The 113,206-nt window shown below is 63.7% G+C and carries 101 protein-coding genes, 2 pseudogenes and 1 riboswitch (1 of these 104 running past the window's edge); of the genes and pseudogenes, 47 read left to right on the forward strand and 56 right to left on the reverse strand.

Annotated elements, in window-relative coordinates; genetic code table 11:
- Positions 1–193 precede the first annotated feature (193 nt).
- Positions 194–1,639, reverse strand: a complete 1,446-nt coding sequence (locus AC0L28_RS16245) for an ABC transporter substrate-binding protein (protein WP_128167495.1) — start codon at positions 1,637–1,639, stop codon at positions 194–196.
- Positions 1,640–1,683: 44 nt separating this feature from the next.
- A complete protein-coding gene (locus AC0L28_RS16250) occupies positions 1,684–2,658 on the reverse strand; it encodes a sugar-binding transcriptional regulator (RefSeq protein WP_027152561.1) in 975 nt (324 codons plus the stop codon).
- A gap of 454 nt (positions 2,659–3,112) precedes the next feature.
- Between AC0L28_RS16250 and AC0L28_RS16255 the strand changes: the two genes are divergently transcribed.
- From AC0L28_RS16255 to AC0L28_RS16275, 5 genes are read left to right on the forward strand one after another with little or no spacing between them, the layout of a single operon-like run.
- Complete coding sequence (locus AC0L28_RS16255; protein WP_128171921.1) at positions 3,113–4,513, forward strand: SWIM zinc finger family protein; 1,401 nt, start codon at positions 3,113–3,115, stop codon at positions 4,511–4,513.
- Positions 4,510–5,955: a DUF5691 domain-containing protein gene (locus tag AC0L28_RS16260; RefSeq protein ID WP_473478692.1), complete on the forward strand. Its 1,446-nt coding sequence runs from the start codon at positions 4,510–4,512 to the stop codon at positions 5,953–5,955. The genes AC0L28_RS16255 and AC0L28_RS16260 overlap by 4 nt, the downstream gene beginning before the upstream one ends.
- Positions 5,956–5,973: 18 nt before the next feature.
- Positions 5,974–7,053, forward strand: coding sequence for an ATP-binding protein (locus tag AC0L28_RS16265; RefSeq protein WP_077381511.1), 1,080 nt, complete (start codon positions 5,974–5,976; stop codon positions 7,051–7,053).
- Between the two features lie 6 nt (positions 7,054–7,059).
- Positions 7,060–9,318, forward strand: a complete 2,259-nt coding sequence (locus AC0L28_RS16270; protein ID WP_473478695.1) for a DUF5682 family protein — start codon at positions 7,060–7,062, stop codon at positions 9,316–9,318.
- Positions 9,311–10,645: a VWA domain-containing protein gene (locus AC0L28_RS16275; RefSeq protein ID WP_473478697.1), complete on the forward strand. Its 1,335-nt coding sequence runs from the start codon at positions 9,311–9,313 to the stop codon at positions 10,643–10,645. Before AC0L28_RS16270 ends, AC0L28_RS16275 begins: the two co-directional genes overlap by 8 nt.
- Here the strand turns inward: AC0L28_RS16275 and AC0L28_RS16280 are convergent.
- Together AC0L28_RS16280 and AC0L28_RS16285 are read right to left on the reverse strand one after the other, a co-directional pair.
- Complete coding sequence (locus tag AC0L28_RS16280) at positions 10,638–11,564, reverse strand: pseudouridine-5'-phosphate glycosidase (protein ID WP_287245378.1); 927 nt, start codon at positions 11,562–11,564, stop codon at positions 10,638–10,640. The two genes, AC0L28_RS16275 and AC0L28_RS16280, sit on opposite strands and share 8 nt — an antisense overlap.
- 47 nt (positions 11,565–11,611) lie before the next feature.
- Positions 11,612–12,721, reverse strand: coding sequence for a carbohydrate kinase (locus tag AC0L28_RS16285; protein WP_473478700.1), 1,110 nt, complete (start codon positions 12,719–12,721; stop codon positions 11,612–11,614).
- Positions 12,722–12,891: 170 nt separating this feature from the next.
- On the opposite strand from AC0L28_RS16285, the gene murQ reads away from it, so the two are divergent.
- Together murQ and AC0L28_RS16295 are read left to right on the forward strand one after the other, a co-directional pair.
- Positions 12,892–13,815, forward strand: coding sequence for an N-acetylmuramic acid 6-phosphate etherase (gene murQ, locus AC0L28_RS16290; RefSeq protein WP_473478702.1), 924 nt, complete (start codon positions 12,892–12,894; stop codon positions 13,813–13,815).
- Between the two features lie 167 nt (positions 13,816–13,982).
- Positions 13,983–15,113, forward strand: a complete 1,131-nt coding sequence (locus AC0L28_RS16295) for an anhydro-N-acetylmuramic acid kinase (protein ID WP_473478902.1) — start codon at positions 13,983–13,985, stop codon at positions 15,111–15,113.
- On the opposite strand, the gene AC0L28_RS16300 is transcribed toward AC0L28_RS16295, so the two are convergent.
- A complete protein-coding gene (locus AC0L28_RS16300) occupies positions 15,114–15,539 on the reverse strand; it encodes a GNAT family N-acetyltransferase (protein WP_473478705.1) in 426 nt (141 codons plus the stop codon).
- Positions 15,540–15,664: 125 nt separating this feature from the next.
- Positions 15,665–16,843 carry an MFS transporter gene (locus AC0L28_RS16305; RefSeq protein ID WP_473478708.1) on the reverse strand — a complete coding sequence of 393 codons (1,179 nt, stop codon included), beginning with the start codon at positions 16,841–16,843 and terminating at the stop codon, positions 15,665–15,667.
- A 48-nt stretch (positions 16,844–16,891) separates the two neighbouring features.
- On the opposite strand from AC0L28_RS16305, the gene AC0L28_RS16310 reads away from it, so the two are divergent.
- Positions 16,892–17,431 (forward strand): Lrp/AsnC family transcriptional regulator, encoded by a 540-nt coding sequence (locus AC0L28_RS16310; protein WP_123146884.1) that lies wholly within the window; start codon positions 16,892–16,894, stop codon positions 17,429–17,431.
- A 10-nt stretch (positions 17,432–17,441) separates the two neighbouring features.
- On the opposite strand, the gene AC0L28_RS16315 is transcribed toward AC0L28_RS16310, so the two are convergent.
- The 6 genes from AC0L28_RS16315 to AC0L28_RS16340 all read right to left on the reverse strand — a co-directional run bounded on the left by AC0L28_RS16315 (position 17,442) and on the right by AC0L28_RS16340 (position 23,376).
- On the reverse strand, positions 17,442–18,272 hold the full coding sequence (locus AC0L28_RS16315) for a GNAT family N-acetyltransferase (protein WP_473478711.1): 831 nt from the start codon (positions 18,270–18,272) through the stop codon (positions 17,442–17,444).
- Between the two features lie 4 nt (positions 18,273–18,276).
- Positions 18,277–19,062: an aspartate/glutamate racemase family protein gene (locus AC0L28_RS16320; RefSeq protein WP_473478713.1), complete on the reverse strand. Its 786-nt coding sequence runs from the start codon at positions 19,060–19,062 to the stop codon at positions 18,277–18,279.
- Positions 19,034–19,852 carry an ABC transporter permease gene (locus tag AC0L28_RS16325; protein WP_473478714.1) on the reverse strand — a complete coding sequence of 273 codons (819 nt, stop codon included), beginning with the start codon at positions 19,850–19,852 and terminating at the stop codon, positions 19,034–19,036. Before AC0L28_RS16325 ends, AC0L28_RS16320 begins: the two co-directional genes overlap by 29 nt.
- 4 nt (positions 19,853–19,856) lie before the next feature.
- Positions 19,857–20,741, reverse strand: coding sequence for an ABC transporter permease (locus tag AC0L28_RS16330; protein ID WP_473478904.1), 885 nt, complete (start codon positions 20,739–20,741; stop codon positions 19,857–19,859).
- 223 nt (positions 20,742–20,964) lie between these two features.
- Positions 20,965–22,254: an ABC transporter substrate-binding protein gene (locus tag AC0L28_RS16335; protein ID WP_473478715.1), complete on the reverse strand. Its 1,290-nt coding sequence runs from the start codon at positions 22,252–22,254 to the stop codon at positions 20,965–20,967.
- A 33-nt stretch (positions 22,255–22,287) separates the two neighbouring features.
- On the reverse strand, positions 22,288–23,376 hold the full coding sequence (locus AC0L28_RS16340) for an ABC transporter ATP-binding protein (RefSeq protein WP_236387832.1): 1,089 nt from the start codon (positions 23,374–23,376) through the stop codon (positions 22,288–22,290).
- 260 nt (positions 23,377–23,636) lie between these two features.
- Here AC0L28_RS16340 and AC0L28_RS16345 point away from each other — a divergent pair, with 260 nt between their 5' ends.
- The gene (locus tag AC0L28_RS16345; RefSeq protein ID WP_023800160.1) at positions 23,637–24,350 is read left to right on the forward strand and encodes a GntR family transcriptional regulator; all 714 of its coding nucleotides are present in this window, start codon (positions 23,637–23,639) and stop codon (positions 24,348–24,350) included.
- Positions 24,351–24,505: 155 nt separating this feature from the next.
- Here the strand turns inward: AC0L28_RS16345 and AC0L28_RS16350 are convergent, their stop codons facing one another.
- From AC0L28_RS16350 to AC0L28_RS16390, 9 genes are all read right to left on the reverse strand, one after another.
- Positions 24,506–25,108 carry a HupE/UreJ family protein gene (locus AC0L28_RS16350; RefSeq protein WP_287218055.1) on the reverse strand — a complete coding sequence of 201 codons (603 nt, stop codon included), beginning with the start codon at positions 25,106–25,108 and terminating at the stop codon, positions 24,506–24,508.
- Between the two features lie 36 nt (positions 25,109–25,144).
- Positions 25,145–25,678, reverse strand: coding sequence for a hypothetical protein (locus AC0L28_RS16355; RefSeq protein ID WP_287218057.1), 534 nt, complete (start codon positions 25,676–25,678; stop codon positions 25,145–25,147).
- 2 nt (positions 25,679–25,680) lie between these two features.
- A complete protein-coding gene (locus tag AC0L28_RS16360) occupies positions 25,681–26,889 on the reverse strand; it encodes an agmatinase family protein (protein WP_128171904.1) in 1,209 nt (402 codons plus the stop codon).
- Between the two features lie 12 nt (positions 26,890–26,901).
- Complete coding sequence (locus tag AC0L28_RS16365; RefSeq protein ID WP_287171725.1) at positions 26,902–27,711, reverse strand: ATP-binding cassette domain-containing protein; 810 nt, start codon at positions 27,709–27,711, stop codon at positions 26,902–26,904.
- On the reverse strand, positions 27,708–28,520 hold the full coding sequence (locus tag AC0L28_RS16370; protein WP_128171902.1) for an ABC transporter permease: 813 nt from the start codon (positions 28,518–28,520) through the stop codon (positions 27,708–27,710). Before AC0L28_RS16370 ends, AC0L28_RS16365 begins: the two co-directional genes overlap by 4 nt.
- 105 nt (positions 28,521–28,625) lie before the next feature.
- Positions 28,626–29,690: a putative urea ABC transporter substrate-binding protein gene (locus AC0L28_RS16375; protein ID WP_473478719.1), complete on the reverse strand. Its 1,065-nt coding sequence runs from the start codon at positions 29,688–29,690 to the stop codon at positions 28,626–28,628.
- 99 nt (positions 29,691–29,789) lie between these two features.
- Positions 29,790–29,904, reverse strand: a riboswitch (guanidine-I (ykkC/yxkD leader).
- 326 nt (positions 29,905–30,230) lie between these two features.
- Complete coding sequence (locus tag AC0L28_RS16380; RefSeq protein WP_473478722.1) at positions 30,231–33,398, reverse strand: hypothetical protein; 3,168 nt, start codon at positions 33,396–33,398, stop codon at positions 30,231–30,233.
- A 300-nt stretch (positions 33,399–33,698) separates the two neighbouring features.
- Positions 33,699–35,294: a hypothetical protein gene (locus AC0L28_RS16385; RefSeq protein WP_473478723.1), complete on the reverse strand. Its 1,596-nt coding sequence runs from the start codon at positions 35,292–35,294 to the stop codon at positions 33,699–33,701.
- Between the two features lie 396 nt (positions 35,295–35,690).
- Positions 35,691–36,377 (reverse strand): GntR family transcriptional regulator, encoded by a 687-nt coding sequence (locus AC0L28_RS16390; protein WP_287226229.1) that lies wholly within the window; start codon positions 36,375–36,377, stop codon positions 35,691–35,693.
- 268 nt (positions 36,378–36,645) lie between these two features.
- Here AC0L28_RS16390 and AC0L28_RS16395 point away from each other — a divergent pair, with 268 nt between their 5' ends.
- From AC0L28_RS16395 to AC0L28_RS16435, 9 genes are all read left to right on the forward strand, one after another.
- On the forward strand, positions 36,646–37,773 hold the full coding sequence (locus AC0L28_RS16395) for a BMP family ABC transporter substrate-binding protein (protein ID WP_287226232.1): 1,128 nt from the start codon (positions 36,646–36,648) through the stop codon (positions 37,771–37,773).
- 22 nt (positions 37,774–37,795) lie between these two features.
- Complete coding sequence (locus AC0L28_RS16400) at positions 37,796–38,956, forward strand: ABC transporter permease (RefSeq protein WP_473478727.1); 1,161 nt, start codon at positions 37,796–37,798, stop codon at positions 38,954–38,956.
- Positions 38,956–39,882, forward strand: coding sequence for an ABC transporter permease (locus tag AC0L28_RS16405; RefSeq protein WP_473478729.1), 927 nt, complete (start codon positions 38,956–38,958; stop codon positions 39,880–39,882). The genes AC0L28_RS16400 and AC0L28_RS16405 overlap by 1 nt, the downstream gene beginning before the upstream one ends.
- A 25-nt stretch (positions 39,883–39,907) precedes the next feature.
- Entirely contained in the window at positions 39,908–40,609 is a 702-nt protein-coding gene (gene biuH / locus AC0L28_RS16410) for a biuret amidohydrolase (protein WP_473478732.1), read from the forward strand.
- Between the two features lie 10 nt (positions 40,610–40,619).
- Complete coding sequence (locus AC0L28_RS16415; RefSeq protein ID WP_473478907.1) at positions 40,620–42,149, forward strand: ABC transporter ATP-binding protein; 1,530 nt, start codon at positions 40,620–40,622, stop codon at positions 42,147–42,149.
- On the forward strand, positions 42,149–42,817 hold the full coding sequence (locus tag AC0L28_RS16420; RefSeq protein ID WP_473478734.1) for a cysteine hydrolase family protein: 669 nt from the start codon (positions 42,149–42,151) through the stop codon (positions 42,815–42,817). The genes AC0L28_RS16415 and AC0L28_RS16420 overlap by 1 nt, the downstream gene beginning before the upstream one ends.
- Positions 42,810–43,160: a cupin domain-containing protein gene (locus AC0L28_RS16425; RefSeq protein WP_473478737.1), complete on the forward strand. Its 351-nt coding sequence runs from the start codon at positions 42,810–42,812 to the stop codon at positions 43,158–43,160. Before AC0L28_RS16420 ends, AC0L28_RS16425 begins: the two co-directional genes overlap by 8 nt.
- Complete coding sequence (gene atzF / locus AC0L28_RS16430) at positions 43,157–44,986, forward strand: allophanate hydrolase (RefSeq protein WP_473478740.1); 1,830 nt, start codon at positions 43,157–43,159, stop codon at positions 44,984–44,986. The genes AC0L28_RS16425 and atzF overlap by 4 nt, the downstream gene beginning before the upstream one ends.
- 395 nt (positions 44,987–45,381) lie before the next feature.
- Positions 45,382–48,630, forward strand: coding sequence for a winged helix-turn-helix domain-containing protein (locus AC0L28_RS16435; protein ID WP_473478741.1), 3,249 nt, complete (start codon positions 45,382–45,384; stop codon positions 48,628–48,630).
- 118 nt (positions 48,631–48,748) lie between these two features.
- On the opposite strand, the gene AC0L28_RS16440 is transcribed toward AC0L28_RS16435, so the two are convergent.
- The 4 genes from AC0L28_RS16440 to AC0L28_RS16455 are packed head-to-tail and all read right to left on the reverse strand — an operon-like array spanning position 48,749 to position 52,706.
- Positions 48,749–49,921 carry a hypothetical protein gene (locus tag AC0L28_RS16440; RefSeq protein WP_473478743.1) on the reverse strand — a complete coding sequence of 391 codons (1,173 nt, stop codon included), beginning with the start codon at positions 49,919–49,921 and terminating at the stop codon, positions 48,749–48,751.
- A 55-nt stretch (positions 49,922–49,976) separates the two neighbouring features.
- A complete protein-coding gene (locus AC0L28_RS16445) occupies positions 49,977–50,987 on the reverse strand; it encodes a succinylglutamate desuccinylase/aspartoacylase family protein (protein WP_473478745.1) in 1,011 nt (336 codons plus the stop codon).
- A gap of 10 nt (positions 50,988–50,997) precedes the next feature.
- Complete coding sequence (locus AC0L28_RS16450) at positions 50,998–51,342, reverse strand: RidA family protein (RefSeq protein ID WP_023800134.1); 345 nt, start codon at positions 51,340–51,342, stop codon at positions 50,998–51,000.
- A 44-nt stretch (positions 51,343–51,386) separates the two neighbouring features.
- Positions 51,387–52,706 carry an alanine racemase gene (locus AC0L28_RS16455; RefSeq protein WP_473478747.1) on the reverse strand — a complete coding sequence of 440 codons (1,320 nt, stop codon included), beginning with the start codon at positions 52,704–52,706 and terminating at the stop codon, positions 51,387–51,389.
- 76 nt (positions 52,707–52,782) lie between these two features.
- On the opposite strand from AC0L28_RS16455, the gene AC0L28_RS16460 reads away from it, so the two are divergent.
- Positions 52,783–53,724 carry an amidohydrolase family protein gene (locus AC0L28_RS16460; RefSeq protein ID WP_128179694.1) on the forward strand — a complete coding sequence of 314 codons (942 nt, stop codon included), beginning with the start codon at positions 52,783–52,785 and terminating at the stop codon, positions 53,722–53,724.
- On the opposite strand, the gene AC0L28_RS16465 is transcribed toward AC0L28_RS16460, so the two are convergent.
- The 4 genes from AC0L28_RS16465 to AC0L28_RS16480 are packed head-to-tail and all read right to left on the reverse strand — an operon-like array spanning position 53,698 to position 58,208.
- Positions 53,698–54,669, reverse strand: coding sequence for an ABC transporter permease (locus tag AC0L28_RS16465; RefSeq protein WP_473478749.1), 972 nt, complete (start codon positions 54,667–54,669; stop codon positions 53,698–53,700). The two genes, AC0L28_RS16460 and AC0L28_RS16465, sit on opposite strands and share 27 nt — an antisense overlap.
- Positions 54,666–55,631: an ABC transporter permease gene (locus AC0L28_RS16470; protein WP_473478751.1), complete on the reverse strand. Its 966-nt coding sequence runs from the start codon at positions 55,629–55,631 to the stop codon at positions 54,666–54,668. The genes AC0L28_RS16465 and AC0L28_RS16470 overlap by 4 nt, the downstream gene beginning before the upstream one ends.
- Positions 55,628–57,136 carry a sugar ABC transporter ATP-binding protein gene (locus AC0L28_RS16475; RefSeq protein WP_473478753.1) on the reverse strand — a complete coding sequence of 503 codons (1,509 nt, stop codon included), beginning with the start codon at positions 57,134–57,136 and terminating at the stop codon, positions 55,628–55,630. Before AC0L28_RS16475 ends, AC0L28_RS16470 begins: the two co-directional genes overlap by 4 nt.
- Before the next feature lie 19 nt (positions 57,137–57,155).
- Positions 57,156–58,208, reverse strand: coding sequence for a substrate-binding domain-containing protein (locus tag AC0L28_RS16480; RefSeq protein ID WP_473478755.1), 1,053 nt, complete (start codon positions 58,206–58,208; stop codon positions 57,156–57,158).
- 241 nt (positions 58,209–58,449) lie between these two features.
- Between AC0L28_RS16480 and AC0L28_RS16485 the strand changes: the two genes are divergently transcribed.
- Positions 58,450–59,250, forward strand: coding sequence for an IclR family transcriptional regulator (locus AC0L28_RS16485; RefSeq protein WP_473478756.1), 801 nt, complete (start codon positions 58,450–58,452; stop codon positions 59,248–59,250).
- Between the two features lie 352 nt (positions 59,251–59,602).
- Here AC0L28_RS16485 and AC0L28_RS16490 read toward each other — a convergent pair whose 3' ends face one another.
- Positions 59,603–60,634: an isopenicillin N synthase family dioxygenase gene (locus tag AC0L28_RS16490; RefSeq protein WP_473478757.1), complete on the reverse strand. Its 1,032-nt coding sequence runs from the start codon at positions 60,632–60,634 to the stop codon at positions 59,603–59,605.
- A 353-nt stretch (positions 60,635–60,987) separates the two neighbouring features.
- Between AC0L28_RS16490 and AC0L28_RS16495 the strand changes: the two genes are divergently transcribed.
- Positions 60,988–61,884, forward strand: a complete 897-nt coding sequence (locus AC0L28_RS16495; protein WP_473478759.1) for an SRPBCC family protein — start codon at positions 60,988–60,990, stop codon at positions 61,882–61,884.
- 182 nt (positions 61,885–62,066) lie between these two features.
- Here the strand turns inward: AC0L28_RS16495 and AC0L28_RS16500 are convergent, their stop codons facing one another.
- From AC0L28_RS16500 to AC0L28_RS16510, 3 genes are all read right to left on the reverse strand, one after another.
- The gene (locus AC0L28_RS16500) at positions 62,067–62,648 is read right to left on the reverse strand and encodes a DUF1349 domain-containing protein (protein WP_473478761.1); all 582 of its coding nucleotides are present in this window, start codon (positions 62,646–62,648) and stop codon (positions 62,067–62,069) included.
- Between the two features lie 77 nt (positions 62,649–62,725).
- Complete coding sequence (locus tag AC0L28_RS16505) at positions 62,726–64,243, reverse strand: S10 family peptidase (RefSeq protein ID WP_473478763.1); 1,518 nt, start codon at positions 64,241–64,243, stop codon at positions 62,726–62,728.
- Positions 64,244–64,287: 44 nt separating this feature from the next.
- Positions 64,288–65,442 (reverse strand): lactonase family protein, encoded by a 1,155-nt coding sequence (locus tag AC0L28_RS16510; RefSeq protein ID WP_473478765.1) that lies wholly within the window; start codon positions 65,440–65,442, stop codon positions 64,288–64,290.
- Positions 65,443–65,593: 151 nt separating this feature from the next.
- On the opposite strand from AC0L28_RS16510, the pseudogene AC0L28_RS16515 reads away from it, so the two are divergent.
- The 3 genes and pseudogenes from AC0L28_RS16515 to AC0L28_RS16525 all read left to right on the forward strand — a co-directional run.
- Positions 65,594–65,732 (forward strand): annotated as a pseudogene (locus AC0L28_RS16515) (amine oxidase); the annotation flags it as partial.
- A 3-nt stretch (positions 65,733–65,735) separates the two neighbouring features.
- Positions 65,736–66,896 (forward strand): CaiB/BaiF CoA transferase family protein, encoded by a 1,161-nt coding sequence (locus AC0L28_RS16520; RefSeq protein ID WP_473478767.1) that lies wholly within the window; start codon positions 65,736–65,738, stop codon positions 66,894–66,896.
- Positions 66,897–66,916: 20 nt separating this feature from the next.
- A complete protein-coding gene (locus AC0L28_RS16525) occupies positions 66,917–68,041 on the forward strand; it encodes an extracellular solute-binding protein (RefSeq protein ID WP_287171753.1) in 1,125 nt (374 codons plus the stop codon).
- A gap of 19 nt (positions 68,042–68,060) precedes the next feature.
- On the opposite strand, the gene AC0L28_RS16530 is transcribed toward AC0L28_RS16525, so the two are convergent.
- Both AC0L28_RS16530 and AC0L28_RS16535 read right to left on the reverse strand, forming a co-directional pair.
- Positions 68,061–68,897 carry an amidohydrolase family protein gene (locus tag AC0L28_RS16530; RefSeq protein WP_473478768.1) on the reverse strand — a complete coding sequence of 279 codons (837 nt, stop codon included), beginning with the start codon at positions 68,895–68,897 and terminating at the stop codon, positions 68,061–68,063.
- A 44-nt stretch (positions 68,898–68,941) separates the two neighbouring features.
- On the reverse strand, positions 68,942–69,742 hold the full coding sequence (locus AC0L28_RS16535; RefSeq protein ID WP_473478770.1) for an IclR family transcriptional regulator: 801 nt from the start codon (positions 69,740–69,742) through the stop codon (positions 68,942–68,944).
- Between the two features lie 150 nt (positions 69,743–69,892).
- Here AC0L28_RS16535 and AC0L28_RS16540 point away from each other — a divergent pair, with 150 nt between their 5' ends.
- The 3 genes from AC0L28_RS16540 to AC0L28_RS16550 are packed head-to-tail and all read left to right on the forward strand — an operon-like array spanning position 69,893 to position 71,751.
- Positions 69,893–70,222 (forward strand): L-rhamnose mutarotase, encoded by a 330-nt coding sequence (locus tag AC0L28_RS16540; RefSeq protein ID WP_091597514.1) that lies wholly within the window; start codon positions 69,893–69,895, stop codon positions 70,220–70,222.
- A complete protein-coding gene (locus tag AC0L28_RS16545) occupies positions 70,215–71,291 on the forward strand; it encodes a Gfo/Idh/MocA family protein (protein ID WP_473478772.1) in 1,077 nt (358 codons plus the stop codon). The genes AC0L28_RS16540 and AC0L28_RS16545 overlap by 8 nt, the downstream gene beginning before the upstream one ends.
- A 1-nt stretch (position 71,292) precedes the next feature.
- On the forward strand, positions 71,293–71,751 hold the full coding sequence (locus AC0L28_RS16550) for a MaoC/PaaZ C-terminal domain-containing protein (protein ID WP_023800111.1): 459 nt from the start codon (positions 71,293–71,295) through the stop codon (positions 71,749–71,751).
- A 90-nt stretch (positions 71,752–71,841) separates the two neighbouring features.
- On the opposite strand, the gene AC0L28_RS16555 is transcribed toward AC0L28_RS16550, so the two are convergent.
- Both AC0L28_RS16555 and AC0L28_RS16560 read right to left on the reverse strand, forming a co-directional pair.
- Positions 71,842–72,510 carry a Vgb family protein gene (locus AC0L28_RS16555; protein ID WP_473478775.1) on the reverse strand — a complete coding sequence of 223 codons (669 nt, stop codon included), beginning with the start codon at positions 72,508–72,510 and terminating at the stop codon, positions 71,842–71,844.
- Between the two features lie 41 nt (positions 72,511–72,551).
- A complete protein-coding gene (locus AC0L28_RS16560; RefSeq protein ID WP_287232370.1) occupies positions 72,552–73,772 on the reverse strand; it encodes a helix-turn-helix domain-containing protein in 1,221 nt (406 codons plus the stop codon).
- Between the two features lie 148 nt (positions 73,773–73,920).
- Between AC0L28_RS16560 and AC0L28_RS16565 the strand changes: the two genes are divergently transcribed.
- On the forward strand, positions 73,921–74,172 hold the full coding sequence (locus tag AC0L28_RS16565) for a hypothetical protein (protein WP_084833772.1): 252 nt from the start codon (positions 73,921–73,923) through the stop codon (positions 74,170–74,172).
- A gap of 28 nt (positions 74,173–74,200) precedes the next feature.
- Here the strand turns inward: AC0L28_RS16565 and AC0L28_RS16570 are convergent, their stop codons facing one another.
- The 5 genes from AC0L28_RS16570 to ehuB are packed head-to-tail and all read right to left on the reverse strand — an operon-like array spanning position 74,201 to position 78,015.
- Positions 74,201–74,932: a GntR family transcriptional regulator gene (locus AC0L28_RS16570; RefSeq protein ID WP_023800466.1), complete on the reverse strand. Its 732-nt coding sequence runs from the start codon at positions 74,930–74,932 to the stop codon at positions 74,201–74,203.
- Positions 74,929–75,708, reverse strand: a complete 780-nt coding sequence (ehuA, locus tag AC0L28_RS16575; RefSeq protein ID WP_023800465.1) for an ectoine/hydroxyectoine ABC transporter ATP-binding protein EhuA — start codon at positions 75,706–75,708, stop codon at positions 74,929–74,931. The genes AC0L28_RS16570 and ehuA overlap by 4 nt, the downstream gene beginning before the upstream one ends.
- Positions 75,705–76,364 (reverse strand): ectoine/hydroxyectoine ABC transporter permease subunit EhuD, encoded by a 660-nt coding sequence (gene ehuD, locus AC0L28_RS16580; RefSeq protein ID WP_023800464.1) that lies wholly within the window; start codon positions 76,362–76,364, stop codon positions 75,705–75,707. The genes ehuA and ehuD overlap by 4 nt, the downstream gene beginning before the upstream one ends.
- Positions 76,361–77,089 (reverse strand): ectoine/hydroxyectoine ABC transporter permease subunit EhuC, encoded by a 729-nt coding sequence (ehuC, locus tag AC0L28_RS16585; RefSeq protein ID WP_023800463.1) that lies wholly within the window; start codon positions 77,087–77,089, stop codon positions 76,361–76,363. The genes ehuD and ehuC overlap by 4 nt, the downstream gene beginning before the upstream one ends.
- 56 nt (positions 77,090–77,145) lie before the next feature.
- On the reverse strand, positions 77,146–78,015 hold the full coding sequence (gene ehuB / locus AC0L28_RS16590) for an ectoine/hydroxyectoine ABC transporter substrate-binding protein EhuB (protein ID WP_023800462.1): 870 nt from the start codon (positions 78,013–78,015) through the stop codon (positions 77,146–77,148).
- A gap of 216 nt (positions 78,016–78,231) precedes the next feature.
- On the opposite strand from ehuB, the gene AC0L28_RS16595 reads away from it, so the two are divergent.
- The 6 genes from AC0L28_RS16595 to AC0L28_RS16620 all read left to right on the forward strand — a co-directional run bounded on the left by AC0L28_RS16595 (position 78,232) and on the right by AC0L28_RS16620 (position 85,657).
- Positions 78,232–79,422 (forward strand): M24 family metallopeptidase, encoded by a 1,191-nt coding sequence (locus tag AC0L28_RS16595; RefSeq protein ID WP_473478780.1) that lies wholly within the window; start codon positions 78,232–78,234, stop codon positions 79,420–79,422.
- A 75-nt stretch (positions 79,423–79,497) separates the two neighbouring features.
- Entirely contained in the window at positions 79,498–80,646 is a 1,149-nt protein-coding gene (locus AC0L28_RS16600) for a M24 family metallopeptidase (RefSeq protein WP_023800460.1), read from the forward strand.
- A 9-nt stretch (positions 80,647–80,655) separates the two neighbouring features.
- Positions 80,656–81,912: a sarcosine oxidase subunit beta family protein gene (locus AC0L28_RS16605; protein WP_473478783.1), complete on the forward strand. Its 1,257-nt coding sequence runs from the start codon at positions 80,656–80,658 to the stop codon at positions 81,910–81,912.
- A 13-nt stretch (positions 81,913–81,925) separates the two neighbouring features.
- The gene (locus tag AC0L28_RS16610) at positions 81,926–82,222 is read left to right on the forward strand and encodes a sarcosine oxidase subunit delta (RefSeq protein ID WP_023800457.1); all 297 of its coding nucleotides are present in this window, start codon (positions 81,926–81,928) and stop codon (positions 82,220–82,222) included.
- Complete coding sequence (locus AC0L28_RS16615; RefSeq protein ID WP_473478786.1) at positions 82,219–85,167, forward strand: sarcosine oxidase subunit alpha family protein; 2,949 nt, start codon at positions 82,219–82,221, stop codon at positions 85,165–85,167. The genes AC0L28_RS16610 and AC0L28_RS16615 overlap by 4 nt, the downstream gene beginning before the upstream one ends.
- Entirely contained in the window at positions 85,160–85,657 is a 498-nt protein-coding gene (locus AC0L28_RS16620; RefSeq protein ID WP_128245444.1) for an aminomethyltransferase family protein, read from the forward strand. The genes AC0L28_RS16615 and AC0L28_RS16620 overlap by 8 nt, the downstream gene beginning before the upstream one ends.
- 40 nt (positions 85,658–85,697) lie before the next feature.
- Here the strand turns inward: AC0L28_RS16620 and AC0L28_RS16625 are convergent, their stop codons facing one another.
- A complete protein-coding gene (locus AC0L28_RS16625; RefSeq protein ID WP_473478788.1) occupies positions 85,698–86,729 on the reverse strand; it encodes a phosphotransferase family protein in 1,032 nt (343 codons plus the stop codon).
- A gap of 31 nt (positions 86,730–86,760) precedes the next feature.
- Entirely contained in the window at positions 86,761–87,972 is a 1,212-nt protein-coding gene (locus AC0L28_RS16630; protein WP_473478790.1) for an acyl-CoA dehydrogenase family protein, read from the reverse strand.
- On the opposite strand from AC0L28_RS16630, the gene AC0L28_RS16635 reads away from it, so the two are divergent.
- Positions 87,959–88,204: a hypothetical protein gene (locus AC0L28_RS16635; protein WP_287171690.1), complete on the forward strand. Its 246-nt coding sequence runs from the start codon at positions 87,959–87,961 to the stop codon at positions 88,202–88,204. The genes AC0L28_RS16630 and AC0L28_RS16635 overlap by 14 nt on opposite strands.
- Positions 88,205–88,273: 69 nt before the next feature.
- On the opposite strand, the gene kce is transcribed toward AC0L28_RS16635, so the two are convergent.
- From kce to AC0L28_RS16660, 5 genes are all read right to left on the reverse strand, one after another.
- Positions 88,274–89,236 (reverse strand): 3,5-dioxohexanoate:acetyl-CoA acetone transferase, encoded by a 963-nt coding sequence (gene kce, locus AC0L28_RS16640; RefSeq protein ID WP_128171861.1) that lies wholly within the window; start codon positions 89,234–89,236, stop codon positions 88,274–88,276.
- Positions 89,233–90,180: a 3-hydroxyacyl-CoA dehydrogenase gene (locus AC0L28_RS16645; RefSeq protein ID WP_473478794.1), complete on the reverse strand. Its 948-nt coding sequence runs from the start codon at positions 90,178–90,180 to the stop codon at positions 89,233–89,235. The genes kce and AC0L28_RS16645 overlap by 4 nt, the downstream gene beginning before the upstream one ends.
- A gap of 11 nt (positions 90,181–90,191) precedes the next feature.
- Entirely contained in the window at positions 90,192–91,013 is an 822-nt protein-coding gene (locus tag AC0L28_RS16650) for an SDR family oxidoreductase (RefSeq protein WP_473478796.1), read from the reverse strand.
- An 825-nt stretch (positions 91,014–91,838) separates the two neighbouring features.
- Positions 91,839–92,426 (reverse strand): sulfocyanin-like copper-binding protein, encoded by a 588-nt coding sequence (locus AC0L28_RS16655; RefSeq protein WP_473478799.1) that lies wholly within the window; start codon positions 92,424–92,426, stop codon positions 91,839–91,841.
- 240 nt (positions 92,427–92,666) lie between these two features.
- Entirely contained in the window at positions 92,667–93,338 is a 672-nt protein-coding gene (locus AC0L28_RS16660) for a GntR family transcriptional regulator (RefSeq protein WP_473478802.1), read from the reverse strand.
- A 148-nt stretch (positions 93,339–93,486) separates the two neighbouring features.
- Between AC0L28_RS16660 and AC0L28_RS16665 the strand changes: the two genes are divergently transcribed.
- The 8 genes from AC0L28_RS16665 to AC0L28_RS16700 all read left to right on the forward strand — a co-directional run bounded on the left by AC0L28_RS16665 (position 93,487) and on the right by AC0L28_RS16700 (position 102,261).
- Positions 93,487–94,074, forward strand: a complete 588-nt coding sequence (locus AC0L28_RS16665) for an amino acid synthesis family protein (RefSeq protein ID WP_473478804.1) — start codon at positions 93,487–93,489, stop codon at positions 94,072–94,074.
- A complete protein-coding gene (locus tag AC0L28_RS16670; RefSeq protein ID WP_473478806.1) occupies positions 94,067–95,875 on the forward strand; it encodes an alpha/beta fold hydrolase in 1,809 nt (602 codons plus the stop codon). Before AC0L28_RS16665 ends, AC0L28_RS16670 begins: the two co-directional genes overlap by 8 nt.
- Positions 95,872–96,924 (forward strand): LLM class flavin-dependent oxidoreductase, encoded by a 1,053-nt coding sequence (locus tag AC0L28_RS16675; RefSeq protein ID WP_473478809.1) that lies wholly within the window; start codon positions 95,872–95,874, stop codon positions 96,922–96,924. The genes AC0L28_RS16670 and AC0L28_RS16675 overlap by 4 nt, the downstream gene beginning before the upstream one ends.
- The gene (locus AC0L28_RS16680) at positions 96,921–98,396 is read left to right on the forward strand and encodes an aldehyde dehydrogenase (protein ID WP_473478811.1); all 1,476 of its coding nucleotides are present in this window, start codon (positions 96,921–96,923) and stop codon (positions 98,394–98,396) included. Before AC0L28_RS16675 ends, AC0L28_RS16680 begins: the two co-directional genes overlap by 4 nt.
- A gap of 55 nt (positions 98,397–98,451) precedes the next feature.
- Positions 98,452–99,456, forward strand: coding sequence for an ABC transporter substrate-binding protein (locus tag AC0L28_RS16685; RefSeq protein ID WP_473478814.1), 1,005 nt, complete (start codon positions 98,452–98,454; stop codon positions 99,454–99,456).
- 69 nt (positions 99,457–99,525) lie between these two features.
- On the forward strand, positions 99,526–100,386 hold the full coding sequence (locus AC0L28_RS16690; RefSeq protein ID WP_287309259.1) for an ABC transporter permease: 861 nt from the start codon (positions 99,526–99,528) through the stop codon (positions 100,384–100,386).
- Position 100,387: 1 nt separating this feature from the next.
- Positions 100,388–101,188, forward strand: coding sequence for an ABC transporter permease (locus tag AC0L28_RS16695; protein WP_473478818.1), 801 nt, complete (start codon positions 100,388–100,390; stop codon positions 101,186–101,188).
- Positions 101,185–102,261: an ABC transporter ATP-binding protein gene (locus AC0L28_RS16700; RefSeq protein ID WP_473478821.1), complete on the forward strand. Its 1,077-nt coding sequence runs from the start codon at positions 101,185–101,187 to the stop codon at positions 102,259–102,261. The genes AC0L28_RS16695 and AC0L28_RS16700 overlap by 4 nt, the downstream gene beginning before the upstream one ends.
- Positions 102,262–102,278: 17 nt before the next feature.
- Here the strand turns inward: AC0L28_RS16700 and AC0L28_RS16705 are convergent, their stop codons facing one another.
- Entirely contained in the window at positions 102,279–102,767 is a 489-nt protein-coding gene (locus tag AC0L28_RS16705; RefSeq protein WP_473478824.1) for a cupin domain-containing protein, read from the reverse strand.
- Between the two features lie 235 nt (positions 102,768–103,002).
- Here AC0L28_RS16705 and AC0L28_RS16710 point away from each other — a divergent pair.
- Positions 103,003–103,900: pseudogene (locus tag AC0L28_RS16710) on the forward strand (arginase family protein).
- 87 nt (positions 103,901–103,987) lie between these two features.
- On the opposite strand, the gene AC0L28_RS16715 reads toward AC0L28_RS16710, so the two are convergent.
- The 5 genes from AC0L28_RS16715 to AC0L28_RS16735 all read right to left on the reverse strand — a co-directional run bounded on the left by AC0L28_RS16715 (position 103,988) and on the right by AC0L28_RS16735 (position 109,786).
- Entirely contained in the window at positions 103,988–104,980 is a 993-nt protein-coding gene (locus AC0L28_RS16715; protein WP_473478827.1) for an ABC transporter ATP-binding protein, read from the reverse strand.
- Positions 104,977–105,999, reverse strand: a complete 1,023-nt coding sequence (locus AC0L28_RS16720) for an ABC transporter ATP-binding protein (protein ID WP_473478829.1) — start codon at positions 105,997–105,999, stop codon at positions 104,977–104,979. The genes AC0L28_RS16715 and AC0L28_RS16720 overlap by 4 nt, the downstream gene beginning before the upstream one ends.
- Positions 105,989–106,951, reverse strand: coding sequence for an ABC transporter permease (locus tag AC0L28_RS16725; RefSeq protein WP_236370505.1), 963 nt, complete (start codon positions 106,949–106,951; stop codon positions 105,989–105,991). The genes AC0L28_RS16720 and AC0L28_RS16725 overlap by 11 nt, the downstream gene beginning before the upstream one ends.
- Positions 106,952–106,962: 11 nt before the next feature.
- The gene (locus AC0L28_RS16730; RefSeq protein WP_473478832.1) at positions 106,963–107,991 is read right to left on the reverse strand and encodes an ABC transporter permease; all 1,029 of its coding nucleotides are present in this window, start codon (positions 107,989–107,991) and stop codon (positions 106,963–106,965) included.
- A 121-nt stretch (positions 107,992–108,112) separates the two neighbouring features.
- Complete coding sequence (locus tag AC0L28_RS16735; protein ID WP_128167571.1) at positions 108,113–109,786, reverse strand: ABC transporter substrate-binding protein; 1,674 nt, start codon at positions 109,784–109,786, stop codon at positions 108,113–108,115.
- A 299-nt stretch (positions 109,787–110,085) separates the two neighbouring features.
- Here AC0L28_RS16735 and AC0L28_RS16740 point away from each other — a divergent pair, with 299 nt between their 5' ends.
- The 3 genes from AC0L28_RS16740 to AC0L28_RS16750 all read left to right on the forward strand — a co-directional run bounded on the left by AC0L28_RS16740 (position 110,086) and on the right by AC0L28_RS16750 (position 112,947).
- Positions 110,086–110,811 carry a LuxR family transcriptional regulator gene (locus AC0L28_RS16740; protein WP_287171679.1) on the forward strand — a complete coding sequence of 242 codons (726 nt, stop codon included), beginning with the start codon at positions 110,086–110,088 and terminating at the stop codon, positions 110,809–110,811.
- 154 nt (positions 110,812–110,965) lie between these two features.
- On the forward strand, positions 110,966–111,865 hold the full coding sequence (locus tag AC0L28_RS16745; RefSeq protein ID WP_473478836.1) for a proline iminopeptidase-family hydrolase: 900 nt from the start codon (positions 110,966–110,968) through the stop codon (positions 111,863–111,865).
- A 152-nt stretch (positions 111,866–112,017) separates the two neighbouring features.
- Positions 112,018–112,947, forward strand: coding sequence for a LysR substrate-binding domain-containing protein (locus AC0L28_RS16750; RefSeq protein WP_023800431.1), 930 nt, complete (start codon positions 112,018–112,020; stop codon positions 112,945–112,947).
- Here the strand turns inward: AC0L28_RS16750 and AC0L28_RS16755 are convergent.
- A protein-coding gene (locus tag AC0L28_RS16755; RefSeq protein WP_473478839.1) for an amidase crosses the window boundary here: on the reverse strand, positions 112,934–113,206 show its 3' end. 1,191 nt of this gene lie beyond the right edge of the window; only the last 273 of its 1,464 coding nucleotides appear in the window; its start codon lies beyond the right edge, outside the window; the stop codon is at positions 112,934–112,936. The genes AC0L28_RS16750 and AC0L28_RS16755 overlap by 14 nt on opposite strands.

Consider the following 113,206-nt stretch of genomic DNA (forward strand, 5'->3'; position numbering starts at 1 on the left):
CTCACCCGTCATCTCTGTTGCTTCGCCCTGCCGGCCGCCCAGGGAGCTAGGCGGCCGGTTGGGCGAGTGGCGGCACCGCCGTTGTTTGAACATCGGAATTTCCCAAAACCGATTTGGGTCCGATGCTCCAGGCGCCGATTCGCAGTGGAATGGCCGGCTGGCCCGCAGCAGCGGGCCGGCCGGCCGCCAGGACTCAGCCGAGCCCGGCTTCCTTGAGCTGGCCGTCGACGCTGCTGGCCAGCATGTCGAGGCCTTCGTCGACCGGCACTTCCTTGGCCACCATCTTCTGCAGCGTCGCCGCCCATTCGGTGGTCAGATCGAAGAACAGCGGCTGCGGGGTGAACTTGATGCTGGCGCCGGGCGCCGAAACGTCGAACATCTCGACATAACCCGGATAGCTCTTGTTCAGCTTCTCGCGGAACATCTGGTCGTTCCAGACCGACTGACGCACCGGATTGACGAAGTCCATCTCAGTCGCACCGAACAGTGCATGCTCAGGCCCTGATGCCCATTGCATGAAGTACCAAGTGGCGTCCTTGTCCTTCGAGAAATTGGACATCGACAGCGACCAGATCCAGATGTTGGGCGTCGGAGCCTTGGCGGCGGGATTGGCCTTGAAGGCAGAGAAGGCGAGCTTGCCGGCCATCTTGTTGTCGCCGCCGTTCATGAAGTAGCCGAGGATGTCGGCGTCGAAGATCATCGCCGAGGCGCCGGCGCCAAGGTCGGTGCCGACCTGATACCAGGTGTAGGTCGACCAGTCCTTGGGGCCGCTCTCCTGGATCATCTGGACCCACTGCTTGTGGAAGGCCTTGGATTCGGCGGTGTTCATCGCGGCCGACAATTTGCCGTCAGCCGAGACGTTCAGGTCCTTCTGGTCAAAGTTGGCATAGGCCGACAGGAAGCCGGGATGGATCGTCGCCCAGGAGCGCGAGCCGCGCACGCCGATGCCGTAGACGCCGCCGCCGACATCCTTGGTGAGCTTGGCCGCCGTAGCGACCATCTCGTCCATATTGCCGGGAACGCTGACCCCGACCTTGTCGAACATGCCCTTGTTGTAGGTGATGTTGTTCTGTTCGAAGCCCCACGGAATGCACCACTGCTTGGCGTCGTCGGAACCGAGCACGCCGCCGGGCTGACCGTTCCAGGCACAGGACTTCCTGACACCGGGCAGGAAGTCGTCCCAGGCATAGTTCACGTTGGTCTTGGTCGGATCCTTGATCCACTCGTTAAGGTCGGTGATCCAGCCGGCCGGGCCATAGGTCCAGGTCATGTAGGCGCCGGTCATGAAGGCATCGTATTCAGGCGAGCTGGCCGACAGCGCAGCGGTGACCTTGTCGAAATAGACATCCTCCGGGAAGACGTCGTAGACGACTTCCATGCCGGTCAACTTCTTGAAGTTTTCAAGGTTGGCGATCATCGCATCCGCGTAAGGATGCTTGTTGAGCAAGAGCTTGATGGTCTTGCCCTTGTGCGCCTGCCAGTCGAAATCCGCCGCCAGCGCACGGGTCTGCCCCAGGTTGAGCAGCGTTCCGGCCGTGCCGGCGGCAAGGCCCATCGCGCCAAGGCCCTTGATCAGCCCACGACGATCGACTTGTCCGCGCAGGAACGCGTCGATCAGGTCTTTTTCTTTCTCATGCATTTGTCTTCTCCTCCACAGGGTAGTTTCAATCGAATGGCTGCCGGCTACCCGACCGGCGTCTGCTCCACGAGTTTTCGCGCCGTCCGCTCATCGGTGACCAGGCCCTTGAGATAGCGGCCCTCCAACACCGATTTGATGGCACGAACCTTCACCTTGCCGCCGGCAACGGCGACAATCCTGCGATTGCTGATGTCTTCGCGCGCCAGCGCCAGCGCGCGGTTGGAAAGCGTCGTCTCGACCGCTTTTCCAGCATCGTCGAAGAAATGGCCGAGCAGTTCGCCGACACCGCCGTTGCGTCGGATCTCCTCCATTTCGCCCTTCTCGATCATTCCGGTAGCGACCAGCGACGCCTCGCGCTCGGCAGTGCCGATGCCGGCGATGAGCAGGTCGGCGGCCTTGCCGAGATCAAAAACCTCGCTGATGCCCTTCTGCCCAAGCAGCACGGTTCGATCCTCGACCGTGTTGGCGAACATCGGCACCGGCATCACATAGGCTTCGGCGCCGGTCCGTTCGGCCAGGCGGTGAATGACGTCGTGCGGATTGGCCGAGAACTTGCGCGTCAGGCCGCCGAGCAATGAGACGAATCGGGTCTTTTCGGCCGATATGCGCGGCAGATATTCGACGCAGGCGGCGAGCGTGCGGCCATGGCCGACGCCGATCAGCGTATCCTCGCCGCGTTCGATCTCACGCTTGAGGAACTGCGCGCCGGCGATGCCGAGCGCCTTGAGCGGCAAGTCCTCGCCATCGAAGTCGGGAACGACCTCGCAATAATCGAGGCCGTAGCGGCTGGACAAATCGTCTTCAAGCGCGACGCATTCCGACACTTCGCCGTCGATATAGACTTTGACCAGCCCTTCCTGATTGGCCTTGGTGATAAGGCGATGCGCCTTGAGGCTGGTCAGGCCAAGCCGCTTGGCAACCTCCGACTGGGTCAGCCCGCCAGCATAATGGAGCCAGGCGGCGCGCGTCGCCATACTGGTTTCATCGTCGCGCAGGAGGCCGTTTCCAAAACCAACCATTTCCGCCCTAAGATATTTTTATCAGGTGATGCAAAATTTTTCACAAGGTGTCCCAGGAGTCAAGCGTCGCAGCGTTCAAATCACCTTGAGAGGGCAAAAAAGGCCTACTGAAGCAGCCATCGTGCAGGGCGGTGCCAGTCTGAAATGCCATGCCTGTCGACCTGAAGGGCAAAGGCTGAAAGGCTCGCTCCAAGCGAACCAGTTGCATGGCCGCAAAGGCCTGCTCCCGTTCAATGAGCGCATAACTGGGCTGACCGACGCCAACCGCCGATTTGCTGAAAATGCTCTGCCCGCCGAATGGCGGTGGAGCTCGCTTGCGGATCAGGCGAATTCGGGCAAGGAGGACAGGGGCCGAGAAGTATCGATCTTCACATTGCGAGAGCTACAATAATTCTTCACGAACGGCTATCTATCCTGGCGACAGGTGTTTGGTTCGAGTCACGAGGGGCGCGGCTTGGAATTCGATTTGAAGACCATTGAGGCGCTTGCTCCCGATCAGGCGTCGCTGAGCGCCGCCTCCAAGCTGACCAAACGATCGAACTGGCCGCGGCTCGAAAAGCATGAGCCCCAGGCGCTCATCTGGGGTGAATGCCAGGGCTCCGGCTCCAATCCATATCGGGTGGTGGTCGACACCGGCGATCACGGCTACAAATGCACCTGCCCGTCGCGAAAATTCCCGTGCAAGCACACGCTGGCGCTGATGTGGATTGCCGCCACCGCGCCAGCCAGTTTTGCAGCCGCTGAATCCTCGCCTGAATGGGTGAATGACTGGCTTGGCCGGCGCAGGAAGACGACGCCACCGCCAGCGCAACCGATAGAAGGTGTGGCAGCCAAAAGCATTGATGAGGCTGCACGGACGGACGACAGCGCCGCCGTCGAAGACGGTGCGGCGGTGGAGCGTCGTGAGGCTGCGCAGCGCAAGCGGGCGGAAGACACACGACAAGCAGTGTCGGCGGCGCTCGATGAACTCGATCAATGGATCGCCGACCAGTTGCGGCTTGGTCTTTCCGGGTTTGTCGACGGCAGCAGCGACCGTTGCCGCCGGATTGCCGCGCGGCTGGTCGACATGAAGGCAACCGCGCTTGCCGGTCGCATCGACGAGATCCCTTCGCGGCTGATGGCGCTGCGCAGCGAAGAAAAACCGGATGCGGCGATCCGTGAGCTTGGCAAGCTTGTGCTGCTGGCCAAGGCATGGCGGGCGTCGCCCGACGACCCAGAGCTGAAGCGCCTCGTATCGACCTCTGAAACCCGCGAACAGGTTCTGGCCAATCCGGATGCAAGACAGGTCGAAAGCTTCTGGGAGGTTCTGGGCGAGAAGATCGAGAGCCGCCGTGACGGTCTCGTCAGCCATTCGACCTGGCTGCTCGATCTGAAGTGCGCTACCCCGCAATTTGCCGTGCTGCTCGATTATTTTCCGGCTTCTGCCGGACGCCGGTCCAACGCTTTTGCGCCGGGCGATCGTTTCGATGCCCGGCTGGTCTTCTATCCATCACGCAAGCCGCTGCGCGCATTGGTGGCAGAGCGCATGGGTGAGGTGACGTCCGGCGCGTGGCCTGATTTCAGCTTTGGCGCTGCAAAGGACCCACTCGCCACGCATGCATCCTATCAGGATGCTGCGCCTTGGATTACCGATTGTCCTCTCATACTGCCGCCTGGTGCGATCCTGGTCGATGACCGCGGCACAGGCTGGTGGCAGGCCGCGGATGATCCGCAAGGGATCGCCTTGCCGATCGCAGGCGCTGTCAATCAAACATTGCTCGGCCTCGACCTTGCGGCCACGGCAGCGCTCTGGGATGGCGCCCGGCTTGACCTTCTGGCGGCTCAAAGCGGATTCGGGAGGCTTGACCTGTCGTGAACGAGGGCGAGCAAACAGGCCTGGCGACAATGCGCGATTGCTGGATCACCGGCGGAGCCACCTTCGATCTGGCTCCGACCGCCTGGAAGACGATCGCCGGCGGTGCAAGTCCCGACGAGCAGGAGCGCCGGCTCCTGGCAATCGCAGCACAAGCGCTCGACGTCGCCCTGCGGCCGGCGGCGCCGAAGACGCTCAAGCGCCGGCCGCCGCTGCCCAGGCTTGCGCTCCCGATGCTGCCGGAGCGGTTGCGGCCGCTGTTGAGAGCCGCTCTGAAACATGCCGTCGACGCGCGACGCAAGACGCGCGTGGTGACGCTTGTCGCCAGCCGCGGCTTTGTGCTCCATCCGATGGACTGGATGCCCGTCGCGTCGGATCAGAACAGTCCGGACGTCTACGCCCCCTGGATCGACTGGCAAGCAAGCGTGGACGGGGAGAGACATGCCCCGCAAGAGAAACTGACGGCGGAAAATTGGGATGAGTTCTATCCCGCCGCGCGACGCATCGCGCTGGCAGACATGCGCCGCAGTGAACCGGCTTCGGCTCGACTGCTGATCGAGGCCAAGGCGTCGGGCGAGCCCGCCGAGGTCAGGCTTGCGCTCGTCGAACTCATGCGCTTCGGCCTGAATCCTGAGGACGCGCCGTTCCTTAAAAGCCTCTCCGCCGACAGGTCCGGCAAGGTGCGCGAACTGGCTGGCCGGCTGCTGGCAAGGTTGGGAGAGCACGGCCGTTCAGACGCTGGCGGACCGGGTGATCCCGCAGCTGAACTCGCCGCTTTCATCAGCGAAGGCAAATCCGGCTTCATCCGCCGCCGCAGCATCTACACGCCGGCGAAGTTGAAATCGCCGGCGCAGGAAACGCGTCGCGCCGAATTGTTCGAGACCTGCAATCTCGTCGACCTGGCCGCGCGGTTCAGTGCTACCGAACCTGAGTTCATAGGCGCCTGGCAATTCGGCGCCGACAACAATGCCGACATCCTGATCGCACGAATGGTCGCCGCTTCGGGGAGCGACGCCGCGGTGACGCATATGGCCGACGCACTTGTCGCCGATGGCGGCAAGCCAGCGCTGTTCGTACTGCACCTCACGCCGCGCCTGGACAGTCGCAGAAAACGAGCCCTCGTCCGGCTGATCCTCAAGCAAGCGAATTACCTCAACGCGATCAATCTGGCGGAAGGCATTGATGCTGGCTGGCTGGAATGGGACGATCTTTCGAATGGGTCGGCTGTTGCGGCGCTGCGTTCCGCCGTTGCGGGAACCGACGACGCCATGCGCCGAGGCGCCGACGATATACTGGAAACGATCTGCTTCCTTGCCACGGCGACCACGGCAGCAAAATTGATCGACGAGGTCGTCGCAGCCGGCATGCCGCCCGCAGCCCCATCACTCAGTGTCCTGCGTCTCAACGCGGCGCTGGCCGAACATCAGTCTAGAACCGACACATGATCAATCCGGAGAATTCATATGAACGCTGCCATCCGTCTCCCGGTCGAGCAGGCCTATGCCTCTGAATTGCAGGCGCTGGCGCGCGGTGACGACAGGCAAAAGCCTGCCGGCTGGAGCCTCTCGCCACAAGCTGTGCTGACTTATCTGCTGGGCGGGAAGGCCGGTGACGGCACGCCGGTAACGCCAAAATATGTCGGTCGCCGCCGACTGATGGAGACCGCGGTGGCAACGCTCGCCACCGACCGCGCACTGCTGCTGCTCGGCGTTCCCGGAACGGCCAAGTCCTGGGTGTCGGAACATCTGGCCGCCGCCATCATGGGCGACTCGACGCTGATCGTGCAGTGCACGGCCGGTACCGACGAGAACCAGATCCGCTATGGCTGGAACTATGCGCAACTTCTGGCAAAGGGCCCGAGCCAGGAAGCATTGGTGCCGACGCCGCTGTACCGCGCCATGCAGACCGGCAAGCTCTGCCGGCTCGAGGAACTGACGCGCATGGGCTCGGATGTGCAGGACACGCTGATCACCGTACTTTCCGAAAAGATGATGCCGATCCCGGAATTGAACACATCGATCTATGCCCAGCGCGGCTTCAACATCATTGCCACGGCAAACAATCGGGACAAGGGTGTGAATGAACTCTCCTCGGCACTCAAGCGTCGCTTCAATGTCGTGGTGCTGCCATTGCCGGAAGACATGGCTGAAGAGGTGGCGATCGTCTCCAAGCGGGTCGACGAGATGGCCGGCGGGCTCGACCTGCCGGTGCCGAAAAATGTCGGCGAGGAGATAGCCCGGGTATTGACCATCTTCCGTGAATTGCGGTCCGGTGCGACCGCCGACGGCAAGGTGACGCTGAAGACGCCCTCGGGCTCGCTGTCGACCGCCGAGGCGATCGCGACGATGGTTGGCGGTCTGAGCCAGGCGGCGTGGTTCGACAGCGGCAAGCTCGGCGCCGAAGGTCTCGCCGCCAGCCTTGTCGGGGCGATCGTGAAAGACCCGGTCCAGGACAAGGCAGTGCTGGAAGAATATCTGGAAACAGTGCTCAAGAAGCGGCCTGACTACGCCGGCTACTATGCGGCCTTGAACGCAGCGATCTGACGCGCCATGGGGCACAGCGACGTCGCCTATTTCGGCATACGCCATCACGGGCCGGGTTCCGCCGACAGCCTTGTGCAGGCATTGCAGGATTTGCAGCCGGTCGCCGTGCTGATCGAGGGGCCTATCGATGCCTCCGCGCTGCTGCCGTTGCTGGCCCGCCCGGAGATGCAGCCGCCGGTAGCACTGCTTTGCTATCCGGAGGAGGATCCGGCTTCGACAAGCTTCTGGCCATTCGCCGAGTTCTCGCCGGAATATCAGGCGGTCCTTTGGGCCGTGGACAACAAGGCGGCGTTGCGCTTCATCGACCTGCCGTCGTCGGCGCGCTTCTCGGAAGCGGCGGTCGACGGCGCGGAAAAAGTCGATGCTGACGATGCGAAGGAGTCAAGCAAGCGTGATGATGTGGCTCCGCATCGGCGTGATCCGATAGGCACGCTGGCCCGCGCCGCCGGCTATGAGGATGGCGAAAGCTGGTGGTCGGACATCATCGAGCAGAATCCGGAACCAGGCCCCATATTCGCCGCCATCTCCGACGCGATGATAACGCTGAGGGATGGTGAAGGCTCGATCGCGCAGTTCGAGGCCCAGCGCGAAGCGCATATGCGGCTCGAAATCGCTGCGGCGCGCAAGGAATTCGACGGACCTATCGCCGTCGTCTGCGGGGCGTGGCATGTGCCGGCACTGCAGGCGACACACATGCAGAAAAACGATCAAGCCCTGCTTAAGGGGATTGCAAGGCGCAAGAGCACGATGACATGGGCGCCGTGGACGGGACCGCGTCTGGCGCTGGGCTACGGCTATGGCGCGGGCGTCCTCGCACCCGGCTGGTGCAAGCATCTCTGGCGCACGCGCGGCCGGCGCGATGCAGCAACCTTGTGGCTTGCAATGATTGCAGCGGTGCTGCGGGTGAAGGGTCACCTGGTCTCGACTGCTTCGCTGATCGAAGCGGAGCGGCTCGCCCGCACGCTCGCCGCGATTCGCGAGCGGCCGAAACCCGGGTTTGAGGAATTGCGCGACGCCGCAATTGCGGCTCTGTTCAATGGCGAAACGTTGCTGTGGGCCGTGGTCGAGGCCGAGCTGCTTCTAGGTGCGGACGTCGGCGAAATTCCATCCGACACGCCGTTGGCGCCGTTGATCGAGGATCTGCAGCGCAACCAGAAGGCGGCGCGGCTGAAACCTGAAGCGCTGGAGCGGGAACTATCCGTCGACCTGCGAAGCGACAGCGGGCTGTTTCGTTCGACATTGCTGCATCGGCTGAACGTGCTTGGTGTGCATTGGGGCAGGTTGACGGACGCCGGTCGCAGCCGTGGCACGTTCCGCGAGCGGTGGACCCTGGCCTGGGAGCCGGAATATGCCGTTCGCCTGGTGGAGAACCTGATCTACGGGCCGACCATCGAAAAGGCTGCCAACGGCCGCCTGATACAGATGATCGAAGCCGCAGCAACCCTCGATACGCTTGCGGCACTGGTCCAGGGCGCCATCACGGCAGGCCTGTCGGAAGCATCGACCGCCGGTTTCACGGCCCTGGAGGCGCGCGCGGCGCGCAGCAGCGAATGCCTGGAGATTCTGGCCTCGGTGCCGCCGCTCGCCGACATCATCCGCTACGGCGAGGCGCGCAAAACCGAGACGAACCGGCTTTCCGGCCTCATGGAGCGGCTGATCGTCGAAGGTGCGATCGCGCTTCCCTATGCGGCACGCGACCTGGATGAGCAGGCCGCCGCGACGCTGGCTAGAGCGATGCGCAAGGCCGATGAGGCAATCAGGCTGGTCGAGCCCGGGGAAGACGTGCTGAACGGATGGCGCAACGGGCTGGCTGCCGTTCTCGAGGGGTCGCGGGCGACGGCGCTATTGGCCGGATGCGCCGCGCACCTGCTCTACGAGGCCGGCCGCCTGTCCGCCGAAGCCGCAGCCGAGCTGCTCGGGCGACGCCTGTCGCCGGGCACGCCAGTCGCCGAGGCGGCGAGGTTCTTCGAGGGCTTCTTCAGCACAGCGGGTCAACGGCTGATCTATGACGAAGGTCTCCGCAGCGCGGTCGATTCCTGGCTCAAATCTCTCGACGAAGATGCTTTCATCGCGCACCTGCCGTTGCTGCGCCGCGTCTTTTCCAATCTGGACAGCATGGAGCGCCGGCGACTGATCGAAGCGGTTCTCGGCCGTGCCGCGCGCTTGCCGGCTGGCCTGACGCCGACGCCGGATGGCGGCGAGGCATGGCGCCGACACCTGGAACGGCTTGGACCATTGCTGAGGGGAGGAAGCGGCAATGGATGACGAGGGCGAAATGAACGGGCCCGGCCGACTCACTGCAGATGCCGGAAGGGAGCGCCGCTGGCGCCTGGCGATCGGCGCCGATGACGAGGCGTCGGCGGCACTTTCCAGCGACGACAAACGACTTTCGGCGGCACTCGATGCTCTCTACGGCGATGGTGCCAGCGCGGCGGCCAGTGACCCGCGCAAGCGGCGTGGCGGGCTTGGCCGCTCGGCACCGCGCGTTGCGCAATGGATGGGGGACATTCGCTCCTTCTTTCCCGCGCAGGTCGTTCAGATCGTCCAGAAGGACGCTTTCGAACGGCTGGACCTGAAGCAGATGCTGATGGAGCCGGAGTTCCTCAAGGCGATCGAGGCGGACGTCAACCTGGTCGCCGACCTGATTTCGCTGCGTTCGGTCATGCCGGCCAAGACCAAGGACATCGCACGCACGATCATCGCCGACATCGTCGCCAAGCTGATGCAGAAGCTGGAGCAGAAAACCGCCGAGGCGATACGCGGCGCGCTCGACCGATCGAAGCGCACCAACCGTCCGCGTGCGCGCGAAATCGACTGGCAGCGCACCATCTCGGCGAACCTTCGCCACTACCAGCCCGAGCACAAAACTATCGTGCCGGAGAGGCTGGTTGGTTTCATGCGCAAGCAGCGTCGGCTAGTCGACCTTGACGAAGTCGTTCTCTGCGTCGACCAGTCCGGCTCGATGGCAAGCTCGGTCGTCTACGCCTCGATCTTCGCGGCAGTGATGGCCTCGCTGCCGGTCGTGCGCACCAAGCTCGTCTGTTTCGATACGGCCATCGTCGACCTTACCGAAGAACTCAGCGATCCCGTCGAAGTGCTGTTCGGCGTGCAGCTTGGCGGCGGCACCGATATCAACCAGGCCGTCGCCTATTGCGCCGACCGTATCGAGCGGCCAACCAAGTCGCATCTGGTGCTGGTCACCGACCTCTACGAGGGCGGCAATGGCCAGGAATTGCTGCGGCGGCTGGCGGCGCTGGTTCGATCCGGCGTCAATGTCGTCGTGCTTCTGGCACTGACCGACCAAGGCCGGCCCGGCTATGATCCGGCAATGGCAGGTTCGGTTGCCGCACTTGGCATTCCGGTCTTCGCCTGCACGCCGGATCTGTTTCCGGACATGATGGCGGCGGCATTGCGCCGCGAGGATATCGGCGCCTGGGCGGCGGGAGCCGACATCAAGCTGGTTCGCGCCGAGACCGAGGCGCCCAGGGTGCGGACGACTGAGCCCCATGTTCCAGAGGGTTGCCGAACTCCTGTCGCGGCTGGAAAGCGGCTGGACAGGTCAGCGATTGTGGCCGGCAGTTCCGCTATTTAATGTCCTTCAATCCCGCATGCGCCACGGCAATGCGGGCAGCGAGCGCCGCGTTGTTGCGGACCAGCGCGATGTTGGCCTTCAGGCTGCGGCCCTGCGAAAGCTCGTTGATGCGGGCGAGCAGGAACGGCGTCAGTTCCTTGCGACCGATGCCGCGTTTTTCGGCTTCCGCCACCGCCGCGGCGATCGTGCCATCGATGAAGGCTGGATCGAGCGCATCCAGTTGCGGAATTGGATTGGCGACGAGGATGCCTGTGCCCGAGCCGATCTGCTCGTGCAGCAGCATGGCCTGCGCAATGTCCTGCGGCGTATCGAGGCGGTGATCGGCTTTAAGTCCGCTGGAGCGCGTATAAAAAGCCGGAAAGTCGTCGCTCTGGTAGGCAATCACCGGCACGCGCTGGGTCTCCAGATATTCCAGCGTTTTTGCAATATCGAGGATCGATTTCACGCCGGCGCAGACGACGGTCGTGCCGGTCTGGCCGAGTTCGGTCAGGTCGGCCGAGATATCGAAACTGGCTTCGGCGCCGCGATGCACGCCGCCGACGCCGCCGGTCGCGAAAATACCGATGCCCGCCAATGCAGCGATCCGCATCGTCGCCGAAACCGTGGTTCCGGCCGAGCCGCCGCCCACAATAATGGCGGCGAGGTCGCGCCCGGACGCCTTGACCACGTCCTTTGCCGCTGCCAGCTGCTCCAGCTCGCGGTCGTCGAGCCCGACCTTGATCTTGCCGGCGACCACCGCGATGGTGGCGGGCACGGCGCCATTCTCGCGCACCACGGTCTCGACGCCGCGGGCAGTCTCCAGATTGGCTGGATAGGGCATGCCGTGGGTGATGATCGTCGATTCCAGCGCCACCACCGCGCGGCCTTCACGAAGTGCTGCCGCGACTTCGTCGTTCAGATGGAGAAGGGAAGGTTTCATCGTTATTTCGCTTTCAGGGTTCGGCTCGCGTTCAGGGTCGTCTGGCTTCAGGCGGGAATGCGGTACATGCCGGCGGTGAGGAAGCGCGGCGACAGGTCGGGATGGACGCTGGATTCGCTCTCGGTGGTCAGCGTGGCGAGCAGCGCGCCGGTGCGCACTGCATCGAGCACGGGATCGCCCGAAAGCACCTTGTACATGGTGCCGGCAATCATCGCGTCGCCGGCGCCGGTGATGTCGACGGCGCGGGCCGGGACGGAACGCATCGTTGCCACGCCGCCTTCGGTCGCGACCGCAAATCCATGCGCGCCCATGGTCACGATCACCTCGCTGGCGCCGGCCACGCGCAGCGCCGCCGCAGCCTCTTTCGGCCTTAGCCGCTTGTCGGCATCGGTGATGCCAAGCATCGTATTGGCCTCGTCATGGTTGGTGAACAAAAGGTCGATGCCGGTCAGGTCCTTCGGCAGGCGCGCCGATTTCGGCGACGACACCGTGTCGACGGCGAGCTTGAAGCGCGCGCCCTGCTTGCGTGACATCAGCGCCGCGATCGTCGCGGCCGGCAGGTTGCAGTCGATGAACACCCAATTCGCCGAAGCCAGATGCGGCCAGAAACGGTCGAGACAGGATGGCGAAAACAGATCGAAGATCTCCATGTCGGCGATGCCGAGCACGAGATCGTTGTTGAGATCGAGGATAGCCGCATATTCCGCCGTCGGCCGCTCCGTTGACGTGATGACCTGGCTGACGTCGGCGCCGAGGTCGCGCAGATGCCGCACCAGCGAGCGGCCGGTCTCGTCGTCGCCGACAATCGAAACGAAGCTTATGTCGACGCCGAGGCGGATAAGGTTCTCGGCGACGTTGCGGGCGACGCCGCCGAAGCTGCGGTAGCCGGCGACCGGGTTCGACGTCCCGAAGATCAGATCCTTCCTGGCGTGGTACTTGCGGTCGAGGACGGCGCCGCCGATGCAGATCATGCGCTTGGAGGCCGGCAAGACATAGCCGCGACCAAGAATGTAGCCCTTGTTGACGAGCTGCACGATGTGGGCCGCGACGGTCGAGCGGGCAATGCCGAGCGCGGTCGCTATATCCTGCTGGCCGGCGAACGGGTTCGCCGCAATGAGATCCAGCACTGCCTGTTCCTGTGCTCCAAGGTCGTCCATCGCCTCACCCCGGCCCGCCCAATTCATGTTGATCTTTGAACAACAACAGATGATGCTGTCAACGTTTGTTTGGCTGGCGAGCTTATCAATGCCAGTCGCTGGTACTGGTCAACGCCCGGCGCCGCATCACATTACTTGTTGCCGATGGCAAGAAGTTTGAAAGCAGGCGGATGAACGAACAGGAATTGATGGCGGACCTGGAGCGGCTGGTTTCCGAGGATCGGAGCCCGAGGACGATGGATATCGACCTGCTGCCGACCATCGAGATTCTGCGCCTGATCAATGACGAGGACAGCGGCGTTCCGGCCGCCGTCGAGAAGGTCATTCCGGAAATTGCTGCCGCGGTAGACCGGATCGTTGGTGCGTTTCAAAAAGGCGCGCGGCTTGTCTATATGGGCGCCGGCACGAGCGGCCGGCTGGGGGTTCTCGACGCCTCGGAGTGTCCGCCAACATTCGGCGTGCCCGAGGGCATGGTGCTCGGCCTGATCGCGGGCGGCCCGAATGCGCTGGTGCGGGCTGTGGAAGGCGCCGAGGATGATCCGCAACAAGGCATCAAGGCACTGCAGGACATCAAGTTGACCGTCGACGATGTGGTGGTCGGCATCGCGGTCAGCGGCCGCACACCCTACGTCATCGGCGGCTTGACCTATGCAAAGCAGGTGGGAGCAACGACGGTGGCGCTTTCCTGCAACCCCAGGTCAGTCATTGCCGGCATTGCCGATATCGCCATCTCTCCGCTTGTCGGCCCCGAGGTTCTCGCCGGCTCGACCCGGCTGAAGTCGGGAACCGCGCAAAAACTGGTTCTCAACATGCTGACGACAGCCAGCATGATCCGGATCGGCAAGAGCTATCAGAACCTGATGGTCGACCTCAATCCCAGCAACAAGAAGCTCGTCGCCAGGGCGGTCGGGATCGTGATGCAGACCACCGGCTGCACAGCGCAGCAGGCACGACGGGCGCTCGACCAGACCGGCAAAGACGTCAAGCTGGCGATACTGGTGACGATCACCGGGATGGGCATCGAAGAGGCGCGCAAGGCGCTCGACAATGCGGGCGGGTTTTTGCGAAAGGCGATCGGCAAAAAGACGGCGTGAGCTGTCTGGATACCGGTATACCAGTATACAGGATGGATCGACTTCGACAAAGGCAGGGGCATGGGAGACCTTGCTCCCCAAACGGATCCATCCGACATCATTTCGACAGCGGGATTATCGAGATTCGCCCATCGGTCGGCGATCTCGCCAACGGAGCCTAACAAATGATGATTGCGAGAAGTGGCGAACCAATCTGGGCCGTCGGCCTGATGACCGGCACCGTGCTGGACGGCAATATCGATATTGCGCTGATCAGGACCGACGGCGAGCGGATCGCGGATTTCGGCACCTACACGCTGGCGCCCTACCCCAGGTCGATCCGCAGCCTGCTGGAGGAGACGCTGCGCCAGGCCAGGGCGTGGAATTTTGTCGGGCCGGAGCCGGCGATCTTTCGCGAAGCCGAAGAAGCGCTGACGCGCGCCCAGTCGGCGGCCGTCAAGGACCTCGTCGAAGGCTACGGGCTGACGATGGCCGATATTGGCGTCGTCGGCTTCCATGGCCAGACCGTGCTGCATCGCGCCCCGCAAACCGGCCGGCTCGGCCAGACCCGCCAGCTCGGCGATGGGGCTTTGATGCATGCCATACTGGGGACCAAGGTCGCCTATGATTTCCGTTCGGCCGACATGCGCGCCGGCGGGCAAGGGGCGCCGCTGTCGGCGGCCTACCACGCCGCGCTGCTGCGCGATGCCGATATCAGCGGCGACACGGCGGTGCTCAATCTCGGCGGCGTCGCCAACATCACCTGGTGGGACGGCAAGGACAATGTCGTCGCTTTCGACACCGGACCGGCCAATGCGCCGCTGAACGATTTCATCAAGTCGAAGGGTTTGGGTGAGATGGACCGCGACGGCGCGATTGCCCGTTCCGGAACTGTGGACGAAGCCCGGCTGGCCAAGCTCCTGCAGCATCCCTATCTGGCCAAGCCCTATCCAAAATCGCTGGACCGGTTCGATTTTGGCGCGGCCATGGCGGATGGGATGAATGCTGAGGATGGTGCCGCACTGCTGACGGCCTTCACCACCGCGGCTGTCGGCAAGGCGCTCGACCTCCTGCCGCACCGGCCAAAGCGGCTGGTGGTCAGCGGCGGCGGCCGCCACAACCCGACGGTTATGGCCATGCTCGCCAGCCGCGCCGGCGTCGAAGCGGTGCCGGCGGAGGCGCTCGGCTGGAAGGGTGACGCGGTCGAGGCGGAGTGTTTTGCCTTCCTGGCGGTTCGCGTGCTCAGGGGCCTGCCGATCAGTTTTCCGACCACCACCGGTGTGCCGCAGCCTATGCGCGGCGGACGCCTTGCCGGCTGATCAAGCCAGCAGTTTCTTCTGCAGGAAGACCCGGCTGCGACCGGCGGGAAAATCGGGAAGCACGCCGAACGGCCGATATCCCTGACGCTCATAGGCCTTGGCCGCCTGGGGATTGAAGGTGTCGATCAAGGCGCCATGACAGCCGCGTGCGCCGGCCTCCTGTTCGGCTGCGTCCAGCATCCTGCCGGCCATGTGCTGGCCGCGCAGCCGCTCATCAACCCACAGCCACTGCACATAAAGCCAGCCCCAGGCGGTGTATCCCGAGATGCCGCCGACAACCGCACGGTGCTCGTCGCGCACGAACACGGCGAGCACCTTCCTGTTGGCCGGACCGACTTCGCTGTCGTTGAACGCGCTGAGCCGCTCCCCGAGAAAAGCGAGTTCTTTCGGCGATGGGTCGGCGGTGGTTTCAAGCGTCATGTTCATCGCTTGTCCAGACAGGCTCACAGCCGGATACCCGTATACAGCGCTTCCGGACGCGTGGCACTTTCATTTGCATTTATCGAAGGAAAGGACGGGAGCGCAAGCTCTGCCGCCGCGTGGCTCCGCGACTACACGGGCCGCGGCGAATGCCACGCCGCCGCCGCAGCGGCAACCAGCATGAGCAGCGCGGCGACCACTGCTGATGCCGCAAAACCAAAGCTGGAATAGAGCGGACCGAAGGCGGTGGTGCCGACAAACACCGCGAGATAGGTCACTGCGCTGTTCAGGCCCATGATCGTGCCGCGCCGTGCAGGATCGAGCGCAGAGAGGCGCATCACCAGGACGTTCAGCCCGAAATGATTGGCAAGGCCCCAGACCGCGACCATCGCGATGGTGAGATGGAAACTACTGCCTGCCGCGGCGAGCGCGACATAGACGGCCGCGACGAGGAGATAGGCGAACGGCATGACACGTCGCGCGCCAAGTCGATCGATCACGCCGTCCAGAAGTGCCGCCATGCCGAAGCCGGCGCCATAGGCGAGCGCCGCCAAGCCGTTGGCGCTGACCGGCCGTCCCAAGCCATTGTGAAGGTGATCGCCAAGATAACCATAGACGCCGTAGAAGGCGGTCATGAAGGCGCCGCAGGCGACCAGGAGCGGCACGATGCCGGGCACGGCCAAGGCGCCGAGCGGCGTCGGCGCCGGGCCGCTTTTCCTGACGTCGCTCAACGACGTCAGCGTAAGGCCGGTCAACGCGAGCGCCGCAAGCACCGCGACCGCCCCGAAAACGGCGCGCCAATGGACGAGGTCGGCAAGCACCGCCGACAATGAGACGCCGGCGACCATGCTCAGGGTCCAGCCGGTCAGCACGACGCCGATGGTTCCGCTTTCGCGGCCAGGCGGCGCGATCGCCGCGGCGCTGGCATAGATTGCCGGCATGGCGATACCGGCGGCGATGCCGGCGACAAGCTGGGCCGTAACCAGCATCGTTACCGTCGGCGCGGCGGCGCTGGCGAGAAGCGCGATCGCCAGCAGCAGCAACGCCCCCTGCAGCATGCGGCGGGCGCCAAACCGATCGATATAGCGGGCCAGGAACAGGGCGCTTGCCGACGTTCCAAGCCCGAACGCAGCGGACGCGATCATGACGGCCGGCACGCTCGTCGCAAACGACGCGGCCACCGCCGGCGCTATCGGACCGAGAACCAGCGAGTTCGAGCCGATCACCGCGATGCATCCGGTCAAGAGATAGGCGAGCGCCGGGATAGGCGGCCTTGCCGTAAATGTTGCGACTTGATCACTGTTCGACATATGCCGATAATCGCCGTATTAAATTCTGTATCAATAAGGAATTTCACCATGGATGAAGAAACAGATGGCATTCTGCAGAACAGGCCTGCTGCCCGCGATGTCGACGCGACCGACCGAAAGATATTAGGCGTTCTGGTCGACGACGCCACGGTCAGCTATGCCGAGCTCGGTGATCGCGTCGGCCTGTCGCCGCCGGCCGCGCATGAACGGGTGAAGCGGCTTCGGCGCAGCGGCGCCATCCGCAACACCGCGGCGATCATCGATCCCAAGGCGGTGCGCAAGCCGTTGCTTGCGTTCGTGCACATCGACACCAAGGGCTGGGGAAAGACCCCCGAACTGATGGCGATCTCCGAGCATCCCGAAGTCGAGGAGATCCATTCGGTGGCCGGCGACACATGCATGCTGATCAAGGTCCGCACCGAGGACACAAGGGCGCTCGAAGGCCTGCTGTCGCGGCTTTACGAAACGCCTGGCGTGACCTCGACGCGAAGCTATGTGGTTCTGTCGACCTATCTCGAGCGGCCGGTGCAGCCCGGGATCACGACGGAATGGCCGGCGCCCCGGCACATGGCCAAGCCGCTGTATTAGCGCCGTCCAGTCAACCAAGCTCCAGGGTGGTTATCGCAAAGACACCTGACTGCGTGAGCTGCGGCGCTTTGCCCCTGTACATTCGGGCCGTTTCGAAACCGGGTCGAAGATCGGCGGACGACAGCCGAGCTGCAAATTGTCCGCTGGTCTCGGGCACGTCGAGGTGGATATTTCCGGGTCCGGAGGCGTTGGCGAGTGCCGCGAAAAGGCGGCTTGCCGCGTCCAGGCTGTTGGCAAAGAGCGGACCGATCTTGCAGCCGTCCCGGCATCGGCGCGCGACGCCATACCCCTCGATGGCGCCATCCCTGACGATCGCAAGCGCGACGTGCGGCGGGCGCAGCCAGTGTTCCAGGAAGGATTGCCTCGGAGCGGGAAAGAACCGGCTGTCGTAGTCCAGGACATCGGCTTCCGGGCCCATGACGCGAATGTCGCTGTCGGCAGTTGCCGGACCGTTCGGCGATCCGACGAACCGGATCGTCCGGTAGACCGGCGCAAAACCCATGCTGCGGTAATTGGCCTGCTGTTCGACGACACCATCGAGGCCGACCGTACGGTCGCCGAGCCGCGCCATGCCGGCATCCCAGACCGCCTTGCCATGGCCCTCACCGCGCCTGTCCGGCCGACAGATGTAGAGACCGATGAAGCCGAAATCGTCGCCATAGGCGACGGCCGAAATACCGGCCACCATCTCGCCATCGACAAAGGCGCCGATGAAGCCCTCTGGATCCGCCGCATGGAACGCCACGGCATCGCCAACACCGGGATTCCAGCCCTCCGCTGCCGCCCAGTCGACAAGGATTTTTACGTCTTCAAGTGCGAGCGTTCTGATCGTTCGGCGCATTGCCTCACTCGGCGGCTACGGTACCGGGGGCGAAGGACTTCAATGCGCCAAGATAGGGCTTTGCCAGCGGGTTTGCATAGGCGCCACGCTTGGACGTCGACAGGCCAAGCGCGATCAGTGCCTCGGCCTGCTTGACCGCGGCGCCGACGCCGTCGACGACCGGAACGCCGAACTCCCGCCGCAGCGCGGCGGCGAGATCGGCCATGCCGGCACAGCCAAGCACGATGGCCTCGGCGCGATCCTCGTCGAGCGCGCGCGCGATCTCGCCGCGCAGCTTCAGGATCGCATCGGAGGTTGGGTCTTCGAGCGCAAGAACCGGAATGTCGGCAGCGCGCACGCGTGCCCGTCCTGCCATGCCATAGCGCTGCACCAGCGCTTCGACCGGCACGCGCGAGCGCTCGGTCGTGGTGACGACGGTGAAGCGCTGGGCGATGAACGAGGCCGCGCTGAGCGCTGCCTCGCAGATGCCGATGACCGGAATGTTGGCCATGGCGCGCGCCGCATCCAGCCCAGTGTCGTCGAAACAGGCGACGATCGCAGCCAGCGCGCCCGAGCGCTCGCCGGCGGCGATCTCGACCAGAAGGCCCGGCACGGCAAGCGCCTCGTCATAGTAGCCTTCGATCGAAACCGGACCCATCGTCGAGGTGACGGCGACGATGTCCGTACCGGCGCCGGCGACCAACCGCGCCGCCGCTGCAATGGTTTCGGTCATGCTGGCGGTGGTGTTCGGATTGACGACGAGGATCTGCACTGCGGTTCTCTCAAGCTCGCGGCCGACGGCCGCCGACATAGGCGATTGCGCCGAGCGTCGCCAAAATCACCACGAAGGAAAATACCGTGGTCACGGTGCCCAGCGCATAGAGCACTGGCGTCGTCACATTCGTCGTCATGCCGTAGATTTCGAGCGGCAGCGTGTTGAACGTGCCCGAGGTCATCAGGGTGCGGGCGAACTCGTCATAGGACAGGGTGAAACCGAACAGGCTGACACCGATCAGGCTGGGCGCGATCATCGGCAGCACGACATGCGCGAAGGTCTGCCAGGAGGTCGCACCCAAGTCCCGCGCGGCCTCCTCATAGGCCGGCGAGAACCGGTTGAAGACGGCGAACATGATCAGCACGCCGAAAGGCAAGGTCCAGGTCAGATGCGCCCCGAAGGCAGACGTGTACCAGGCGGGACGAAAGCCGATCTGCTGGAAGACGACGCCGATGCCGAGCGAGATGATGATCGACGGCACGACCAGGCTGGCGACTGCCAGATAGAACAGAGCGGTGGCGCCGCGAAATTTTTGCCGAAAGGCAAGACCGGCAAGCAGCGACACGCCGACGGTGACGATCATCACCATCAGGCCAAGGATGAAGGAGCGCTTGAAGCTGCCGCCGAAATCGCCGACCGCCTGGCGTTCGAACAGATTGGCGAACCAGTGCAGCGAAACGCCGTTCAGCGGAAAGGTCAGCCCGCCATTCTCGCCCTGGAAGGACAGGATCAGGATCGCCGAGAGCGGGCCGTAGAGAAACAGCACGAAAAGGGCGAAGAAGGCCGCCAGCACGTAGAATTCAAGGGTGCGCTTGTCCCGGCTCATCGGCTCACAGCTCCTTGCGGATGTCGACGATGCGCAGGATGCCGGCGACCATCAGCAGCACCAGCACCAGCAGCACGACCGCGTTGGCGGCCGCTGCCGGATATTGCAGCAACGACATCTGGTTCTTCATCATCAGCGCGACGGATGCGCTTTGTCCGCCGGACATCACCTGCACCGTCGAAAAATCGGCCATCACCAGCGTGACGACGAAGATGGTGCCGATCGCCATGCCGGGCTTGGCAAGCGGAATGACGACGTTCCACAACACCTGCCAGCCGGACGCGCCGGCATCGCGCGCAGCCTCGATCAGCGACTTGTCGATGCGCATCAGCGTGTTGAAGATCGGCGTCACCATGAACAGCGTGTAGAGATGCACCATGGCCAGCACCACGGCGAATTCGGAGTAGAGCAGCCATTCGATCGGCTTCGGGATCAGCCCGATCTCAACCAGCGTCGAGTTGACCAGCCCGTTGCGGCCAAGCACCGGAATCCACGAGATCATGCGGATGATGTTGGAGGTCAGGAACGGCACCGTGCAGACCAGGAACAGCACCATCTGCATGGCGGTGGTCCTGACATGGAAGGCTAGGAAATAGGCGACCCAGAAGCCGACGAACAGCGTCAGTGCCCAGACGATACCAGCGTATTTCAGCGTGTTCAGATAGGTTTTCCAGGTCACCCAGGAGCCGAGCGTGTCGGCGTAGTTGATGGTCAGGAAATCCGGATACATCGCAGCGAAATCGTAATCCCAGAAGGAGACCACGGCGATCATCAGGATCGGCAGCAAAAGGAATGCGCCAAGGATCAGCGCCAGCGGCGCCGCCTGGAGGTAGGGGACGAAGCGGGCGACCGAGACGCGGCGGCGTTTGGCCGGTTTGGCCTTGATCATTCCAGGACGTTCGAGCACTGCTGTCATCAATATCTCGGTAGGCTGCGAGGCGGCCGGAGCTGCGTCCCTTCTCCCCTTGTGGGAGAAGGTGGATTGGCGCGCAGCGGCAAGACGGATGAGGGGTGTTGGAAGAAACTCAGCGTTGGCGATCCGTCCAACACCCCTCATCCGACCGAGCTTCGCTCGGCCACCTTCTCCCACAAGGGGAGAAGGCAAGAAGGCACTACGCCGCGATGAATTCGTTCCAGCGCCTCACCATGTAGCGGTCCTCGTCCATGACCGAGTTCCAGCAGGCGACCTTGCCCATGCGCTCGACGAAGGAGCCGCCGTCACGCACCGCGCCTGCCTTCTCCATGATCTTGCCGTCCGGCGCCATGATATCGCCCTTGGCCGGCTTGCCGTCGACCCAGTAGCCCCATTCGTCCTCGGACATGAACTGCTTGGCCGTGTCCATGGCGGCCGAGTAATAGCCCTGGCGGTTGAGGTAGGCGCCGACCCAGCCGGACAGGTACCAGTTGATGTATTCGTAGGCGGCGTCGAGCTCGGCGCCCTTGAGGTGCGCCGCCAGGCCAAGGCCGCCGCCCCACGAGCGATAGCCTTCCTTGAGCGGCTGGTACTTGCAGGCGATGCCCTTGGAGCGCACCGCAGCGACGGCCGGAGACCACATCGACTGGATGACCACTTCGCCCGATGCCATCAAATTGACGCTCTCGTCGAACGATTTCCAGAAGGCACGGAACTGGCCGTCCTGCTTGGCCTTGATCAGGAAGTCGATCGTCTTGTCGATCTCCTCCTTGGTCATGTTGCCCTTGTCGGCGTATTTGACGTTGCCCATGGCTTCCATGATCATCGCCGCATCCATGATGCCGATCGACGGGATATTGAGGATGGCGGCCTTGCCCTTGAAGGCCGGATCCATGATGTCGGCCCAGGTGGTGATCTCGCGGCCGACGAGGTCGGGGCGGATGCCGAGCGTATCGGCATTGTAGATGGTCGGAACCATCGTCATCCACTGCGTCGGCTGCTTGGCGAAGGTCTTGGCGTCCTGCGCCTCGACGAAGCCGACGGTATGCGGCGCGGTGCCCTGGGCGATGACGCTGTCGGGCGTCAGCTTGCCGGTGATGAACAGCGGTACGATCTTGTCATAATATTTCAGCTTCTTGACATCCATCGGCTGCATCACGCCGGACGGATAGACCTTCTTGGCGATCCAGTATTCGATGTCGGCGATGTCGTAGCTGTCCGGCTGGGTCACCGCGCGCTGGGCGGCGGCGTCGGAATCGGTCGCAGTCATTTTCAGCGTGATGCCGAGGTCGGCCTTGCACTTGTCGGCAATGGCGTTGAGATTCGACACGCCGGTGCCGAACTGGCGCAGCGTGATCGGGTTCTGCGCCCAGATCGTCGGGAACCCTGATATGGCACCCGAACCGGCGGCAAGACCGACGGCGGCAGCACCGGTCTTGAGCAGCGAGCGGCGGGAAATTCCTGTCTTGTTGTCGGTGGCGTTGGTCATGTCAGTTCCCCTGTTTTGATTGATGGTTCTGGTTCAGGAATCGAGACGGCCAAGGACGATCGCGTCCTCGGCGTCCCAGGCGATCGGCACCGCGTCGCCGACGGCGACCGGCTTGGCGAAGAAGCTGGTGTCGTCGACGATGACGGTAAAATCCTCTATGCCGGCGCCATTGACCGAGAGTTTTACGGTCGAGCCGCGGTATTCGACGTTGGAAGCGATGCCGGTAAAGCCGAGCCCGGTGGCCAGTGGGTCGCCGATCCGCACATGGTCGGTGCGAATGGCGATATCGATCGGCTCGCCGATCGCCCTGCCCTGCCCGCTGGCCGCAAGCGATGCGCCACCCGGCACATCGAAGACAACCATGCCGTCGCGGCTGCCGCTGACGCGGCCGGAGACGACGTTGTGATCGCCCATGAAGCGGGCGACGAACGCGGTGGCCGGCCGCTCGAAGACGATGCGCGGATGCGCCGCCTGCTCGATACGGCCGTCATTCATGACCACGATCAGGTCGGCGAGCGCCATCGCCTCCTCCTGGCTGTGGGTGACGTGGACGAAAGTGATGCCGAGCGAGGTCTGCAGCTTCTTCAGTTCCGCCCGCATGCGGATCTTCAGGAATGGATCGAGTGCCGATAGCGGCTCGTCGAGCAGCAGCGCTTCGGGGTCGGTGATCAGCGCGCGGGCCAGAGCGACGCGTTGCTGCTGTCCGCCCGAAAGCTGCGTCGGGCGGCGGCTGGCGTAGCCCTCCATCTGCATCAGCTTCAGCATATCGAGCGCCCTGGCGCGGCGCTCTTCCTTGCCGACGCCCTTCATCTTGAGGCTGAACGCAACATTGTCGACCAGGTCGAGATGCGGAAACAGCGCGTAGGACTGGAACATCATGGCGGTGCCGCGCCTGGCCGGCGGCAGGTCGGTGACCACCGTGTTGCCGAGACGCACGTCGCCGCTCGATATGCTCTCATGCCCGGCAATCATGCGCAGCGTTGAGGTCTTGCCGCAGCCGGACGGCCCGAGCAGGCAGCAATAGGTTCCCGCGGGGATTTTCAAGCTGATGTCTTCGACGGCAGTCGTTGCGCCATAGATCTTCGAAACGGACACGATGTCGATTTCGGCGGCTTTGGACATCCGGCTTCCTCTCTAAATCAACTTAAGCAAAGCATCATGCATGCCAGTTGCCCTAGATCGGCCTCAAACGATTGATTCCTTGGGAAAATCAGAATTGCCTCCGGCTGCCCTTCGAAACGGCATGCCTGAGAATGCACAAATTATAGGCGATCGCAGGCGATTCTCGCAAAAATCGTATGCAATCTTTTTCGGCATCGTATTCACTTTGTCCCTCGTGCAAGCGACCCGATTCAGGGTAGAAAGGTGCAGGGACGACCATCATGAATATAGCCGACCAGACTTTCCCTGCTGTCGACAGTGCCAACGAGGATCGCGCCCAGGCGATCCGCGACCAGTTGCGCGACGCGATCGTCGACCGCCGGCTGGCGCCCGGAACCAAGCTGTCGGAAGGCGAGGTCGGCACTTTATTCGATGTCAGCCGCACCGTGGCGCGCGCGGCGCTGCAGATGCTCTCCTTCGAAGGCCTGGTGCGGACCGAGCGCAATCGTGGCGCCTTCGTCGCCAACCCGTCGCCGGAGGAAGCGCGTCAGGTCTTTGCTTCGCGCCGGCTGATCGAGCCCGGCATAGCGATTGCCGCAGCCGGGCGGATGACGCCGGACCATGTCGCTGCCTTCAAGGCGCAGCTCGATGAAGAGGGCCGCTTCATTGCCGAACGCGGACCAAATGCAAGACGCTCGGAAATCAAGGCTTCGGGCGATTTTCACCTGCTGCTGGCTTCGGTTGCCGGAAACGCCATCCTCCAGCGCTTCATGGAAGAACTGGTGGCGCGGTCATCGCTGGTGATTGCGCTCTACGGCCGCTCGGGCGTCTCGAGCTGCGGCCATAGCGAACACATGAATATCCTGGAGGCGCTGGAAAATGGCAATTCCGAACGCGCCAGCGCCCTGATGCTGCACCACATCGACCATATCGAGGCCGACCTCGATCTGCGTGTCAGGAGCGGTCCGGCGCTCAGGCAGGCGCTCGAGTTCTGACGCTCAAGCAGATCGGAGGGACGCGATAACCGCGCCCTCAAAGCCGTTGGGCTCGGACCTTCAGGATCTGGTACAGCAAATCGCGGACGCGCCGCAGCCTCATCGACCATTTCTGGCTCATCTGCATTCCAGTTCTGTTTGCCGACCGCTACGTCTCAAAAAGCTTGGGCCGCCATGGCCATTCCAACCAGCGAGGTGGCGAACCCCGCAGTGCGGACCGTCGTCGGCCAACGAGCCAGCTTGACAGCGGACAGAATGCCGATCGCATGCAGCATCGACGTGGCGAGCACGAAGCCAGCGGCGTAGGCGATGCCGCCGGCGCTCTCGGGACTCTCAAGGCCGTGGGCGTTGCCGTGGAAGAGGCCGGACAGGGCCGTCAGTGCCGCCGCGGCGGCCAGCGGCAGCGGCTTGGCGAGGCCGACCATCGCGCCGAAGACCACAAGCGACAGCGCGATGCCGGTTTCAAGCGACGGCAGGCCGATGCCGGCCATGCCGAGCAAGGCCCCTGCGACCATGGCCGAGACAAAGAACAGCGGCACAAGGACAATGCTGCGCCCGCCGGCACGGGCGCCGATCATGCCGACTGCAACCATTGCGAGCAGATGATCCATGCCGAACAGCGGATGTTCGAGGCCGGCGAAAAAGCCGTGGACGTGAGCGCCGCCGCTATGGGCAAACGCCAGCGACGGTGTGACGGCGGCGAGAGCTGAAACGATGCCAAGTCTTGCCAATGTTTTCATGCTTGCCAATGTTTTCATGGTTGTACCTGCTCGATGAGAGTGACGGGTTTGGTTTCAATGCCCGGGAACGGTGAATTGCGAAGCGGCGGAACGGTCCGCTAGGGCGCGCGCCGCGGCGAAGCCGAGCGGCATTTGCTCAGCGCCGTCGTGATAGATGAAAGCGAGGCGGCGGCGGTGCGATGTCAGGCGCGCCGGCAGCGGGTGATAGGCGACGCCGGTGCCGCCGACGAGCGGCATGACCGCGCCGACGTCGACCAGATCCTCAGTCTCGACGCGCAAGAGATGAAGCCGCACGCCGTCGGCCCTCTCGCCGACAAAGGGTATGCCGGCCAGACGCAGAAAGCTGGATGGGTCCGGCGCCCGCGCAAAGCCTTCGAGGAAGGCGGTTTCGACCAGGTCGAGATCGACCGATGCGGGATCAACCGGCAGCTCATGAGCCTGCTCCGGCAGATGCGGCGTCTGCCATTGCAGCGGCTTGCCAGCGGGCCCATTGTGGCCGGGGGCGTGCGGATGGTCATGATGACCGTTCGGCCCGTGATGATTGTGGCCGCCGTCGTGGCCATGACTGTGGTGATGATCGTCGTGCATGGTCAAAAACTCACCGGTTTGTCGATGATCGATTTGTGCTTGCCGAGATTGCCGTGCGCGACCATCGAGCCAAGCGCCTCGACGACGACGCGCACGCCGAACAGCGCGGTGATGTCCGACGTGTCGTAGGGCGGCGAGACCTCGACCACTTCCAGGCCGCAAATGCCGGGAGCCGTCACCAGCCCAAGCAGCTTCAGCGCCTCGCGCGGCAGGAAGCCGCCCGGCTCAGGCCAGCCCGTGCCGGGCACGAAACCGCAATCGAGGCTGTCGACGTCGAAAGAGATGTAGACGGCGTCGGTGTCCTTCCATGCGAGCTCGAGCGCGATTTCCGCCGCCTTCTCAAGCCCCATCTGCTCGATGTCGGCAATGGTCAGCACGTTGGTGCCGCGTTTTCTCGCCTCGGCGACGCCGTAGCGCGGGACCTGCCAGCCGCCGATGCCGAGCTGCACGAGATTGGTCGCCGAGACGTTCGGCAGGTTGGTCGCCCAGTACCAGGGCGTGGTGTGCATGCGCTCGTCGAGATCCTTTTCCTGGATGTCGATATGGCGGTCGAAATGGATGATGCCGATGCGCTTCGAGGTCACATCGGCGATGCCGCGCACGCAAGGGAAACCGATCGAGTGGTCGCCGCCCAGCATGATCGGAAGCGCGCCGGACGAAGCGACATGGCTGACGCCCTTGGTGATCTGGTCGAAGCTCTTTTCCAGGTTGGCGGGAATGGTGAAGACGTCGCCGGCGTCGCACAGCGTCATCTGCTCGCGCAAATCGACGCCGAGCTCGTAATTGTACGGCGTATAGAGCGCCGAGATGCGGCGAATGCCTTGCGGCCCGAAGCGGGTTCCCGGCCGGTAAGTGGTGCCGCTGTCGAAAGGAATGCCGATGACGGCAGCATCATATTTGCCGACGTCGCGGACGTTCTCGACATAGGGCGCCTTGAGAAAGGTGTTGATGCCGGCGAAATGCGGCAGCTCGCCGCGCGCGAATGTCGGGATCGACTTGTCGACGATCGACTCCGACCCTGGCAGGCCCATGTCGAGCGCCCATTGCTGCTCCTTGCGCCAGCCGCTTTCCGGCAGCTTGCCCTCGGCCTCGATAGATTTCCAGCCCTGCGTGCCGCGGGCGTCAAAATCGGGGTGGTGAAAACGCTCCCTGGCCGCCCGGGCGACGAGCCCTGCACGGCGGTGGCTGCGTTCGGGGATATCTCTGGACATTCAAACTCTCCGTTACGACGCCGTCGTCGCCGTTGCTGTATCCGGCCGGGTCGTCCCGACCATCGCGGCCACCTTGGCCAAGTGATGAGAGGAAGCCCGGGTCTTGCGATCGAGCTTCAAATCGTAGGTGATCGTCGCGCCGTAAGCCGACGGGAACTGCGGATCGTGGCGCACCTTGTCGAAGACCAGCACACGGGTGCCGAGCTTGAAGGCCTCGCCGATATCGTGGGTGACCATCACCACCGTCATGCCATGCTCGGTCCAGAGCTCGGTCAGCAGGTCGTGCATCTCGACGCGGATGCCCGGATCGAGCGCCCCGAACGGCTCGTCGAGAAGCAGGATCTGCGGCCGGCCGAGCAAGGTCTGCGCAATCGCCAGCCGCTGCTGCATGCCGCCGGAGAGCGATGCCGGATAGAGGTCGCGCGCATGGGCGAGGCCAACCCGCGCCAGCATGGCCTCGGCCTGTTGCCTGGCGTTTCTGCGCCTGGCGCCGAAGACGCGGCCAAACGGCCCGCCCGAGCGAAAGTCTTCGACCAGCAGCAGGTTCTGGATGGCGGTCAGATGCGGAAACACCGAATAGCGCTGAAAGACGATGCCGCGCTGCGGCGTCGGCTCGGGCACGATCGGACCATCGCCGACGATGACGACGCCGCTGCTCTGCTGTTCCTGGCCGAGCAGAATGCGCAGGAACGTCGATTTTCCGCAGCCGCTGGCGCCGACCAGCGACAGGAATTCGCCGGCTTCGGCGGTGACGTTGACCCGCTCGAGCACGCGGGCATCGCCATAACTCTTTTCCAGCCCGTGAACGACGATGCGGATCATCTGGCCTCCACCGGATGCGCCCAAGGGGAGATTGCCCGCGACAGCCGCACCAGCAGCCAGTCGGTGATCACGGCAAGCAGCGTGATCCAGGCGACATAGGGCAGGATGACGTCCATCGAGAGATAGCGGCGGACGAGGAAGATGCGGTAACCCAGCCCTTCGGTCGAGGCGATGGCTTCGGCGGCGATCAGGAACAGCCAGGCCGGCCCGAGTGCCAGCCGCACGCAAGTGATGAGGCGCGGCATGATCTGCGGCAGCACCAGCCGCAAGACCGTGGTCCAGCTGTTGCCGCCAAGCGTTTGCGCCTTGGCCACCAGTTCTGGTGGCAACTCCATCACCCGGTTGGCGATGTCGCGCACCATCACCGGCGCGACGCCGACGGCGATCAGCGTGATCTTGGCCGTTTCGCCGAGGCCGAGCGCGATGAACAGGATCGGCAGCAGTGCCAGCGGAGGGATGACGCAAACGACGGTGACGAAGGGCAGCAGGAACGCCCGCACCCGCGGGATGAAGCCGATGGCAATGCCGAGCGAAAGCGCGGCGACCGTGGCAACGCCCACGCCCGCGAACAGCCTGAGGAGACTGGCATAGGTGTCGACCCACAGGATGAGGTCGCCCGAGCGCTTGTCCGGCACCGTGGCAAGGTCAAGAAAGGCCGACCACATCTGTACCGGCGAAGGCAGCAGCTTGTCGCTGGGATTGACCGCCAGTCGTTGCGCCGAAGCGATCAGATAGGCGATCGCCACGAACAGGAACGGCAAGCCGCCGAGGAACAAGGCGCCGCCGCGCGAAACCTTCGCATTGATCATGCGAAGGCGCACCCTCGGCTTTGGCCGGGAAGGGCGCGTGGTGCCCTCACCGCCCGTCGCGGAGGCTTCATCCCTGGCACTCATTCCCTTGGCCAGCATGTCGGGTCAGGGCGTTGCGGTTGCCGCCTCGGCCATGAACGCTGGATCGAAACGCAGCTTGACGTTCTTGGCGTCGCCCAGCGTCGATCCGTCGGCAAAGCTCATGCCGACGACGTCTACGTTCGTCGCATTGGTGCCGAGAATGCCGTGGCTGAACAGGAAGTTGCGGACCAGATCCATCGTCTTCGGCAATTCGCTGCCTTCGGTAAACTCGACCGCCTTGGCGGGGTCGTAGAACATTGCCGTCGAGGCAAGCTGCGCGTCGAAGCCGGCGAGGTCGGTGCCGGACGCCTTGGCCATCTCCTCCTTGGCTGCCTTTCCTTCCGGCGTGTCGGAGATCATCAGGTCCATCACCTCGTACCACGCACCGACAAGCGCCTTGCCCAATGCCGGATTGTCCTTCAGCGTCTCGGTGTTGACAACCATCATGTCGATGATCTCACCGGGAACCTGCGCGGAATCGAAAACCTTGTGCGCACCCGGCATGGCGACGATCTCGGAAACCAGCGGGTTCCAGGTAACGACCGAGGTGACGTCGCTGGTGCCGTAGGCGGCGACCATGTCGGCGTCGGACGTGTTGACGACGGTGATGTCCTTCTCGGCGAGCTTGACCGTGTCCAGTGCCCGCGCCAGCAGGTAATGCGAGACGGAGAGTTCGACGAGATTGACCTTCTGGCCGGCAATGTCGGCGAGCGCGGCCTTGTCCTTGAGGATCACCGCATCGTTGCCGTTGGAGAAGTCGCCGATGATCAAGGCGGTGGTGTCAACGCCGCCGCCTGCGGGGATCGACAGCGCGTCCATGTTGGTCATCGAACAGCCGTCGAAACCGCCGGCGGTGTACTGGTTGATGCTTTCGACATAGTCGTTGATGCGGGTGATCTCGACATTGATGCCGTTTTTGTCGGCCCATTTCTTCATGATGCCGCTGTCGGAGAGATAGCCCCACGGCATCCAGCCGACATAGATCGACCAGCATATCTTGAAGTCTTTCTTGGGCGCCGCGTCGGCGGCGGAAGCGATGGGAAGGCCGAGTGATGCGGCTAGGATGATTGCGGCCAGCTTGCGAAGCATTGCGTACCCCTGTTCGCGATCCGGATTGCGACCGGATTTAATGTTGGGGTTTGCGAGCGCGCATCCGGGAGAGGTTCGCGCCAGCAAACCCGTGCAGGGTTCTCCCGGGATTTTGGCCCGCCGTGTTCCGCCGGATGCCTCAGTGCATCCCTGGCGGTCGCATCTCTTGGACCAGCACCGCTGTGTTGCGGCCGGAACCCTAGACGCTCTGCACATCACCAACGAAGCAAGGAGCATGCCAATGCCGAACAGGCCAAAAGGCCGGCATTTGTGGAGCTGTGAGGCATCGAGCATTCGCGCGAGTGACGCGAAAATCATCGCATCGCCGACGGATTGGGCAGTTTGCCTGATTGCTGCTAGTGGTCACCTCACGTCATTCCCCCAAAACACACGGCCCCGAGATTTGCTTGGTTTTCTCGTCCAGTTTGTGCGGGACTGGACTTGATGCCATTAGCAACTCCCCGTCCCTGCCCCCTACACCCGGGTCCTCTCTGGGAGGCATACGGGCGCCGGATCCACCCGTGAGCGGACAGCCCGCTCCTACATGCTCTTTTGCTCGATGCAATACGCCTTGTTCTGCTCGAACAATCGTTGGTCCGGATACCGCGCGAGGCCCTTGTCGTAGATCGCAATCGCCCCATCCCAGTCCTTCTTGTCTATGAACCTCCTCGCCCACCGGTCATACGCGAACACTGCGAGTCTCTCCACGTCCGCCTCCCCTTCCGCCAGGTCCTTCAGCCTCTCGATCACAGCGAGCGCCTCCTCGTGTTTGTTGTCCCGCACGAGAGCGTTCACATTGTTGTTCAGGTAGTTCTTCGACGATCGCGCCACGTCCTGCAGGCCCGGGAACCTCTGCTTCAACGCTCGCAGAACCTCCACGGCCTTGTCCGACCCCTGCCCAGCGGCCACTTCCTTCGCCCATTCTTGCGCGAACCACCCGATGTTCCCCTGAAGCTTTTCCATCGCGGGGAACCGCCCGAGACCCGCCTCGTAGACGTCTGCCGCCTTCTCCCACTGGCCGTCCTGCATGTAACGCTTGGCCCAGCCGTCGTACGCCGCGAAGTAGAGCTCCTGCGCCTCGTTTCCCGGCAGGAACTCCTTCCCTTGGTCCACGGCCGCGAGCGCGGCCTCGAACTTCCCGTTTCCAATCGAGTCATGGACTACACGGGCCACCCCTTGGCCGCCGGACTTCCCGATGGACTCGACTCCAGGGAACTTCGCCGCGAGGGCCTTCGCGACCGCGGCGGCCGCCGGGGCTCCGCCCTTCGTGTAGGCGGCTTTCGTCCACTCCTGGCCCAGGTACGCGACGTTCTGCTTGAGCATGCCCGCCTCTGGATATCGCGCGAGCGCCTTCAGGTACACGTCCGCGGCCTCCTCCCACGCGCCGGCCTCCATGCGGTTCCTCGCCCAGAAGTCGTACACGTACAGGTACGTCTGCTCCGCGTCGCTATCCTCCAGCAGCTGCCGCCCCTTCTCCAAGGCCGCGAGCGCCTCCTCGTACTTCCCCTCCTCGACGCGCGCGTTTACGGCCCGTTGCAGTTCATTCCCGCCACTCTTCGACAGGCCCGTCAGCCCCGGAAACCGCTCCGCCATCGACTTCATCACCTCGGCCGCCGCGTTCGCGCCGCCCTTCGCGTAGGCGGCTTTCGTCCACTCCTGCGCAAGATACGCCACGTTGCCCTTGAACAGCCCCTCGCCCGGGTACGCCGCCAACCCCTTCACGTACACATCCGCCGCCATTTCCCACCGACCGTCCTTCATGTGGCGTTTCGCCCAGTCGTCGTAGACGTAAAGCGACGCCTCGCGGACGCCCGCTGTGTCTTTCATCAAATCCTTGGCCCCCTGGATCGCCGCGAGCGCCTCCTCGAACTTCCCCGCGTCGGCCAACCCGAACGCCATCCGGCGTACGTGGCTGTCCGCCGCCGAAGTCACGTGCTCGTTGCCGGGGAAGCGCGCCACGAAACCGCGCAGTGCCCCAAGGGCCCTCGCCTCACCCTCCTTCTTGGCCAGCGCGGCGGACCACTCCTGCCCGAAGTAGCCGAGCCACTTCTCGAGCTCCTTGCGCGGCTCGCCCGCGAGCGCCTCGAAGCCCGGCACGGCCGCCGCGAGCGCGTCCTCCCACCGGCCCTCCCGCATCCGTATGTCCGCCGGCCGGATGTACACGAGCGATTGCATCCCCTCGAACCCCCCGCTGGGCACCGCGGCGGCCGCTCGCTCGAGGATGGCGAGCGCCTCGGACGGCTTGCCGGCGTCCACCGCGCTGAGCGCCCACTGGCTCCAAACAGCCGAGTGGTTATTGACGAGCGCCGCGTCCTTCGGGGCCAGCGCGAGGCCGGTCGTCACGACTTCCAGGGCCTCCTGGAACTTGCCGTCGCGCGAAAGCTCCGCTCCCCAGTTCGCGAGCACGGCCAGCGCGTTCTTCACCGCCGAGCCGAACTCGGGGTCGAGGCTCATCGCCCGGAAATTCGCCACGAGCGCCTCGTGGTAGCGCTTCGCCTCCGAGAGCAACACGCCCTGGTTGTAGTAGATGATCGCCGCCAGCCCCGCCTCCTGGACCTCTCGGCGCTGGTCGCGGTGCGCGTCGGGGATGTAGCGGAAGCCCGTCATCTGCTCGAACTTGGCGATGGCGGCCTTGTCCCTAGCGGGGTTGAACCCCTTGGCGTTCGTTGTCTCCACGTCCATGTGCCGCGTGCCGTCGTAGAGGATCGAGAACGCGTGGTCGGGCACCTCGATCGCGCGCACGTCCAGCCCGAGCCGCAGCGCGAGCACGTTGTAGAGCACGGCGGACGACACGCAATTGAACGTACCCGTGTCGAAGATCACCGCGAGGCCGGTCTGGCGCGCCACGTAGCCCTTCGAAATCGGGCCCTTGTGGAGCCACTCGAGGAGCGCCTCGCCCTTGGCCGCGGGAGTGCGCGTGTTCGCCACCGCCGCGCGGGCCTGCTGCTCCAACGCGTCCAGGCGCTTCAGGTACTCCTTCCTTTTCCCCGCGTCGACCACGCCCGACGCCAGCAGCGCGGCCTCGGCGAACTCCACGGGCGTCAAGCGCCCCGCCTTCGCCTTCGCGAACATCGCCTTCTCGTCGTCAGAGACCGCCAACTTGAGCGATGTCGTCTTCTCGAGGCGCGTGAGCACGTCCAAGGCCTTCGCCGGAGACTCGGCGAACGCGTAGTGGCTCTTCGGCTCACCCTCCCGACCGATGACCTCCACTTCCGCCGCCGCTACCTTGCGCGCCCCGGGCTGCGGCGCGAGCCGCACGATGATCCAGCGCGCCGCGGTGGTGGGGAACTCGAACGTCTGCGGCTTGCCCTCCGCCGCAAGCGGGTCAGTGCGAAGGGACCGGAACCCGGCGTGCGCCGACGCCGTCGAGACGAGGATCTCCACGCGAGCTGCCGCGCTGCCCGAGCCCTCCGGCAGCGTGACCCTGATCCCCTCCGGCGCCACAACGCCTCCACCGAACGTGAACGTGACGTCCAGCGGTGTGGCTTCCGTCGCGTTGATCTCCGCGACCGTCTTCGCGTCGCCGTCTGTCAACCGCGCGATCGCAGTCACGTCGGCGGGAGAAGTGGTCGATTCGACCTTCGCCGACGTGAGCCGCAGCAGGTTCAACGGTTCTTCGTCGAGGGCGAACCCAGCCCGCGCCTCCAGGAGAATCGCGGCCACGGTGAGGCCGGCGAGCGCGGTTGATCGAAGCGACTTCCACTTCATGGCCTATCCTCCACATGGCTCACACCCTCCGGGATTCCTTGCGGGATTGTCCCCATCGTCAGAAGCGCAAGCCGACATTGGCCGGAACCAGTACTTGTGACAGTCGTCGGACCTTCCCGAGCTCATCTTATGCCGGATATCGGACTTTCGGGTGAGCCAGCCGTGCTGACCCTACTAAAAAGTCGGTCGTGAACAATAAGCGGGTTTCACCCGCACGATTCAGCCTGCAGATTCGACGCTCTCCATGGCTTGCTCGGCGTGACCGTTGTCATCACCCGATGAGAGATTACTGACCGCGGCTCATGGCATCACACGGTCCAATTCCGTCCCGTCGGCGAGCCAGGTGAGCCGGCCGCCGCGCATTCCGTGCTCCACCCGTATTTCCAGCATCACCTGCTCCTCGGGCGGCCGAACCCAGGTATTCCCGCGCGAAAACGTCAACCTGGATATGTAGCCATCGGGCAGGCTCATAGTCTCGAACGTGCGCGAGACGAGGTCGAAAATCACTTCCGTGCTGTAGCCATCGAGCGCATCTAGCGTGAACCATGTCCCGTCCACCCCGTCATGGCGTCCACCTCCAATGGACGACACGGAGATTTCGTGCGCGTTGATGCTGAATTCCCGCCACAGCGTCGGGTCGCCCCCGTCGACGGCATGAGCCCTGCCGCCTTGGGGATCGAGCACGATCTCGCGGAAGGGATGGCTGACCGGAAAGGTGGAAACGAGCCGGTCGATCACGTCGCGTAGGTTGGCGGGCGTCCACCAATCCACCGTCGGGCGTCGGCCGGGGGGAAGGACAACCCGAAGAATCTCGCCGGCAGGGCTTGCTACGACCTGCCATGCCTCGCCCTCGGTCCGGGTGATCCAGTTTCCCTGCTTCGCAGGATCGCCGACGGTGAGCGTCCAGACAAGCTGTGGCGTGCCGATGCTGGTGATCGGACGGTTCGCGACTATCTTCAGCACCCGCATGCCGGGCTCGTTCACCTTCTCCAGCGCCGCCGCCTTGAGCGCGGGCAGCATTGCGAAGTCGATATCGGTGAAGGCGAACACATCCTCGGTCGGCGTCCGCATCGTGGCGGGCATCTCTATGACCGGCGCGTTCACGCTGAGGCCGTTCAGCGTCCAGCGCATGCCCGTCGTCTGGCTGCGTCTCTGCGGGTCCATGTAGCTCACGTCGATGTCTCGCGGCTCGATCTCGACCCGAAGGATGCTGCGGTGGGTGCCGAAGAAGGCGAGATCCTGCGCCGCCATCGGCAGATGCCAGTCATCCCGCGCCATGTCGAGGCCGCGGGCGCGAAAGGTGCCCGAGACATCGGCTGTGTGGATGCTGCCGTCCATGTTGAGGTAAACGTAGGAGCTTTCGCGCCCGGTGTTCCAGTGGACCATGATCCGCGCCTCGCCCACGCGGGTGCCGCCCACGAGCAGGAGTTGCCGCTCGATCCGAATGGACTGCGGAAGTGCTGGCTCTTCAAGCATGGCGCGGGGCGAGATCCGGTCGATCAGTGCGGGCAGGTCGTCGAGCGGCAGGCCTTCGAGTGGAAAAAGGACGGTTGTCGGGTCGAGCGTCGCGACGAGCGGCTGGGCGATCTCCGGGCCGCGGATCTGCGTCGTCATGCCCATGATCAAGCCGCGGCCGCGTATCCAGGTCCACTTGTCGAGATGATGGGGGCGCGCGCCCTGCACATGCACGGTCATCTCGGAGCCCCGGATATCCACCAGCGCGACCCGCGGCTCGCGCCCGATGCGCTCGGCGATAGCTTTCAACGCCTCGGCGGCAAGGCCAGGAGTGTCGAACAGCGGGGTCGGAGCGGGGCGGTTCTGGGCGCTGGCGGGATGCGCGCCGAGAAGAAGGATGAAAAACAGGGCGACAAGCCGATGGAAAAACCTGGCGTGCATCTGCTCCGGCACAAAACCCTGTGGTCGCCGCTGGCTTCGAGCATGGCCGCCGCCGATTCGAGATCGAAGACGGGCTCACGTTGGGGACCGATATTGACCACGTGGCATTCCACTACTCGTGAAGTTGCAAGTGACGCGCACGCTCGGTCGACCCGGCAATCACCTGCCAGATGATCTTCACCGGCGAATGGTCGCTGGCGGTCAAGGAGGCGGAGGCCATTAATGCACTGGTCGATCAGGGTGTTAGGCGACGGATGTCCGCTCCTGGATGGCGGCCACAATCAGTCCAACGACCGACATCAGGCGCGAAGCGGCCATTCGCTACACGCAAGACATAGGTCGCCTCGGGGTCAAAACGGTATTCCGTTTCGGGTACCACGCGTCAGGTTTTGTTCACTAGGAAGACATCCCGATCGAATCCACCGCCGGTTTCATCGGGTCGACCGCGGCAAAGACGGCGCTCGCCTCGCTGACGATGGAGACGTGATCCTTGGCTGCTTGCCCTGCGGCGGCGCCGTCACCGCGCATGATTGCGGTAACGATGACGTCATGCTCCTGCCAGGATTTGGCCAGGCGGCCCGGCAGCATGAATTGCGCGCGCCGGAACGGCGCCAGCCGGCTGCGTGTCATGACGGTCAGTTCATAGATGTGCTTGCTGTGCGCGCCGCGATAGAGCCGAGTGTGGAACTCGGTGTTGAAATACTCGTAGTCCTCCTCCGCACCCAATTGCACGAGGCGCGCCGATGCCTGGTGCTCGGATTCGAGCGCGCGGCGTTCGCCGGCGGTCATGCGCTCGGCCGAGAACCGCGCGCAGATCGCTTCAAGCTCGGCCATGCTCTCGAACATCGAGGCAAGATGCTCCTGCGTCACCACGGCGACGGTCGCGCCGCGGTTGGGCCGCCTTTCGACCAACCCCATGGCGCTCAGCCGGCCAAGCGCCTCCCTGACGGGGGTGCGCGACACATCGAAACGGGCAGCGAGCGAAGCCTCGTCGAGCTTTTCTCCGGGGCGCAGGAAGCCTGTGACGATCCGGTCACCGATCGCCCTCACCATCTGATCGACGGTCGTGCCCGACCTGATCAAGCTGCGCTTCCCCGACAATTCTCCTCCGTCCAGTCTTTTTCGTTTCGACTCGGGCGCCCCTCTATGCCTTTATTTTAATCTGGTTGTCAAACTGGCTAATTGAAAGGCAAAAAGTGTATGCAATTGCCTTTCGCTTGAGCACGGCTAATCAGCCCGCCAACTGATTTAATTGGATAAAATCCAGCCTTTAAACTGGCACGGCGATTGCATGCACTTTTAAGAGAAGGGGATTAATCGACCCGGAAAGGGTCCAACAGGGAGCATTCACATGACCGAGAGATTCATACTTAGCCGCCGCGAGCTGCTCAAGACCTCCGCCGCCGGAGCGGCGCTCGGCCTGGCCTCGGCGTCATTCCCGATCAGCAGGGCGTTCGCCGCTGCCGTCACTGTCGGCTTCATCTATGTCGGACCGAAGGACGACTACGGCTATAACCAGGCGCATGCCGAGGGTGCCGCCACATTGAAGGCCATCGAGGGCATCTCCGTGGTCGAGGAGGAGAACGTCCCCGAAACGGTCGATGTCCAGAAGTCGATGGAATCGATGATCAACCTCGACGGCGCCTCGCTGATCTTCCCGACCTCGTTCGGCTATTTCGATCCGCACATGCTGGCCATGTGCGCGAAATTCCCCGACGTGCAGTTCCGCCATTGCGGCGGCATGTGGAACAAGGACAAGCATCCGATGAATGCCGGTTCCTATTTCGGCTATATCGGCATGGGCCAGTATCTCAACGGCGTCGCCGCCGGCCACGCCACCAAGACCAAGAAGATCGGATTCGTCGCGGCAAAGCCCATTCCGCAGGTCCTGCTCAACATCAATTCCTTCCTGCTCGGCGCACGCTCGGTCGACCCGGCCATCACCTGCCAGGTGATCTTCACCGGCGAATGGTCGCTGGCAGTCAAGGAGGCGGAAGCCACCAATGCACTGGTCGATCAGGGTGCCGACGTCATCACCTGCCATGTCGACAGCCCGAAAGTGGTGGTCGAAACGGCGGCGGGACGCGGCGCCTTCATCTGCGGCTACCATGCCAATCAGAGCCCGCTGGCGCCGGAAAAATATCTGACCGGCGCGGAATGGAACTGGGCGAAGGTCTACAAGATGTTCGTCGACGACCTCGTGGCCGGCAAGCCGCTGCCCAATTTCACGCGCGGCGGACTGGCCGACGGCTTCGTCAAGATGAGCCCGCTCGGCCCCGCCGTCAGCGAGGCGGCGCGCGCACAGTTCGACGGCACGCTCGCCGAAATGATGAAGGGCGGCTTTTCGGTGATCAAGGGGCCGTTGAAGAACAACAAGGGCGACGTCGTCGCAACCGAGGGCCAGACCTTCGTCGAAGCCGCGATCGAGCTGGAAAGCATGGACTATCTCGTCGAAGGTGTCGTCGGCTCGACCGCTTGAGCATGGATCGGAGACGGGGGCCATGGCAGACACCGTGAGCAGCGCGAGCGTGCCAGTGATGCTCGGCGCCAAAAGCTATCCGACGGCGCTCGAATGGATCGCCCGGCGGGCGGAAGCCCTCGTCATCCCGCTCGCGGCCCTGATTGTCGGCATGGCCCTGTTCAGCCTGTTCATCGCGCTGGTCGGCAAATCGCCGGCGCAGCTCTATGAAACGATGTGGCGCGGCGGCTTCGGCTCGTGGTTCTCGGTCCAGAACTCGCTGTCGCGGGCCGCACCCTTGCTGCTTGCGGCGCTCTGCGTGGCGCTGCCGGCCCGGCTCGGCCTTGTCGTCATCGGCGGCGAAGGCGCGATCGTGCTGGGCGGCGTTGCCGCGGCTGCCATGGGCGTGGCCGCCAGCGGCGCCCCCGCCTTTTTCGTTATTCTTGCCATGGGCGTGGCGGGCCTGGCCGCCGGCGGCATCTGGATCGGTGCCGTCGGCGCGCTACGCCACTACCGTGCCGTCAACGAAACCATATCGAGCCTTTTGATGGCCTATATCGCCATCGCCCTGATGAACCATCTGGTGGAAGGACCGCTGCGCGATCCCGCCTCGCTCAACAAACCGTCGACCGAGCCGTTGGCTGAGGCCTACCGCATCGGCAACATTCCCGGCATGGACGTGCATTGGGGCCTGGTCGTCGGCATCATCGCCTGCATTCTGTCCTGGCTGCTGATCGAAAAGACCCGCTGGGGGTTCGCCGCCCGCATCGCTGGCGGCAATGTCAGGGCAGCCCAGGTGCAGGGACTTGCCGTTGGACCGCTGATTGTCGGTTTCACCGCGCTGGCCGGCGGCTTTGCCGGCCTTGCCGGCATGCTGGAAGTCGCCGCCGTGCAAGGCAGCGCCAACGCCTCGCTCGCCGCCGGCTATGGGTATACCGGTATCCTGGTCGCCTTCCTCGCCCGCCACAATCCGCTCGCCATCATCCCGGTCGCCTTCCTGCTTGGCGGCATCGAGGCCTCCGGCGGGCTGATCCAGCGCCGCATGGACCTGCCCGACGCCACCGTGCTGGTGCTGCAGGGCATGCTCTTCGTCGTCATCCTGTTCAGCGAAACCTTCTACGGCCGCTTCAAGGCCTTCAATCCCGACCTCTGGCAGAGGGGCGATCTCTTGAAAAGGCCCGATCTCCTGAAGGGAACTGCCTGATGGACGCAACCGAGATCGGCCTCTGGGGCGTTCCGCTCGCCATGCTCGGCGGCGCCATCCGGGTGTCGACGCCCTTCATCTTCGTGTCGCTGGGCGAAGCCATCACCGAACGCTCGGGGCGCATCAATCTCGGTCTCGAAGGCACACTGGTGCTCGGCGCGATGACCGCCTATGCCGTCGCGGTGATGACCGGCTCACCATGGCTCGGTCTGCTGGCCGCCGCAGCCGCCGGTCTTTGTTTCGGCCTGTTCCACGGCTGGATCTGCAGATTCCGTGGCGTCAACGACATCGCCATCGGCATTGCGCTGATGCTGTTCGGCTCGGGTCTCGCCTTCTTCTTCGGCAAACCGTTCATCCAGCCCTCGGCGCCCGACCTGCCGGCCATCCCGTTTGGCGGCTGGTCCGACGTTCCGCAGGTGCAGGCGGCGCTCAACGTCAATGTGCTGTTCCTGATCGGCGCAGCACTTGCCGTATTCCTGTGGTGGGCTTTCCGCAACACCCGGGCCGGCCTGATCCTGCGCGTGGTCGGCGACAGTTCCGACGCCGCGCGCGCCATGGGCCTCAACCCGAATACGGTGCGCCTCATCGCCACCGGCATCGGTGGCGCGCTGGCCGGCATCGGCGGCGCCTATCTGTCGCTCTATTACCCCGGCAGCTGGACCGAAGGCATTTCGTCGGGCCAGGGGCTGATGGCAGTGGCGCTGGTCATCTTCGCGCGCTGGAACCCACTCGGCTGCTTTGCCGCCGCGCTGCTGTTCGGCGGGGCCGGCGCGCTGGGGCCGGCGCTGCAATCGGTCGGCGTCACGCAAGGCTACTATCTGTTCTACGCCGCACCCTACATTCTCACCCTCGTCATCATGATCGCCACCTCGTCGCCGAGCCGTTCGCTGGCCGGCGCGCCGGGCGAACTGTCGATCACCAAATGACGTTTCCAGACTGGAGTTTTTCTCAATGAACGCCAGAGCCGAGGTCACGCAGCGCTACATCGATGCCGATCCCTATCCATGGCCCTACAATGGCGAGCTTCGGCCCGACAACACGGCGCTGATCATCATCGATATGCAGACCGATTTCTGCGGGCCGGGCGGCTATGTCGATCATATGGGCTACGATCTCTCGCTGGTGCGGGCGCCGATCGAACCGATCAGATCAGTGCTGTCTGCCATGCGGGCGAAGGGCTACACCATCATTCATACGCGAGAGGGCCACCGGCCCGATCTCGCCGACCTGCCGGCCAACAAGCGCTGGCGCTCGCGCCGCATCAATGCCGGCATCGGCGACCCCGGACCTTGCGGGCGCATCCTGGTGCGCGGCGAGCCGGGCTGGGACATCATCCCCGACCTCTATCCGGCCGAAGGCGAGCCGATCATCGACAAGCCGGGAAAGGGCTCGTTCTGCGCCACCGACCTGGAACTGATCCTCAACCAGCGCGACATCGAAAACATCGTGCTGACCGGCATCACCACCGACGTCTGCGTGCATACGACGATGCGCGAAGCCAACGACCGCGGCTTCGAATGCGTGATGCTGGAGGATTGCTGCGGGGCGACCGACTACGGCAACCATCTCGCCGCGATCAAGATGATCAAGATGCAAGGCGGCGTGTTCGGCGCGGTGTCGAACTCGGTGTCCTTCGTTGCGCAGTTGCCATGAGGGTGTCGTGATGCGTGAAAGCGGCAAGAAGGCCGTCGGCGTCGAGACGATCGGCATGAGCATGCGCTTCGGTGCCTTCACCGCGCTGGACGACGTCTCCATCAAGGTGCCGGCGGGATCGTTTCATGCGCTGCTTGGCGAAAACGGCGCGGGCAAGTCGACGCTGGTCAAATGCATCATGGGCTTTTATCACCCGACCGCCGGCGACATTCTGGTCGACGGCCGCGAGATCGGGATCGCCGGTCCGAAGGACGCCTCGGCGCTCGGCCTCGGCATGGTCTACCAGCATTTTACCCTGGTCCCGTCGCTGACAGGTGCGGAGAACCTGGTCATTTCCCGCGAAAAGGTGCCGGGGATTATCGACTGGCGCAAGGAGCGCGCCGCACTTGCCCAGTTCATGGAGCGGATGCCGTTCAAGCTGCCGCTCGACGTCAAGGTGGCCGAACTCGCCGCCGGCGAGAAACAGAAGCTCGAAATCATCAAGCAGCTTTATCTCGGCCGCAGTTTTCTGGTGCTGGATGAGCCGACGTCGGTGCTAACCCCCGGCGAGGCGCAGGAAGTGCTGGGCCTCGTGCGCGGCATGACCAAGGCGGGCGATCTCACCGTACTGATGATCTCGCACAAGTTCCACGAGGTGACGGCGTTTGCCGACGACATCACTGTGCTGCGCAAGGGCAGACTGACAGGAACGGGGAAAGTATCGGATTTGTCTCACAAGCAGATGGCAGCGATGATGATCGGTGACCAGCCGATCGCCGCGCTCGACAGCCGCGCTCCAGTGCCGGTCGGCGCCAGGCAAATCCTGACGGTGAAGGCGCTGAAAGCGCCCGACCGCACCGGCCTGAAAACCATCAATATCGGCGAGCTCGATGTGAAATCCGGCGAGATCGTCGGTGTCGCCGGCATTTCCGGCAACGGCCAGAAGGAATTTCTAGAAGTCCTTGCCGGTCAGCGTACACGTGGTGCCGGCGACGTTCTGGTGAAGGGAACGCCCTACGGCGCCAGCCGCGCCGAGGCCCGCACGCTCAATGTGCGCTTCATCCCGGAGGAACCGTTGCGCAATGCCTGCGCGCCGAGGATGACGGTGGCGGAAAACATGGCATTCCGGACCTTCGACCTGAACGAGGCCGGCAAGCCGATAAGCTGGATCCGGATGAGCGCCATCAGGGACTATGCGACGCGGCTGGTCGAGCAGTTCAAGGTCAAGACAGCCTCGCTCGCCTCGCCGATTTCGTCGCTCTCCGGCGGCAACGTGCAGCGCGCTGTGCTCGCCCGCGAACTGACCGGCGAGGTCGATCTTCTCATCGTGTCAAACCCCTGCTTCGGCCTCGACTTCTCTGCCGTCGCCGAAATCCGCGCCCGTATCATGCGGGCACGCAACGCTGGTGCCGCGGTGCTGTTGATGTCGGAGGACCTCGACGAACTGCTGGAGCTCTCCGACCGCATCTTCGTCATGTCCGACGGGGCGCTGGTCTATGAGACGCCGATCGCACAGGCGAGCGTGCAGACGATCGGCGAGCACATGGCGGGACATAACTGATGGCGGAGATCAACGCGCTGCCGTTTCCATTTGCCTTCAAGCCTGAGGCGATGGCGCTGGTCGTCATCGACATGCAGCGCGATTTCGCCGAGCCGGGCGGCTTTGGCGCCAGCCTCGGCAACGACGTCGGCCGGGTGGCGGCGATCGTGCCAACGGTGAAGAGACTGATCCAGGGATTTCGCGCCGCCGGCCTGCCGGTGATCCACACGATGGAGTGCCACAGGTCAGACCTTTCGGACCTGCCGCCGGCCAAGCGCAATCGCCGCAATCCGTCGATCCGAATCGGCGATGTCGGTCCGATGGGCCGCGTGCTGGTCGTCGGCGAGCCGGGAACGGCGATCCTCGACGAGGTAGCCCCGCTGCCTGGCGAAATCGTCATCGAAAAACCCGGCAAGGGCGCGTTCTACGCTACCAGCTTCGGCGAGGACCTGAAGCGGCTCGGCGTGCAGCAGCTCGTCTTCGCCGGAGTTACGACGGAAGTCTGCGTGCAGACGACGATGCGCGAAGCCAACGACCGCGGCTACGAATGCCTGCTGGCGGAGGATGCGACGGAAAGCTATTTTCCGGAATTCAAGGCGGCCGCGCTGGCCATGATCAGGGCGCAGGGCGCGATCGTCGGCTGGACGGCGATGACGGACCAGGTGCTCAAAGGAATTGCCGATGCCTAACATTGCATACCCGGCTCTCATCCATGGGGGCTGGCGAGATCTGGCATTCGAGCATTTTCGCGACGGCATCACGGTGCATTGGCTGCTCAAGGGCGGACCGGCCGAACCCTCCGTCGCGATCCTGAACTATCGGCCCGGCGCCGGCGTGCCGCGCCATCGTCATGTCGCACTGGAAACCATCGTTGTGTTGGAAGGCACCCAGAGCGACGAGAATGGCGATTATCTTCCCGGAAGTGTGATCCTGAACCCGGTCGGGACCGAGCATTCGGTGTGGACGAAAGACGGCTGCGTCGTGCTGATCCAGTGGAATCTGCCGGTGGTCATTCTGGACGAGACGAAATGAGCGACATCCGCTTCGATATCGGCAGCCTGCACGCGAGCTATGCAACCGGCATGTCGGCCACTACCATTATTGAAACCGTGTTTCAGCGCATAGCGAAAGCGGACGATCCCGGCATCTTCATCCATCTGGCGAGCAGGGCGGACCTGCTCGCCGAAGCCGACGCACTCGGCGGGTTCGATCCCGTGGCAAAGCCGCTCTGGGGTGTACCGTTCGCGGTCAAGGACAACATCGATGTTGCCGGCATGCCGACTACGGCCGGCTGCGCCGAATATGCCTACTTGCCGGCGAAAGACGCCACCGTCGTCGCGCGTCTGAGGGCGGCCGGGGCGCTGGTCGTCGGAAAAACCAATCTCGACCAATTCGCCACCGGCCTCGTCGGCGTGCGCACACCTTATCCGGTCCCCCGAAACGCGATCGATCCGAAACTGGTGCCGGGCGGTTCCTCGTGCGGCTCGGCCGTGGCGACGGCGCACGGCATTGTTTCTTTCGCGCTCGGCACCGATACCGCAGGATCCGGCCGCATTCCCGCCGGCCTCAACAACATCGTCGGGCTGAAGCCGACCGTCGGCGCGCTGTCGGCCACAGGCGTGGTGCCGGCCTGCCGCACGCTCGACTGCGTCTCCGTCTTCGCGCTCACCGTCGATGACGCCTACAGCGTCTTCAGGGCGGCGGCGGCCAAAGATGACGTCGATCCTTATTCGCGCGCTATCGCGGCGCCGCCGCTTGGTCCGTGTCCACCCGCGCTGACCGTCGGGGTTCCCGCAAAAGCGGATCGGGAATTTTTTCGCGACGCGGCCATGCAGGCGGGATTCGAAACGGCGCTGCGGACGCTGGAACAGCTCGACTGCCGACTGATCGAAATTCCCTTCGGCGATTTCTACGCTACTGCCAACCTGCTCTACGAAGGCGCCTGGGTGGCCGAGCGCTATGCGGCGATTGCGGATTTCATGGAAGCGAGCGAAGCAGCCATGCACCCGGTAACGCGCGCAATCATCGGCGGGGCACGAAAGCTCTCCGCGGCAGACGCGTTCAACGGCCTCTATGCGCTGCAGGCCTACAAGGCCAGGCTCGCGCCTGTCATCGCCTCGGTCGACCTTTTCTGCTTGCCGACGGCGCCGACGCACTATTCGCTGGAGACTGTTTTGGCCGATCCGATCGTCACCAACAGCCGGCTCGGCACCTACACCAACTTCGTCAATCTGCTCGACATGTGCGGCATCGCCGTGCCGACCGGCAAGCGCGACGACGATCTGCCGATGAGCGTTACCTTGCTTGCCGCTGCCGGCAAGGATGCACTGACGGCGACGCTGGCCGGCGAGTTGCATGCGGCGAGCGGTCTCGGCCTTGGCGCGACAGGCTGGCCGATGCCTGCCTTCACCGCCAAAAGCTTCGACCCTACTGACGACCTGATCGAGCTCGTGGTTGTCGGCGCGCATTTGTCGGGAATGCCGCTCAACGGCCAACTCTGTGCGCTAGGTGCGCGATTGAGCAGAGCCGCCAGGACGGTTGCCTCCTATCAGCTTTATGCGCTCGCGGCCCAATCCGTGCCGAAGCCGGGGCTCGTGCGTGTTGCCGATGGCAACGGGACGTCGATCGATGTCGAGGTTTGGCGGCTTTCACCAGACGCGTTCGGACGCTTCGTGGCCGCGATCCCGCCGCCGCTCGGCATCGGCACGATCGAGCTCGATGACGGGACATCGGCCAAGGGCTTCCTGGTCGAAACCGCCGGGTTGTCACGAGCGATCGACATTTCGGCCTATGGCGGTTGGCGCAGCTTCATCGCAAAAGCCAGCGGAGAGCGACAGGAAAGGGTCCCGGCCGATTGAACGACCGGCCGTTCGCACCGGCAACGTCAGCGTGCGCTCAAATCGTAGCAGGATGCTCGGCTTGCAGTTGGTACGGCGAGCCAGCACGCCGAACGCCGTAAGCGATCCGCGTGCGGCGGTGCGGACGATCCGCGCTCGGGCCGCTGGAGCGGACTGTCGAAGATGGAATGCGGGATTCACCGGTCGCTCATTGCCGCTCGCAATTCGGCCGCGTCTGCTGCCTGATTTCGAGGTCGCGCAGGCATCCAGTCGACGCTTGCACTTGGCCGTTGCCGCTTCATCTGCGAAGCCCCTACGAATTGTCGCACGATTGCGCTACCCTAAGGTCAATCTGGGCTGCGGGACGGTCATCATGGCACGACCTGACGCTCGATGATTGGTTGAGCGGGAGCCCGATGACCGCCCCAGACGCCATTGACGCCGATGCGAGGCGCCCGCTCTCGGGCACAGGCCGGATCGCCAAGCTGGCGGCGCCGCGCAGCGCCAGGATATTGAGGCGGAACCGCGTTCTCGAAGCGATCGGTCAAAAATCGCGTTCGAGCGTATGCTGGGTGGCCGCGCCGGCCGGCTACGGCAAGACGACAGCGGTCATCGACTACCTCGAAAGCGTCGAGGCACCGCATGTGTGGTTCCGCATCGACGAGGGCGACCAGGATATCGCGCGCTTCTTTCAATATCTGGCGCAGTCACTCGCCTCACCCGCAGTTGGAAACTTGCCGGTCTTTGGGGTCGAATATGTCGAGCAGCCGAAGGAGTTCGCCAGGCGCTTCTTCAGAGCGTATTTTGCGCGGTTGAAGCCCGGCACCATTCTGGTCCTCGACGACTTGCACGAGGCCGACACGCCCGAATTCCGGGCGGTGCTTTCCGTGATGTTCCGTGAACTTCCTGACACGGTCCGCTGCATCTGCGTCTCGCGCACGCTGCCCCACGACGAACTGGGCGACCTCGTCCTCAAGGGCCAAGTGGCCGTCATCGATCGATCAGCGCTCGAATTCTCGACATCGGAAGCACGCGATTTCGTCAAGCTGCGTTCGAAGAACGGCGCCGTTCCAGTCGATGTCGAAGCGGCGCGCGGCTGGGCGATCGGGCTGGTTCTCCTCGCCGATCACGGCTCGGCGGTCGGACCTGACGAAACGAGCGGGGCAGCAGCCGGCGGGCAGAACGCGCTGTCGGACGTTCTCGGCCGCCATTTCTTCCTTTCCCTTCCCGCCGCCGACCAGGACATGCTGCTGAAACTCAATCTGCTGCCCGAGATCAGCACCGAACTGGCGGACGTGATGATCGGGTCCGGCGAAGCGGGCAAGCTGCTCGACAGGCTTTACCAGCGGCAATTGCTGGTCACGCGAACGGAAAACAGCCGCGACGTTTTCCACCTGCACGACCTCTTGCGGGACTTCCTCGACCGACGCTTCGCACAGCGTGTGACGGCAGAAGAGCAGAAGTCGCTCAAACAAAGGGCGGCAAAGGTGCTCGCCGACGCCGGCCGATATGACGAAGCCATACACCTCGCCTTGCAGGCAGAGGACTGGGACCAGGCGAGCGGGCTCATGCTGAGCCGGGCGGAGGCCGTGCTGGCGCAGGGACATCGAACGACCTTCATCGAATGGGTCGGCCGGTTGCCGGAAGCGTTCATGAACGGCTGGCATTTCTATTGGCTGGGCGTGGCCCACATGCCGAACGATGCCGCGGCAGAGCACTGGCTGTGGAAGGCATGGCATGCCTTTGGCGAGGCCGACGATCAGCGCGGGCTTTGTCTTACGGTGTCGCGCGCGGTTCTGGTCAAGACGGACAGTTGGCGTACCTATGAGGGTCTTTCGACCTGGACCCGCCGGGCGTTCGAAATCCTCGAGCGCGGCCTGCCGGAACTGCCTTCCGAGGAAGCGATGCTGGTGCGCATCGGCATGGTGCGGGCGCTGAACTTCGGCGACGACTACTACCGCAACAGCCCGGCCGGGCAAGCGCTGGAAACCGAACTGCTGGAGCGGCTGACCCGGAATCCCGAGCACGACCCAAGCGGCTTACGGCTGCTTGCCAGCGAGACGCTGATCGAGCATTCCGTATCGGTCATGCGGGCCGATCTGTTCACCAAGGCCGTCGACAGCGTTGTCGAGGATTTGACCGACAAGGAGGTGCTGCCTTGGGTGCTCGGCATGTGGCTGGTTGAGTTTGGCGCCAAGAGCGGCCGTTACTTCCCGTATAAGAGACGGGGTTTTCCCTACCCGTCGGCCGAAGCGGCGTTGCGGGAGGCGATCGCGATCGGTGAGCGCGAGTCGCTCAAGGGTGTGGAGTTCGGTGGCCTGTATCATCTTCAGATGCAGATGAAGTTCCGCAACGACTTTGCCGAGCTCGACCAGGTGGTCGAGCGCCTGGCCGAGATCGCCGACAGCCGTTTCAGCACACAGGTCGCCATCGTCGCCAATTGCTATGCCGCGCTTCATGCCAGGCAAGGCGATTTCGCGGCCGCCTATGAGGATTGCGAGCGCTTCATGGCGGCGAGCGCGGCCGCCAACGAGCCGATGGTCGAGCGCTGGGCCCACTGCATCACGAAGTTCCAGGTGCTGCTCGCCGACAGGAAGCCGCGCGAAGCCGCCGCGCTTCTCAGCGACCTGCTGCCGCGGCTGGATGGCGGCGCTCGCAAACGGACCGAGATATGCATTCTTGCAGCGGCCGCGCTGGAGAGCCTGTGGGACCAGGGTCCACGCTACGGCGATCGGCTGAAGGTCTTCATGGAGGCGCTGCGCGACGTCAGCTGGCCAATGGTGCTCCTCAACGTTCCGGAATTGCTCGCCGAACTGCTTGGCGATGCGCTTGAGCGCGGCATCGAGCCCAAGCTTTGCCGGTCGCTTATCCGGGAACGCCGATTGGACGCGCCGCAACGGCGGCCCACAGCCTGGCTATGGCCGCTCAAGGTCCACGTCCTCGGAGGCTTTCGGCTCGAACTCGATGGAAACCCTCTTAATCTCGGCGCCAAGCCACCGACGAAGGCTCTCGACATCCTGCGGGTACTGGCGATCTCGAAAGACAACACCTGCTCGCTGGAGACCGTTCAGGACTGGCTGTGGCCCGACCTCGACGGCGACCAGGCGCGGGCGGCGTGCGAGCAGGCGCTGCATCGGCTGCGCAAGCTGCTCGGGCGGACCGACCTCATCGTTCAGCGCGAAGGCAAGCTTCGCCTCGCGTCCGACAAGGTCTGGGTCGACCTCGCCGACTGGGATGCACGGCTCAAGTCGGTGACAACAGCCAATGGCGAGGCGGCCGGGCTGCGACCGGAAGCGGAAGCGCTCTTCCTCGCATTCCCCGGTCCGCTGTTTCTGCAGGAGCGAGCCAGCTTCTGGTCGTTCGCCGCCGCTGAAAAAGTGCGTCGCGATCTGGTCGATCTCGCATTGCGGATCGGCCAGCGGCTGGAGACAACCGGCAACGCCCAGGAAGCGCGCTCGATTTATCTGAGGGCGTTGGACCTCTATCCGGATGCCGGACCCGTCTGCAAGGCGCAGATCAGGGAGCGGCTGTCGCGCGGTGATTTCGAAGGCGCGGTCGACGACTATGCACGCTACGAACGGGCGCTGCGCGCCGCCGGCGAAGCGGCGCCCGCTGCGGAAATACACGCCTTGGTCGAACCCTATCTTGTGCGGCACCCGCGCTGAAGACGGTGTCTTGCGCTGCTGGCGAAACACCGGGCTATCGTCGGTCTGGCAGCCACCCTCAATCTCCGTGCAGGATGTTTGCCAGTCTAGCTGGACTGCGGCACACGGATCGTTTTATTCAGACAGCTGCACGCAGCCAATCGAGTCGTGCGGCGGGGACAAGGCCGTAATTGTAAAAATTGATACCGTCGACGTCCGGCGCCAGCGCCGGCTTCACCTTGGCGGAGAGGATTTCAGGGCCTGCCATTTCCGGATAGAAGAGCCTGTAGCCGGCGCCGAGGAATTTCTCTGCTCCGAGCGCGCTGCGGCCAGCCGCCATCAGGCCCCTCACGTCGCCGGCCTGCATGTCGTAGGCGCAAAGGATCGCCCCGTTGCAGACCCTGCCGAGCGCTGCCAGGTCGCAGCCGCCGAGCCAGCCGTCTTTCAGGTCGATGATGAGGACATTTGTCGCCGGATCGGCAACCTCGCGCAGTTCGGCCACCAGGCTGGTCACCGGCTCGAACCGCCACGACAGATAGGCGTGGAGTTGCGGCCAGGGCAGAAAGGTGTCGAGGCCACTTGCGGGAAATTCGGGAAAGCGCCGTTCAGGCACAGCGCGCTCACATGCCTCGGCAATCCACTGCTTGACGAGCTCGCGCGCCGCCTGGCCTTCAATGCCGGCACGAGTGGCGCGAGCGAGGCAGGACGGACAGAAGCACAGCGACAGAAGAAAATCGTCTTCCGGCGTCAGCCCGACACCATCCTTCTCGTGATGGTACTCATGGGCGAAGCCCATGAAGGACGGGCTTTCAAGTTCGATTCTGTCCGGCTTGTAAGTGTGCGTAACGTCGGCGACGAGCGCGCGGACATAAGCGCGCGCATCCGGATGCGACGGGCAGAGATTGTAATAATTGGGATCGCCAAAGGCGTTGCGGGTGACAGCCTGCGGATAAAGCATGCCGAGGCGGGTATTGTGCAGACAGACCGTCCAGCACGACACCTGGAGGCCGCCTGCCTCGCGCCGTTGGATAAGCTCGGCCAGAACGTCGCCACCTTCGGTGATCACGTCCGCCACCTTCGGCTGAATCACGAGATCGGCCCATCGGGCGGCGGTTGGCTTGAAGTAGATCGTGCCGTCCTCCGGGAAATAGGCTTTGCGGCGCGGGCTGCGCGGCTGCAGGAAGCGACCGGCATGATAGGAGGTCGCGAGACTGATCATGTTGAGCCCGGCGCGCCCGATGAGATCGCGTTCGACGGCCCCCAAGCCCAGATCCTGGACATCCCAGGGGTAGGTCCACATCGAAAGCTGCATGAAATCTCCTCGGTTTTCTATAATGGCGCCGTGAGCAAACGCCGATGGTTTCCTGTCAGCCTTCCACCGGTTCGGCGACCTGCAGAAGGCAATCTCCTGCCTCGCACATCGTGTGCAGCCGGCGCGAAAGTACGATGCCGCCTTCGGCGAAATGCAGGGCTTCCTCGGCCAGATCGAGCCGTTCCAGGTCGTGATACCAGCCGGCCAATTGTCCGGCGCTGACGCCGTCGCCGAGCCTGACGGCGGGTTCGAACCAGCCGCGGCGGGTGGCGTACAGGCCCTGACCGTGCCGGGAAAGCGAGAGCAGTCGCGTCGGCGCCGAAGGCTTTGACTCCGGCGAAAGAACCGGCGCCTCGACCACGCCAACGGCGACCATCAGATTGTCGATCGCGCGAGCGGTAATCTTCATCGTATCGACTGTGGCGGTGCCGCCGCCGCCGAACTCGCCGCTGACGCCAATGGCACCGGCCCGGCGGGCTGCGCCCATCGAGGTCGGCGAGGCCTGACCATTGTCGGCCACGAACCCATACGGCATGCCGAGTGTCCGCATCAGCTCCACCCCGCGCCTGTGACGGTCGGGATCGGTATTGCGCTCGACGAGCGCTGTAGGCAGATGTTCCATCGAAGTGCCGCCCGAATGGATGTCAAAGACGATTTCGTGGCGAGGGAACAGTTCCGACTCGAGGAAGCTGGCAAGCCGGCTTGTCGGTGTGCCCAACGGATCGCCCGGAAAGGCTCGGTTGAGATTGCCGCCATCGAGCGGCGAACAGCGTTTGGCGGCCATCACCGCCGGTGCGTTCGCCATCGGCAGTATGGTGACGCGGCCCTTGATCCGCTCGGGATCGAGCCGGCGGACCAGCTTCGCCAGCGACAGCTCGCCCTCATATTCGTCACCGTGATTGCCGGCCATCAGAAGCAGCGACGGCCCCTCACCGTTGCGTATGAGGCAGATCGGGACCTTGACCTGGAAATAGGGCGAACGGTCTATCGAGAAGGGCATGCTGAGATAGCCTGATGTCTTGCCGTCCCGGTCGAAGTCGAGCGTATGGATGAGTCCGGTGTGCATGGCGAAAAACTCAGATGGCGGCGATCGCTGTGACCTCAATGCGGAGGTCGGGATCGGCGAGACGTGCCTCGACGCAGGCCCGCGCCGGCAGGCGTTGGGGATCCACCCAGGCATCGTAGATGCTGTTCATGGCGTCGAAGTCTCCGATTTGCGGCAGGAAGATGTTGACCGCCACAAGCTTCGACTTGCTGCTGCCGGCCTCGACCAAAAGCGCCTCGATCTTTGAGAGCACATCGCTGGTCTGGCCTTCGATGCCGGCCTTGCGATCGTCGGCGACCTGGCCTGCGATGTGGACAAGGCCACCATAGACGACCGCCTGCGACATGCGGGAGCCGGACTGGAAATACTTGATCATATTCGATCCTTTCGAGGTTCTCTTGGGGCCGCCGCAAGATTCGGTCAGCCGAAACAGGTGGGAAAGGCGTGGCGGACATGCCCGGCCGCGTCGACGCCGAAAATCACGCGATAGCGATCGAGGCAGGTGCAGGGATGGGAGATGCCGAATTCAATGATGTCACCAACGGCAATGTCGTCGCCCGGCGCGATTGTCAGGAAGGCGTGCTGGTCGTTGAGCTTGAAGACCTCGGCGCGCGCTACCGGCAGCGGCCTGCCGGTCCGGAAGACCGCGAGCACCATCGGAAAGCCCTGATCGAACGACACGTCGCGCATGCCCATGCCGCAGATCGCCAGGCCGGGCTCCGGCCGCGACAGCACCTCGGCCCACAGGCGCAAAGCCGGACGAAACGAATTTCGTGCGGAAACGCTGACGCCGCCGACCGCAAAGCCGTTGCGCGCGTCAAGTGCGCCAAGCGAGCGATCATAGACACCATGGTCGTGGAAGAAGATGGCGCCGCTGCGCAACACCAGCGTCGCATTGCCGTCCCTGGAAACGGCCGGCGAAAGCGCGGCGACCACTTTGTCGAACAAAACCGAGCCGCCGGCCGTGACGATCAGCGGCACGTCGCCGCCGGCGCGGGCGCGCAGCCGCAGGAACATGTCGGCGGTCATCGCCAGCAGAGCCGAGATCGCCTCCTCGGTGCGGCCGGGGTCGGGTTGCGCCGCGGCACCTTCGTAGGTGGCAACGCCGGCAATCAGCAGCCGTCCGCCGGCTGCATCAACTGCATTGGCGATCGCCTCGGCTTCGCCAGTGGTCCTGGCGCCTGCCCTCCCCGCACCGAGTTCGACAAGCACGCGCAACGGCGGCAGCATTGCATTGGCCCGCCAGGCTTCGGCGAGCGCATGCACGGCGGCGACAGAGTCGGCGAAGACGAAGAGCTCGACGCCTGGCCAGGCGCCAACCAGCGCCGCGAGCCGGTTCGCACCTCCTGATCCACCAACCTCGTTGGCGACGATCAGTCGTGTGAGGCCGGCCCTGAGCATCACCGCGGCTTGTCTAATATCCGCGACGGTCGTTCCCCATGCTCCGGCCTCTACCAACGATCGGGCAAGGTCGGGCGCCATCGGGGTTTTGGCATGCGGCGCGACCATGGCGCCCTGTTCGCGCGCGTAGCGCAGGAACAGGTCACGATTGGCGATGAAGGCCTCCTCGTCGAGGGTCAGCACCGGCAACGACATGCGTCCATCAGCCGGATGCCAGCGCTGAGATGCGACAAGGCTGCTGTCCAGCCCGAAGGTGCCGGGCGGCACGCCGCGGATGCGATCGTCGAGCAGGAAATTTTCACGGATCGCGAGCGCCGGCACGGGTGAGTTTTCGGTCATCCGATGCTAGTCCTTCGCCTTAGCAGGATGAGGCCCGGACTGATTTCCGATGCCGGCCACAGCATGAGAGAGATGCGTGTCAAAGCCTTACTCCGGACCGATCATCGATGCCCACCATCATCTTTGGGATCTCGGCCTCGGCCGCCATCCGTGGCTCGCCACGACGGCTGGCGAGCGCGGCGGCCTGGGCGAGCTTGGCCCGTTGCGGCGAAACTATCTTCCTGAGGATTATTTGCGCGACGCCAGCCGGCACAATGTCGTCGCCACCGTTCATGTCGAAGCCGGTTGGGCCGGGGACGACTGCGTCGGCGAAACGCAGTGGCTTGAAACGCTCGACAAATCGCGGGGCGTGGCGGCCCGCTACGTCGTTCACGTCCCGCTGGCGAACCACCAAGCCCCGGCGCTGGTCGAGGCGCAGGCGGCATTCGACCGTGTCGTCGGCGTGCGCGACATATTGAGCTGGGATCCAGATCCTGCCCGCCGTTTCGTTGCCCGTGACGGCATCATGAACGATCCGGCCTGGCGCGCCGGCCTGGCGCTGCTTGCCGGCCATCGGCTGATTTTCGATCTGATGGTGTTTCCGCGCCAGCTCACTGGAGCCGCGCGCCTCGCAGCGGCCTATCCGAACCAGCTCTTTGTTCTCAACCACTGCGGCAGCCCGATCGACCGTGACGCCGATGGAATGCGGGCGTGGCGCGAAGCGCTTCGGCTTTTGTCGGAGCGCGACAACGTCGCCATCAAGATATCGGATCTGGTCGCCTACGATCATGATTGGACGCTCGACAGCCTGAAGCCGGTTGTCATGCATTGCATCGACTGTTTCGGCACACAGCGCGCGATGTTCGGCAGTGACTTCCCGGTGGCCGGTCTGCACGCGTCGTTCGATGCAGTATATGACAGCTTTAAGGCCATTGCCGGGGAGCTTTCCGCAGACGAGCAGACGGCGTTATTCTTCGGCAATGCAAGGCGGATCTACCGGCTGGACGATATGTCATCGGCGGGCCTGCTCCCTGCCTGAGAGAAGCAGCAGCCCCAGGATCAGCGAACCGAAAAGGATGCTGCGCCAGCCGGGCGAGGCGTTGACGACGGTGATCAGAGCCGTGATCGTGACCAGCAGGATGGCGCCGGGAATGGTGCCGGCATAGGTGCCGAGCCCGCCGAGGATCGAGGTGCCGCCGAGCACGACGGCCGCAATCGAGGCGAGCAGATAGGGATCGCCGATCCCGACATAGCCTTGTCCGTTCATGCCGAGCACCAGCACGCCCGCAAGCCCGGAAGTGAACCCGCTGATGCCGTAGACCGCCAGGGTTGTCGAAGCGAAGGGAACGCCGGAGAGTGTCGCGGCGAGCGGGTTGGCGCCCATGGCGAAGAGCCGAGCGCCGAAAGATGTGGCATGCATTGCGGCCAGAACGATCACGGAAACGGCCACCCACAAGAGCACGCCTGCGGGTATACCGGCCGGCCGCGCATTGCCGAGCCAGCGGACCAGCGGGTTCTCGGCGGTCACGGCGCTGCCGCCGGCGATGATGATCAGCAGACCCTGCAGGAATGTCGCCATGGCCAGAGTCATGATCATCGGATGAACGCGCAACAGCGCCACGCCCAGCCCGTTCACCAGACCGATTGTCGTCGTCAGCGCAAGGACGGCAAGGACGGCAGTGAGCCCGGTCGGATCAGCCTGCCACGACAGCAGCGGCAGGCTGACGGCGCTCACCGTGACGATCGCCGCGACGGAAAGGTCGATGCCGCCGGCGATGACTATAAAGGTCTGCCCCGCCGCAACCAGGCCAATCACCGCGGCCAGTTCGACCAGATAGCGCAAATGGCCATATGCGCCGAAGCCGCGCGAGACGAAGCTCGCCACGATCCACACCGCGGCAACGATGGCAACGGTGAGAAAGGGCCGGCTGCGCAGGATCGTCAAGGCGCGCCTGCGGGCCGCGGTTTCTTTCCATGCTGTCATTGCTGCACCTTGCGGAATTGCGGGATGGCGACCGCCCCGATGATGATGAGGCCCTGGGCGACATACTGGGCGACCGGCGTGAAGCCGAGGAAGAACATCACACTGATCATCAGGCTGAGCAGCAGGCTGCCGGCAAGCGCACCGCGCATCGTGCCTTGACCGCCGAGGAAGCCAATGCCGCCGAGCACGGCGGCGGCGATGGAATTCAGCGTGAAGGCCGTGCCGATGACCGGATCGCCCGAACCTGTTTGCGCGGCGACGAACAGGCCGGCGCCTGTGCAAAGCAGGCCGCTGATCGCGTAAGCCGCTACCCGTGCGCCATCGACCGGCACGCCGGAGCGATAGGCGCCGACCGGATTCTCGCCGGCGGCATAAAGGCTCAAGCCAAGCGGTGTGGCGAGATAGAGTTTCCACAGAAGGACGATGAGCACCAGCAGCACGAAGGCCGCGGGCGTGTTGCCGGCAAGCAGGTCCGACAGCGACTCCGGAATGGCGCCGCCGGGTCTCGGCAGGATGAGCAGCGCCGCACCGCCGATGATGAAGGAACCGGCGAGCGTCACCACGATCGCCGGCAACCGAAGTTTTACGACGATGAACCCGGTCGCGCCGCCGATGCCGATCCCGGTCAGCGCCACCGCAGCGGCACCGCCGGCTACGCCCAGCGGCCCGGTCATCGTCGTCGCGGCGATCACCGCGCCCAGGCTGACCATTGCGCCGATGGCCAGGCTGATGCCGCCGGTAAGCATGAGGATCGCCTGGGCCATGGCGACCAGCGCCAGCGGAAACCAGCTCTGGGTGAATTTGGCAAAGCCGGAAGCGGTCAACAAGCCGGGAAACAGGAAGCCATAGGCGACGAGGAACGCCATGACCACGGCGAACAGGCCGCGCACACCGACATTGCGGCGCAGCTGAACCGGCCAGTAAAGAGCGCCGGCTTGCCTTGAGGAGGCCACCGTGCTCATGCCGCCACCTGCCGCTGTTCGGCGCCCATCGCAGCGGAAACGATTGCTTCCTCGCTCAATGCGCCGCGCTCGAGCATGGCAACGATGTGGCCCTCCCGGACCACCGCGACGCGGTCGCAAAGGTGCACCAGTTCTGGCGTGTCGGAGCTGAGCAGCACGACCGCCTTGCCGGCGGCGGCGAAGTTGCGAAGCATCATGTAGATTTCGCGCTTGGTCTCGACATCGACGCCGCGCGTCGGGTCGTTGAGGAGAAGCGCAAGCGGGTGGTGCGGCATCCATTTCGCCAGCGCCACCTTCTGCTGGTTGCCGCCCGAGAGGGCCTGCGCCGGCCGGTCGAGGTCGCCCCTGATGCCAAGCTGGGCAGCGAGACCTCTCGCCGTCTCGCGCTCGGCACGGCGGCTGCGCAGCTTCAGCGCCGGCAGTCTTGCGAAAGCGGGCAGCATCATATTGCTGATGATGGAATGGATCAGGTGCAGGCCTTCGCGCTTGCGGTCGGCCGGGACATAGGCGAGGCCAAGCGCGTTGGCTTTCGGCACACCGCCGGGCAGACCCGAAGCGCCGTTGACGGTCGCGCATGCCGTCCTGGCCGGAATGGCGCCGTAGAGGCCGAGCAGCAGATCTTCCTGCCCTTGCCCGACCAGGCCTCCAATGCCGAGCACCTCGCCCGTCCTGATGTCGAGATCGACGTCGCGCATCAGGCCGGCCGAAAAATTGCGAACCGAGATGGCGTTGGAAGTCGATACCGAAGCCTGCCACTGTGGAAAAAGATCGCCGGGGTCGCGGCCGACCATCAGCCGAACCAGCCCGCTGGCGTCGGTTCCTTCCAAGCTGCGATCCGCCGTGCAGGCGCCGTCCTTCAGGACGGTGACATGCTGGCACAGTGCCATGACTTCGTTCAGCCGGTGCGAAATGTAGAGAATAGCGATGCCCTCGCCGCGCAGCCTCTCCAACAATTCCGTCAGGACTTTCGTTTCGGTTGCCGAAAGCGACGAAGTGGGTTCGTCGAGAATGAGAACGCGCGGCCGGCGGTAAAGCGCCTTGGCTATCTCCACCATCTGCCGGCGGCCAAGCGACAAATGTCCGACCGGTATCGAGAGCGGTTCGTGAAGCCCGACAAGATCGCATGCTGCCCTGGCCCGCACGGCGAGTTCGGGATAGTCGAGCAAACCGAACCGGCGCGGATAGGCGCCAAGGCCGATGTTCTCGGCGATGGAGAGGCTGGCCGTCAGGCTGAGTTCCTGCTGGACGACGGCAATCCCGGCTTGTTGGGCATAGGCGGGGGTCATGCGCGACACTGGGCGCCCATCGACCTCGATCGCTCCGCCATCCGGGCGCAAGGCACCGGACAAGAGGTTGATCAGCGTCGACTTTCCGGCACCGTTCTCGCCGAGCAGCGCATGCACGCGGCCCGGCTGGAGAGCGATGGAAACGGCGCGCAGGACGGGGTTGCCGAAGAAGGACTTCGACACTCCCCGCGCGGCAAGAAGCGGAGCCGTGGCCACCAAGTTCTGCGACCTTTCAGGCTTATTGTTCAGCCAGCAGCTTCTTGAACAGTTCCTCGTCGTAGGGCGAATAGATATAGCCGTCAGCCGGAAAATCGGCCGCCCGGGCGAGGTACTGATCGATGTTGGAATTGTCGATCACCGGCAGCGGAATCTTGACGAAAGCCGGCACATCCTTGCCCTCCAGCGCTTGGACGGCGGTGTAGGCGGCGAAAGCGCCGAGCCAGTTCGGCTGCATGGTCGCCCAGCTCTCGAGGCCCTTTTCCTTCCAGAGTTCGAGGAACTGACGGGCGTTCTCGCCGGTGATCGGCACTTGTTCGCGGCCCTGCTTGTCGAGGGCGAGTACCGCGCCCGCAGACAGGGCGCCGCCGAGCGACAGAATCCCGTCGATCTCGGAATTGGCGAACAGCAGGCTGGTGACGGCTTCCTGTGCAGGCGCGACATTGTAGGGGGTGTTGGTCTCGGCAAGGACCGTCACCTCAGGATGGGCCTTGAGCGCCGCGTCGGCGCCTTTGCGGCGATCGTCGCTGACCGAAACGCCGGCCGGGCCGTTGAGGATGAGAATCTTGCCCTTGCCGCCAATGGCGTCGATCAGGAACTTGGCCGCCTGGTCGCCCCACTGAGCGGAATCGGTGTTCACCTTAGCTGTGACCTGGTCGGTGTCGACGAGGCTGTCGAAGTTGATGATTGCGATGCCCTTGTCGCAGGCGTCCGCCAGCACACGCGCCGGCGCGGTCGACGAGCCGGCAATCAGGATGATGGCGTCGACGTCGGAATCGATCATCGACTGGATCTGCTGGATCTGGACGTTGGCGTCGCCCTGAGCGTCGGTCACGACAAGCTTGTCGACAAGCCCCTGCTTCTTCAGGGTCTCGACTTCGGCTTCGATCGTGCCTTGTGTCTGCTTCATCCAGGTCGGCACGGAATAGATGTTGGCCCAGCCGATCGTGTACGGCGCCTTGCGGTCGCCCTTGATGCATTTGGCGGCCGCATTGGCCTGCGAACCGGCGCCGAGGCTCAGCAGGAGACCGAGGCAAAGGGCGCTGGCTGATGCGAAAAACGATGATTTCGTCATGATTGTTCCCTTCTGAGGTTATGCCTGGACGTGCGGGATCGGGACAAGAAAACCCGCCGGTTGCCGCATCCGGAAACCGCCCGTTTTCTCATCAGAAGCTTTCTGCGCCTGGCTTGTTATTGTCTGATATTTCAGACAACGTGTCTGTATATCGGACAAATGGGATGCTAGACTGAGCCTTGACATCTTTCAAGCGCCTTGAGACGAGGGCCGAATTGATTTTTGCGGAGATGCGGCCGACATGAGCGATGGCGCCACTGGTCTGATCGAAACGGAAGCCGGCGCCGGGCCGCGAAATGGCGAACGACGCCGCGGCATCGACCGCGTCATCGTGCTGCTGGAAGCGCTTTTGCGGCACCGCGCACCGATGCGCGTCGGCGACATCGCCAGGATGATCGGCGCACCGCGTTCGACCACCTACGAAATCGTCAACAGCCTGCTCGAAGCCGAAATGCTCGAAAACGTCGGGACGGAAGGCTGCGTCTATTTCGGTCGGGCTATGCATCTGTTCGGCTGGGCCTATTCGCATCACAACGCCCACTATCGACGCATCATAGAGACACTGGACAGGATGGCTGCGGAGACAGGCGAGACCGTGCAGTTGTGCGGCCTGCGCGGCAACAAATACATCGTTCTCGATTGCCGGGATTCTTCCGGCCCGTTCCGGATTTCAAGCGATGTCGGGGTCGAGGTGCCGATCCCGTGGACGGCGTCCGGGCGGCTCCTGCTCGGCCATATGAGCGAGGAAGAAGTGAAGGACTTCATCCCGCCTGGCGACTACAAGCTTCCCGACGGCCGTGTCATTGCGCCGGCCGAATTCTTCAGCGATGTCGCTCTGGCCCGCCAGCAAGGCTTCAGCGAGACGGCCGCCCTCGCCGACCGCTTCACGTGGTGCATGGCGGCGCCCATCCGCGATGGCCACGGCGCCATCAACAAGACCCTTTGCTTCGTATTGCCAGTCGACACACCGGAAGCGCGGCGCAGCGAATTGCTTGCCTTGCTGTGCGAACGCGCCCGCGGACTGTCGTTGGCGGGAAGCTGATGCATGTCGCCCAAAAAGCGTGCCCTCGAGCCTCACTCGAGGGTGCGCAGCGGTTTGGGATAACGACATGCATAAAGCAGGAACTTAACGCGTCTCGCGAATTGCTTTGACGCGACGCTTCCTGAAGAATTGCCCTGACGCCTTCGCCAATGGAGCGGAAAAAATGGCCGGGCTCGAATACGGCCCGGCCAAAAAGAAGGTTACAACCCTCAGGGGAACGCCGTCCAGCGGAATGGGAGGAAACGCCGAACGGTATTGGCCTGTTTGCGCCTGTTTGGACGCATTGGCGACGAACAAAATTCCAAAAGCCGCCGGGCCGACGAAAATTCCTGTTCTATGTGCTCTGACCTGTTCAGTCGGGTGACGTCCCTGTCCCAATCCTTGTCTCTAGCAGATCGGCATAGTGCCGGCGCGCCACGTCGGGATGCGAGCGCAGGCGACTTTTCAGCACGTTGGTGCCGACGTCGCGAAACAGCGGATTGTCCGGATCGCTCGCCGGTCCGCGCGCCTCGGCAGCCAGTTCTTCAGGCAGGGTCAGCAGCGGGATCGTCGCGTCGAGCCGGGCGCTGAAGAAAAACGGAACGGAAATCCGCTCGACACCGGCCGGCGGCGTCACGACACGGTGAACCGTTGCCCTGAGATAGCCGTTCGATGCCAGTTCGAGGAGTTCGCCGATGTTGACCACCAGCGTTCCGGGGATCGGATCCACATTCACCCAGCTTCCGTCATATTCGACCTGCAGCCCCTTGTTGTCGTCCTGAAGCAGGAGCGTCAGGAAACCGCCGTCCTTGTGTGCGCCGACACCCTGGTCGCCGCCGGTTGTGTCGCGCCCGGGATAGCGCACGATCTTCATGCGATGGTTGGGCTCACCGCTATAGATCGGATCGAAAGCATCCTCGGCCTGGTCGAGCGACAGCGCGAAGGCCTTCAGCAGGCGGACTGCCACCGCCGTCGCCCTGGTCTGCCATGCCAGCAGTGCCGGCTTGAGTTGCGGCAGGGCCGAAGGCCATTGGTTCGGCCCTTGCAGCCGCGTCCAGGCAGGAATGCCCGGCCCCTTTGGTATGGGTCGACGCTCGACGCCGATGTCGAGCTGTTCGCGCCAATCGGCCTTGCCCCTGGTCAGTTCGCCACCGGTGCGCGTGTAGCCGCGGAATTGCGGGGACTTGACCGTTTCAATGGCCAGCTTGTCGGCTTCCGGCAAGGCAAAGAACCGCCGCGAGGCGTCGAGCACCTCGTCGATCTCCACAGCCGAAATTCCATGGCCGCTGAGATAGAAGAAGCCGACATCGCGGGCCGCCGTGCGCAGATCGAACAGAAACGTCCGACGCTCCGACGCGCCCTGTTCGAGACGGCTGAGATCGAGCACGGGTACAATCCTGGCCATGGTCAACCTCCTCCTGCCTCAGGCTTGGTTCAGGCCTTTACGGTGGCACGCAGGTTGTTGCGATCAAAGCAACGCTCGATCCAATCTCGATGTCATTGGCGGAAAGTCAGCGCTGCGTTTGGCGGCCGGCAGGCAAATAACGTCCGAACGGCTGTTCCATGGCACACTCACGGCCAGGCGCTGCAATGTCATTGCATTAAAAGTTCTGCGGTCTCAGGTTCGCCCTCTCTTCATGAATTCGGCTCGATTGCGAACGCTCAGATCACACGACACGGCGACGACGCGCCATAGCCGCTTTCAGCCATCAGCGCGCGTCTTGACAAAATATTTTGTCAATACGAAAATGAGTATGCTTGAGCTTTGGCGGCCGCATCGGCTCGCAGTGGCGTCGTACCGCACCCGGCCCCGACTGTGAGGACGCCAAAACCCTGAAAGGAGTTCCCATGCCGATCAAGAAAGATGAAACCGGAAAGCGTTGGGTCGAGATGGAATTCATCACGCCCGGCACACCCGAGCAGGTGTGGCGGGCCATTGCGACGGGTCCCGGCAACACTGCCTGGTTCACAAAAACCACGATCGACGAGCATGTCGGCGGCAGGCTTCATTTCGACTTCGGTCCCAATGGCGCGTCCACCGGCGAAGTGACGATTTGGGAGCCGCCGTTCCGTTTCGGCTATGTCGAACGCGAGTGGAGCGAAGGCGCGCCGCCTGTCGCAACGGAGATCACCGTGACCAGCCGGTCGGGTGATCGTTGCGTTGTTCGCATGGTCCACTCGCTGTTTGCCTCGACCGACGACTGGGACGATCAGCTGGAAGGGTTCGAGAGCGGCTGGCCTGGCTTTTTCGAGGTGCTGCGGGTTTACCTGTCGCACTTCGCCGGTAAAAAGGCCGCCAGCTTCCTCGTCATGGCCAGCTCTGAGGCCGACCAGCTCTCGACTTGGCGGCGGCTCACCGAGGCGCTCGGTCTGGCCGGCGCAAATGTCGGCGAGGAACGGAATGGCCCGCAGCAGCCGGAGAGACTATCCGGCATAGTCGAACGCGTGCGGCAGGACGACAAGCAGCGTTTCCTCGTGCTGCGCCTGAATGCGCCTGCTCCCGGGATCGCCCTGATCGGAACCTATGCTGCCGACGGCAACACAAATGCCAGCATGGCCCTGTATCTTTACGGCGGCGACGCCGAGCAGCGCGCCGCCGACGGCGAGCCCAAGTGGCGGAACTGGTTTGGCGAAACCTTCAAGCACCCGGGCTGACGGGTGCTTCTGGAACCGCCGGCCAGAAGGTCGGCCGCCTGCGCAGGCGCTCAACCATGGCGCATTCCGATTTCAAGGTCGATCGGGATGAGGCGAACGCCCGATCGCTTCTTCGGCCGCGCATTTCGGCTGTCGGAACGATACTGCTGTGAAGCGGCGCCCCGATCCGCTGACAGGACGCGTCAGTCGTGGAGTTCCCTCGAGATCGCCGGGCCGACTGAAAAATCGCTGAATGTGACTTCGAAACCTTCACGTTGCGGCGAACAGCACATCATGCCGACATCGACTGTATTCGAGGGCGGGAAGTAGGCGAGCCGCACCGGCTTCCAGCGCTGGTCGGAGGCATCGAGATACTGAACACGGATTGTCTCGGCATGGCGGGTCAGCCGGATCCTGACGCCGTCCGGACCGGCCGGGATGCTGACCAACGACCAGTCGGAGGCATCATTGGTGACGACGACGGAAAAATAGGCGAGCCCGTCGGTGAACTCGATGCCGGCCTTGACCCAATGCGTCTCGCTCAGCCGGACCATCAGACCGGCCTGATCATAGAGCACCTTGTAGTCGCCCTTGATGGTGACCTCGGCGCTGAAATCGCCCTCGACCTGCCGGTAGAGGAAGTGGCCATTGTCACGCCAGAAGTCATAAAAAGTCTCGCGCCAGAAATCGGTCTCCTTGCCGGTTCGCACATGCACGGTGCTGTCGCCGAACGCATGATGCGGTGGCGGGTTGAGCCAAGTCAGTTCTGCAGGCTGAGATGTCATCGACTCGTTCGCCTCGCCGGTTCGTGTTGCGTCATCCGCCTCTCATGCGACGAGGCGGATTTGTCTCTTTTACGCGCTCATTTCGGCGCTTGGTAAAGCTCGGACGCGGCCTCTCTCAGCGCGCGCCGGCTCTCCGGCCTGAAATACATCATGTGGCCGCCTTCCAGCAGTTCGAGGCGGATAGGCTTTGCGCCGGGAAGCGAAGGAACCTGGCCGACAAGATAGCGTGACACCAGATAGGGCGTCACCAGGTCGGTGTAGCCGTTGACGATCAAAACACCGAGGCCGGGATTTAACGCGCGCGCCTGTTGAAGGTCATCCATCACGCCGGTATAGCCCTGACGCGTCGGGCTCGTCCCGTAATCCCAATTGCCGCTGATTTCACGGTTGAGAAGCCGATAGCTTAGATCGGTGCGGAATTTCAATTCCTCCCTGACATAGCTGACAAAGGCGGAAGTCAGCGCCGGCACGCTTCGGTCGAGCACCGGATCAGGACCGCTGGGCCTTGGACTTTCCGGGGCAACGTCTGCCGTTTCGATCGAGCCGTCATAGACGCTGAGAACATTGCCTCTTGCCCGCGCAAACTCCTTGGCGAAGAGCGCGGTGGGAATGCGCGCAAAGTTTCGTTTCACGAGTTCGAGCGGCAGACCGGTGATTTCGGCAACGCGCGGGCTCGCCAGACGCCCGCCCTGTTCGAGCCCGCTGGCAAGCGCGACGAGATAGTCGCCAAGCGCATAACGTTCGACATCGGCCAACCGCTCCTGCAGTTCGGAACCGGTGACGCTTTGGCTGCGCAGGCGCACCGCCGCCAGCGACGGCAGCTCAAGCGCCCAGTGAAGCGGCTGGAACTCGTCGGGCCGCACGAGCGTGAATTCGAGCGCCGGCGAGATGAGCACGATGCCGCAAGGGCTGATGCCGATATCATCCTGGAGCGTCTTGGCAAGCAGTGCGGCCCGAAACCCGCCATAGCTTTCGCCGGCAAGAAACACCGGCGACGCCGTGCGGCCCGCTTGGGCCAGATAGAGCCGGATGAATGCGCCCATCGCGGCGGCGTCCTGGTTGACGCCCCAGAAGCTACGTGCCTCGGTGCCGGGTGCTTCGCGGCTGTAACCGGTTCCGACGGGATCGACAAAGACCAGGTCGGTCATGTCGAGCCAGGTGCTCGAGTTGTCCAAAAGCCGCTGCGGCGGTGGGAGAAAACTTCCATCGGCCGCTGTCGCCATCACGCGTGGACCGAGCGCGCCAAGATGCAGATAGGCGGAAGCCGCTCCGGGACCACCGTTGAATACGAAAGTGATCGGGCGGCGGGGATCAGGTTCCCGGCTTGGCTCGGGACGCAGCGTGTAGGCGACATGAAAGATTTCCGCGGTGACGTCGCCCTTGCCGGATAGCATCGACAGCGTGCCGGCCCTTGCCTGATAGTTGAGCGTGCGTCCCGCGATCACGATCGAATGATCTGAGACCTGGGGCGGCGGGAGCAGCGACAGAACGCCGCCCGAAGGCGACGCCCGCTCGGCCACTTGCGCGTGGCCGTTTGGAAGGCCGCCAACCAGCAGCAGCATAGCAAGGGTGATTTCTAGGAGCTTGGTACGCATGGCGACTCCGCAGCGGAACGACTGCAAGCTATCACGCTGATGGCTCAGCCGAAATCACAGGACTGTGCACGCTCTCGCTGCTGGAAGGAGACCAAGGCTTTCAACGCACGATCTTCACGCACATCGGCGTGCCGATATCGATAAACCGCCCGGTGTCGGCCAGCCGACCCGTGGCCGCATCGCGTGCAAGAATCGAGATGCGGTCGGCGTTCTGGTTGGCCGAGAAGAGATGGCGACCTGAGGGCGTCAGTGCCAGATTGCGCGGCGTAGCGCCCCCGCACGGCGCATTGGTCGACCAGCGCAAGCGTGCCCGTCTGCTGGTCGACGGAAAACACCACGACACTGTCATGGCCGCGGTTGGAGCCATAGAGGAAGCGGCCGTCGGGCGATATCTGGATGTCGGCGCAATGATTGCCGTCGCGCGCCGCGGCCGGCACGGCCGGCTTCGTGTCGATCTCGGTGAGCCTGCCCGACGCTCCGTCCAGCGCAAGCGAGACGACCGTCGAATCCAGTTCGTTCATGACGAACACGAAGCGCCCGCCCGGATGCAGCGCCACGTGACGTGGCCCGGCGCCGGGCGCAAGCGCCGACTCCGCCAGTCTGGTCAGGCCGCCGTCGGGCCCGATGCGGTACGCGACAAGCCGATCGATGCCGAGATCGGCGACCATCGTCACGCCACCGGCAATCGTCTCGGTGACGCTGTGGGCATGGGGACGTTCCTGACGAGCTGCGTCGGGACCAGTTCCGCTATGGGCGACGCTCGACAACGGCGCGGTCAAGCCGCCATCGTCGCGCAGTCCGTAGAGGACGAGCGAGCGATCGGGACCGCCTTCGCCCATGCCGTAATTGGCGACCAGGAGCTTCGTCCCGTCGCGCGTGACGGTGTTGTGCGCCGTGATGCTGCCAAGCGTCGGCTGCTTGTTGATGTAGGAGAGCGCGGCGGTTTGCCTGTCGAAGCGGTAGGCCGAGACCACGCCTTCGCGCCAGGTGAACACTTCGGAGTTGGCATAGACATGGGACCCGTCCGGCGTCACCGACAGGAAGGTCGGATTGTCGACGTCACCCGTCTCGGCCAGTTTCCTCGTCTCCAGCGTCTCCTCGTCGAAACTGTAGACACCGAGTCCAACGCCGCGCGCGCCCTGAAAATAAGGCGCCTCGCGGTTGAGGCTGCCGACGAAGACCAGACAGGCGTCGTTCATCAAATCCTCCCCTGTTCCGCCGGCATCCAGCCGCAGCGGATCGCGGCAAATTTCGCCTGTTCACGCTTGAAACACAATCCCATATGTGAAAATACTATTCACTAGAGAAGATCGACGCGGACCGATCGTGCAATCCAATCTCGACACAAAACCCCAATACAAGGAGATGGGCTGATCCGCGCCAGCTATGAAGTCTTCAAGGGTGAAGGAGAGCTCGTGCTTTATTGCCAGCTCCTGCAACGGTGAAGTGCCGGAATCCGGCCGATTTCGCCGGCAAGACGCAGACATAGGCGATGGCTGCCATTGCCGAATTGCCGCTGACCGGGCTCGTCGTCGTCGACATGAGCCAGTTCCTGTCTGGGCCCTACTGCTCGCTGCGGCTGCTCGACCTTGGCGCCCGCGTCATCAAGATCGAGCGCCCCGATGGCGGTGACCTGTCGCGCCGGCTCTATCTCAGCGACACGGAGATCGGCGGCGATTCCACCATCTTCCACGCCATCAACCGGGCCAAGGAAAGCTTTGCCATCGACCTCAAGGAAGAGGCCGATCTGGCGGCGCTGCGCAGCCTGCTGGCCAAGGCCGACGTGCTGATCCAGAATTTCCGGCCCGGCGTCATCGAGCGCCTTGGCCTTGACTACGAGGCGGTGCGCAAGATCAATCCACGCCTGGTCTATGCCTCGATCAGCGGCTATGGCGAGGAGGGCCCGTGGGTCAAGCGTCCCGGGCAGGATCTGCTGGCGCAGGCGCGTTCCGGCGTGATGTGGCTGAACGGCGACGAGGACCAGGGACCGGTGCCGTTCGGCCTGGCGATCGCCGACATGCTGGCGGGCGCCGCCGCCGCGCAAGGCATCCTTGCCGCACTGGTGCGGCGCGGCGTGACCGGCACCGGCAGCCATGTCGAGACCAGCCTGCTCGAAGCGCTGGTCGATTTTCAGTTCGAGGTGCTGACCACGCATCTCAACGACGGACGCCGCGTGCCGCGACGATCGGCCTTCCGCAGCGCCCATGCCTATCTGTCAGCGCCTTACGGCGTCTATCCGGCCAAGGACGGATATCTGGCGATCGCGATGACGCCGATCCCGAAGCTGGCCGACCTTTTGGAACTCGAACAGCTTGCGCCCTTTCGCGATCAGCCGTCGACCTGGTTCACCGCCCGCGACGAGATCAAGGCGATCATTGCGCAAAAAATCGCGACGAAAGCCGTCGACGAATGGCTTGCCATCCTCGAGCCCGCCGACATCTGGTGCGCCAAGGTGCTGACCTGGCCGGAAATGATGGCCAGCGAAGGTTTTCAGGTGCTCGACATGCTGCAGACAGTGACGCGCGAGGACGACGTCTCGATCCTCACCACGCGTTCGCCGCTGCGGGTCGATGGCGTCCGCGCCAAGGTCGAGCGGGCGGCGCCGCGCATCGGCGAGCACAGCGCAAAGATCCGCGAAGAATTCGGGCTGTGAGCGACGTGACGCTCAAAGGCATGACCTGGAGCCATCCGCGCGGCTACGACCCGATGGTCGCCTGTTCGGGACTGTGGAAGCAGCAGACCGGCGTCACCATCGAATGGGACAAGCGCTCGCTGCAGGATTTCGAATCGTTTCCGGTCGAGGACCTGGCCCGTGCCTACGATTTGATCGTCATCGATCATCCGCATGTCGGCCAGATCACCGCCGAGACTTGTTTGGCGCCGCTCGACGTTGTGGGGCGTGAAGAGGAACGCGCGGCACTGGCGGCAGGCAGCGTCGGCCAGTCCTATCCTAGCTACAACTGGCAAGGCCGGCAGTGGGCGTTTCCGATCGACACGGCCAGCCAGGTGCAGGCGTGGCGGCCGGACATGCTTTCCGCCGCGCCGGCGAACTGGTCCGAGGTGCTCGACCTGGCGCGGCAAGGCCGCGTGTTGCTACCGCTCAGGCCGCCGCATTCGCTGATGGTGTTCTACACGCTTGCCGGCAATCTCGGCAGGCCCGCCGTCGAAGAGCCTGGCGACCACATAAACCCTGACATCGGCGGCCGCGTTTTCGAGATGATGCGCGAGATCGCGGCTCTCGTCGATCCGACCTGCCTTGGCATGGACCCGATCGGCGTCCTGGAGGAGATGGCCAGTTCCGGCACGCGGATCGCCTGCGCGCCGCTGATCTATGGCTACGTTTCCTATTCCATCGCCGGATTCCGCAGCAGCCGCCTTGCCTTCGCCGACATTCCGCCTGCCGGCGACGCCGGTGTAGTCGGGTCGGCGCTCGGCGGAACCGGCATTGCCGTGTCGGCCTTTTCGAAGGCCACGCAAGAGGCCATCGACTTTGCCTACTGGATCGCCAGCGCCGAGGTGCAGCGCGGCCCCTATGCGTCGGCCGGCGGCCAGCCCGGCCATGCCGCAGCCTGGGACGATGCCGCCGTCAACGCAGCCGCCGGCAATTTCTACAAGGACACCCGCGCCACGCTCGAGAGGGCCTGGGTCAGGCCACGCCACGATGGCTACATGGCCTTCCAGCAGGCGGCCTCCGATCGCATCAATCTCGGCCTGACCGAAAGGCACGATGCCGGCCGCGTCGTCGCCGATCTCAATCGCCTGTTTGTGAAGAGTCTCCGGCACCCGGCGCTGAGATGAGGCAGAGTTCGCTAACTTCTCACAAATTCCAAAGCCGCTTCGCATTGGCGGAGAGCAGCTTTTGCCGTTCATCGATGCTTGCACCGCCGAGCAGTGCATGCGTCGCCGCAATCCAGGTCGCAAGCCCGCCGCCAAGCGTGCAGACCGGCCAGTCGCTGCCCCACACGACGCGGTCCCAGCCAAAGCATTCGATCGTGTGCTCGACATAGGAACGCAGCGTTTCGACAGCCCAGGATCCAGCGTCCGCATAGGCGACCACACCGGAAATTTTGCCGACGACGTTCGGGCGCCGCGCAATCTCCGCCATATGCTCGCGCCAGGGATGCTCACTGTTGCCCTTGATGTCGGGCACGCCGCAATGGTCGAGCACGAACTGCACGTCCGGCGCGAGGTCGGCAAGCGCAATCGCCTTGGGGATCTGATGCGGCAGGACGACGAGGTCGAATGTCAGTTTGGTGCCGTCAAGCCGCTTGATGTTTTCGCGAAACAGCACGCCTTCCGAAAGCTCGTCCGGCACGACGTGGAGCACACGGCGAAAACCCCTGACGAAAGGATCGGCGCGCTGGCGCTCGACATAGGCGGCAAAGCCCGGCTCTTCCGGACGGCAGGAGGCTATTGCCCCGCGCAGCAAGCTGTCCTTCTGGTGTGACAGCGCCTTTACGTGACTGGTCTCAGCCTCGATATCGGCTGGATCGACATCGACCTCCATGTGCAACGCGCCCTCTATGCCGGCGCGGCGAGCCTGGACTGCATATTCGTCGTAGGGGAAATCGCGGTTTAGTGCCGGCACGCCGGAGAGCCAGGGATAGCGCAGCGCCGACTGGTCGATCAGATGCAGATGGGTATCGAAGATCATAACGGCGCGCTCCTCTGCATTTTCCCGATCAGGAAATTCTTCGTTCAAACAAGACTCTGTTTCGCCTGCCTGGCCGCGGCTCCCGCCAGTTGCGATAGCTTTTCAGTCGCTGCCAGCAACAGTTCTATCGTCCCGGTGATATCGGGCGCCCTGGGTGCGTTGACCAGAGTTACGTAGGGGATCGACAGCGCCGCGATCGCCCTGCCGTCCGAGCCAAGCACGGGTGCCGACAGGTTGAACACACCGGCGGTCTGCATCGACGCCATCATCTCATAGCCGCGTTCACGAATCTGGTCGAGACGGGCAAAGAAGTCCGGCGATTGAGGCGGCTTGTGGGTGCTGCGCAGATGTTCGGAGATCATCATCCGCCGCTCTTCCGACGAGCGGAACGCCAGCAGCACATGTCCGGAGCCGGTGTCGAACAGGCTGACATGCGCGCCGACGCGTATCGAGATGCCCCAATAGTCCGGCGCCTCCTGCTGGGCGATCACCACCGCAGAACCGCGGTCGAAGACGACAAGCTGGTTTGACTGCTGCGAGGCCTCGGCAAGCTCACGCATCAGCGGCGTCGCATAGGAAACCAGCCGCCGCACCGGCGCGTGCAGTTGCGCCAGGCCAAACAGCTTGAGCGTCAGCGAGTAACGGTCGCCATCCAGCCGCGTGACGTAGCCGCGCCGCACCAGCCGGTCCAGCATGCGGTAGAACTCGTTGGGGCTGCGGTCGAGCTTTTTGGCGATTTCCGCCTGGGTCAGGCCGCCATCGACGCCGGCCAGAAGCTCAAGGATGTCGAGACCCTTGTCGAGCGCCGGCGCGCGATAGCGGTCATCGTCCTCGTCCTCCGCCATAGTCACTCCCCGTGGTCAGCATCCGAAAGGACCATCGGCTTGGTGATTGTGTAAATTATTTGTTTGTATGTAAATAGTGGGCAGATCACCGCCGGTGCAACGCAACACATCGCGGCATTCATAACGACCATAGTGAAACAGGAGCCGGATATGCAGCGGATGGCAATGGTGCTCGGCCTCAAGCCGGAAAAGGTCACCGAATATGTGCGGCTTCACGCAGCCGTCTGGCCTGAAGTGCTGGCGATGATTTCCGCCTGCAACATCAGGAACTATTCGATCTATCTCAAGGAGCCGGAGCACCTCTTGTTCAGCACTTTCGAGTACCACGGCACCGACTATGCCGCCGACATGGCGAAGATGGCCGCCGATCCCAAGACGCAGGAATGGTGGGCGCTGTGCATGCCTTGCCAGGAGCCGCTGCCGACCCGCAAGGAGGGCGAATGGTGGGCATCGATGGACGAAGTCTTCCATCATGACTGATGGCGTTTTCGACCCAGCCTCGCTCTCCCAGTCCTGGGCGAAGCCATCGAAGCCGCGGCCGATCGTGATTTTCGGCGCCGGCTCGATCGTCGGCGACGCGCATTTCCCGGCCTATGGGAAAGCCGGCTTTCCGGTCGCCGGGCTTTTCGATCCAGACCACGCCAAGGCGGAAAAACTCGCGGCCAACTGGGGCGTCACCGCTTACCGGTCGATCGAGGAGGCTACTTCAATCGACGGCGTCATCTTCGACCTGGCGACGCCGCCGGCTCATCATGCCGGCGTGCTCAGGGCGTTGCCCGACGGCGCCGTAGCGCTGATCCAGAAGCCGATGGGCAGCGACCTCAGCGAGGCGAGCGAGATCCTCGGAACCTGCCGCGCCAAAAACCTGAAAGCGGCTGTGAATTTCCAGCTTCGCTTCGCACCGATGATGCTGGCTCTCAGGGATGCGATCGCCAGGGGCTGGCTGGGCGACGTCGTCGACTTCGACGCCTGGCTGGCGCTGGCGACACCCTGGCAGCTGTGGGAATTCCTGCTGAAGGCGCCGCGCGTCGAGATCGCCATGCACTCGATCCATTATCTCGACCTGATCCGGCAATTGCTCGGCGATCCCAGGGGGATTCACGCCAAGACGCTCGGTCATCCCGACCATAAGGTCGCGCAAACCCGCACCAGCGCGATCCTCGACTATGGCGACACAGTGCGCTGTGCGCTGTCGATCAATCATGATCATAAATTTGGCCGAAAACACCAGGCCTGCGAGTTCCGCATCTGCGGAACCGAGGGCGCCGCCTATCTCAAGCTCGGGCTCAACCTCGACTATCCGCGCGGCGAGCCCGATATCCTTGAAATCTATCCGAAGGGCGGCTCAGACTGGGTCACGGTGCCGCTCGTCGGCGAATGGTTTCCGGACGCCTTTGTCGGCCGCATGGCCAATGTCCAACGCCACGCATCAGGCGAAGACGCCGAGCTTGTCAGTTCCGTCGAGGACGCCTGGAGCACAATGGCGCTGGTCGAAGCTGCCTACCAATCGAGCGCGGCGCCGGCAACACCGATCGCGGCGAGGCCCTGACATGGAGCAGACTGTCTATTTCGAGGATTACCAGATCGGCTCGTCGCGTATGACCAGCGGGCGCACCATCACCGAGACCGACTTCGTCGTGCATGCCGGCCATACCGGCGATTTCTTCCCTCACCACATGGACGCCGAGTTCATGAAGACGACGCCGTTCGGCCAGCGCATCGCCCATGGCACGCTGGTCTTCTCGGTCGGCGTCGGACTGACGGCAAGCGTCATCAACCCTGTCGCGTTCTCCTATGGCTATGACAGGTTGCGCTTCATCAAGCCGGTGTTCATCGGCGATACGATCAAGACCCGCACCACCATCTCGGCCAAGCAAGACGACCCAAAGCGGCCGGAGTCGGGTCGCGTCATCGAGCGCTGCGAGGTGATCAACCAGCATGGCGATGTGGTCCTGGTTGCCGACCACATCTACATCGTCGAGCGCCGCGACAAGCCCAACAGCGCTTAAGGGCTCCAGCGATCCGGTCCGCCGCATTGATGACCGCTCCCGGCGGACGGTTCGTCAAAGCGGAAAGCGCGCCCGCGAGGGCCGCTTCGGTTACTTGCTCGTCGGGTCGACCGGGGTTTTGGAGCCTCGCCTGGGTCGGCGGATGGCTCTCACCTTGCGGCTGTTTCCACCGCCGCAGAAGAACTGATCGCCACCATCGGACTCGAGCCCCGACACGCCTGTTCCAGGCGGCATATCAAGCTTCTCCAGGACCTTTCCGGTTTCAGGATCTATCCGCCTGACGTCGCTCTCGTCACCTTCCCAGGTGCCGTGCCAGAGTTCGCCGTCGATCCAGGTGACCCCTGTGACGATACGGTTGGAATCGATTGTGCGAAGAACTGCCCCTGTCTGGGGGTCGATCTGATGGATTTTGCGACCGCGATTCTGCCCCACCCAAAGTGAGCCTTCGGCCCAGGCGAGTCCGGAGTCGCCGCCGCCACCTGGCGCCGGAATCGTGGCGAGTACGCGGCCAGTGTTGGGATCGATCTTCTGAATGCGATCTTCGGCGATCTGGAACAGGTGCTGGCCGTCGAAGGCCGTTCCTGCGTGCGCGGCGACATCGATCGCGCGCACCACCTTGCCGCTCGCAGGATCCAGGGCGTTCAGTCTGTCTCCTGACGCAAACCAGACGTGCTGACCGTCGAACGTAACCCCAGCCACCTGGTCGACACCCGGAAAGGGTCCATATTCGCGGAGGACTTCGGCTGCAGATCGTTTCATGCTTCTCCTCCAGGCTCAGATCTGTTGACTTGTCCACGACACTAGTAACCCGACAGTGAGCCGGGGAGTAACAAGATTGTCGGGAATCCCGGCACCGGCGGGGTCATCCAGCGGCGCGCTCGCCCGCGGCCGAACGACTGCACCTTGCCTGCTGCCGCAAGCTGCTCGAGCGAGCGCTGCACGGTGCGCGAGCTGGCTCCGAGCGCAATTGCGAGCGCCGAGCTCGACCACGACTCGCCGTCGGCGAGGAAGGCGAGCACCGCTGCATGCGGCTCGTCGGCGGGCGGCGCCAGCACCACGACATCGCGTGGGCGGCGCGGCTTAAGCGCAAAGCCTCGCTTGGTCGCGCTCACATCCGCCAGTGACCGCAACTCCACCCGAAGCCGACCGACTTCGACCCGCAACCGGGCGCGATGCGATTCATCGGCGTGCTTGCCGCCGAAGGCGCGTGCGACGAGCGTGCTCCGCGGCACATCTGCGGGCCAGGCTTCGCCCAGCGTGCGCGCAAGCGCGAACAGGACCGGGCGCGTCGCGAGCGAGACGATCATGCCGGCGTCCCGCATGACATTGCGGCAGGCGTCGACGACGAGCGCCCCCGACGCCAGCAGCGCTTCGACCTCCTCGAGCAGGAGCGGGCGCTCCACACCGCGCGCGATCAGCCGCGCCGCGGGCGTGTTCATCACCAGGGATGCGCCTTCAACCTCGGCCGTCAGCGCTGGAATGTCCGCCTGGCCCGCCGCGTGCGCGGCCCGCCCGAGCGCAGCGCGCGCCGCCTTGGTGCGGAGGCGGCGTATCGCGATCCCCGCAATCACCAGCTCGTGGGCGGCCCTCGACGCGGGTGGGAGCGTTGTCGGGTCGAAGCCAGCCAGCCTGCCCTCCGCCTCATCGAGGCGTCCGATCAGGAGCAGGCGCCGCGCTTCGAGATTGCGCGCATGCGCGGCATTGACGTGGTCGCCGTGTTTTTCAAGCGTCGACCGCGCGGCGTCGAGTGCCTTCGCCGGCCAGCCGAGGTCGCGCGAAACGAGCGCGATCTCGGCTTCGGCGACGACGCACCTCGCGCGTGCCACCGCCTCTCTCGGACCGAAGGCGCGCGCAGCACTTTTGAGAAGAGCCTTTGCTCGGACGAGATCGCCGAGCTGCGCCATCGCGATGCCGCGCAGCGCAAGCGCAGGCGCATCCTCACGCAGGGCGACCCGCTTCAAAGCGCCAAGAGGATCACCCGTCGCAAGGGCGCGCGCCGCAGCGGTGATCAGCGAGTCCATCGGAATCCCGTCACACTTGTCACTCTCACCTTTCGATGTCCGGTCCTAATCTATCTCAGCACCAACAACCAGCGCGCCGTGTCGAAAAGGTATGACGTCTCGATGACACTCCACCCCGACCAGAAAATGCCGCCCGAAGGCAGCGGATCTGCCGATTTCCCAAGCGACGAAGTCGCCGCCCGTGGCGCGGCCCGACTGGCTATCGCTGGCGGCCGCGCCCACCTTCGCAATCATGGCGCTGCTGACGGCCGTTACCGGTGATGCCGACATGATCTGCGCGGCGCAAGATGCGTCGCCGCTGAACGAAATGGCGATGATGTACCTGCTGATGAGCGCCTTCCATTTTGCACCCTGGCTGAAGCTGGTCGCCGGCCGACGAAGCGGTGCCCACCGGTCGTGACCCGGGCGTGCGCCAGGTCAAACGTGAATTACAGAGTTCCGCCGGATAGGTTGACCTCGCCTGCATGACGCATCATGCGGCGAAAGCTCATCGAGATATGGGCTCGCCTGATGTGCCCGATCGACTCCCAGTCGCCGATCTCGGCGGCGGCAAGCACCTCTTCCATTTCGCGGCGGAACGCAGTGAACTCCTCGACCAGGCCCAACTGCGGCATCATCTTCAGGACGACGCGCGCGACCTGAAAATACAGGCGCTCGCTGATCTCGCGCAGCGGCTGGTTGCCGGTCATCGCGGTGAGCTCGTAGAAAAAATCCATGTTGAGGCGCAGGAAAGCGCGCTGGTCGGGATTGAGCACATCGGAATCGCAGCGCGCGATGAGTGCCCTTATCCGGTCGAGGTCGTCCGCCGTGCGCGGGATCGGCGAAAGCTTGCCGACGAGGAGCGCCAGCTCCAGGCGCAAGTGATAGACCTGCTGCAATTCCTCGATGTCGACGTCGGTGACGATCGTGCCGACGCCATGGACGGATTGAACCAGACCCTCGGATTCGAGGCGCGCCAGGACACGGCGAACCGGCGTGCGGCTGATCTGGAATTCCTGGGCAAGCTCTTCCTCGGAGAGATGGCTGCCGGGCGCATAGTCGAGCAGGCAGATGCGGTCGCGCAATATCCGGTAGATACGCTCGAACCGCTCCCGCGCCGAGAGCGGGCGCGGCGGTGCGGCGGTCGCGGCCAGGGGCGCGGCATCCGTCTCAAGCGTCATCCAGCCTCCAGGACAGCGTGCAGGAACTGCCGCGTCCGCTCGTTCTTGGGGGCGCCGAACAACTCGCCTGGCGGCCCCTGCTCGCAGATCTTGCCGGCATGGAAAAAGCAGACGCGATCGGAGAATTCCTTGGCAAATCCCATCTGGTGGGTGACCATCAACATGGTGAGGTCATGTTCCCTGCCGAGTTTTCGGATGACTTCAAGCACTTCGCCGACGAGTTCGGGATCGAGTGCCGAGGTCACCTCGTCGAACAGCATGATCTTGGGCCGCATGGCGCAAGCCCGGGCGATGGCGACACGCTGCTGCTGGCCGCCGGAAAGCTGCGAGGGATAGTGGTCCTTCTTCTCCGACAGGCCGACCATGTCGAGCAGCTCGGCCGCACGCGCCTCGGCATCGGCCCGCTTCATGCCGAGCACGGTTATCGGGGCCTCGATGCAGTTCTGCATCGCCGTCATGTGCGGGAACAGGTTGAACGACTGGAACACCATGCCGATCTTGGCGCGGATCTTGCGGATGTGCGCGAGATCGGCGGGAACAAGCTTGCCGTTCCTCTCCATGTGGGTGAGCGGCTCGCCTTCGACCCAGATGACGCCGTCATTGATCGTCTCCAGCGTCATCAGCATGCGCAGCACCGTGGTCTTGCCGGAGCCGGACGGCCCGATGATGGAGACCTTCTCGCCGCGTGCTATGTCCAGATTGAGCCCGTCGAGAACGGTCAGCGCGCCGTAGCGTTTCGAAACATTGTCGAAGCGGACCATCGGTTGTTCCGTCATCGCATGGTCCTCCGGTTGAGCAAGCCTTCGAGGGAGCGAATGAGCGCAGCAGAAACCAGGCTCATGGCAAGGAAGAAAAGGCCGACCAGCGTCATCGGCTCAGTGTAGCGGAAGGTTTCGGAGCCGATGATCTTGGCGGTCTGCATCAGCTCCAGCACGGCGATTGCGGAAAGCAATGGCGTCTCCTTGAACAAGGCAACCAGATAGTTGCCGAGCGCCGGAACGATCGGCGGGATCGCCTGCGGAATGATGATGTCGCGGAACGTCGTCCAGGCTGACAGATTGAGTGCGACCGAGGCTTCCCACTGGCCGCGATGGATGTTGTCGAAACCGGCGCGATAGACCTCCGAACAATAGGCAGCGTAGTGGATACCGATGGCAAGCACCCCGGCGGTGAAGGCGTCGAGCACGACACCGAATTTCGGAAAGACGAAATAGAGAAAGAATATCTGGATCAGCAAGGGGGTCGACCGGATCAGTTCGACCAGCACCGAAATCGTCCAGCCGGTCCACGGCACGGCGATGCGGACCACCGCCAGCACCAGGCCAAGCGAGGCGGCAAGCGCAAACCCGATCAGCGTCGCCTCGATGGAAACGATGGCAGCGCTGGCGAGCACCGGCAGGATTTCAAAAGCAAATGCCCAGTCCCAGATCATGCTGCCTTCCCCCGCGCCAATCCGAGCGAAGCCCGCCTTTCGAGAAGCCGCATGCCGATGGTCACGACCAGCGACATTGCCAGGTACATCAGCAGGACGAGGGTGAAGATCGGAATGGTCTTGAACGTGTTCTGGTTCATTTGCTGCGCCTTGAAGGCGAGGTCCGAGAGCGTGATCAGCGAGACCAGCGCTGTCGATTTCAAAAGCTCGATGAACAGATTGCCCCAAGGCGGGATCATGGCGACGAAAGCCTGCGGCAGGATGATCCGGCGCAGCATCTGGGGGCGGCTCATGTTCAATGCGGTAGACGCCTCCCACTGTCCGCGGGCGACGGACTGGATCGCGCCGCGCACGACTTCCGATCCGTAAGCACCAACGTTCAGGCCGAGCGCCAGGACAGCAACCAGGAATGCGTTGAGCGTGACACCGAATTGCGGCAGCACGAAAAACAGCCAAAACAATTGCACCAGCGCCGAGGTGCCGCGGAAGATCTCGACATAGACCGTGGCCAGCCATTTGAGCGGCGCCGGGCCATACATCCTTGCCAGCGCCGCCAGCACGCCCATGACGATTGCCAGCAGGCTGCCGAGGATAGCGATCTCGATCGTCAGGACCGCGCCTTGCAGCAGCCCCGGCATAAACACTTTGAAAGATTCCTGTGTTGCCAAGGCACCGATCACGACAAGCGCGACGACCAGCATGGCAACGAGCGTACGGATTCCCATGCGGATTCCCCCAGGAAAAAAGGGGCGGCGCTTTCGCGCCGCCAGCAGTTGGGAGCCTATTTGCCCGCGCAAAGCTCCGCGGTGGTCTTGTTGGGCAGGTAGTCCTTGCCGAAGCCGAGCGGCTCGACCAGCGCGATGTGCTCCGGCGAACCGAGGAACGTCTTCAGCTCGGCGTTGAACGCCTCCTGCAGATCGGTATCTTCCTTGCGGAAGCCGAAGCCGCCATGGCCTTTCACCGACTTGCCGGCAACCTCGCCGAACGGCTTGGTCGATTCGACGCCGTCGGCCTTCTTGGCCATGTCGGCGATCGAAAGAGCGGTTAGTGCGGCAGCGTCGGCACGGCCCGACTGGACGGCGGCGACCAGACTGGACTGGTCGGGCAAGGCAACGATCTGCCCTGCGGCGACACCGGCGTCCTTGGCATAGCCGCCCTCGACGGCGCCGGCCATCACGGCGAGCTTGAGATCCGGGTTTTCCTTGATGCTGGAAAAGTCCTTCACGCCCTTTGGATTGCCTTTTGCCACCAGCATCGCCTGACCGATGCCGTAGGACGGCTCGGAGAAATTGATCTCGGCACAGCGCTTCGGATTGATGAACATGCCGGCGGCGATGATATCGAAGCGGCCGGCCTTGAGACCTGGGATAAGCGAGCCGAATTCGGTCAGCACGCCGTCAACCTGCGCGATCCCCATCTTGGCGAGCACCGCCTTGGCAACTTCCGGCGCTTCGCCGGTCAGCTTGCCGTCAGGCGTGGCGTAACCGAACGGCGCCTCGTTGGCAAAGCCGACGCGGATATAGCCGTCCTTCTTGGCCTGTTCGAGGGTGGTTTCCGCATAAGCGGGCAGCGCCGTGAATGATGTCGCGGCAAGCGCGAGGCAGGCGGCGGCTTTCACGACCATCCGGCGCGATATCGATGATTTGAACATGCTTTTCTCCCATTGAACAACTGACTGATATTCCCGGGCGCGGCCTTCTTCGAGGTCGACACCTACCTGTCAAGACGTATACAACTGCCCTAGACATTGTGCAAGCTAAGATATAAAAGCTACAGAAATCTGGTAATAATTCGTAATCAGACCACACATTATTGCCAGTTGTGCACAATTTAAGAAAAAACCAGCGTACTGGCAGGTGGGATTTCGGTGGCGAGCGCGAGCGGTTTCGGGACTTTCACGCAAGCGGAGTATGCGCAGCGCCTGGCCGGCGTGAAGTCACGCATGGAGAAGGCCGGCTTCGACCTCATCATCTGTCAGGACCCAGCTAATATGTGCTGGCTGACCGGCTATGACGGATGGTCGTTCTATGTTCCGCAATGCGTGCTCGTCCATCTCAGGGAAGACCGGCCGATCTGGTTCGGCAGGGCGCAGGACGCCAGGAGCGCACGCCTGACCACCGGCCTGCCGGAGAAGAACATCGTGCCGTTCGCGGAACGGCTGGTGCAGCAGCCCGTCGAACACCCCTATGACGAACTCGCCCAGCTGATCCGGTCGCGTGGCTGGGGAAACGCCCGCATCGGCGTCGAGATGGACGCGCATTATTACACCGCGCGCTGCCATGCCCATCTCGTCAGCGGGCTGCCTGACGCGCACTTCGCCAACAACCACGATCTCGTCAACTGGGCGCGACTGGTCAAGTCCGAAGCCGAGCTGGTGCTGATCCGCGAGGCCGGTGCGATCTGCACGCACGCTATGAAACGCGCCATCGAAACAATGCGGCCCGGCGTGCCGCAGAACCATGTCATTGCGGAAATCTATCACGCACAGATCACGGGCGTGCCCGGAGCGGGCGGCGACTATGCCGCGATCTGTCCGCTGATGCCCGTCGGCGAGGGCACCAGCACGCCGCATCTGACCTGGTCCGACGCGCCGCTGCCGGACAGCGGCCTCGCCATACTGGAGATCGCCGGGGTGCGGCGGCGCTATCATGCGGCGCTGACGCGGACCGTACATTTCGGCAAGCCGCCGCAAGCCCTCGTCGACATGGCCAAGGCGATCGTCGAGGGCGTCGACGCCGGCCTCGAGAAGGCGCGCCCCGGCTGCACCGCCGAAGAGGTGGAAGCCGCCTGGCAGGCCGTGCTGAGGAAGAATGGGCTAAAGAAGGAGAGCCGCGTCGGCTATCCGGTCGGGCTCGCCTACCCGCCCGATTGGGGCGAACGCACCGCAAGTCTTCGTCCCGGCGACATCACCGAGATGCAGTCCGGGATGTGCTTCCATTTCATGGCCGGCGTTTGGCTCGACGATTTCGGCATCGCCATCTCGGAATCCTTCGTCGTCACAGATCGCGGCGGCGAACGCCTCTGCGACGTGGCGCGCGAACTCATCGTCATCGACTGAGCATGGGACTGGAAGCCGGTCACTGACGAAAGATCATGCCGGCAACGAAACCGGTAACCAGCACGAGGACGCCTGATGGACCGTAATCCGTTTTCCGAAGCCGAAATCGCCGGCCGCCTTGTCAGGGTCCGCACGGCGCTGGCCGAGCGCGAGCTCGACGCGGCGGTCTTTGCTTCGCCGGAGAACGTCTTCTACCTCACCGGGCTCGATCACTGGGGATATTTTGCCCCTCACCTGCTGATCGTCCCACTCGAAGGGAAACCTGTCCTGGTCACCCGCTCGATGGAAAGGGTGACGATCGAGAAACAGGTGACGGCAGCGGAATTCCGCGGCCATTCCGACAGCGAAACGGCGGCCGACCTTGCCGCGCGGGTGCTTGCGGAGCTCAGCCTGTCCGGTAAGCGGATCGGCCTCGAATACTGGACGGCCGGCCTCAGCCATGGGCTTGCCGTCGCCCTGCAGACGCAGGCCGGTGCCAGATGGAGCGATGTTTCCGGGCTGGTCGACAAGATGCGGCGGGTGAAGAGCGCCGAGGAACAGGCGCTGATGCGTCAGGCGGCACAAGTGACCGACGCCGCCGCCGGCGCCGCGATCGCCGCGATCTCGGACGGCGCCTCCGAACAGGAGGTCGCGGCCCAATGCGTGTCAGCAATGATCCGCGCCGGCGGTCATGCTCCGGGCTTCGGCCCGTTCATCCGCCCGGCCGCCCGCCTGGGCGAGGAGCACACGACCTGGGGCGACAAGATCTACCGCAAGGGCGAGCCGGTGTTCGTCGAACTGTCCGGCTGCATTTCGCGCTATCACGCGCCGCTCGGCCGGCTCGTTCGCATCGGCCATATCAGCGACGAAGACGCCGCGATGGCGGAGGTGACCGCCAGGGCGTTCGATGCCGTCGTCGAGGCACTCAGGCCCGGCGCCAGGGCGCGCGACGTCTACGCCGCCTGGCAGACCGTCGCCGACGAGGCCGGTCTTTCCCACTATCGCCGCCATCACTGCGGCTATCTGGTCGGCGCCGGCCAGCCGCCATCATGGACCGGCGGCAATTCGGTGACCGGCTTGAGGCACGATTCCGATCTCGAAATCGAGACCGGGATGAGCTTCCACATCCTGTCGTGGCTGATGGGCACCGGTCGCGGCGATGACTTCGTCTCCAACACCGTGCTTCTGACCGATGCGGGCGCCGAAGTGCTTACCCGCACGCCGGCCGGCCCGATCGTTCGATAGGCCGCAGGCATGGCGCGCTACTCGGCATTTTCGATTTTCCGCAACGCGCTGTCTGGCCAGAAGAACTGGCAGCGCGCCTGGCGGGCAGCGGAGCCAAAACCTTCCTACGACGTGATCGTCATCGGCGGCGGTGGACACGGCCTCGCTACCGCCTTCTACCTCGCCGAGAACCACGGCATCCGCAACGTCGCGGTGCTCGAAAAGGGCTATGTCGGCGGCGGCAATGTCGGCCGCAACACCACCGTCATCCGCTCCAACTACCTGCTCGACGGCAACACCCAGTTCTACGAATTCTCGATGAAACTCTGGGAGAACATGTCGCGGGCGCTGAACTTCAATGTCATGTTCTCGCAGCGCGGCCAGCTCGTCACCGCGCATTCCGCCGACCAGCTCGACGGCTTCAGCCACCGCGCCAACATCATGCGGCTGAACGGCATCGATGCCGACATCCTTGACCGCGACGAGGTGCGCCGTCTCGTGCCCTATCTCGATTTTTCCGATACGGCCCGCTTTCCGATCCATGGCGCTATCTTCCAGGGCCGGGCGGGCACGGCGCGCCACGACGCCGTCGCCTGGGGCTATGCGCGCGCCGCCGACGGCCATGGCGTCGACATTATCCAGAACTGCGAGGTGACCGGCTTCCTCCGCGACGGCGACAGGATCGTCGGCGTCGAAACGACGAAAGGCCGGATCGGCGCCGGCAAGGTCGGCCTCGCTGTTGCCGGTCATACATCCGTGCTCGGCGCCAAGGCCGGCCTGGACCTGCCGATCGAAAGCCACGTCCTGCAGGCCTTCGTCACCGAGCCGCTGAAGCCGTTGGTAGACCACGTCGTCGCCTATGGCGCCGATCATTTCTACGTCAGCCAGTCGGACAAGGGCGGGCTGGTCTTCGGCGGCAATCTCGACGGCTACAATTCCTACGCCCAGCGCGGCAATCTGGGCGTCGTGCGCGAAGTGGCGGAGGCGGCGATTGCGCTGATGCCGTGTATTTCCCGCGTCCGCCTGCTGCGCCATTGGGGCGGCGTCATGGACATGACGCCCGATGCCAGCCCGATCATCTGCCCGACGCCGATCGAGGGGCTCTATCTCAACGGCGGCTGGTGCTATGGCGGCTTCAAGGCGACGCCGGCTTCCGGCTGGTGCTTCGCCCACACGATCGCCACCGGCAAGCCGCACCCGTTGATCGCAGCCTACGGGCTCGATCGTTTCCGCACCGGCCACACGCTCGACGAGGCCGGCGCCGGCCCCTCAGCCTGGCTGCAATAGGAGGCGCAAGACAATGCTGCGCATCGAATGCCCCTGCTGCGGTCTGCGCGACCATGACGAGTTCCGCTACGGCGGCGACGCTTCCGTCACGCGTCCGGCCCACGACGATCCAGATCCAGAGGCCTGGTACCGTTACGTTTATATCAGGGCAAATCCGGCTGGCCTGCACCGCGAATTCTGGCAGCACGTGATCGGTTGCCGCCAATGGCTGGTGGTCGAACGCGACACGCGCAACCACGCCATCGCATCCGTCGATCTCGCCAGGCAATTGTCGGCCAGGAAACCACCCGCCAGGAAATCACCGGCATGAGTTCGAACCACAAGCGGCTGTCGATGGGTGGCCGTATCGACCGCGAGCGGCCGGTCGAGTTTACCTTCGACGGCCGGAGCCTGATCGGATATCGCGGCGACACGCTTGCCTCCGCCCTGCTCGCCAACGGCGTCACGCTGGTCGGGCGCAGCTTCAAATATCATCGTCCACGCGGCATTTTATCCGCCGGGGCCGAGGAGCCGAATGCGCTGGTCACGCTCGCAACCGCAGGCAGGCGCGAACCGAACCTGCCGGCGACGACGCTGGAACTCGCTGACGGCCTAATCGCTGAAAGCCTGAACCGCTGGCCATCGCTTGCCTTTGACGTGCAAAGCGTCAACGGCCTGCTGGCGCCGTTCCTTTCGGCCGGCTTCTACTACAAGACCTTCATGGGTCCGACGCGCCGCGCCTGGATGTTCTACGAGCACTTTATCCGCAAGGCGGCCGGGCTCGGTAGAGCCGGCACCGACCCTGATCCCGGCCGCTACGATATCAGTCATGCCTTTGCCGATGTCGCAATCGTCGGCGGCGGCCCAGCGGGATTGTCGGCGGCGCGCGCTGCCGCAGCGGCCGGCGTGCGGGTGGCGCTGATCGAGCAGGATTTCCTGCTCGGCGGCCAGCTTCTGGCGGAGCCGTCCGACAGCGCAGCGGACGCATGGTTGAGACAGGCCGAGGCCGAGCTGGAGAGCTCCGAACCCGTCACTCTGATGAAGCGGACAACCGCTTTCGGCATCTATGACGGCAATGTCATCGGACTGATCGGGCAACGCGACCCAAGCAATCCGCAGCTGGCCGGCGAAGTGCTGCAGACATTGACCATGCTTCGCGCCCGCTCGATCGTTTTCGCCACCGGCGCCATCGAGCGACCAATGGTATTCTCGAACAACGACCGACCCGGCGTGATGCTTGCGTCGGCCGCCCGGACCTACCTCAACCGTTTCGCCGTCCTGCCCGGCAAGAAAATAGTCGTCGCCACCAGCAATGACGGCGCTTGGCGCACCGCCTTCGACTATGCCGCAGGCGGCGCAGAGGTGACGGTTGCCGATCTGCGTGCAGCGCCGCCCGCCGCACTTGCCGCAGAAGCCGCACGGCTCGGCGTGGTGGTGCGGGCCGCAACGCGCATCGTCGACCTTAACGGCGGCCATGCCGTCAGGCGTGCAACGCTCAACGGACCGGACGGCCAGTCCGAGGCCGCCTGCGACCTGGTCTGCGTGTCCGGCGGCTGGTCGCCGACCGTGCATCTCACCTCGCACCTTGGCGTCAAACCTCAATATCGAGACGACATTGGCGGCTTCGTGCCGGGCGCGTTTCCGGCAGACCGGTTCGGCGCCGGCTCGATGATGGGAACTTATTCGACCGCCAGTGCCATCGAGGACGGTCATCGCGCCGGCACCGCGGCAGCATGCGGCAAGTCGGCGCCGGTGCCTGCTCCGTCGAAACTCGATCTCGGCGAGACCGCCGCGGCCCCGCTTCGCGAGGCCCTGGCCGCTGGACGTGGAAAGGCCTTCGTCGATTTCCAGATGGACGTGACGACCGGGGATATCGAGCTCGCCCATCGCGAGGGCTATCAATCGGTCGAGCACCTGAAGCGCTACACCACGCTTGGCATGGGCACCGACCAGGGCAAGACCAGCAATTTTTCGGCGCTTGCCGCGATGGCGGCCCTGCGCAACACAACCATCCCCGAGACCGGCGCCACGACCTTTCGACCGCCCTATACGCCGGTCGCCATCGGTGCGCTTGCCGGGCGCGCCATCGGCCATCATTTCAAGCCGATCCGCCGCACGCCGATGCACGACTGGCACATGGCGAACGGCGCCGAGATGCTGGAGGTCGGGCTCTGGATGCGGCCCTATTTCTACAGGCAATCCGGGCTCGACGTGAACGAAGCGTATGTCGCCGAAATGCGGAGTGTGCGCCAGACCGCTGGCCTGATGGACATCTCCACTCTCGGCAAGATCGACGTCCAGGGCCCGGATGCCGCGATTTTCCTCGATCGCATCTACGCCAACGGCTTTGCCAAACTGCCGGTTGGCCGTGCGCGCTACGGCGTCATGCTGCGCGACGACGGCATCGTCTTCGACGACGGCACCACGACGCGGCTGGCCGAGAACCGGTTCTTCATGACCACCTCGACCGCCAAGGCCGCCGACGTGCTGTCGCGGCTTGAATTCCTGCTCGATATGGCCTGGCCGGATTTGCGCGTAGCCGTGACCTCGGTGAGCGATGAATGGGCGGCGATGTCGGTTGCGGGACCGAAAAGCCGTGCAATTCTTGCTGCGGCATTTCCCGCTCTCGATGTTTCCGACGCGGCACTTGCGCATATGGGATTGCTCGAAAGCGAATGGCAGGGCCGTGCGCTCCGCATCCTGCGTCTCAGTTATTCCGGCGAGCGCGCCTACGAAATCTATGTCGGCGCAACTGCCGGTGAACAGCTTTGGAGCCGCCTGCTCGAAGCTGGCAGGCCGCTCGACTTGAAACCTTACGGCGTCGAGGCGCTCGGCGCGCTGCGCGTCGAAAAGGGCCATGTCGCCGGACCTGAAATCGATGGGCGCACGACGCTCGACGATCTTGGCCTCGGCCGCATGGCGGGCAAGCGTACCGGCTTCGTCGGCGACGTGCTGCGACGGCGCCCCGCCTTCCAGGCGCCCGACCGCCAGCGCCTGGTCGGACTGGAATGCATCGAAGAGGGGAAACTCCTTCGCGGTGGTGCCATCCTGTTCCTGCCGGGCGAGATGCCTTACGGCCACGGGCGCGGCCGCGTGACCTCCGTCACCTTCAGCCCTGAACGCGGCCACTATGTCGGGCTGGCCTTGCTTGCCGGCGATGTCGGCAGCGAAGGAAGCGAGGTCGTGGCCGTCTATCCGATGAAAGCCGAAACGGTCCGTGCCCGCGTCGTCTCGCCGATATTCCTCGATCCGCAGGGGGAGCGACTGCATGGCTAGCCCGGATTTCAGCCTGTCCGTGGTCGATTGCCCACTCATCCAGATCGAGGGCTGGGACGGCACGCTGGCGCAATTCGAATCGAACCTTTCGGCATCACTCGGCACGAAACTTCCTGCCTCGGTCGGAGAGACGGTCCGTCACAAAGGTTTTCTCGTCATCCGCGTGGCGCCTCGCCGCTTGTGGCTGGCTCTCGACGACGGCGCGCAAGCATCTCCGCTTGCCGTCGACCCGGATCTCGGCTGTTCGGTTTCTCTCGGCGAGGGTCGCGTGCGTTTCAGAATGGCCGGGGCGGACATCGCAGGAGTGCTCTCCAGATGCATCGCCGTCGATTGGTGCGCGCCGGCGGCCGCCCCGGGCCGCGCCGTGCTGACATCCTTGCACCATGTGCCCGTGCTGTTCCTGCGCACCGGCGAGACCGCGTGCGAACTCATCGTGCCGCGAAGTTTTTCGCAAAGCCTCTCGGACTGGGTTGCCGGACTGGATTGCTGACGCCGCTGGTAGGGAAAGGACCAGGGCGCGAGCGCTCGTCTCAGGCGGCGCTCCACGGTCTTGCCCCTTGGATGATCTCTTGAGCACGTTCGGCAAAGCGACCGGCGAGCGGCGACTTGCTGGCGGCATCGGCCGACGCCGCGCTGCCTGCCCGCGCCCGGTCGGCGATGCCGACGAAGATCACAGCGAAACGGAACAGTGAAAAAACCAGGTGGAAGCGTTGCAGGGGCGCAGTGGGCACGGCATGCGTGAAATAATGGTCGAGGAATTCGCGCTGGCTGGGGATGCCGAGGGCGGCATGATCGAGGCCGAGGATGCCGCCATATTCGTCCGGGGTCGAATGCCAGGTCATCGAGCAAAAGCCGAGATCGGCGAGCGGATGGCCGACCGTCGACAGCTCCCAATCGAGAATGCCGATCACCTCCGGCTTGCCGGGATGGAACAGCAGATTTCCGAGGCGGAAGTCGCCATGGGCGATCGACACGCGTCCATCATCCGTGGGCAGATGCTGCGGCAACCAGTCGGCGACCGCTTCGAGTGCCGGAATTCTGTCACTCGGCGATTCCCTGAGCTGCCGGGTCCAGCGGCCAATCTGGCGCTCGAAATAGTCGCCGGGCCGGCCGTAGTCGCCGAGACCGACCGCGTCGGGACGGACAGCATGCAGTTTGGCCATCGCTTCGGCCATGCCGAAATAGATGGCGCGTCGCTCCGCGGGTGAAAGGCCCGGCAGCGAACAGTCGTGGAAGACGCGACCATCCAGCCGCTCCATCAGGTAGAACGGCGTGCCGAGCGGCTCGGCGCCGGCGTTATAGAGCACCGGCCGCGGCACCGGCACGTTGGTCGCTCCGAGCGCTTCAAGCACGCGGAACTCGCGGTCGACGGCATGCGCCCTGCGCAGGATCGGCCCGGCCGGTTTCTTGCGCAGCACCATGCGATGCGCACCATAGTCGACGAAGTAGGTGGGGTTGGACTGCCCGCCGCCGATCCGCTCGAGCGTCATTGCGGCATCGCCGAAGCGGTTCGCGAGAAAGCCCTTCAATGCAGCAGGATCGAAATCCGCATTCAACGGCATCTTTTCCTCCTGAGATGCCACCCCGCGTCCGCTATGCCTCGCCTTCGAAGGTCCAGCGCCAGAAGCCCCTCTCCTCGTCGTTGAGGAAACGGTTCAGCACCATCTTGTGGACCTCATCGGCGCCGTCGACCAACCGCGCCTGGCGCGCATAGCGGTAGATCCATTCGAGCACCGTGTCCTTCGAATAGCCTCGCGCGCCATTGATCTGGATCGCCACATCGGCCGCGTCATGCAGCACATTGGCGACCTGGACCTTGGCCATCGATACTTCCTTGCGGGCAAAGCCGCCGCGGTCCAGTTCCCACGCAGCCTTCATCACCAGGATGCGGCCGATCTCGATGCGCATGGCGAGTTCGCCGAGCTTCAGCTGGACGCTTTCGCGGTCGGCGAGGCGCTGGCCGAAACCATAGCGCACGGCAGCGTAGGCGCGCGCGATCTCGACGCAACGCTTGGACAATCCAAGCCAGCGCATGCAGTGGGTAAGCCGCGCTGGGCCGAGCCGCACCTGCGTCACCTTCATGCCCCTGCCCTCACCAACCAGCATGTCCTCGACAGGGATTTCGAGCCCATCGAATTCGAGCTCGCAATGCCCGCCATGCTCCTCCGGGCCCATGATCTCGATGCGGCGAATGATGCGCCAGCCCGGCTGGTCCTTGTGGAACATCAGAGCCGACAGACCATGGCGCGGATCGTGCGAGGTTCGCGCGATCAGAATGAAATGGCTGGCCTCCTCGGCGCCGGTGATGAACCATTTGCGGCCGGTCACCACATATTTGTCGCCGCGCCGTTCAGCACGCGTCATGATCATCGAAGGGTCCGAGCCGCCGCCGGGATGCGGTTCGGTCATGGCAAAGGCCGAGCGCACCTTGCCCTCGATGATCGGCTGCAGCCATTTTTCCTTCTGCGCCGGCGTGCCGAGCGCCTCGAGCACCATCATATTGCCATCATCGGGCGCTGCCGAATTGAACACCACGGGTCCGAAGATCGACCGGTTCATCTCCTCGTAGCAAACCGCAATATCCATCTTGCCGAGACCGGCGCCGCCGCTTTCCAGCTTGAGCTGCAGGCACCACAGGCCCGCCATACGCGCCTTGGCGCGAAGCGTCTCCAGCAGCGGCAAGGCGATGTTTCCATGTGCGTCATAGGACGTCTTGTCGGCCTCGAGCGGCAGGATCTCACGCTCGACGAAGTCGGCAATGCGGACGCGGTAATCTTCGGTGCGGGCGGGAATGTCGAAATTCATGGACAAACTCCCAGCGATGAAACGAGGTGGCCACCATCGATGGACGAGATCGCTGAAAAGCATCGGGTCCATATCTGAAATCGAGCGCGCGCTCGTTTTCCTTATTCGCCTCTATCCTCTTTTGCAGCTGCCGTCATCCGGCGAAGCGTGGTTCCGCCACGCCCTTGATGCCAAGGCCGGTTATCGCGAAGAGGCTGCCGCGCAGGACGCCATCGCCGGGGAGGCGCGGTAACGACCACCACGACTTCGATCTTCATGCCGTCCTCCTCTGTTGGCACCGTGCGGCGATAGGCGAGCCGCCTCAGAACGCGACCTTGTCGCCGCCCTTCAGTGACAGGATCTCGCGCGCCTCGTCGGGCGTCGCCACTTCCATGCCGAGCCCCTCGATGATCTTGCGGGCAAGCACCACCTGCTCGGCGTTCGATTTCGCAAGCTTACCCTTGCCGGCCCACAGACTGTCTTCGAGCCCGACGCGGATGTTGCCGCCAAGCGCTGCCGATTGCGCCGCGATGCGCAATTGGCTGGCGCCGGCGCCGAGCACCGACCAGCGAAACTGGTCGCCGAACAGCCGGTCGGCAGTGCGCTTCATATGGGCGACGTCTTCGGGATGGGTGCCGATGCCGCCAAGCAGACCGAACACCGACTGCACGAAGAACGGCGGCTTGACCAGCCCGCGATCGGCGAAGTGCGAGAGATTGTAGAGATGGGCGATGTCGTAGCACTCGAACTCGAAGCGCGTGCCGTTGTCGTAGCAGGTCGCAAGGATGTATTCGATGTCCTTGAACGAGTTGCGGAAGACCAGGTCACGCGTCGCTTCCAGATGCGGCTTTTCCCAGTCGAACTTGAAAGTCTCGTATTTGTCGACGAGGTGATAGAGCCCGAAATTGATCGAGCCCATGTTGAGCGAGGCGACCTCTGGCTTGAACTCGGCGGCCGGGCGCACGCGTTCCTCGACCTTCATGTAGGGACTGCCGCCGGTGGTGATGTTGATGGCGGCATTGGTGGCCTGCTTGATGCGCGGCAGGAAGCGGGCGAAGGCCGCCGGCGTCTGGTCGGGCTTGCCGGTCTCGGGGTCGCGGGCATGCAGGTGCAGGATCGCCGCACCTGCCTCCGCCGCCGCGATCGCCTCGGACGCGATCTGGTCCGGCGTGATCGGCAGATAGGGCGACATGGTCGGTGTATGGATCGCCCCTGTCACCGCACAGGTGATGATAATTTTGCCCCTGGTCTGCGTAGCACCGGGCTTGCGGCTTGTTTCCGTCATCTTCCAAACTCCTGATCCGATTTTTTCTTGTGCGCGGCCAGCGCCATCAGTCGGCGGTCGCGCCAAACCTGCCGTTCGCCGAGTTCTTCCCGCGGCAGCCGCTTGCGGCGGTCGGCCTCCACCGTCTCGATGACTTCGCCGGCCCAATCGACGCGGCGCAGCATCTGCGGAAAAATGTTGGCATAGATCGATTGATAGCGCTCGATATAGTCGCGTACACCGCCCGGCGCATTAAGGTCGATTGTTTCGAACGGACCCATGAACGACCAGCGCAGCGCCAGCCCGTCGCGAATGCCGATATCGACATCCTCGACGCTGGCATAGCCGTCGTTGACAAGTCGAAAAGCCTCCTCCAGCAGCGCGCCCTGAAGGCGGTTCATGATGAAGCCGTCGAGCTCGTGCTTCATCACCAGCGGCGCGTGGCCCGCATCGACGAGGAAGGCGCGGGTCCTTTCGACCGTTTCGGAAGACGTCCATGGCGCCGGCACGACTTCCGCGGCCGGAATGAGGTAGGGCGGATTGATCGGATGCACGACCAGGCAGCGGTGCCGCCGTTGCAGATGGTCGGTGAATTTCGACGGCAGCAACGCTGAGGTGGAACTGGCGATCACCGCTTGCGGACCGGCCATTGCATCGATCTGCGAGAACACCTCGCGCTTCACGTCGAGGTTTTCGGGCGTGTTCTCCTGGATATGGACCGCATCGGCCAGCGCTTCTTCGAGCTCCGCAACGACGGCAATGCGACCAAGCACGACGTCGACTGCCTGTCCCCGCAGCAGATCGTTCGCCGCGAGGTCGCCGAGCACGCCGGCGATATAATCATGCGCGCCGGTCGTCGCGGCTGGCGACTGGTCCCACATCCGCACGTCATGACCGGCGCGGGCAAAACTGATGGCCCAGGCCCGTCCGATGAACCCGCTGCCGACAATCGCTACTTTCACCATGGTCGGGCTCCTCAAAGGGTTTCGACATTGCCGTCGACGCCGAGCGACTGGCCGGAGATGTTGATCGCCGCATCTGACAACAGGAAGGCGACCATCGCGGCGACGTCATAGGGGCTGGTCATGCGGCGCAGCGAGATGTTGTGGAGATAGCGCTCCGTCATCTCTTCGTTCGACACACCGAGCTGTCTGGCCCGGTCGGCGATGACCTTGTCGATGCGTGGTCCCTCGATGATGCCGGGCAGGATGGCGTTGACCCTTATGCCGTGCGGCCCGACTTCCTTGGCAAGGCTTTGCGTGAAACCGATGACGCCGAACTTGGCCGCCGAATAGGGGGTGCGATAAGCGTAGCCATGGCGGCCGGCGGCGGACGACATCGAGACGATCGAGCCGCCGCCCGCCGCCTTTATCAGCGGCACGGCACGCCTGGCGCAGAGGAACTGGCCGGTCAGGCAGATCTCGATGCAGCGCCGCCACTCCGCCGGATCGATTTCGTCGACGCCCCCGGTCGGCCCGGCAATGCCGGCATTGTTGATCAGCGCGTCGAGGCCGCCGAGCTTTTCCTTCACCGTCTCGAACAGCCGGTCGACGTCGTCGTCGCGCGAGACATCGGCCTTGACCGCGGCGACCAGAGCGATCCTGTCCGGAGCGGCGGCCAGCGCCTCGTCGGAGACGTCGCAAACGACGATGCGCGCGCCAAGCCGCGACAGCGTTTCTGCAATGGCCAGGCCGATGCCGCCGGCGCCTGCCGTCACCAGCACGCGCTGCCCCTTCAGCCCGGTCAGAAAATCGTCCAGGGATGACGGTGCCCCTTTACTTATCGCCGTCGCACTCATCGTCCGATCCTTTCTCATTGCAGCCGCCGTTCGCGCAGCGCCATGACAGCGCCCAGAACGACCAAACCGTACAGTATTGCGCCCTTGTCGCTTAGAGGAGTGTGGTGCCAGCCAGCAGCATCTGCAGCGCCGTGAGCAACAGCACACCGCTAGACGTTCTCCACAATGTGAGTTCCATCAGTGTCCTGAAATACGAAAATTTCCGGAGACGATATGACGGTATCATCTGTAGAAATCAATATCGACGAGTCTTCTCCAAAAGTTAACAAAACTCCATTCTGCTCGTCAGTAACGTCGGTGACAATATCTGGAGTAATTTTAATCATAATGTATGCTTTGATGGCCGTGTATACGGTAATTGCACTTCCCTCCGAGAACATTATTGAACATGTATCCAGTGACTTCACCAAGCTGCTAAAAGTCTTTCCAACCAGCCTATCTCGTAGTACTTTCATCTGAGGAGACTCCTTGGTCTAGTTAGAAATGTGCGCAAAGCGGATCGTCCCTGGAGATGGGCTTTCCTGTAAAAGGGTTGACAGTTTGGGGCCACCAATCGACTGAGGCGCAAAGTACGTTGAACCATTGGATACCATCGTGCGCCATGTTGACAATCCAGCCGCTGGTAAATGAGCGCTTTTGCTTCGGGACAAACCGCGTCCAGACATCTCGCAGCTCACGGAGCCACCGGTCGAAAAAGTTCAGTGCGTTGAAATCACAATGATCAGCCAGCCACCGCCTCGGCTGATTCTCAGTCGAGGTCCCGGGCCGAGACTACAATTGCTCGCGTGACGCGGATATCAGGGACGGGGAAGGTTCGATTAGCCCCTAAGGCAGTCCTGGGGGCTGCTCCTGCGGGAACTTGTTTTCGTCTATGATTGCCACGGCCTGCTCGATGCTGTCTCTCACCTCGAAATCGATCCAGTGTCCGTCCATCAGATGCGTTTGTCTGGCACAGGCGAGGAAATACCTCCCGGCCTGCTGCGCAACAAAGTTGAGTTGCCTCCTCTCATTGATTTTAATTCCCTCTGGCGGATCGGTGTACACACCCCAGATCGCATCCTCAGCCGTCAACTTCACTGGCATCTCTGACGGAGCGTAGACCCTGGTAACCATCAGGCTGTGCCGGAAAGACGAGGAGCCATTGATGAACTCGATCTCTACCGACCATTCTGCTGGCACGACGATGGTGAGATTGCCGCCCCAGTAACCGTTGAAGTCGATAATGTCGGTCCGGATGTTGTCCCTGCGATACCGCTCGACTTGGTTCCAATCGGCAACAATCTCTATGGCGACTGTCTTGGCTGAGGGATCGTTCTTGATCCAGCTCGGGACGAAAGCCTCCCCGGCCAGTGCAATTCCAGGCAACAACCCCAAGGTGACGGCGAGAAGGGCAAGGTGAGCAAAGCGCGCCATCGCAATCAGAGGCTCCTCCCGAGCGGGCGGCCGAGCGCAAGCGACCGCCAATCGAGTTCGACCTGGCTTGTTCCCTAAGGAAGAGACTACGCTTGAAATAGCATCCACACCAGCAAACCCAGAATACGCTCTCATCAACAGCCGGAAACAGCGCCATCGCTGCGATATTGTCGGGTTAGAATTGCCTGCAGTGCGTCATTGCGAGGGCGACGGACGATTCCGTAATGTGAAATTTCTACTTCAGCTGTTGCGAAGGGTCTGTTGCGCAATTCGCCAGGCCTGCTCCACATGCCGCCGGGCCGCGGCTTCGGCGGCATCGCCGTTGCACGACTTGATCGCGTTCATAATGTCGGTCATTTCGGCAATTGCGGCATCGCGGCGATTCTCCGAAGCGATGGTCATGGAACGCAGCTGGTTGATGCGGACGTTCAGACCCTGGACGATCTCCCAGGCGATGCGCTTGTCGGCGGCATCGAAAAGCACCTCGTAGAATTTTGTGGTCGCCCGCATCACCTCGATCGGATTGGCTGATGCCCACGCCTTGAGCAGCACATCGAACGCGCGCTCAAGCGCGGCGATCTGGCCCTCAGTCGCCGTCAGCGCGCAGGCGCGCGCCGCAATGCCCTCCATCAGAGCGCGCAGTTCATAAATCTCGTCGGTGCGGCTGAGATCCGGCCGGGCCACCGCGGGTCCGTGGCCTGGTATCATCTGGACAAGGCCCTCAGTCTCCAACTGCCGCAGAACCTCGCGCACCACCGAGCGACTGACGCCGAGCTGGTCGCAAAGCGGCCGCTCGACCAACCGTTCGCCGGGCTGGAAGTGAAACCCCATGATCGCATCGCGCATGCGCTCCAGCGCCAGCGTTCTCAGCGTCTTGGCGGATCGTTCGATCCTCAGTGTATCGTCGACCAATTCATCACCTCCCAGCATCCGCAAACAAACAGATTCGACGATCCGTTGACAAGCGATTTGGTCTTCAATAGTATGGTATACCATAAGACAGCGAGGCAAAAGGGGAACTGCTCCGAATGCCTCAGCCGACCCGACCACCGAGGATTCGATGAAGCCGGCCATCCGAAAAATCGTCACCCATGTCGAAAACACGCTGATTGAAGGCGGCAAGGCGGCTCCCCGGCCGCTGCGCCTGGTCGGCGTGGCGGCAGTGCTCGACAATCCCTGGGCCGGGCGCGGTTTCACCGAGGACCTTTCTCCCGAGATCCGCGCCTATGCGCCGGTTCTGGGGGAGATGCTGACCCATGAAATCCTCGCAGTTGCCGGATCCGGCGAAGCGATCGAAGGCTACGGCAAGGCCGCAATCTGCGGCACATCAGGCGAGATCGAGCATGCCTCGGCGCTCATCCACACGCTGCATTTCGGCAACCACTATCGGCGTGCCGTCGGCGCCAAGACCTATCTTGCCTTCACCAACCTGCGCGGCGGGCCGAACACGCCGATCATGATCCCGCTCATGGACAAGAACGATGAAGGCCGACGTTCGCACTACCTGACGGTGCACTTCCAGATCGGCGACGCGCCGGCGCCGGACGAGTTGGTGGTGGCGCTTGGCGCCTCGATCGGCGGACGACCGCATCATCGCATCGGCGACCGCTACCAGGATCTCAAGGAGGTCGGCGACCTGCATGGCTGAGCTGACGGACCGTGGCTGGCGTCGCGGAACGGCGCCTGACGGCACCGGTTTCATCCGTGCCGGATCCGGCGCGCCGGTCCTTCTCATCCACGGTGTCGGCATGAACGCGGCGATCTGGGCACCCCAGATCGAGCTGATGAAAAACAGATGGGATGTGATCGCAATCGACATCCTGGGACACGGCCAGTCGCCTTTGCCGCCCGAGGACGCCAGCCTTGCCGATTATGCCGGACAGGCAATTCGGCTTCTCGATCACCTTGGCCTGGATGCCGTCTCGATCGTTGGCCATTCAATGGGGGCGCTGGTCGGGCAGGAAATCGCTCTCAATGCACCCGAACGGGTTCGTAGCCTCGTCTCGCTCAATGCGGTTTTTCGCCGCCCGGCGGAGCTTGCGCAGGCAGTGCGCGAGCGCGCCGCCGAACTGAATGGCGCGGAAAACCCGTCGGGGACGGACGCAACGATCGCGCGCTGGTTCGGCAACCCGGTACCCGACAGCCTGGCCGAGGCGGCAAGGATGACGCGCGTAGCACTGCAAAGCGTCAGCTCCGAGGGCTATGCGCGCACCTATCGACTTTTCGCCCATGCCGATGCGGCGCATGGCGATCGTCTTTCCGGTCTCGCAATGCCGGCCCTGTTCATGACCGGCTCGCAGGACAGGAATTCCTCGCCTGCGATGTCGGCGGCGATGGCACGCCTCGCCCCGCGCGGTCGCTGCGTCGTTCTGGAGGGCGAACGACATATGATGGCCGTAGCCTCGCCTGACGTGGTCACACGGCGCATTGTCGATTTTCTCGAGAGCAACGACGGCGCAAGCACATCGGCGCGACCGGCAATGGACACAGCCTTCGACGCGGGCGAATTCAGGCGGGCGCTCGGTTCCTTCCTGACCGGCGTTACAATCGTCACCGCGATCGGGCCGGAAGGAGAGCCTCGAGGCTTCACCGCCAATTCGTTTACATCCGTTTCGCTCGATCCGCCGCTTGTGCTGGTCTGCATCGCCAAGAAAGCGCTGGGTCATCCGGTGTTTTCGACCTCGAAATGCTTTGCCGTCAACGTGCTCTCGGAGGAACAGCGAGCCGCGTCCGGCGTCTTCGCTTCGAAATCGCAGGACAAGTTCTCGGCTGTCGAGTGGCGCTTCGGCCCGACCGGCAGCCCGCTGCTCGCTGGATCGGTGGCGACGTTCGACTGTGACATGGAGCAATTGGTCGACGCCGGCGACCATTCGATCCTCATCGGCCGCGTTCGCGAATTCTCCCACAATTCATCGCAGCCCCTCGGCTATTGCCGTGGCGCCTACGTCTCGCCCGGCCTCAGCCAGGAAGCACTGGCGGCCGCGCCGCCCGACATGGAGGTCGGCGCCATCCTCGAAGATGAAGGCCGCGTGCTGTTCCTCGAAACCGCCGAGGGCTTGTTCGAACTGCCGGCGGGCCGAGGGCTCGGGGCACCCGGCGACACGCGAAGCCTTAGGGGACGCCTCGCTGCGAAAGCCATCGAGGCTCATCTCGGATTCCTGTTTGCGGTCTGGGACGACGCCGCAAGCCCATCGCGAACGCACGTCTACTACCGCGGCACGGTAGCCGCGCCCCACTCCAGCGATCGCCAGGTCCGGCTCGTCGACATCGACAGGATTGCCGGACTGAACATCGCCGACGCTGCCGTGCGCTCGATGCTCGCCCGCTATGTTCGCGAATGTCGGGAGGATGCGTTTGGAGTCTATGTCGGCAACGAGGTCGAAGGTGAAATCCGTCCGCTCGCCAAGCCGGTAGCAATCAACACTTCCAGTCCGGGTCAACAGATATGAAGTTCTCGCTCTTCGTCCATATGGAACGCTCGGACCCGGCAAAGCCGCATGCCGACCTCATCGATGAGCTTGAGGAACTGGTCGTGATGGCCGAGGCGGCAGGCTTCGAGACGGCCTGGATCGGCGAACACCACGGCATGGAGTTCACCATCTCGCCAAACCCGTTCATCAACATCGCCTATCTCGGCGCCAGGACGAAGCGCATCCGGCTCGGCACAGGAACCGTCATCGCGCCGTTCTGGCATCCGATCAAGCTCGCCGGCGAGGCAGCCATGACCGATGTCGTCACCGGCGGCCGGCTCGACATCGGCATCGCCCGCGGCGCCTACAGCTACGAGTACCAACGCCTGTTCCCTGGGCTCGACGCCTGGGGCGCGGGCCAGCGCATGCGCGAGATCATCCCGGCCATCAAGGGCCTCTGGGAAGGCGATTTCGAGATGTCCGGCGAATTCTGGTCGTTTCCCTCGACCACCTCGTCGCCCAAGCCGGTGCAAAAGCCGCACCCGCCGATCTGGGTGGCGGCGCGCGATCCGAACTCGCACGACTTCGCCGTCTCCAACGGCTGCAACGTCCAGGTGACGCCGCTCGCCTCCGGCGACGACGAAGTAACCAGCCTGATGGAGCGCTTCAACGCGGCGTGCGCGGCGCATCCCGACATGGCCCGCCCCGAGATCATGCTGCTGATGCACACATTCGTTGCCGAAGACGCCGCCGATGCGGAGCAACTGACGAGGGACCTGTCGCTGTTCTACTGCCAGTTCGGCGCGTGGTTCCAGAACAAGAAGCCGGTTCGCCAAGGCATATTGGAAGCGCTCTCCGACGACGAGATCGGAGCCATGCCGCAATATGCGCCGGACAAAATCCGACAGAACCTGGTCATCGGCGAAGCCGAAGAGGTGATCACCCGGCTTAAGGCATATGAGGCGCTCGGCTATGACCAGTACTCGATCTGGATCGACAGCGGTCTGCCGCACGAGCGCAAGAAGAAGTCGCTGCAGCTGTTCGTCGACAAGGTGATGCCGGCCTTCGGTCATGGGAGGCCGCAATGACCCTTGTGGCCTTCAGCAACTTCATAGATGGGGCGTTCGATACGCCGACAGCCACCTTCGAAAGCATCGATCCATCAACCGGAGCGCCCTGGGCGACGATGCCCGCCGCAACCGAGGCCGATGTCGACCGCGCCGTCGAGGCGGCGCACCGGACGCTGCACTCGGCCGCGTGGGCCTCGCTGACGGCGACGGCGCGCGGCAAGCTGCTGGTGCGCCTCGGCGACCTGGTCGTCGCCAATGCCGGCCGCCTGGCCGAACTGGAAACGCGCGACACCGGCAAGATCATCCGCGAGACCCGCGCCCAGATCGCCTATGTCGGCGACTATTATCGCTACTATGGCGGGCTTGCCGACAAGCATGAAGGCTCGCATGTGCCGATCGACAAGGCCGATATGGACGTCACCATCCGGCGCGAGCCGATCGGCGTCGTCGCTGCCGTCGTGCCGTGGAATTCACAGCTCTTCCTTTCGGCCGTCAAGCTCGGCCCGGCGCTGGCCGCCGGCTGCACGGTCGTCCTGAAAGCCTCGGAGGATGGTCCAGCGCCGCTGCTGGCCTTCGCCGAACTCGTTCATGAGGCCGGATTTCCCGCCGGAAGCGTCAACATACTGACCGGGTTCGGACACGATTGCGGCCGGCGCCTGACAAGTCATCCGCTGGTTTCACGCGTCGCCTTCACCGGCGGACCTTCGACCGCTCGCGCTATCGTCCGCAACACGGCGGAAAATCTCGCCTATACGACGCTGGAGCTGGGCGGGAAAAGTCCAGTTGTCGTTTTCGCCGACGCCGACTTGGACAGCGCGGCCAACGCGGTGGTGGCCGGGATTTTCGCAGCGTCTGGACAAAGCTGCGTCGCCGGCTCCCGGCTGCTTGTCGAGCGTTCGATAAAGGCCGAGTTCCTGGACAGGCTGAAGCACAAGGCCGAGGCCATCAAAATTGGTGATCCGCAGGATCCAGCCACCGAAATGGGACCGCTGGCAACGCCACGTCAGCGGGAATGGATCGAGAAGATCGTTGCCGAGAGCCTCGCCAATGGCGGGACGTTGGTCACCGGCGGAAAAAGGCCCGACAATCATCCGCACGGCTTCTACTACGCACCGACCATCATCGATGCCGAGGATTCAGCGCTGCCCTGCGTGCGCGAGGAATTGTTCGGTCCGGTGCTCAGCGTTCTCACCTTCGACACGGAGGCCGAAGCCTTGGCGCTTGCCAATGACACGCCGTTCGGCCTCGCCTCGGGCGTGTTCACCACCAATCTCGCCAAGGCGCACCGCATGGCGCGCGACATCCATGCCGGCGTCGTCTGGGTCAACACATACCGCGCGGTTTCGCCGCTCGTGCCGTTCGGCGGCTACGGTCAGTCGGGGCTCGGCCGCGAGGGCGGGCTCGACGCCATCCGCGACTACACGCGCCCGAAATCCGTCTGGATACGGATATCCGACGAGCCGATCCCGGACCCGTTCGTCATGCGATGAGGCAATCGCGCAATTCATAAAAACAAGAACCAGACAACCAACAGAGGAGAACGACATGAAACTGATTTTGACCGGCATTTTGGCCGGACTCCTGGCAGCCACCGCCGCACGGGCCGATGAAATGGTGTTCACCAGCTGGGGCGGAACCACCCAGGAGGCGCAGACCAAATCCTGGGCCGCTCCGTTCGAAGCCAGTTCCGGCATCAAGGTCCTGCAGGACGGCCCGACCGACTACGGCAAGCTGAAAGCCATGGTGGAAGGCGGCAGCGTCGCCTGGGATGTCGTCGATGTCGAAATGGATTTCGCCATCAAGGCGGCCAAGGACGGCCTGCTCGAGCCGATCGATTTCAACGTCGTGCCGAAAGCCGATCTCGATCCTCGCTTCACCACCGAGCATGCGGTCGGCAGCTTCTACTACTCCTTCGTTCTTGCCTGGAACAAAGGGGCGGTGTCGGCCGAACCGGCGGGCTGGGCCGACATGTTCGACCTGACGAAATTTCCCGGCAAACGCACTTTCTACAAATGGTCGGCGCCGGGCGTCATCGAGATTGCGCTGTTGGCCGACGGCGTGCCGGCAGACAAGCTCTATCCGCTCGACCTCGACCGGGCGTTCAAGAAACTCGACACGATCAAATCGGAAATCGTCTGGTGGGACAGCGGCGCGCAGTCGCAGCAGCTGATCGCCTCCGGTGAAGCAGCCTTCGGGCAGCTCTGGAATGGACGGGTCTTCGCCCTCGAGCAGGACGGCGCCGATGTCGGCGCATCCTGGAAACAGAACATGACTGCCGCCGACGTGCTCGTCATCCCCAAGGGTTCGAAGAACAAGGCGAGCGCGATGAAGTTCCTGGCCACAGCGACAAGCGCGAAAAGCCAGGCCATGTTTGCCGAAGCAAGCGGCTACGCCCCCATCAACACGGCAGCCAAGGCCGAAATGCCGGCCGAGGTCGTCAAGTCGCTGCCGGACGCCTATGTCGACGGGCAGATCAACCTCGACATGAACTACTGGGCTGAAAACCGCGATAAGATCGCCGAGCGCTGGTACGCCTGGCAGGCCAAATAGCCGCCGACCTCACCCATGAACCGGCGGGGCGTCGCTAGGCGTCCCGCCTGAGCTGCCGGGATCATCGCCATGTCGGGCAATTTGCTTCATCGACAGCCAATCCTCCGAAGGCCCGACGGTATCGGCGGCGCCTTGCCGGCGCTGACCCTCATCACCCTGTTCTTCGTGGTGCCGGTTGTTGCGCTGCTGTTGCGCAGCGTGACCGAACCCGTGCCGGGCCTGCAGAACTACGCCACCCTGTTTGGCGACGGCACCTATGCGCGGGTCTTCTTCAACACCTTTCTGGTCGCCACCGTCGTCACCGCCGTAACCGTGATCGTGGCGTTTCCAGTCGCCTGGATGCTGGCGATCATGCCGCCTGCCCTCGGCTCGATCGTCTTCGGCATCATCATCCTGTCGATGTGGACCAATCTGCTCACCCGCACCTATGCCTGGATGGTGCTGCTCCAACGCACCGGCGTCATCAATCGGACGCTGATGGATATCGGCCTGATCAGCGAGCCGCTGCCGCTGATCAACAACCTGACCGGCGTTACCATCGGCATGGTCTACATCATGCTGCCCTTCATGATACTGCCACTGGTCGGAACGCTGCGCGCCATCGATCCGATGACGCTGCGCGCCGCCGCTCTGTGCGGTGCGAGCCCCTTCGACGCCTTCCGCCGCATTCTGCTGCCCTTGTCGCTTCCCGGAATCGCTGCAGGCGGCCTGATGGTTTTCGTCATGTCGCTCGGCTATTTCGTGACACCGACGCTGCTCGGCGGCACCTCCAACATGATGCTCGCCGCAATGATTGCCCAGATGATCCAGTCCTTGCTCAACTGGGGGCTCGGAAGCGCGGCGGCTTTCATCCTGCTTTTGGTCACCATGGCGCTCTACGCGCTGCAACTGCGTCTCGTCGGCGCCAAGCGCATGACAGGAGGCATCTGAGATGCTGCTCGACTACGACCGGCTCGGCTGGCTGCGTGCAGCACTTCTGGGTTTCACCGGCCTGGTCGCGGCGTTTCTACTGCTGCCGGTTGTTTTCATCGTGCTTCTGTCGTTCGGGTCGTCGCGGTGGCTGGCTTTTCCGCCACCAAGCTGGACGCTGAAATGGTATGAGGAACTCTTCGCCGATCCGGCCTGGCTCGAAGCGGCGCTGACCAGCGCACGCATTGCCACCATGGCCGCGATTCTTGCCGTTCTCATCGGGCTGCTGGCTTCTTTCGCGCTGGTCAGGGGACAGTTTCGGGGACGCAACACGCTTCGCGGCCTGCTACTGACGCCAATGGTGCTGCCGGTCGTGGTCTTCGCCATCGCCATCTATGCATTCTTCCTGCGGATCGGGCTCGGCGGAACCACGGCAGGCTTCGTCATCGCCCACACAGTCCTGGCACTGCCCTTCGCCATCATTCCGATCACTGCGGCACTCGAAGGTTTCGACAAATCCATCGAGGATGCGGCGATCGTCTGCGGCGCAAACCCCTTCGAAGCAAAACTCCGGGTCACCTTGCCGGCGATCAAGATCGGGATCTTCTCGGCGGCGATCTTCGCCTTTCTCGCCTCATGGGACGAGGTGGTGGTCGCAATCTTCATGGCAAGCCCCACCTTGCAGACCTTGCCGGTCAAGATCTGGGGCAGCCTGCGCCAGGATCTCAGCCCGGTCATCGCTGCGGCCTCCAGCCTTCTCGTTCTTCTGACGCTGAGCCTGATGATCGTAACCGCACTCATTCGGCGGAAATTGTCGAAATGACCGAACCGTTCCTCTCCATTCGCGACCTGCGCAAGGCGTTCGGCAGCTTCGTCGCCGTACACGATGTCACCATCGACATACCCAAGGGCGAGTTCCTGACCTTTCTCGGCCCTTCCGGTTCTGGCAAATCGACGACGCTTTATGCGATCGCCGGCTTTCAGCACCCGACATCCGGCGACGTTCTTCTCGAAGGCAGGTCGCTGCTGTCGGTGCCGTCGCACAAGCGCAATATCGGCATGGTGTTCCAGCGCTACACGCTGTTCCAGCATCTCACCGTCGCCGAGAACGTTGCCTTTCCGTTGCGCGTGCGCCGCCGTCCGGACGCAGAGGTGAACCGAAAAGTCGCCGAGATGCTGTCGCTGGTACGGCTCGAGAATTTCGGCGGCCGATATCCTGGCGCGCTTTCCGGCGGACAGCAGCAGCGCGTGGCGCTTGCCAGGGCGCTGGCCTACGATCCGCCGATCCTCCTGATGGACGAGCCGCTTTCGGCGCTCGACAAGAAGCTGCGCGAGGAGATCCAGGCCGAGATACGGCGCATCCATCGCGAAACCGGCGTAACGATCCTTTACGTCACCCACGATCAGGACGAGGCGCTGCATCTTTCGGATCGCATCGCCCTGTTTCGTGACGGGCGCATCGAGCAGATCGGCAGCGGTGAGGACCTCTATCTGAGACCTGCGAGCGAATTCGTCGCCAGCTTCATCGGAAATTCCAATTTCCTGCCGGCCGAGCATCTTGAAACCGTCGACGGCGCCGCCACGATCCGCCTCGCCGATGGCTCGGTCGTCTCCGGTGTCAGGAACGATCGGGAGTTCAGCCAAGGCCAGAAGACCCGGCTGATGGTGCGGCCGGAAGCGTTTCGGCTGAGACCCGGCGCGGCCACGGCCGGGCTTGCGGTCGAATTCATCGACACCGCCTTCTTCGGCGAGCGGCGGCGCGTCATCGCACGCACCGCCGCCGGCCAGGAGATCGACGTCAGGCCGACATCCGACATGGCGCGAGCACAGGAGGGCATCGCCTCGAGCAGACAGATTTATTTCGATCCCGCCGCCGCATTTCTGTTTCCGGCCTGACAGACGACCGTTCGACCTCAGTGCGGCGGATCAGCCGGCGCCTCGATGGTGACGCTGTATTTGGCGGTGATGGCCACGACCTTTGCCATCTCCGGCGTGCCGGCGGCAGTCGCGGCGTCCAATTCCGCGAACATCTGATCAAGGCCGCAACTCGGTGCGCAGAAGACGAGCACGCGAGCTGGCTTGTCGCCGACATTGCGGATGGCATGGCGCCGGCCGCGTGCGCCGAAGAAGAAGCCGCCGGGCGCAACGCGACGGGGCGCGGACTCGCCCTCGAATTCGATGACGAGTTCGCCGCTCAGCACATAAAAGCCTTCATCCTCTCGGGCATGGATGTGCGGTGGCACTCCCGCGCCCGGCGGAACCACGGACTCCCAGAGCGAGAAGGACCCGGCGGTCTCGGCGCCGGTGGCCTTGTAGATATGGGTGATGCCCAAAACGTTGAGCGTCGAGCCGGCCGCAGGCTCGCGCACGAACGCTTCGGCCGATACAGCTTTTGCATTCATCGTCGATCTCCTTCGTGGTTCGGGTCGCTCACCAGGAGATAGGCCTTGCCGGCAAAATCGGCGAGGTACGAGTGGCCGTGGGCAGCAATTTTCGCAGCAGCAATGCGGAGATGCTGCGGTTGCCGCGCCCGACGGCATCGGCTGGGCGGCGGCTTGAAATTTCCTCGGTCTCGCCCACGTACTGAAGCTACGCTGGCGTTACGCCGGCTTTCACCCGCGATAGCTGGAGCATCCGATGCCGAGCCGCCGCTATGCCATCCTTGAAGCGCCGTCCTCGCTGGGTCTGGCGACCGACGGCGTTGAAGCCTTGCCCGGTCGGCTGCTGGAACTGGGCCTCGCCGAACGCATCCATGCGCGCCGCGCCGGGCGGCTGGCGGTCCCGCCGAAAGACCCGAAGCCCGACCCTGCCACCCTGACGCTGAATGCCAAGGCGATCGCGGCGTGGTCACCCAAGCTCGCCGACGCCGTGGAGGAGGTGCTGCACGCCCGCGAATTCCCGGTGGTGCTGGGCGGCGACTGTACGATCCTGCTGGGTCCGATGCTGGCGCTGCGCCGGTGCGGCCGCTACGGCCTGTTCTTCATCGACGGCCACGCCGATTTCTTCCAGCCGGAAGCGGAGCCCAACAGCGAAGGCGCGTCGATGGAGCTGGCCTTCGTCACCGGCTACGGGCCGGCGCTACTGACCGGATCTGGAGGGCCGCCGCCCGTTGGTGCGCTCCGGGGACGTCGTCGCCTTCGCATTTCGCGACCACGAGGACCAGGCCGAATTCGGCAGCCAGCCTTTGCCAGCCGAGTTCATGGCCTACGATCTGCACGCCATCCACCGCCTGGGCGTCGAAACCGCCGCCCGGGCCGCCGTTGGCCACCTGACGCGGGCGGAACTCGACGGCTTCTTCATCCATCTCGACGCTGATTGCCTCGACGATGCGATCATGCCGGCGGTCGATTTCCGCATACCGGGCGGGCTGTCTTGGGACGAACTGTCGGCGGCGCTCCGCATCATCCTGGCGAGCGGCAAGGCGGTCGGGATCGAGGTCACCATCTACAATCCGCGCCTTGACGAGGACGGCAGCGCCGGCCGTGGCCTCGCTGATGTCCTGGCCGCAGCTCTCGGCACAGCCGCGCCCGCTTGAGCGGACGGGAGCAATCTTGACCGTTGTGCTTCGACTTCGCCGCCACACGCAACGACCTGTCCCCTCCCCCAACGAAAATCCCGCGCCTTACCCGCCGCCCGGATGATGGCAAGCAACCAGGCGACCGTCGCCCGTGCTCTGCAGCAGCGGACGTTCGTTGCGGCACATGGAAGTGGCAGCCGGGCAGCGGGTGTGAAACCGGCAGCCGGAGGGTGGGTTCATCGGGCTCGGCAAGTCACCCTTCAGGACAAGCCGCTCGCGTCGTGCCCGATCGATACTGGGTATCGGCACCGCGGAACGGAGTGCCGTGGTGTAGTGGTGCCTGGGCGCCGCAAAGACCAGATCGGTCGGCCCGCTCTCCACGACCGATCCCAGATACATGACGGCCACGCGCGTCGAAATCTGGCGCACCACGGATAGATCATGGGCGATGAATACATAGGTCAGGTTGAACTCCTCGCGCAGATCGGCCAGCAGATTGACGATCTGGGCCTGGATCGAAACGTCGAGCGCCGAGACCGGCTCGTCGGCCACGATCAGGCTTGGCCGGAGCGCCAGCGCGCGAGCAATGCCGATCCGCTGCCGCTGGCCGCCCGAGAATTCGTGGGGATAGCGCGACGCGTGCTCGGGGGACAATTCGACCCGGCGCAGAAGCTCGGCGACGCGGTCCGTCATTTCCGATGCCGAGATGCGCTCATGGATGCGGAACGGATCGGCCAGCAGATCGCCGACCCGCCGACGTGGATTGAGCGAGGCGCTCGGATCCTGAAAGACCATCTGCATCTGTCGCCGCAACGGACGGAGCTGACGCTGGGACGCGTCGGTAATGTCGCGGCCCTCGAACTCCAGAGAACCGGAGGTGATATCGGTCAGACGCACCAGGCATCGGCCAAGAGTGGATTTACCGCAACCTGACTCCCCGACGATGCCAAGCGTTTCCCCGGGCCAGATGTCGAGCGATACCGTGTCGACCGCCTGGACCGTCCGGCGCTGCGCCGGGAAAATCGAGCGGCCGACGTGATAATGCTTCGAAAGGTCTCCGGCGCGAAGTAGCGGGCGCTCGCGTGGCGCAGCACTCATCGTTGCATTTCCACGCCGACAGCCTTGTGGATGTTGAATTGCTTGCGTCTGGCTTCCGGTAATACGCAGGCGGCGCGATGGCCGTCGCCACGCATTGTCGGGATCTGGACCAGGCAGGCATCGTGGCGAAAGGCACAGCGCGGACCGAAGGCGCAGCCTTTCGGCAGGTTGGAGAGGGAAGGCGGAGCTCCCGGAATCGCGGCGAGCCGTGCCGGACGCTCACCATCCATCGGCGGGATCGAGCCGAACAGGCCCCAGGTGTAAGGATGCAGCGGCGTTCGGAACACGCTGCTCTTGCGGCCCTCCTCGACGAAGCGTCCGCCATACATGACCAAGACCCGATCCGCGACCTGGGCGACGACGCCAAGATCGTGTGTGACCAGGATCACCGCCGAGCCGAACTGATCGCGCAGCCGTCCGATCAGTTCGAGGATCTGCGCCTGCACGGTCACGTCCAGGGCCGTGGTCGGTTCATCCGCGACAAGCAGCGCCGGGTTGCACGAGAGCGCCATCGCAATCACCGCACGCTGGCGCATGCCGCCGGAGAGCTGGTGCGGATAGCCGTCGACGACCCGATCAGGATTGGCAATGCCGACCGCATCCAGCAACTGCACCGCCCTCGCCCGCGCCGCCCGCGCCGACACTTTCTCATGCGCACGCACCTGCTCGCCGATCTGGTTGCCGATCGTGTGCACCGGGGTGAGCGCCGACATCGGATCCTGGAAGATCATCGCGATCTGGCGGCCGCGAATGGCATCGAGCGCCCGCCGGTTGAGCCCGACGAGCTCCTGCCCCATGAAGCGGATTGAACCGGAGACGACGGCATTGGGGCTGTCGATCAGCCCCATGATGGCCAGCAAGGTCTGGCTTTTGCCGGAACCGGACTCACCGACGACCCCGACGATCTCCCGCTGCTCGACGGCAAACGAGACGCCTGCCACAGCCCGCACCAGCCCCGCGTCGCTGCGGAAGGATACGGTGAGACCCTCGACGACGAGAAGGGGAGCGTCAACGGACATCGCGAGCCCTCGGGTCGATAAAGACGAAGACGACGTCGACGACGAAGTTTGCCATCACCACGAAAAACGAGGCGTAGATCACCGTGGCAAGGATCATCGGCAGGTCGAGGGTCTGCAGTGCCTCATAGGTCAATTTCCCGACGCCCTGTAGCCCGAAGACCACTTCGGTCAACAGCGCGCCGCCGCCGACCAAGGCACCGAAATCGAGTCCGAACATGGTGACGAATGCCACCAGTGACGTCCTGAGGCCGTGATGCAGCAAAACCCGCCGCTCGCCGATCCCCTTGGCCCGCGCGGTGCGGATAAAATCCTCCTGCATCATCTCGATCAGGCTCGCCCTCAGCACCCGTCCGTAAAGGCCGACATAAAGCGTCGCCAGCGTGAACCACGGAATGACGAGCGCCTTGAACCAGCCCCAGGGGTCCTGTGTCAGGGGGATGTAGCCGAGCGGAGGAACCCAGGAAAACAGCCAGGTGTCATGCCAGCGGCTCTGTGTCAGCAGATTGGCGACCTCGCCGAGCCAGAAGACCGGAACGGACACTCCAATCAGGCTCAGGATCATCAGCGCCCGGTCGATGAATGTGCCGCGCGTCGCGCCGGCGATCACCCCGACGATCAGTCCGCCGAGCACCCACAGCACCGCCGCGCCGCCGACCAGCGACAGCGTAACCGGAATGGCGCCTGTCACCGCAGGAATCACGCGCTGCCCGCGATTGACGAAGGAGGTGAGGTCGCGGCTGACGAAAAGCCGATTCATCATCAGCCCGTACTGCACCGGCAATGGCCGATCGAGACCGAAATCGTGGCGGACCTGGACCAATGTCTCCTGGGACGCGTTGCGGCCGGCAATGCGCGCCGAGGGATCGGCACCGGGCGTGGCGAAGAAGATCAGGAAAGCGACGACGCTGATGCCGAACATGACCAGCACCATCTGGCCGAGCCGAAAACTCATGGCGGCAAGCACTAGATGCCCCTCGGCGAGGATTTCGGATCGAGCGCATCGCGCACGCCGTCGCCGAGAATGTTGAGAGCCAGCACAGTGATGACAATGGCAAGCCCGGGCGCCAGCGCCACGATCGGCCTGGAATAGAGCAGGCCCTGACCGTCCTGGATGATCGTGCCCCAACTGGCGTCCGGCGGTTGCACGCCGATCGACAGAAACGACAGCGAGGATTCGGTCATCATGTTGAGTGCCAGGATCAACGGCACGAAAACGATGATGCGCGTCACCACATTTGGCATGATGTCGCGCAGCAGGATGCGCCAGGGCGACGCGCCAAGCCCGATCGCCGCGGTGACGAATTCGGCCTGCATCAAGGTCAGGACATGGCCACGGATCGGCCGTGCCACATAGGGCACATAGACGATGCCGATGATGAAGATCGGCAGCCACAGGCTGCCGGAGCGGATTTCGAACGGACCGATCTGGATGCTCTGCGCGATCAGCACGATCGACAGGGAAATCGCCAGCAGGAAAACCGGGAACGCCCAGAGCACGTCGAGAATGCGCGACAGGCCGACATCGACAATGCCGCCGAAGAACCCGGAAACAACTCCCAGAAAGGTCGCCAGGACGAGGCACAGCACAGCTGCAGCGCCCGAGATCAGCAGCGAATCCCGCCCGCCATAAAGCAGTCGCGCCGCGACGTCACGGCCCTGATTGTCGGCGCCGAGCAGATACGGCCCGATCCGCCAGGTCGGCCCAATCGGCGTCATGCCGAGGCCAAGGCCTTCGGTGGAAGCCTGCAGTACCGGCTGGGTCACCCCATCGATGACGAGTTCGCCGTTGAGATTGGTGACGAACGGATCGGTGTGGGCGACATATTGCGCATAAAGCGGCGCCGCCAGCGAAGCGATCACGATGACGACGAGCATACCGAACGCCGCTATTGCCGAACGATCGGCTTTAAGCTTGCGCCATGCCGTGCGCCATGGACCAGCGGCGGCCTGGCGGACCGGGGCGGCAGGCTGGTCCGCAATGACATTGACCATGAACGGGGGACCATAAACGGGATTACCTGGCAAAAATCTCGACCTGGAAGATGCGCTGATCCGGCGGAAAAGGAAATGCGACGGAGCGCCGGTGGCACTCCGTCGCATTGGCTCGAGGGGATCATTCGACCCAGGACTGGCTGACGATCCAGTAGAATTGCGGGCTGAAGGTGAAGTTCTTCAGCCTGGAAGAGACGACATCGACCCGCTTGGGTGTGAACAAAACAGCGACCGGGGCCTTGTCCGTCACCGCCTTGTCGATGGCCGTCCAGAGTGTTGCGCCCTTGGCTGGGTCGGCGATGGTGGCTGTCTCTGCTTCGGCCATCGACGCGTCGATCGATTTGTCGCAGAACCCGGAAATATTGACCGAGGCGTCCGAGCCCGGCGTGAATGAGGCACAGCTGAACAGCACTTCCAGAAAATTGGATGGCGCCGGGTAATCCTGGAACCATTGCGAGACCGAGATCTGCACCTTGTTGTTGGTGTTCTGGATGTAGGTGAACTGGATGTTCTGCGAGATCGGCTTGACCGATGTCTTGTAGCCGAGCTGGTTGAGCACGTCCTGCAGATAGACCCCGATCGACTTCGAGACGCTGCTGTCCTCGGTGATGATCGTCACCTCCTGACCAGCAGTTCCCGATTCAGCAACCAGTTGTTTGGCCTTGTCCATATCCGGCGCCGACCACTTTTCGCCCGGATTGGCGGTGAATGGGCAATAAGGCGCGAATGACGGGAAGCCCGGCGGCAGGATCTGGCAAGCCGGCTGCGCCAGATTGCTGCCGCCAAAGAGCTTGATGATCGCGGCCCGGTCGATGGCGAAGTTCACCGCCTGGCGAACACGGATGTCGTTGAACGGCGCCAGATTGTTGTTCATCGGCGCATACCACATCGCCATCAGCGGATGCACCGTGACCTGCTTGGCATATTTGGTGCCGAGTTCGCCGAGACGGTCCGCCGGCGGCGGATCGAACATCCAGTCCGCCTGCCCGTTCTCGACCGCCGTCACCGCCGCTTCGTCGGTGAGGCCGAATTCATAGTCGATCTCGTCGGGATACCCTGCCGGCTGGGCTTCCTTGCTCCATTCCTTGAAGTGAGGATTGCGCACCATTTTCATCAGCTTGTTCGGGTCATAGCTCGCGATCATGTAGGGCCCAGTGCCCGGGATCGGATCAGTGCCGGCATCCTTGAGCGGCGCGCCCGCCGGCAGGATCGCCGCGTGCGGAATGGCGATCTTCTGCAGGAACTCGGCATCCGGCTGGACCAGGTTGAAGGTGATCGTTCCGGCTGCGTCGTCAACCGACAGGCCGCCATCGAGGGTGCATGTCGCCGGGGTTTTCAAACACGCGTCGGCGCCGACGATGCCGTTGTAGAAGGTCCCGGCCGTCGGCCCGCTGATCTTGAAGATGCGCTGGAACGAAGCCACCACATCCTTGCTGGTGACGTCCGAGCCGTCGGCGAACTTGATGCCTTTGCGCAGCTTGAAGACGTAGGTCTTGCCGCTGTTTTCGACCTTCGGCAGGGTTTCGGCGAGGTCCGCGACCACCTCGAAGCCGGTCTTGTCGCCGGCCTTTTTGTAGGTCACCAGACCATCGTAGAGAATATAGTTCATCTGGAAAAACTGCAGCGTGTAATTGATATGCGGATCGGCGGTGCCGGCAGCGGCGTTGGCCAGCAAGCGGAGCGTGCCGCCAAGCTTGCCTTCCGCGGCCAAGGCACTGCTCGGCGGCGACACGATCGTCATGCCGAGCAGAGCCAGGCCGGGTATCAACGCTGCAAGTGCCTTTTGGGGTCGCATGGCTGTGTTTCCTCGTGGAAAGCGTGTCGACTGGCCACGCTATACGCAATCGACGACCGCGGCGTGGCTGGAAATGATCTGGGTCGCGGGTGGTCTCCGCACCTTCGCCCAATCGCAAAAGACTACGACCAGCGAAGCCGAGCAGGATAGCTATTAAGATAGATAGGTCGGAGAGGCCAGCCTTAAGCCTATTTATTGGGCACGCGGGTGACATGGCTATTTGACAAGCAATGGCTGGCGGGTAAGCTTGTCGCATGCAGGGCTTTTCAGGCGATCTAGAGAGCCGGTTCCGAACGGGAATGAGCATCGACGCCGCCATGGCGGTGGCGACCGATGTGCTGGAGCCCGTCGGTTTCACCTCATTCATCTATGACTATACGCCCGTGCCGGTCAGCCATGAGGGCGACCTGATCACCCCGTCGCTGATGGCTCTGCACAACGTGCCGCGCGACATGCAGGATCTCTGGTGCAAAGGCGGCTATTATCAGCTTGACCCGGTGCAGGAAGCCGCGCTCGCCGTATCGAGGCCGTTCCTCTGGTCGCACAAGGGCGTTCAGAGCACCGTCATGCAGCATGTGCTTCGGTCCAGGCATGATCCGGTGATCAGCTATCTGCTCGATACCAGGATGACCTGCGGCGTCACCGTGCCCATCCGTCTTGCCGGTGGGGATCTGGCCACCTTCACCGCGATCCGCGCCGACCCAGAGCCAGGGTTCGAGGCCGAAGCAAGGCAGTTAATCGCCGAAATCGGCGATCTGGGCCATCTCTTGCACGACTCCGTCTACGCCGGTTTCGATGCCGGCATCCGCACCTGCCCATACGTCCACCTGACGTCGCGCGAGCGCCAGTGCCTGCGCCTCGCCGCCGCCGGACTGACGGCCAAGCAGGTCGCGCGCGAGATTGGCCGCGCGGTGCCGACAGCAACGCTGCATCTCAACGCGGCGACACGCAAGCTTGGCGCGCGCAACCGCTTCCACGCCATCGCGCTGGCTGCCCACTACCGGCTGCTCGAGCCGGAGCATTGAGGCTCTCCGCCTGAGGGCTCCTCCCGCCACGGCAAACCTATAAATAGTGCTAGCTGTAAATGCGCCGGGCCGCTTAGTACCGTCGGCCGCAAACAAGGCTTGGGAGGGTCCGTCACTTTGGTTCCTGCCGCGCCATGACCCGGAGCTTGGAACTGTGACGGCACATGCGACCACCGAAGGATTCAGCGACTACCGGGGCTACCGCACCTGGTATCGCGTGATCGGAGATCTCAACTCGGGCAAGCTGCCATTGGTCATCGCTCACGGCGGGCCGGGCTGCACCCACGACTATGTCGATTCATTCAGGGAGCTTGCCGATACCGGGCGGGCCGTCATCCACTACGATCAGATCGGCAACGGCAAGTCGACCCATCTGCCCGACAAGGGCGGCGACTTCTGGACCGTCGATTTCTTTTTGGGCGAACTCGATGCGCTGCTCGTTCACATTGGCATTGCCGAGCGTTACGCCCTGCTCGGCCAGTCCTGGGGCGGCATACTTTCGGCCGAACATGCCGTGCGACGCCCTGCCGGGCTCAAGGCATTGATCCTGGCCAATTCGCTGGCCTCAATGGCGCTATGGGTGGAAGGCGCGCTGCAATTGCGCGCCGGGCTGCCGGCCGATGTGCAACTCGCGCTTGACCGGCACGAGGCAGCCGGGACCACGGATCACCCGGATTATGTTGCGGCAACCAAAGCCTTCTATGATCGCCACGTCTGCCGTGTCCTTCCGACGCCGCGGGAGGTCGCCCGAACATTTGCGGCAATCGACGCGGATCCGACGGTTTATCACACCATGAACGGACCCAATGAATTCCACGTCATCGGCACGATGCGGAACTGGACCATCGTCGAGCGCGTGCATCTGATCGAGGCGCCAACGCTGGCGTTCCGCGGATTCTACGACGAAGCGACCGAGGCCTGCGTCCAGCCCTTTCTCGATCATATTCCCGACGTCGAAGGCATGGTCTTCCCAAATTCCAGCCATATGCCGCATGTCGAGGAGAAGGACGACTGCCTCGCCGCCGTCGGACGCTTTGTCGCCAAATACGATTGAGGCCCATGCCCCACAGCGGCCTGTCTTTGCGCAAGCTGATTGTGCCGGGCTTAGCCAATCGAGTTGCGCGACGGAGCACAAAACTGCGCCGAAGGTCGGCTGGAATGAATCTTGCGTAGTTAGACCGGCCGCATCGGATCTGGCTCGAACATATGAACCTCATCAGCGTCGACATAAGAATGCTCCGATCGCTGCAGTGCGTCGCGGAAACCGGCAGCATTACTGAGACGGCGCGGCGCCTCAGCCGCTCGCAGCCCGCCATTACCCTGCAGCTACAGCGGCTCGACGTGATCTGCGGCTGCAATCTGTTCCGTCACGATGGGCGCAAAATGGTGCTCACTTCCGATGGCAGACTGGTGCTTTCTTATGCAAATTCGATCCTGCGTCTGCACGACGAACTGCTCTCGCGCCTCTCATCGCCCGATATCGAAGGTCAGGTGATCCTCGGCACCCCCGACCTCTACGCGGCCTATTTGTTGCCATCGATCCTTGCGGTATTCCAGCGTGCCTTCCCGCGCGTCCAGGTCCAGCTTCACTGCTCGCTGTCGACGCCGCTGGTCGGACAGGTCCATCGCGGCGAAATCGACATCGCGCTGGTCACGCGGATGAACGACTTCATCGGCGGGCGAGTGGTGCGTCAGGAACAGCTCGTCTGGATCACCGGAGAACACTCGACGGCGCATACCGAGACACCTCTGCCTCTGGCGCTGCTTCCGCCGGGCAACATCTATCGCGATCATGCGATAGAGCACCTCGAAGTGGCGGGCCGCTCATGGCGGATCGCCTGCGTGAGCGAGAGTGTCAGCGGGCTCCAGGCGGCGGTGTTTTCAGGCATGGCCGTAACCGTGCTCGGCCGCAGCGCACTCGTTTCGGGCATGCGCGAGATCGTGGCTAGCGGCGACTTTCCCACGCTGCCCAAAGTTGACCTGCTGCTTTACAAGGCGCAGGGCACGACCAAGCCGGCGGCCAAGGCGCTCTATGACTACCTGTCGCACTACCTCGATATTAACCGGGAGATCGGCGCTGTGGTGATGCCGGACATGCGCGAACCCGAATCCGAAAGGCCGCTCAACGAAGGTTGAGCGGCGGCCATTCCTCCGTCCAGGGTCGCACTTCCTCAAAGGCTCCCGCGAGAGCGATGATGGAAGTCTCGCGCATCCATGGTGCGATCATCTGAACGCCGATCGGCAGGCCCGAAGAATCACGTCCGCACGGGACCGTCGCGGCCGGCAGGCCGCACAGATTGACCGGCCACGTGAAAGGCGACCAGCCCAGATGCGCGTCGACCGGATGCCCGTCGATGCAGGACGTGCCGAGCGTGCCGGCCGCGAAGGCGGTAAC

It is taken from the genome of Mesorhizobium sp. WSM4847, assembly GCF_055811335.1.

Bases quoted from the DNA above. Each gene is read 5' to 3' on its own strand.
- AC0L28_RS16645 (WP_473478794.1), bottom strand. From the start codon at position 90,180: ATGGTGAAAGTAGCGATTGTCGGCAGCGGGTTCATCGGACGGGCCTGG.
- AC0L28_RS16535 (WP_473478770.1), bottom strand. From the start codon at position 69,742: ATGGCGGAGGACGAGGACGATGACCGCTATCGCGCGCCGGCGCTCGAC.
- AC0L28_RS16455 (WP_473478747.1), bottom strand. From the start codon at position 52,706: ATGACCGAAAACTCACCCGTGCCGGCGCTCGCGATCCGTGAAAATTTC.
- AC0L28_RS16665 (WP_473478804.1), top strand. From the start codon at position 93,487: ATGAAGCCGGCCATCCGAAAAATCGTCACCCATGTCGAAAACACGCTG.
- AC0L28_RS16520 (WP_473478767.1), top strand. From the start codon at position 65,736: ATGGCTGCCATTGCCGAATTGCCGCTGACCGGGCTCGTCGTCGTCGAC.
- AC0L28_RS16490 (WP_473478757.1), bottom strand. From the start codon at position 60,634: ATGGCCAGGATTGTACCCGTGCTCGATCTCAGCCGTCTCGAACAGGGC.
- AC0L28_RS16735 (WP_128167571.1), bottom strand. From the start codon at position 109,786: ATGCGACCCCAAAAGGCACTTGCAGCGTTGATACCCGGCCTGGCTCTG.
- AC0L28_RS16400 (WP_473478727.1), top strand. From the start codon at position 37,796: ATGGCAGACACCGTGAGCAGCGCGAGCGTGCCAGTGATGCTCGGCGCC.
- AC0L28_RS16545 (WP_473478772.1), top strand. From the start codon at position 70,215: ATGACTGATGGCGTTTTCGACCCAGCCTCGCTCTCCCAGTCCTGGGCG.
- AC0L28_RS16720 (WP_473478829.1), bottom strand. From the start codon at position 105,999: ATGTCCGTTGACGCTCCCCTTCTCGTCGTCGAGGGTCTCACCGTATCC.
- AC0L28_RS16365 (WP_287171725.1), bottom strand. From the start codon at position 27,711: ATGATCCGCATCGTCGTTCACGGGCTGGAAAAGAGTTATGGCGATGCC.
- AC0L28_RS16730 (WP_473478832.1), bottom strand. From the start codon at position 107,991: ATGGTCAATGTCATTGCGGACCAGCCTGCCGCCCCGGTCCGCCAGGCC.
- AC0L28_RS16750 (WP_023800431.1), top strand. From the start codon at position 112,018: ATGAACCTCATCAGCGTCGACATAAGAATGCTCCGATCGCTGCAGTGC.
- AC0L28_RS16690 (WP_287309259.1), top strand. From the start codon at position 99,526: ATGTCGGGCAATTTGCTTCATCGACAGCCAATCCTCCGAAGGCCCGAC.
- AC0L28_RS16405 (WP_473478729.1), top strand. From the start codon at position 38,956: ATGGACGCAACCGAGATCGGCCTCTGGGGCGTTCCGCTCGCCATGCTC.
- AC0L28_RS16715 (WP_473478827.1), bottom strand. From the start codon at position 104,980: ATGAGTGCTGCGCCACGCGAGCGCCCGCTACTTCGCGCCGGAGACCTT.
- AC0L28_RS16245 (WP_128167495.1), bottom strand. From the start codon at position 1,639: ATGCATGAGAAAGAAAAAGACCTGATCGACGCGTTCCTGCGCGGACAA.
- AC0L28_RS16685 (WP_473478814.1), top strand. From the start codon at position 98,452: ATGAAACTGATTTTGACCGGCATTTTGGCCGGACTCCTGGCAGCCACC.
- AC0L28_RS16265 (WP_077381511.1), top strand. From the start codon at position 5,974: ATGAACGCTGCCATCCGTCTCCCGGTCGAGCAGGCCTATGCCTCTGAA.
- AC0L28_RS16395 (WP_287226232.1), top strand. From the start codon at position 36,646: ATGACCGAGAGATTCATACTTAGCCGCCGCGAGCTGCTCAAGACCTCC.
- AC0L28_RS16340 (WP_236387832.1), bottom strand. From the start codon at position 23,376: ATGTCCAAAGCCGCCGAAATCGACATCGTGTCCGTTTCGAAGATCTAT.
- AC0L28_RS16555 (WP_473478775.1), bottom strand. From the start codon at position 72,510: ATGAAACGATCTGCAGCCGAAGTCCTCCGCGAATATGGACCCTTTCCG.
- ehuA (WP_023800465.1), bottom strand. From the start codon at position 75,708: ATGACGGAACAACCGATGGTCCGCTTCGACAATGTTTCGAAACGCTAC.
- AC0L28_RS16740 (WP_287171679.1), top strand. From the start codon at position 110,086: ATGAGCATCGACGCCGCCATGGCGGTGGCGACCGATGTGCTGGAGCCC.
- AC0L28_RS16325 (WP_473478714.1), bottom strand. From the start codon at position 19,852: ATGAGCCGGGACAAGCGCACCCTTGAATTCTACGTGCTGGCGGCCTTC.
- AC0L28_RS16655 (WP_473478799.1), bottom strand. From the start codon at position 92,426: ATGGCGCGCTTTGCTCACCTTGCCCTTCTCGCCGTCACCTTGGGGTTG.
- ehuC (WP_023800463.1), bottom strand. From the start codon at position 77,089: ATGGGAATCCGTACGCTCGTTGCCATGCTGGTCGTCGCGCTTGTCGTG.
- AC0L28_RS16280 (WP_287245378.1), bottom strand. From the start codon at position 11,564: ATGAAACCTTCCCTTCTCCATCTGAACGACGAAGTCGCGGCAGCACTT.
- AC0L28_RS16285 (WP_473478700.1), bottom strand. From the start codon at position 12,721: ATGGACGACCTTGGAGCACAGGAACAGGCAGTGCTGGATCTCATTGCG.
- AC0L28_RS16675 (WP_473478809.1), top strand. From the start codon at position 95,872: ATGAAGTTCTCGCTCTTCGTCCATATGGAACGCTCGGACCCGGCAAAG.
- AC0L28_RS16600 (WP_023800460.1), top strand. From the start codon at position 79,498: ATGGACCGTAATCCGTTTTCCGAAGCCGAAATCGCCGGCCGCCTTGTC.
- AC0L28_RS16375 (WP_473478719.1), bottom strand. From the start codon at position 29,690: ATGCTTCGCAAGCTGGCCGCAATCATCCTAGCCGCATCACTCGGCCTT.
- AC0L28_RS16360 (WP_128171904.1), bottom strand. From the start codon at position 26,889: ATGTCCAGAGATATCCCCGAACGCAGCCACCGCCGTGCAGGGCTCGTC.
- AC0L28_RS16500 (WP_473478761.1), bottom strand. From the start codon at position 62,648: ATGACATCTCAGCCTGCAGAACTGACTTGGCTCAACCCGCCACCGCAT.
- AC0L28_RS16615 (WP_473478786.1), top strand. From the start codon at position 82,219: ATGAGTTCGAACCACAAGCGGCTGTCGATGGGTGGCCGTATCGACCGC.
- AC0L28_RS16355 (WP_287218057.1), bottom strand. From the start codon at position 25,678: ATGCACGACGATCATCACCACAGTCATGGCCACGACGGCGGCCACAAT.
- AC0L28_RS16605 (WP_473478783.1), top strand. From the start codon at position 80,656: ATGGCGCGCTACTCGGCATTTTCGATTTTCCGCAACGCGCTGTCTGGC.
- AC0L28_RS16420 (WP_473478734.1), top strand. From the start codon at position 42,149: ATGGCGGAGATCAACGCGCTGCCGTTTCCATTTGCCTTCAAGCCTGAG.
- AC0L28_RS16525 (WP_287171753.1), top strand. From the start codon at position 66,917: ATGACCTGGAGCCATCCGCGCGGCTACGACCCGATGGTCGCCTGTTCG.
- AC0L28_RS16510 (WP_473478765.1), bottom strand. From the start codon at position 65,442: ATGAACGACGCCTGTCTGGTCTTCGTCGGCAGCCTCAACCGCGAGGCG.
- AC0L28_RS16610 (WP_023800457.1), top strand. From the start codon at position 81,926: ATGCTGCGCATCGAATGCCCCTGCTGCGGTCTGCGCGACCATGACGAG.
- AC0L28_RS16725 (WP_236370505.1), bottom strand. From the start codon at position 106,951: ATGAGTTTTCGGCTCGGCCAGATGGTGCTGGTCATGTTCGGCATCAGC.
- ehuB (WP_023800462.1), bottom strand. From the start codon at position 78,015: ATGTTCAAATCATCGATATCGCGCCGGATGGTCGTGAAAGCCGCCGCC.
- AC0L28_RS16300 (WP_473478705.1), bottom strand. From the start codon at position 15,539: ATGAACATGACGCTTGAAACCACCGCCGACCCATCGCCGAAAGAACTC.
- AC0L28_RS16540 (WP_091597514.1), top strand. From the start codon at position 69,893: ATGCAGCGGATGGCAATGGTGCTCGGCCTCAAGCCGGAAAAGGTCACC.
- AC0L28_RS16505 (WP_473478763.1), bottom strand. From the start codon at position 64,243: ATGCGTACCAAGCTCCTAGAAATCACCCTTGCTATGCTGCTGCTGGTT.
- AC0L28_RS16450 (WP_023800134.1), bottom strand. From the start codon at position 51,342: ATGATCAAGTATTTCCAGTCCGGCTCCCGCATGTCGCAGGCGGTCGTC.
- AC0L28_RS16305 (WP_473478708.1), bottom strand. From the start codon at position 16,843: ATGTCGAACAGTGATCAAGTCGCAACATTTACGGCAAGGCCGCCTATC.
- AC0L28_RS16445 (WP_473478745.1), bottom strand. From the start codon at position 50,987: ATGCACACCGGACTCATCCATACGCTCGACTTCGACCGGGACGGCAAG.
- AC0L28_RS16440 (WP_473478743.1), bottom strand. From the start codon at position 49,921: ATGCAGCTTTCGATGTGGACCTACCCCTGGGATGTCCAGGATCTGGGC.
- AC0L28_RS16620 (WP_128245444.1), top strand. From the start codon at position 85,160: ATGGCTAGCCCGGATTTCAGCCTGTCCGTGGTCGATTGCCCACTCATC.
- AC0L28_RS16695 (WP_473478818.1), top strand. From the start codon at position 100,388: ATGCTGCTCGACTACGACCGGCTCGGCTGGCTGCGTGCAGCACTTCTG.
- AC0L28_RS16310 (WP_123146884.1), top strand. From the start codon at position 16,892: ATGGATGAAGAAACAGATGGCATTCTGCAGAACAGGCCTGCTGCCCGC.
- AC0L28_RS16345 (WP_023800160.1), top strand. From the start codon at position 23,637: ATGAATATAGCCGACCAGACTTTCCCTGCTGTCGACAGTGCCAACGAG.
- AC0L28_RS16315 (WP_473478711.1), bottom strand. From the start codon at position 18,272: ATGCGCCGAACGATCAGAACGCTCGCACTTGAAGACGTAAAAATCCTT.
- AC0L28_RS16530 (WP_473478768.1), bottom strand. From the start codon at position 68,897: ATGATCTTCGATACCCATCTGCATCTGATCGACCAGTCGGCGCTGCGC.
- AC0L28_RS16415 (WP_473478907.1), top strand. From the start codon at position 40,620: ATGCGTGAAAGCGGCAAGAAGGCCGTCGGCGTCGAGACGATCGGCATG.
- AC0L28_RS16435 (WP_473478741.1), top strand. From the start codon at position 45,382: ATGACCGCCCCAGACGCCATTGACGCCGATGCGAGGCGCCCGCTCTCG.
- AC0L28_RS16465 (WP_473478749.1), bottom strand. From the start codon at position 54,669: ATGACAGCATGGAAAGAAACCGCGGCCCGCAGGCGCGCCTTGACGATC.
- biuH (WP_473478732.1), top strand. From the start codon at position 39,908: ATGAACGCCAGAGCCGAGGTCACGCAGCGCTACATCGATGCCGATCCC.
- AC0L28_RS16560 (WP_287232370.1), bottom strand. From the start codon at position 73,772: ATGGACTCGCTGATCACCGCTGCGGCGCGCGCCCTTGCGACGGGTGAT.
- AC0L28_RS16335 (WP_473478715.1), bottom strand. From the start codon at position 22,254: ATGACCAACGCCACCGACAACAAGACAGGAATTTCCCGCCGCTCGCTG.
- atzF (WP_473478740.1), top strand. From the start codon at position 43,157: ATGAGCGACATCCGCTTCGATATCGGCAGCCTGCACGCGAGCTATGCA.
- AC0L28_RS16485 (WP_473478756.1), top strand. From the start codon at position 58,450: ATGAGCGATGGCGCCACTGGTCTGATCGAAACGGAAGCCGGCGCCGGG.
- AC0L28_RS16700 (WP_473478821.1), top strand. From the start codon at position 101,185: ATGACCGAACCGTTCCTCTCCATTCGCGACCTGCGCAAGGCGTTCGGC.
- AC0L28_RS16670 (WP_473478806.1), top strand. From the start codon at position 94,067: ATGGCTGAGCTGACGGACCGTGGCTGGCGTCGCGGAACGGCGCCTGAC.
- AC0L28_RS16480 (WP_473478755.1), bottom strand. From the start codon at position 58,208: ATGACGAAATCATCGTTTTTCGCATCAGCCAGCGCCCTTTGCCTCGGT.
- AC0L28_RS16370 (WP_128171902.1), bottom strand. From the start codon at position 28,520: ATGATCAATGCGAAGGTTTCGCGCGGCGGCGCCTTGTTCCTCGGCGGC.
- ehuD (WP_023800464.1), bottom strand. From the start codon at position 76,364: ATGATCTGGGACTGGGCATTTGCTTTTGAAATCCTGCCGGTGCTCGCC.
- AC0L28_RS16275 (WP_473478697.1), top strand. From the start codon at position 9,311: ATGGATGACGAGGGCGAAATGAACGGGCCCGGCCGACTCACTGCAGAT.
- AC0L28_RS16295 (WP_473478902.1), top strand. From the start codon at position 13,983: ATGATTGCGAGAAGTGGCGAACCAATCTGGGCCGTCGGCCTGATGACC.
- AC0L28_RS16570 (WP_023800466.1), bottom strand. From the start codon at position 74,932: ATGACGCTTGAGACGGATGCCGCGCCCCTGGCCGCGACCGCCGCACCG.
- AC0L28_RS16470 (WP_473478751.1), bottom strand. From the start codon at position 55,631: ATGAGCACGGTGGCCTCCTCAAGGCAAGCCGGCGCTCTTTACTGGCCG.
- AC0L28_RS16680 (WP_473478811.1), top strand. From the start codon at position 96,921: ATGACCCTTGTGGCCTTCAGCAACTTCATAGATGGGGCGTTCGATACG.
- AC0L28_RS16350 (WP_287218055.1), bottom strand. From the start codon at position 25,108: ATGAAAACATTGGCAAGCATGAAAACATTGGCAAGACTTGGCATCGTT.
- AC0L28_RS16705 (WP_473478824.1), bottom strand. From the start codon at position 102,767: ATGAATGCAAAAGCTGTATCGGCCGAAGCGTTCGTGCGCGAGCCTGCG.
- AC0L28_RS16320 (WP_473478713.1), bottom strand. From the start codon at position 19,062: ATGTCGGCGGCCGTCGGCCGCGAGCTTGAGAGAACCGCAGTGCAGATC.
- AC0L28_RS16425 (WP_473478737.1), top strand. From the start codon at position 42,810: ATGCCTAACATTGCATACCCGGCTCTCATCCATGGGGGCTGGCGAGAT.
- AC0L28_RS16550 (WP_023800111.1), top strand. From the start codon at position 71,293: ATGGAGCAGACTGTCTATTTCGAGGATTACCAGATCGGCTCGTCGCGT.
- AC0L28_RS16250 (WP_027152561.1), bottom strand. From the start codon at position 2,658: ATGGTTGGTTTTGGAAACGGCCTCCTGCGCGACGATGAAACCAGTATG.
- AC0L28_RS16270 (WP_473478695.1), top strand. From the start codon at position 7,060: ATGGGGCACAGCGACGTCGCCTATTTCGGCATACGCCATCACGGGCCG.
- kce (WP_128171861.1), bottom strand. From the start codon at position 89,236: ATGACGGAAACAAGCCGCAAGCCCGGTGCTACGCAGACCAGGGGCAAA.
- AC0L28_RS16380 (WP_473478722.1), bottom strand. From the start codon at position 33,398: ATGAAGTGGAAGTCGCTTCGATCAACCGCGCTCGCCGGCCTCACCGTG.
- AC0L28_RS16630 (WP_473478790.1), bottom strand. From the start codon at position 87,972: ATGAATTTCGACATTCCCGCCCGCACCGAAGATTACCGCGTCCGCATT.
- AC0L28_RS16625 (WP_473478788.1), bottom strand. From the start codon at position 86,729: ATGCCGTTGAATGCGGATTTCGATCCTGCTGCATTGAAGGGCTTTCTC.
- AC0L28_RS16385 (WP_473478723.1), bottom strand. From the start codon at position 35,294: ATGCACGCCAGGTTTTTCCATCGGCTTGTCGCCCTGTTTTTCATCCTT.
- AC0L28_RS16330 (WP_473478904.1), bottom strand. From the start codon at position 20,741: ATGATCAAGGCCAAACCGGCCAAACGCCGCCGCGTCTCGGTCGCCCGC.
- AC0L28_RS16650 (WP_473478796.1), bottom strand. From the start codon at position 91,013: ATGAGTGCGACGGCGATAAGTAAAGGGGCACCGTCATCCCTGGACGAT.
- murQ (WP_473478702.1), top strand. From the start codon at position 12,892: ATGAACGAACAGGAATTGATGGCGGACCTGGAGCGGCTGGTTTCCGAG.
- AC0L28_RS16635 (WP_287171690.1), top strand. From the start codon at position 87,959: ATGTCGAAATTCATGGACAAACTCCCAGCGATGAAACGAGGTGGCCAC.